Origin of the sequence: Enterobacter sp. 148H3, from assembly GCF_034107425.1 — a bacterium.
GTDB lineage: Bacteria > Pseudomonadota > Gammaproteobacteria > Enterobacterales > Enterobacteriaceae > Enterobacter > Enterobacter vonholyi.
In genome coordinates this window covers 166,912-282,254 of the sequence record NZ_JAWNEI010000002.1, presented here as the reverse complement: position 1 = coordinate 282,254, position 115,343 = coordinate 166,912, and the positions used below count along the sequence as shown (strand labels likewise).

At 54.8% G+C, this 115,343-nt stretch carries 102 protein-coding genes, 2 tRNA genes, 1 other RNA gene and 1 pseudogene (2 of these 106 only partly in view); 43 read left to right on the top strand and 63 right to left on the bottom strand.

The genetic code is table 11. The features are described from left to right. On the top strand, window positions 1-162 hold the final stretch of the coding sequence (gene csdA, locus USH94_RS03575) for a cysteine desulfurase CsdA (RefSeq protein ID WP_111965426.1). 1,044 nt of this gene lie to the left of the window's left edge; the window shows 162 of its 1,206 coding nt (coding positions 1,045-1,206); its start codon lies beyond the left edge, outside the window; it ends in the stop codon at window positions 160-162. After that, on the top strand, window positions 162-608 hold the full coding sequence (gene csdE / locus USH94_RS03570) for a cysteine desulfurase sulfur acceptor subunit CsdE (RefSeq protein ID WP_111965425.1): 447 nt from the start codon (window positions 162-164) through the stop codon (window positions 606-608). Before csdA ends, csdE begins: the two co-directional genes overlap by 1 nt. Here the strand turns inward: csdE and tcdA are convergent. After that, complete coding sequence (gene tcdA, locus USH94_RS03565) at window positions 599-1,405, bottom strand: tRNA cyclic N6-threonylcarbamoyladenosine(37) synthase TcdA (RefSeq protein ID WP_111965424.1); 807 nt, start codon at window positions 1,403-1,405, stop codon at window positions 599-601. The two genes, csdE and tcdA, sit on opposite strands and share 10 nt — an antisense overlap. Window positions 1,406-1,480: 75 nt before the next feature. Next, window positions 1,481-2,578: a murein transglycosylase A gene (gene mltA / locus USH94_RS03560; protein WP_111965423.1), complete on the bottom strand. Its 1,098-nt coding sequence runs from the start codon at window positions 2,576-2,578 to the stop codon at window positions 1,481-1,483. A gap of 208 nt (window positions 2,579-2,786) precedes the next feature. On the opposite strand from mltA, the gene USH94_RS03555 reads away from it, so the two are divergent. After that, window positions 2,787-2,863 (top strand) — tRNA-Met (locus USH94_RS03555). An 87-nt stretch (window positions 2,864-2,950) separates the two neighbouring features. Here USH94_RS03555 and amiC read toward each other — a convergent pair. Continuing rightward, entirely contained in the window at window positions 2,951-4,204 is a 1,254-nt protein-coding gene (gene amiC / locus USH94_RS03550) for an N-acetylmuramoyl-L-alanine amidase AmiC (RefSeq protein WP_111966073.1), read from the bottom strand. Window positions 4,205-4,431: 227 nt separating this feature from the next. Here amiC and argA point away from each other — a divergent pair, with 227 nt between their 5' ends. Next, window positions 4,432-5,763 (top strand): amino-acid N-acetyltransferase, encoded by a 1,332-nt coding sequence (gene argA / locus USH94_RS03545; RefSeq protein WP_023294467.1) that lies wholly within the window; start codon window positions 4,432-4,434, stop codon window positions 5,761-5,763. Between the two features lie 34 nt (window positions 5,764-5,797). On the opposite strand, the gene recD is transcribed toward argA, so the two are convergent. The 12 genes from recD to rppH all read right to left on the bottom strand — a co-directional run bounded on the left by recD (window position 5,798) and on the right by rppH (window position 24,128). Next, window positions 5,798-7,618, bottom strand: coding sequence for an exodeoxyribonuclease V subunit alpha (gene recD, locus USH94_RS03540; RefSeq protein WP_111966074.1), 1,821 nt, complete (start codon window positions 7,616-7,618; stop codon window positions 5,798-5,800). Then, window positions 7,615-11,157, bottom strand: a complete 3,543-nt coding sequence (gene recB / locus USH94_RS03535; RefSeq protein WP_111966075.1) for an exodeoxyribonuclease V subunit beta — start codon at window positions 11,155-11,157, stop codon at window positions 7,615-7,617. Before recB ends, recD begins: the two co-directional genes overlap by 4 nt. Then, window positions 11,154-14,036: a pitrilysin gene (gene ptrA / locus USH94_RS03530; protein ID WP_111966076.1), complete on the bottom strand. Its 2,883-nt coding sequence runs from the start codon at window positions 14,034-14,036 to the stop codon at window positions 11,154-11,156. The genes recB and ptrA overlap by 4 nt, the downstream gene beginning before the upstream one ends. A 139-nt stretch (window positions 14,037-14,175) precedes the next feature. After that, on the bottom strand, window positions 14,176-17,550 hold the full coding sequence (recC, locus tag USH94_RS03525; RefSeq protein ID WP_111966077.1) for an exodeoxyribonuclease V subunit gamma: 3,375 nt from the start codon (window positions 17,548-17,550) through the stop codon (window positions 14,176-14,178). Window positions 17,551-17,562: 12 nt separating this feature from the next. Beyond that, entirely contained in the window at window positions 17,563-17,886 is a 324-nt protein-coding gene (locus USH94_RS03520) for a prepilin-type N-terminal cleavage/methylation domain-containing protein (protein ID WP_111966078.1), read from the bottom strand. After that, window positions 17,871-18,272: a DUF2509 family protein gene (locus tag USH94_RS03515; RefSeq protein WP_111966079.1), complete on the bottom strand. Its 402-nt coding sequence runs from the start codon at window positions 18,270-18,272 to the stop codon at window positions 17,871-17,873. Before USH94_RS03515 ends, USH94_RS03520 begins: the two co-directional genes overlap by 16 nt. Then, window positions 18,269-18,829 carry a prepilin peptidase-dependent protein gene (locus tag USH94_RS03510; protein WP_111966080.1) on the bottom strand — a complete coding sequence of 187 codons (561 nt, stop codon included), beginning with the start codon at window positions 18,827-18,829 and terminating at the stop codon, window positions 18,269-18,271. The genes USH94_RS03515 and USH94_RS03510 overlap by 4 nt, the downstream gene beginning before the upstream one ends. Beyond that, on the bottom strand, window positions 18,820-19,284 hold the full coding sequence (locus USH94_RS03505; protein ID WP_111966104.1) for a prepilin peptidase-dependent protein: 465 nt from the start codon (window positions 19,282-19,284) through the stop codon (window positions 18,820-18,822). The genes USH94_RS03510 and USH94_RS03505 overlap by 10 nt, the downstream gene beginning before the upstream one ends. 184 nt (window positions 19,285-19,468) lie before the next feature. Next, window positions 19,469-20,263, bottom strand: coding sequence for a thymidylate synthase (gene thyA, locus USH94_RS03500; protein ID WP_111966081.1), 795 nt, complete (start codon window positions 20,261-20,263; stop codon window positions 19,469-19,471). Window positions 20,264-20,269: 6 nt separating this feature from the next. Then, entirely contained in the window at window positions 20,270-21,145 is an 876-nt protein-coding gene (lgt, locus tag USH94_RS03495) for a prolipoprotein diacylglyceryl transferase (protein WP_023309046.1), read from the bottom strand. 193 nt (window positions 21,146-21,338) lie between these two features. Beyond that, complete coding sequence (gene ptsP, locus USH94_RS03490; protein ID WP_111966082.1) at window positions 21,339-23,585, bottom strand: phosphoenolpyruvate--protein phosphotransferase; 2,247 nt, start codon at window positions 23,583-23,585, stop codon at window positions 21,339-21,341. Between the two features lie 12 nt (window positions 23,586-23,597). Next, entirely contained in the window at window positions 23,598-24,128 is a 531-nt protein-coding gene (rppH, locus tag USH94_RS03485) for an RNA pyrophosphohydrolase (protein ID WP_013098553.1), read from the bottom strand. A 683-nt stretch (window positions 24,129-24,811) separates the two neighbouring features. Between rppH and mutH the strand changes: the two genes are divergently transcribed. The 3 genes from mutH (at window position 24,812) to USH94_RS03470 (ending at window position 27,024) form a co-directional block, all read left to right on the top strand. Beyond that, on the top strand, window positions 24,812-25,504 hold the full coding sequence (gene mutH / locus USH94_RS03480; protein WP_111966083.1) for a DNA mismatch repair endonuclease MutH: 693 nt from the start codon (window positions 24,812-24,814) through the stop codon (window positions 25,502-25,504). A gap of 128 nt (window positions 25,505-25,632) precedes the next feature. Continuing rightward, window positions 25,633-25,851 carry a YgdI/YgdR family lipoprotein gene (locus tag USH94_RS03475; RefSeq protein WP_008499668.1) on the top strand — a complete coding sequence of 73 codons (219 nt, stop codon included), beginning with the start codon at window positions 25,633-25,635 and terminating at the stop codon, window positions 25,849-25,851. A 132-nt stretch (window positions 25,852-25,983) separates the two neighbouring features. After that, window positions 25,984-27,024, top strand: a complete 1,041-nt coding sequence (locus USH94_RS03470; RefSeq protein WP_111966084.1) for an NADP(H)-dependent aldo-keto reductase — start codon at window positions 25,984-25,986, stop codon at window positions 27,022-27,024. A 91-nt stretch (window positions 27,025-27,115) separates the two neighbouring features. Here the strand turns inward: USH94_RS03470 and lplT are convergent, their stop codons facing one another. Then, window positions 27,116-28,309, bottom strand: coding sequence for a lysophospholipid transporter LplT (gene lplT, locus USH94_RS03465; protein WP_111966085.1), 1,194 nt, complete (start codon window positions 28,307-28,309; stop codon window positions 27,116-27,118). Then, the gene (gene aas / locus USH94_RS03460; protein ID WP_111966086.1) at window positions 28,302-30,461 is read right to left on the bottom strand and encodes a bifunctional acyl-ACP--phospholipid O-acyltransferase/long-chain-fatty-acid--ACP ligase; all 2,160 of its coding nucleotides are present in this window, start codon (window positions 30,459-30,461) and stop codon (window positions 28,302-28,304) included. The genes lplT and aas overlap by 8 nt, the downstream gene beginning before the upstream one ends. A gap of 425 nt (window positions 30,462-30,886) precedes the next feature. On the opposite strand from aas, the gene galR reads away from it, so the two are divergent. Continuing rightward, complete coding sequence (gene galR, locus USH94_RS03455) at window positions 30,887-31,903, top strand: HTH-type transcriptional regulator GalR (RefSeq protein WP_111966087.1); 1,017 nt, start codon at window positions 30,887-30,889, stop codon at window positions 31,901-31,903. Here galR and USH94_RS03450 read toward each other — a convergent pair. After that, window positions 31,864-32,349, bottom strand: coding sequence for a GNAT family N-acetyltransferase (locus USH94_RS03450; protein WP_111966088.1), 486 nt, complete (start codon window positions 32,347-32,349; stop codon window positions 31,864-31,866). The genes galR and USH94_RS03450 overlap by 40 nt on opposite strands. A gap of 220 nt (window positions 32,350-32,569) precedes the next feature. Here USH94_RS03450 and USH94_RS03445 point away from each other — a divergent pair, with 220 nt between their 5' ends. Next, complete coding sequence (locus USH94_RS03445; RefSeq protein ID WP_111966089.1) at window positions 32,570-33,607, top strand: LacI family DNA-binding transcriptional regulator; 1,038 nt, start codon at window positions 32,570-32,572, stop codon at window positions 33,605-33,607. Here USH94_RS03445 and lysA read toward each other — a convergent pair. Next, window positions 33,577-34,839 (bottom strand): diaminopimelate decarboxylase, encoded by a 1,263-nt coding sequence (lysA, locus tag USH94_RS03440; RefSeq protein ID WP_111966090.1) that lies wholly within the window; start codon window positions 34,837-34,839, stop codon window positions 33,577-33,579. The genes USH94_RS03445 and lysA overlap by 31 nt on opposite strands. Before the next feature lie 121 nt (window positions 34,840-34,960). Here lysA and USH94_RS03435 point away from each other — a divergent pair, with 121 nt between their 5' ends. Continuing rightward, complete coding sequence (locus USH94_RS03435; protein ID WP_111966091.1) at window positions 34,961-35,893, top strand: LysR family transcriptional regulator; 933 nt, start codon at window positions 34,961-34,963, stop codon at window positions 35,891-35,893. A gap of 19 nt (window positions 35,894-35,912) precedes the next feature. Here the strand turns inward: USH94_RS03435 and USH94_RS03430 are convergent, their stop codons facing one another. Next, entirely contained in the window at window positions 35,913-36,461 is a 549-nt protein-coding gene (locus USH94_RS03430) for a flavodoxin family protein (protein ID WP_045909897.1), read from the bottom strand. A 190-nt stretch (window positions 36,462-36,651) separates the two neighbouring features. On the opposite strand from USH94_RS03430, the gene USH94_RS03425 reads away from it, so the two are divergent. After that, window positions 36,652-37,044: a winged helix-turn-helix transcriptional regulator gene (locus USH94_RS03425; RefSeq protein ID WP_111966092.1), complete on the top strand. Its 393-nt coding sequence runs from the start codon at window positions 36,652-36,654 to the stop codon at window positions 37,042-37,044. 14 nt (window positions 37,045-37,058) lie between these two features. Here the strand turns inward: USH94_RS03425 and USH94_RS03420 are convergent, their stop codons facing one another. The 6 genes from USH94_RS03420 to USH94_RS03395 form a co-directional block, all read right to left on the bottom strand. Then, window positions 37,059-37,751, bottom strand: coding sequence for an aspartate/glutamate racemase (locus tag USH94_RS03420; RefSeq protein ID WP_111966093.1), 693 nt, complete (start codon window positions 37,749-37,751; stop codon window positions 37,059-37,061). A 132-nt stretch (window positions 37,752-37,883) separates the two neighbouring features. Continuing rightward, entirely contained in the window at window positions 37,884-39,299 is a 1,416-nt protein-coding gene (locus USH94_RS03415) for a sugar porter family MFS transporter (RefSeq protein WP_032660200.1), read from the bottom strand. Window positions 39,300-39,610: 311 nt separating this feature from the next. After that, complete coding sequence (kduD, locus tag USH94_RS03410; RefSeq protein WP_111966094.1) at window positions 39,611-40,372, bottom strand: 2-dehydro-3-deoxy-D-gluconate 5-dehydrogenase KduD; 762 nt, start codon at window positions 40,370-40,372, stop codon at window positions 39,611-39,613. A gap of 63 nt (window positions 40,373-40,435) precedes the next feature. Then, a complete protein-coding gene (kduI, locus tag USH94_RS03405; RefSeq protein WP_111966095.1) occupies window positions 40,436-41,272 on the bottom strand; it encodes a 5-dehydro-4-deoxy-D-glucuronate isomerase in 837 nt (278 codons plus the stop codon). Between the two features lie 233 nt (window positions 41,273-41,505). Next, on the bottom strand, window positions 41,506-42,684 hold the full coding sequence (locus USH94_RS03400) for an acetyl-CoA C-acetyltransferase (protein ID WP_111966096.1): 1,179 nt from the start codon (window positions 42,682-42,684) through the stop codon (window positions 41,506-41,508). A 93-nt stretch (window positions 42,685-42,777) separates the two neighbouring features. Further along, window positions 42,778-43,644 (bottom strand): LysR family transcriptional regulator, encoded by an 867-nt coding sequence (locus USH94_RS03395; RefSeq protein ID WP_111966097.1) that lies wholly within the window; start codon window positions 43,642-43,644, stop codon window positions 42,778-42,780. A 105-nt stretch (window positions 43,645-43,749) separates the two neighbouring features. Here USH94_RS03395 and USH94_RS03390 point away from each other — a divergent pair, with 105 nt between their 5' ends. Beyond that, on the top strand, window positions 43,750-44,211 hold the full coding sequence (locus tag USH94_RS03390) for a multidrug/biocide efflux PACE transporter (RefSeq protein WP_111966098.1): 462 nt from the start codon (window positions 43,750-43,752) through the stop codon (window positions 44,209-44,211). Window positions 44,212-44,330: 119 nt separating this feature from the next. Further along, window positions 44,331-45,560 carry an amino acid permease gene (locus tag USH94_RS03385; protein WP_111966099.1) on the top strand — a complete coding sequence of 410 codons (1,230 nt, stop codon included), beginning with the start codon at window positions 44,331-44,333 and terminating at the stop codon, window positions 45,558-45,560. 36 nt (window positions 45,561-45,596) lie between these two features. Here USH94_RS03385 and USH94_RS03380 read toward each other — a convergent pair whose 3' ends face one another. Beyond that, window positions 45,597-46,067, bottom strand: coding sequence for an Lrp/AsnC family transcriptional regulator (locus USH94_RS03380; protein ID WP_023309067.1), 471 nt, complete (start codon window positions 46,065-46,067; stop codon window positions 45,597-45,599). 115 nt (window positions 46,068-46,182) lie between these two features. On the opposite strand from USH94_RS03380, the gene USH94_RS03375 reads away from it, so the two are divergent. Next, window positions 46,183-46,794, top strand: a complete 612-nt coding sequence (locus USH94_RS03375; RefSeq protein ID WP_111966101.1) for a LysE family translocator — start codon at window positions 46,183-46,185, stop codon at window positions 46,792-46,794. A 28-nt stretch (window positions 46,795-46,822) separates the two neighbouring features. On the opposite strand, the gene USH94_RS03370 is transcribed toward USH94_RS03375, so the two are convergent. Together USH94_RS03370 and yjdI are read right to left on the bottom strand one after the other, a co-directional pair. Beyond that, on the bottom strand, window positions 46,823-47,095 hold the full coding sequence (locus USH94_RS03370) for a GNAT family N-acetyltransferase (protein ID WP_008499687.1): 273 nt from the start codon (window positions 47,093-47,095) through the stop codon (window positions 46,823-46,825). Between the two features lie 10 nt (window positions 47,096-47,105). After that, on the bottom strand, window positions 47,106-47,336 hold the full coding sequence (gene yjdI, locus USH94_RS03365; protein ID WP_008499689.1) for a 4Fe-4S mono-cluster protein YjdI: 231 nt from the start codon (window positions 47,334-47,336) through the stop codon (window positions 47,106-47,108). A 176-nt stretch (window positions 47,337-47,512) separates the two neighbouring features. Here yjdI and USH94_RS03360 point away from each other — a divergent pair, with 176 nt between their 5' ends. The 8 genes from USH94_RS03360 (at window position 47,513) to USH94_RS03320 (ending at window position 59,783) form a co-directional block, all read left to right on the top strand. After that, window positions 47,513-49,153 (top strand): sensor histidine kinase, encoded by a 1,641-nt coding sequence (locus tag USH94_RS03360; RefSeq protein WP_111966102.1) that lies wholly within the window; start codon window positions 47,513-47,515, stop codon window positions 49,151-49,153. Then, window positions 49,137-49,832 carry a response regulator gene (locus USH94_RS03355; RefSeq protein ID WP_111966105.1) on the top strand — a complete coding sequence of 232 codons (696 nt, stop codon included), beginning with the start codon at window positions 49,137-49,139 and terminating at the stop codon, window positions 49,830-49,832. Before USH94_RS03360 ends, USH94_RS03355 begins: the two co-directional genes overlap by 17 nt. A 168-nt stretch (window positions 49,833-50,000) precedes the next feature. Beyond that, window positions 50,001-51,089, top strand: coding sequence for an ABC transporter substrate-binding protein (locus USH94_RS03350; RefSeq protein ID WP_023309072.1), 1,089 nt, complete (start codon window positions 50,001-50,003; stop codon window positions 51,087-51,089). Window positions 51,090-51,169: 80 nt separating this feature from the next. Beyond that, a complete protein-coding gene (locus USH94_RS03345) occupies window positions 51,170-52,939 on the top strand; it encodes an ABC transporter permease (protein ID WP_023309073.1) in 1,770 nt (589 codons plus the stop codon). Continuing rightward, the gene (locus USH94_RS03340) at window positions 52,932-54,002 is read left to right on the top strand and encodes an ABC transporter ATP-binding protein (protein WP_023326018.1); all 1,071 of its coding nucleotides are present in this window, start codon (window positions 52,932-52,934) and stop codon (window positions 54,000-54,002) included. The genes USH94_RS03345 and USH94_RS03340 overlap by 8 nt, the downstream gene beginning before the upstream one ends. Window positions 54,003-54,608: 606 nt before the next feature. Continuing rightward, window positions 54,609-58,184 (top strand): hypothetical protein, encoded by a 3,576-nt coding sequence (locus USH94_RS03330; RefSeq protein WP_320731315.1) that lies wholly within the window; start codon window positions 54,609-54,611, stop codon window positions 58,182-58,184. A gap of 1 nt (window position 58,185) precedes the next feature. After that, on the top strand, window positions 58,186-58,626 hold the full coding sequence (locus tag USH94_RS03325; protein ID WP_111963195.1) for a hypothetical protein: 441 nt from the start codon (window positions 58,186-58,188) through the stop codon (window positions 58,624-58,626). 2 nt (window positions 58,627-58,628) lie between these two features. Next, a complete protein-coding gene (locus tag USH94_RS03320) occupies window positions 58,629-59,783 on the top strand; it encodes a hypothetical protein (protein WP_058672230.1) in 1,155 nt (384 codons plus the stop codon). A gap of 275 nt (window positions 59,784-60,058) precedes the next feature. On the opposite strand, the pseudogene USH94_RS03315 reads toward USH94_RS03320, so the two are convergent. Continuing rightward, window positions 60,059-61,461 (bottom strand): annotated as a pseudogene (locus USH94_RS03315) (ISNCY family transposase). 469 nt (window positions 61,462-61,930) lie between these two features. On the opposite strand from USH94_RS03315, the gene USH94_RS03310 reads away from it, so the two are divergent. After that, window positions 61,931-62,737, top strand: a complete 807-nt coding sequence (locus USH94_RS03310; RefSeq protein ID WP_111963196.1) for a DUF4225 domain-containing protein — start codon at window positions 61,931-61,933, stop codon at window positions 62,735-62,737. Here USH94_RS03310 and USH94_RS03305 read toward each other — a convergent pair. The 3 genes from USH94_RS03305 to actS all read right to left on the bottom strand — a co-directional run bounded on the left by USH94_RS03305 (window position 62,734) and on the right by actS (window position 64,542). Then, window positions 62,734-63,048, bottom strand: a complete 315-nt coding sequence (locus tag USH94_RS03305) for a hypothetical protein (protein ID WP_015673660.1) — start codon at window positions 63,046-63,048, stop codon at window positions 62,734-62,736. The two genes, USH94_RS03310 and USH94_RS03305, sit on opposite strands and share 4 nt — an antisense overlap. 596 nt (window positions 63,049-63,644) lie before the next feature. After that, window positions 63,645-63,718, bottom strand: a tRNA-Gly gene (locus USH94_RS03300). Between the two features lie 80 nt (window positions 63,719-63,798). Then, window positions 63,799-64,542 carry an amidase activator ActS gene (actS, locus tag USH94_RS03295; protein ID WP_111963198.1) on the bottom strand — a complete coding sequence of 248 codons (744 nt, stop codon included), beginning with the start codon at window positions 64,540-64,542 and terminating at the stop codon, window positions 63,799-63,801. A 163-nt stretch (window positions 64,543-64,705) separates the two neighbouring features. Here actS and idi point away from each other — a divergent pair, with 163 nt between their 5' ends. Then, window positions 64,706-65,248 carry an isopentenyl-diphosphate Delta-isomerase gene (gene idi, locus USH94_RS03290; RefSeq protein ID WP_111963199.1) on the top strand — a complete coding sequence of 181 codons (543 nt, stop codon included), beginning with the start codon at window positions 64,706-64,708 and terminating at the stop codon, window positions 65,246-65,248. A gap of 38 nt (window positions 65,249-65,286) precedes the next feature. Here the strand turns inward: idi and lysS are convergent, their stop codons facing one another. The 5 genes from lysS to xerD all read right to left on the bottom strand — a co-directional run bounded on the left by lysS (window position 65,287) and on the right by xerD (window position 71,380). Further along, on the bottom strand, window positions 65,287-66,804 hold the full coding sequence (lysS, locus tag USH94_RS03285; protein ID WP_021242046.1) for a lysine--tRNA ligase: 1,518 nt from the start codon (window positions 66,802-66,804) through the stop codon (window positions 65,287-65,289). 9 nt (window positions 66,805-66,813) lie between these two features. After that, window positions 66,814-67,912 (bottom strand): peptide chain release factor 2 gene (gene prfB, locus USH94_RS03280; RefSeq protein ID WP_096151315.1). Its coding sequence is split into 2 segments (ribosomal slippage): window positions 66,814-67,836 and window positions 67,838-67,912, totalling 1,098 coding nucleotides; the frame shifts between segments, so codons are not numbered across the junction. Between the two features lie 90 nt (window positions 67,913-68,002). Further along, window positions 68,003-69,736: a single-stranded-DNA-specific exonuclease RecJ gene (gene recJ, locus USH94_RS03275; protein ID WP_111963200.1), complete on the bottom strand. Its 1,734-nt coding sequence runs from the start codon at window positions 69,734-69,736 to the stop codon at window positions 68,003-68,005. A 5-nt stretch (window positions 69,737-69,741) separates the two neighbouring features. Continuing rightward, window positions 69,742-70,455, bottom strand: coding sequence for a bifunctional protein-disulfide isomerase/oxidoreductase DsbC (dsbC, locus tag USH94_RS03270; protein ID WP_111963201.1), 714 nt, complete (start codon window positions 70,453-70,455; stop codon window positions 69,742-69,744). A gap of 28 nt (window positions 70,456-70,483) precedes the next feature. After that, on the bottom strand, window positions 70,484-71,380 hold the full coding sequence (gene xerD / locus USH94_RS03265; protein WP_111963202.1) for a site-specific tyrosine recombinase XerD: 897 nt from the start codon (window positions 71,378-71,380) through the stop codon (window positions 70,484-70,486). 101 nt (window positions 71,381-71,481) lie between these two features. Between xerD and fldB the strand changes: the two genes are divergently transcribed. Then, window positions 71,482-72,003: a flavodoxin FldB gene (fldB, locus tag USH94_RS03260; protein WP_008499710.1), complete on the top strand. Its 522-nt coding sequence runs from the start codon at window positions 71,482-71,484 to the stop codon at window positions 72,001-72,003. A 6-nt stretch (window positions 72,004-72,009) separates the two neighbouring features. Here fldB and USH94_RS03255 read toward each other — a convergent pair whose 3' ends face one another. Together USH94_RS03255 and sdhE are read right to left on the bottom strand one after the other, a co-directional pair. Beyond that, window positions 72,010-72,420, bottom strand: a complete 411-nt coding sequence (locus tag USH94_RS03255) for a protein YgfX (protein ID WP_021242050.1) — start codon at window positions 72,418-72,420, stop codon at window positions 72,010-72,012. Continuing rightward, a complete protein-coding gene (gene sdhE / locus USH94_RS03250; protein WP_006178375.1) occupies window positions 72,401-72,667 on the bottom strand; it encodes an FAD assembly factor SdhE in 267 nt (88 codons plus the stop codon). The genes USH94_RS03255 and sdhE overlap by 20 nt, the downstream gene beginning before the upstream one ends. Before the next feature lie 294 nt (window positions 72,668-72,961). Between sdhE and ygfZ the strand changes: the two genes are divergently transcribed. Then, window positions 72,962-73,942, top strand: a complete 981-nt coding sequence (gene ygfZ / locus USH94_RS03245) for a tRNA-modifying protein YgfZ (protein WP_111963203.1) — start codon at window positions 72,962-72,964, stop codon at window positions 73,940-73,942. Between the two features lie 110 nt (window positions 73,943-74,052). On the opposite strand, the gene trhA is transcribed toward ygfZ, so the two are convergent. Next, entirely contained in the window at window positions 74,053-74,712 is a 660-nt protein-coding gene (gene trhA / locus USH94_RS03240; RefSeq protein ID WP_111963204.1) for a PAQR family membrane homeostasis protein TrhA, read from the bottom strand. A 165-nt stretch (window positions 74,713-74,877) separates the two neighbouring features. Beyond that, window positions 74,878-75,189 carry a N(4)-acetylcytidine aminohydrolase gene (gene yqfB, locus USH94_RS03235; RefSeq protein ID WP_111963205.1) on the bottom strand — a complete coding sequence of 104 codons (312 nt, stop codon included), beginning with the start codon at window positions 75,187-75,189 and terminating at the stop codon, window positions 74,878-74,880. A gap of 51 nt (window positions 75,190-75,240) precedes the next feature. On the opposite strand from yqfB, the gene USH94_RS03230 reads away from it, so the two are divergent. Next, a complete protein-coding gene (locus USH94_RS03230; protein ID WP_032660101.1) occupies window positions 75,241-75,972 on the top strand; it encodes a MurR/RpiR family transcriptional regulator in 732 nt (243 codons plus the stop codon). Window positions 75,973-76,088: 116 nt separating this feature from the next. Beyond that, entirely contained in the window at window positions 76,089-77,522 is a 1,434-nt protein-coding gene (gene bglA, locus USH94_RS03225; protein WP_111963206.1) for a 6-phospho-beta-glucosidase BglA, read from the top strand. Window positions 77,523-77,583: 61 nt separating this feature from the next. On the opposite strand, the gene USH94_RS03220 is transcribed toward bglA, so the two are convergent. From USH94_RS03220 to USH94_RS03185, 8 genes are all read right to left on the bottom strand, one after another. After that, window positions 77,584-78,327, bottom strand: coding sequence for an SDR family oxidoreductase (locus tag USH94_RS03220; RefSeq protein ID WP_111963207.1), 744 nt, complete (start codon window positions 78,325-78,327; stop codon window positions 77,584-77,586). 70 nt (window positions 78,328-78,397) lie between these two features. Further along, the gene (gene gcvP, locus USH94_RS03215) at window positions 78,398-81,271 is read right to left on the bottom strand and encodes an aminomethyl-transferring glycine dehydrogenase (RefSeq protein WP_111963208.1); all 2,874 of its coding nucleotides are present in this window, start codon (window positions 81,269-81,271) and stop codon (window positions 78,398-78,400) included. Between the two features lie 126 nt (window positions 81,272-81,397). Next, a complete protein-coding gene (gene gcvH / locus USH94_RS03210; RefSeq protein ID WP_111963209.1) occupies window positions 81,398-81,787 on the bottom strand; it encodes a glycine cleavage system protein GcvH in 390 nt (129 codons plus the stop codon). 23 nt (window positions 81,788-81,810) lie between these two features. Then, window positions 81,811-82,905 carry a glycine cleavage system aminomethyltransferase GcvT gene (gene gcvT, locus USH94_RS03205; protein ID WP_111963341.1) on the bottom strand — a complete coding sequence of 365 codons (1,095 nt, stop codon included), beginning with the start codon at window positions 82,903-82,905 and terminating at the stop codon, window positions 81,811-81,813. Window positions 82,906-83,302: 397 nt separating this feature from the next. Beyond that, on the bottom strand, window positions 83,303-84,505 hold the full coding sequence (gene ubiI, locus USH94_RS03200; RefSeq protein ID WP_111963210.1) for an FAD-dependent 2-octaprenylphenol hydroxylase: 1,203 nt from the start codon (window positions 84,503-84,505) through the stop codon (window positions 83,303-83,305). 12 nt (window positions 84,506-84,517) lie between these two features. Beyond that, the gene (ubiH, locus tag USH94_RS03195; RefSeq protein ID WP_111963211.1) at window positions 84,518-85,696 is read right to left on the bottom strand and encodes a 2-octaprenyl-6-methoxyphenyl hydroxylase; all 1,179 of its coding nucleotides are present in this window, start codon (window positions 85,694-85,696) and stop codon (window positions 84,518-84,520) included. Continuing rightward, the gene (gene pepP / locus USH94_RS03190) at window positions 85,693-87,006 is read right to left on the bottom strand and encodes a Xaa-Pro aminopeptidase (protein WP_111963342.1); all 1,314 of its coding nucleotides are present in this window, start codon (window positions 87,004-87,006) and stop codon (window positions 85,693-85,695) included. Before pepP ends, ubiH begins: the two co-directional genes overlap by 4 nt. Before the next feature lie 31 nt (window positions 87,007-87,037). Continuing rightward, on the bottom strand, window positions 87,038-87,616 hold the full coding sequence (locus tag USH94_RS03185; protein WP_029739212.1) for a YecA family protein: 579 nt from the start codon (window positions 87,614-87,616) through the stop codon (window positions 87,038-87,040). A 168-nt stretch (window positions 87,617-87,784) separates the two neighbouring features. Here USH94_RS03185 and zapA point away from each other — a divergent pair, with 168 nt between their 5' ends. The 3 genes from zapA (at window position 87,785) to USH94_RS03170 (ending at window position 88,960) form a co-directional block, all read left to right on the top strand. After that, entirely contained in the window at window positions 87,785-88,114 is a 330-nt protein-coding gene (gene zapA / locus USH94_RS03180; RefSeq protein WP_006811891.1) for a cell division protein ZapA, read from the top strand. 41 nt (window positions 88,115-88,155) lie between these two features. Further along, window positions 88,156-88,339, top strand: a non-coding RNA gene (gene ssrS / locus USH94_RS03175) — 6S RNA. 24 nt (window positions 88,340-88,363) lie between these two features. Further along, on the top strand, window positions 88,364-88,960 hold the full coding sequence (locus USH94_RS03170) for a 5-formyltetrahydrofolate cyclo-ligase (RefSeq protein WP_111963212.1): 597 nt from the start codon (window positions 88,364-88,366) through the stop codon (window positions 88,958-88,960). A gap of 96 nt (window positions 88,961-89,056) precedes the next feature. On the opposite strand, the gene serA is transcribed toward USH94_RS03170, so the two are convergent. Together serA and rpiA are read right to left on the bottom strand one after the other, a co-directional pair. After that, window positions 89,057-90,289: a phosphoglycerate dehydrogenase gene (serA, locus tag USH94_RS03165; protein WP_111963213.1), complete on the bottom strand. Its 1,233-nt coding sequence runs from the start codon at window positions 90,287-90,289 to the stop codon at window positions 89,057-89,059. 266 nt (window positions 90,290-90,555) lie between these two features. Continuing rightward, complete coding sequence (rpiA, locus tag USH94_RS03160; RefSeq protein WP_003860091.1) at window positions 90,556-91,215, bottom strand: ribose-5-phosphate isomerase RpiA; 660 nt, start codon at window positions 91,213-91,215, stop codon at window positions 90,556-90,558. A 127-nt stretch (window positions 91,216-91,342) separates the two neighbouring features. On the opposite strand from rpiA, the gene argP reads away from it, so the two are divergent. Next, a complete protein-coding gene (argP, locus tag USH94_RS03155) occupies window positions 91,343-92,236 on the top strand; it encodes a DNA-binding transcriptional regulator ArgP (RefSeq protein ID WP_008499727.1) in 894 nt (297 codons plus the stop codon). A gap of 43 nt (window positions 92,237-92,279) precedes the next feature. Here argP and USH94_RS03150 read toward each other — a convergent pair whose 3' ends face one another. The 7 genes from USH94_RS03150 to tkt form a co-directional block, all read right to left on the bottom strand. Next, window positions 92,280-93,011 carry an oxidative stress defense protein gene (locus USH94_RS03150; protein WP_111963214.1) on the bottom strand — a complete coding sequence of 244 codons (732 nt, stop codon included), beginning with the start codon at window positions 93,009-93,011 and terminating at the stop codon, window positions 92,280-92,282. Between the two features lie 91 nt (window positions 93,012-93,102). After that, the gene (gene argO / locus USH94_RS03145; RefSeq protein ID WP_111963215.1) at window positions 93,103-93,738 is read right to left on the bottom strand and encodes an arginine exporter ArgO; all 636 of its coding nucleotides are present in this window, start codon (window positions 93,736-93,738) and stop codon (window positions 93,103-93,105) included. A gap of 145 nt (window positions 93,739-93,883) precedes the next feature. Further along, complete coding sequence (locus tag USH94_RS03140) at window positions 93,884-94,738, bottom strand: small-conductance mechanosensitive channel MscS (RefSeq protein ID WP_111963216.1); 855 nt, start codon at window positions 94,736-94,738, stop codon at window positions 93,884-93,886. 186 nt (window positions 94,739-94,924) lie between these two features. Beyond that, complete coding sequence (fbaA, locus tag USH94_RS03135) at window positions 94,925-96,004, bottom strand: class II fructose-bisphosphate aldolase (RefSeq protein WP_008499731.1); 1,080 nt, start codon at window positions 96,002-96,004, stop codon at window positions 94,925-94,927. Window positions 96,005-96,096: 92 nt separating this feature from the next. Further along, entirely contained in the window at window positions 96,097-97,260 is a 1,164-nt protein-coding gene (pgk, locus tag USH94_RS03130) for a phosphoglycerate kinase (protein ID WP_023309116.1), read from the bottom strand. 49 nt (window positions 97,261-97,309) lie between these two features. Then, on the bottom strand, window positions 97,310-98,329 hold the full coding sequence (gene epd, locus USH94_RS03125; RefSeq protein WP_111963217.1) for an erythrose-4-phosphate dehydrogenase: 1,020 nt from the start codon (window positions 98,327-98,329) through the stop codon (window positions 97,310-97,312). 325 nt (window positions 98,330-98,654) lie between these two features. Then, window positions 98,655-100,646, bottom strand: coding sequence for a transketolase (gene tkt, locus USH94_RS03120; RefSeq protein WP_111963218.1), 1,992 nt, complete (start codon window positions 100,644-100,646; stop codon window positions 98,655-98,657). 272 nt (window positions 100,647-100,918) lie between these two features. Between tkt and USH94_RS03115 the strand changes: the two genes are divergently transcribed. Both USH94_RS03115 and USH94_RS03110 read left to right on the top strand, forming a co-directional pair. Next, a complete protein-coding gene (locus tag USH94_RS03115; RefSeq protein WP_021242066.1) occupies window positions 100,919-101,677 on the top strand; it encodes a M48 family metallopeptidase in 759 nt (252 codons plus the stop codon). Between the two features lie 210 nt (window positions 101,678-101,887). Then, complete coding sequence (locus USH94_RS03110; protein ID WP_111963219.1) at window positions 101,888-103,156, top strand: OprD family outer membrane porin; 1,269 nt, start codon at window positions 101,888-101,890, stop codon at window positions 103,154-103,156. 52 nt (window positions 103,157-103,208) lie between these two features. On the opposite strand, the gene speB is transcribed toward USH94_RS03110, so the two are convergent. From speB to yqgB, 3 genes are all read right to left on the bottom strand, one after another. Continuing rightward, window positions 103,209-104,129: an agmatinase gene (speB, locus tag USH94_RS03105; protein WP_014071686.1), complete on the bottom strand. Its 921-nt coding sequence runs from the start codon at window positions 104,127-104,129 to the stop codon at window positions 103,209-103,211. A 230-nt stretch (window positions 104,130-104,359) separates the two neighbouring features. Further along, complete coding sequence (speA, locus tag USH94_RS03100) at window positions 104,360-106,336, bottom strand: biosynthetic arginine decarboxylase (protein ID WP_008499744.1); 1,977 nt, start codon at window positions 106,334-106,336, stop codon at window positions 104,360-104,362. A gap of 8 nt (window positions 106,337-106,344) precedes the next feature. Next, window positions 106,345-106,476, bottom strand: a complete 132-nt coding sequence (yqgB, locus tag USH94_RS03095) for an acid stress response protein YqgB (protein WP_127312443.1) — start codon at window positions 106,474-106,476, stop codon at window positions 106,345-106,347. A gap of 663 nt (window positions 106,477-107,139) precedes the next feature. Between yqgB and metK the strand changes: the two genes are divergently transcribed. The 8 genes from metK (at window position 107,140) to ruvX (ending at window position 114,223) form a co-directional block, all read left to right on the top strand. Beyond that, the gene (gene metK / locus USH94_RS03085; protein ID WP_014885184.1) at window positions 107,140-108,294 is read left to right on the top strand and encodes a methionine adenosyltransferase; all 1,155 of its coding nucleotides are present in this window, start codon (window positions 107,140-107,142) and stop codon (window positions 108,292-108,294) included. Window positions 108,295-108,653: 359 nt separating this feature from the next. Continuing rightward, a complete protein-coding gene (gene galP, locus USH94_RS03080; RefSeq protein WP_111963220.1) occupies window positions 108,654-110,051 on the top strand; it encodes a galactose/proton symporter in 1,398 nt (465 codons plus the stop codon). Between the two features lie 58 nt (window positions 110,052-110,109). Beyond that, window positions 110,110-110,607 (top strand): SprT family zinc-dependent metalloprotease, encoded by a 498-nt coding sequence (locus USH94_RS03075; RefSeq protein WP_025757721.1) that lies wholly within the window; start codon window positions 110,110-110,112, stop codon window positions 110,605-110,607. Between the two features lie 94 nt (window positions 110,608-110,701). Further along, window positions 110,702-111,409: a deoxyribonuclease I gene (gene endA, locus USH94_RS03070; RefSeq protein ID WP_111963221.1), complete on the top strand. Its 708-nt coding sequence runs from the start codon at window positions 110,702-110,704 to the stop codon at window positions 111,407-111,409. 51 nt (window positions 111,410-111,460) lie between these two features. Then, complete coding sequence (rsmE, locus tag USH94_RS03065) at window positions 111,461-112,192, top strand: 16S rRNA (uracil(1498)-N(3))-methyltransferase (protein ID WP_111963222.1); 732 nt, start codon at window positions 111,461-111,463, stop codon at window positions 112,190-112,192. Between the two features lie 19 nt (window positions 112,193-112,211). Beyond that, entirely contained in the window at window positions 112,212-113,159 is a 948-nt protein-coding gene (gshB, locus tag USH94_RS03060) for a glutathione synthase (protein ID WP_111963223.1), read from the top strand. A gap of 87 nt (window positions 113,160-113,246) precedes the next feature. After that, a complete protein-coding gene (locus USH94_RS03055; RefSeq protein WP_020883695.1) occupies window positions 113,247-113,807 on the top strand; it encodes a YqgE/AlgH family protein in 561 nt (186 codons plus the stop codon). Beyond that, entirely contained in the window at window positions 113,807-114,223 is a 417-nt protein-coding gene (gene ruvX / locus USH94_RS03050) for a Holliday junction resolvase RuvX (protein WP_021242076.1), read from the top strand. The genes USH94_RS03055 and ruvX overlap by 1 nt, the downstream gene beginning before the upstream one ends. A gap of 9 nt (window positions 114,224-114,232) precedes the next feature. On the opposite strand, the gene USH94_RS03045 is transcribed toward ruvX, so the two are convergent. Then, a complete protein-coding gene (locus USH94_RS03045) occupies window positions 114,233-115,213 on the bottom strand; it encodes a type IV pilus twitching motility protein PilT (protein WP_111963224.1) in 981 nt (326 codons plus the stop codon). A 17-nt stretch (window positions 115,214-115,230) separates the two neighbouring features. Here USH94_RS03045 and USH94_RS03040 point away from each other — a divergent pair, with 17 nt between their 5' ends. Further along, window positions 115,231-115,343, top strand: partial view of a YggS family pyridoxal phosphate-dependent enzyme gene (locus USH94_RS03040; protein ID WP_111963225.1) — the start only. It continues 589 nt past the right edge of the window; the window shows 113 of its 702 coding nt (coding positions 1-113); it begins with the start codon at window positions 115,231-115,233; its stop codon lies off the right edge, out of view.

The window sequence follows — 115,343 nt, the reverse complement described above, 5'->3', positions numbered from 1 at the left end:
GGCATTGCCCTGCGTGCCGGACAGCACTGCGCCCAGCCGCTGCTTGCGGCGCTTGGCGTTAACGGTACGCTGCGCGCCTCGTTTGCGCCGTATAATACCCAAAGCGATGTCGACGCGCTGGTTGCCGCCGTTGACCGCGCCCTTGAAATACTGGTGGATTAATGACTAGCGCTGCTTTAGCCGGACACCCGTTTGGCACCGTCATCACAGAAGAGACCTTGAAACAGACCTTCGCCCCGCTCCAGCAGTGGGAAGATAAATATCGACAGCTGATCCTGCTGGGTAAACAGCTCCCTGCCCTTTCAGACGAGCTCAAAGCGCAGGCGAAAGAGATTGCGGGCTGTGAGAACCGCGTCTGGCTGGGCGTGAGCGTCTCCGGCGAAAAGCTGCACTTCTTCGGCGACAGCGAAGGCCGGATTGTCCGGGGCCTGCTGGCCGTATTGTTGACCGCTGTTGAAGGAAAAAGCGCGGCGGAACTGCTGGCGCATTCGCCGCTGGCATTATTTGATGAGCTGGGACTGCGCGCGCAGCTCAGCGCCTCGCGCGGTCAGGGGCTGATCGCGCTAAGCGAAGCCGTGCAGGACGCCGCACGCCAGGCTCAGGCCTGACGCTCCGCTTTCGCCATCATCTTCTTCAGGGCGTGTGACACCGCCACAAAGCCAAAGGAAGCGGTCACCATCGTGGCCGCGCCAAAGCCTGAGGCACAATCCATCCTCTTTGGTCCTTCCGCCGTGCTTTTCATCGCGCACACGGAGCCGTCCGCCTGCGGGTAGACCAGCGCTTCGGTCGAGAACACGCAGTCAACGCCCAGCTTGCCTTTGCTGTTCTTCACCACGTTAAAGTCGCTCTTCAGGCGCTCACGCAGCTTAGCCGCCAGCGGATCCTGAATGGTTTTCGCCAGATCGGCTACCTGGATCTGCGTAGGGTCGATTTGCCCGCCCGCGCCGCCCGTCGTGACCAGCGGCACCTTGTAACGACGACAGTAGGCGATCAGCGCCGCTTTTGGCCGCACGCTGTCGATGGCGTCAATCACATAGCTGTAGCCTTTGCTCATATACTCTGCGACGTTATCTGCCGTCACAAAGTCGTCGATCACCGTGACCTGACATTCCGGGTTGATCAGGCGGATACGCTCCGCCATGGCCTCAGACTTCGCCAGACCAACGTTATCGCGCAGGGCGTGGATTTGACGGTTGGTGTTGGTGACGCAAACGTCATCCATGTCTATCAGCGTGATTGCGCCAATACCGGTTCTCGCCAGCGCTTCTGCCGCCCACGACCCCACACCACCAATGCCCACGACGCAGACATGCGCATCCGCAAACAGCTGCAGGGCTTTTTCACCATATAAACGTGCCGTCCCGCCAAAACGCTGGCGCCAGGCGTCGCTGATTACCACAGACATAAAACCTCAGATGTAAAAAGGGTGAGGTTATCCTCACCCTGAACAGTAATCCGTATTGCGCTCAGAATACCACAATCAGCCGCTGAATACGTTTCCGGCACCTGGTGCCGCCTTCAGTACCCACACGCGTCCGTAGTGATTATACCAGCCCGCGCGATGGCCTGCGTCAGGGCCAATACCCTGATAGATGTCGAAGTGCTGGCCTTTAATCGCCCCGCCGACGTCCAGCGCCACCATCAGACGCAGCTCATACTGGCCGTTGAACTTGCCGTTGTTGTCCAGCAGCGGGACCTCAGCAAGCAGCGTGGTGCCTGCAGGAATAATCGAACGATCGGATGCTACCGACGCGCGGCCAATCAGCGGAACTGCGCTCGCCCCTTTCACCGGCGCGAAGTTTTGCGGTTTAAAGAAGACGAACGACGGGTTCTGCTCAAGCAGCTCGCGCACCTCGGCTTCGCTGTGTTTCTCGCCCCACTCGCGGATCGCCTGCATCGACATATCTTCTTTCTTCACTTCGCCGCGGTCGATCAGCACCTTGCCGATACTGCGATAGGCGTGGCCGTTTTTACCGGAATAGCTGAAGAAGTTAAGTGGCGAACCGTCGCCAAAATCAATGTAGCCGCTGCCCTGAACGTCCATGATGAAGTTATCCATCAGGGAGTTGCTGTAGGCCAGGACGTAGTTTTCGCTCAGCGCACCGGCGTAGATCTCGGCGCGCGACGGGAGGCGACCGCGTTTTGGCGGCATACGGTAGATAGGATACTGGAACTCGCCCTGACGCGAGTGTCGTGCCTGGATAACAGGGGTGTAATAGCCGGTAAACTGGACGTTGCCGTAGTTATCGGCCCCTTCCATCTGCCAGGCGTCGATACCAAACTGGCGCATATTGCGCGTATCGCCGCCTGCTTTCAGCCAGTCCTGGACCGCGTTATATACGCTACTCTGGGCGCCATACAGACGCGGCGACGCGTTGCGGATCTGGTAGACCTGCTCGGAGAAATCACCGGCATTAATCGGTGCCCCGACAGCATCAGGCTGATTAACTAAAGAGAAAGGCTGGGATAACTTCCCGTCTTTATACTGTTGACCGCGATCGGTCGGTTTGGAAGAACAGGCCGCAAGAATCGCTACCATTGCGCCCGTCATCAGATACTTCGCCCAACGTCCTTTCATTATATCTCGTCTTTAAGTTGCCCATTTCCGCGTGATGAAGATAACAAACCGCCAGGGCTAATGAAATGCGATCGCATGCCCTTTGGCAAATTTTGCGCAAAAAATAGTCCAAACAACGCCATGTCGTTCAATTTACATACAAAATCATGATAAATGTGAAAAAGGGGTTGCATCACAAGTCTATCCGAGTATAGTGCGCATCCACGGACGCGGGGTGGAGCAGCCTGGTAGCTCGTCGGGCTCATAACCCGAAGGTCGTCGGTTCAAATCCGGCCCCCGCAACCAACACTTCTAAAACAATAAACACCCTGAAGGGTGTTTTTTTGTATCTGTCGTTTGTGAATTTGCCGGGCGTCTACCCGGCTGAGAGCGTTATCCGCGCCGCGCCAGCGTCGCCCCGTCAGAGAAATACGCACGAATCCCTGCCAGAATCGACTCCGCAACCTCCTGCTGGAATTTTGCCGTCTTGAGCTTACGCTCCTCTTCCACGTTACTGATAAACGCGGTTTCAACCAGGATGGACGGAATATCCGGCGCCTTGAGTACCGCAAATCCGGCCTGTTCAACGCTGTTCTTATGCAGCTTATTGATGTTCCCCAGCTTGCCCAGCACCGCTTTACCAAACTTCAGGCTGTCGTTAATGGTCAGCGACTGCACCATATCGAACATGGTGTGGTCGACGTAGCGATCGCCGCTTTTGCTTACGCCACCAATCAGGTCCGAGGCGTTCTGGGTGTCCGCAAGGTATCTCGCGGCGGTACTGGTCGCGCCTTTGGTTGAGAGCGCGAACACGGACGAACCGCTTGGCTGGCGGCTGGTAAACGCATCCGCATGGATCGACACGAACAAATCTGCGCGCTGCTTCTGTGCTTTCGCCACCCGGACCTTCAGCGGAATAAAGATATCTTCATTGCGCGTCATATAGGCGCGCATATTGCCTTCTTTATCAATCAACGCCTTCAGGCGACGGGCAATTTGCAGCACCACGTCTTTTTCACGCGTACGGTATTTTCCCACCGCGCCGGAGTCTTCGCCGCCGTGGCCAGGATCGAGCATGATCACAATCGGACGATCGCGCCCTGCTTTCCCCGGCTGCGGACCACTTTGCGCGGGCGGCACCTGACGCTGAAGATCACCTTTGTTGTAATCCTCCAGCAGGGCGAGAAGCGGATCCTGAATATCCGTCGCACTCGCCGGGTAAAGATCCATCACCAGACGCTCTTTAAACGTCGCGACGGGTGCCAGGGCGAACAGCTGCGGCTTCACGTTCTGCTTAAGCTCAAACACCATGCGCACGGTTTGCGGATCGAACTGCCCGACGCGCGCCGATTTAATAAACGGATCGTCGCCGCGGATCTGCGCCGCCATCCCTTTTAGCACGGAGTTGAGGTTAACGCCTTCGAGATCCACCACCACGCGTTCCGGGTTGCTGAGGGCAAATTGCTTATATTTCAGCACGCGATTGGATTCGACCGTCACGCGCGTATAGGTCGACGATGGCCAGACGCGCACCGCTACCACCTGACTGGTTGCGGCAAGACCGACCTGACTGACGCTAAGCAACCACATTGCCCCGGCCCCTTTTAACAAACGGCGGCGGCTTATTGCTGAATTGGATCCCGACATGCTTCTCCCGAGCAAGAACACTGACTGATATACAAAATGTCCAGATTGACCGAAAACTTTAACGAATGACGCATAAACTGTCATCTATAAAAGGGTAAACAATCATACGCTAACGCACGGATTACTTACCAAATTCTGTGGGTCGTGGAAAATTTGCGCTTGCACACGCGGTCACAATCGAATAAAAATACATAAATTACGAATAAACATTCATTAAGGGTTGTGCCATGGTGAAGGAACGTAGAACCGAACTGGTCCAGGGATTCCGCCATTCTGTTCCCTATATCAACGCCCATCGGGGAAAAACGTTTGTCATCATGCTTGGCGGCGAAGCCATTGAGCATGAAAATTTTTCCAGCATCGTCAATGACATTGGCCTGCTGCACAGCCTCGGGATCCGCCTGGTGGTGGTTTATGGCGCCCGTCCGCAGATCGACGCCAACCTGGCCGCTCATCACCACGAGCCGATTTACCACAAACATACCCGCGTCACGGATGCTAAAACCCTTGAGCTGGTGAAACAGGCGGCAGGTCTGCTGCAGCTGGATATTACCGCTCGCCTGTCCATGAGCCTGAACAACACGCCGCTGCAGGGCGCGCATATCAACGTCGTGAGCGGCAACTTTATCATTGCCCAGCCGCTCGGCGTGGACGATGGCGTGGATTACTGCCACAGCGGTCGCATTCGTCGTATTGATGAAGAAGCTATTCACCGCCAGCTGGACAGCGGTGCCATCGTGCTGATGGGCCCGGTCGCCGTTTCCGTGACTGGCGAAAGCTTTAACCTGACGTCCGAGGAGATTGCCACGCAGCTGGCAATCAAGCTGAAGGCTGAAAAAATGATTGGGTTCTGCTCCTCCCAGGGCGTCGTGAACGATGAGGGAACGATCGTACCGGAACTCTTCCCGAATGAAGCCCAGGCCCGCGTGGAGGCGCTGGAAGCCGAAGGCGATTACTACTCCGGCACCGTCCGCTTCCTGCGTGGCGCCGTGAAGGCCTGCCGCAGCGGCGTGCGCCGCAGCCACCTGATCAGCTATCAGGAAGATGGCGCCCTGCTGCAGGAGTTGTTCTCCCGCGACGGTATTGGTACGCAGATTGTCATGGAGAGCGCGGAGCAGATCCGCCGCGCCACCATCAACGATATCGGCGGTATTCTGGAACTGATCCGCCCGCTGGAACAGCAGGGTATCCTGGTGCGTCGTTCACGCGAGCAGCTGGAGATGGAGATCGACAAATTCACCATTATTCAGCGCGATAACCTGACCATCGCCTGCGCCGCGCTCTATCCGTTCCCGGAAGAGAAGATCGGTGAAATGGCCTGCGTGGCGGTGCATCCTGATTACCGTAGCTCTTCACGCGGTGAAATGCTGCTTGAGCGCGTGGCGGCACAGGCGCGCCAGATGGGGCTGAGCAAGCTGTTCGTCCTGACGACGCGCAGCATTCACTGGTTCCAGGAGCGCGGGTTCACGCCGGTGGATATCGATTCTCTGCCGGAAACAAAGAAAGAGATGTACAACTATCAGCGTCGTTCAAAGGTGCTGATGGCCGATCTGGGATAATACGACGCCCTCACCGTCCGGCGAGGGCTTTCGTTCAGAGGGACTCAAATATCGCGCTCAGCCCGCTTCGGCGTTCCGTACGGGTGGCGATCGCCTGTACCAGCACCCGTTCATCGGCATAAAGCGACAGGCGCTGACGCGCGCGCGTAATGGCGGTATAGATCAGCTCGCGGGTAATAACGGGTGAAAGCTGCGTAGGCAGGATCAGCGCCGCATGGTTAAATTCGGAGCCCTGGGATTTATGCACCGTCATCGCCCAGGCGGTTTCATGCTCGGGCAAACGGCTGGGCTGGAAGGACTTCACGCTCCCGTCCGGCATCTGGAACCAGACGCGCAGGCCTTGACCGCAGTCGAGCGCAATCCCGATATCCCCGTTAAACAACCCCAGCGCGCTGTCGTTACGGGAGATCATCACCGGTCGCCCTTCATACCAGCGCGAATGCGGGGTACGGTTAATTTTGCGTTTTTGCGCCAGCAGCTGTTCCAGTCTGTCGTTGAGACCCCGGACGCCAAAGGGGCCTTCCCTCAGCGCACAGAGCAGCTGGTATTCGCCAAACGCGGCAATGATCTGCTCAGGCGCACTTTGCTGTTGTACGCTTGTCAGAAAGTGCTGATACCCCTGCAGAGCGTCGTCCAGCATCGCCTGATACTCTTCCCCGTTTTGCAGCGATTTTTTCTCAATATCCGTAAAGGTTCCGGCAAACACCGCTGAGGTGGCGTGTCTGTCTCCCCGGTTTACGGCCGCCGCAAGCTGGCCGATGCCGGAGTCGCTGCCGAAACGGTAGCTTTTTTGCAGCAGACACAGGCTGTCGCGCAACGCCCCTGCAGGCGAATAGTTTTCAGAGGTGAGCGAACATCCGGTGAGACGCGCTAACTCCTGAGCGCGTTCAGCGGTATATCCCAGACTGGCATAGGTGCAAATATCGCCCAGCACTGCCCCCGCCTCTACGGAGGCAAGCTGGTCACGATCGCCGAGGAAAATGACGCGCGCGTGCGGCGGTAGCGCATCAATCAAACGCGACATCATCGTCAGATCAATCATTGAGGCTTCATCCACCACCAGCACATCCAGGTGCAGCGGGTTACCGGCATGGTAGCGCAGACGCTGACTGCCAGGCTGTGCGCCAAGCAAACGGTGCAGCGTGCTGGCTTCATTAGGGAAAAGCGCAAGCTGATCCCCGGTTAGCGGCAGCTTTTGCAGCGCGCCGCCTAACGACTCCGTCAGACGCGCCGCCGCTTTACCGGTGGGAGCCGCCAGGCGAATACGGCACTTTTGCTCACCAGTTAGCTGAATCAGCGCAGCAAGCAGTTTTGCCACGGTGGTCGTTTTTCCGGTGCCCGGACCGCCAGAAATCACCGAGATCCGTCGCGTTAACGCCACGGCAGCTGCCACTTTCTGCCAGTCTGTCGCGTCGTCAGAGGTAAACAACGCATCCAGCGTTTGCCGGAGCTGCGTTTCATCGCAGGGAAGCGGCGCGTTGCTCTCGCTGAAGAAGCGCGCCACCGTCAGTTCGTTACGCCACAGCCGGTTAAGATACAAACGTTCGCCGACAAGGATCATCGGCGTCCCGGTATCGGCTCCGCTTACGGCAGGCGAGCCGAGTAATATCTCCTGCCAGTCCACGGCGTCACCGAGCTGCGCGAAACACGCCTGTAAAGCTGGCGGCATTTTCTCATCCACCGCCAGACGCGACAGCGGCAGGCACACGTGCCCTTCCCCCGCGTCTTTGCTAAGAATGGCTGCGGCAAGCATGACGGCAGGCTCCTCACCTGCCACCATCATGGCAAACTGCACGTCCAGGTGGCGCAGTAATCGTTGTTCAACTGCGTCCAGCAGTAGCGCCTGCATCGTCATGCCACCTCCTCCGTGCTCGCAGCAAACAGGTTATCCATTTTTTCAATCAGTTCCTCAGCCGGACGCGTGCTAAAGATGCCGGAACGCGGGTCGTTAGCATCCACGCCGCGCAGGAACAGGTAAATCACGCCGCCAAAATGCGCTTCGTAACGGTAATTGGCCATGCGATGGCGCAGGTAACGGTGCAGCGCCAGGGTGTAAAGCTGGTACTGCAGATCGTAGCGATGCAGTTGCATTGCCGACGCCATCGCCTGTTGGGTATAGGCTTCGCTGCTGTCACCGAGCCAGTTCGATTTGTAATCCAGCAGGTAGTAGCGTCCTTCGTGGCGGAAAACCAGGTCGATAAAGCCTTTGAGCATCCCCTGCACCTGGCGGAAATTCAGCGGCGGGCATCCGGCAGATAGCGGATCGTACTCGCGGATCAGCGCATCAAGCGCCTCGGCCCTGAGCGGGCTGGCGATGGGGAGATAAAACTCCATCTCCACCTGCTTATCTTTGGCGGTCAACTGATTCAGCGAAATCCCCTGCGTCGTGAGCGGCGCGTGCAGAACCGCGCGGATCCAGTCGGTGAGAACCGGCTGCCACTGTGCGTCGTAACCACCGCTCTGTAACATCTTCAGCACCCACTCTTCGGAAACCGGCTGGGTGAAATCAAGCTCTTCAAACAGGCTGTGCAAAAACGTGCCCGGCGAAGCGCCGCGCGGGAACTGGTGTGGCGTCAGCACCGGCTCAACGGGTACGCTACCGGCTCCTGCGGCATCCACGTCCAGTTTTGGCATCAGATCCTGCGCAATACTCTGCCCGTGCTGCTGTAAGCCGGAGTAGCTGGTAACGCGCCAGTCGTCAGCAATGGTACGTACCACCTGACGGGCATGGAGATCTGACTCGTGCAGATCCGGCATGTGCCAGCGGCTGTTATCGGGCAGCGATGGAATATGCAGGGCAACATGCTCAGTGCAAAGCGATTCGATGCACTGGCGCAGGCCCGCCGCGTCTTTGGGCTCACCCTGTTGAATAAGCCGCCCCAGCGCGCTCAGATGAAAATCGCTCTCCCCGATCTTTTCGCCACGGCGACGGAACAGCGGCGCAACGCCCAGGCTGCAGTGCCATACCGAACGGGTCAGCGCCACGTAAAGCAGGCGCAGGTCTTCCGCCAGACGTTCGGCTTCGGCCAGCTCAACGCTGGACTCCGCGTTGCTGAGATCGAGCACCGCCTCAAAAGACTCGCGATCGTGGTAAAAAGCCTGATCCTGTACGCGGTAATTGGCGATAAACGGCAGCCAGACCAGCGGATATTCCAGGCCTTTCGACTTGTGAATGGTGACGATCTGCACCAGATGTTTATCACTCTCGAGGCGCATCTGCTGACTGGATGAATTGCTGTTCGGATCGGCAATCTGCTGCGCCAGCCAGCGCACCAGGGCGTGCTCGCTCTCCAGCTGCGTACCCGCTTCCTGCAAGAGTTCGCTGATGTGCAAAATATCGGTCAAACGGCGCTCGCCGCCTGCGGTAGCCAGCATATTCTCCGCAATGTGGCGCTGTGCCATGAGCTCGCGCACCATCGCCATAACTCCACGCTTCTGCCATTTTTCGCGGTAGCGCACAAACTCCTCTACCACAGCATCCCACGCGGCTTCGTCATTGTTGAGCGCATCTATATCCCGCGCGTTCAGTCCGAGCATCGCGCTGGCTAATGCGCTACGCAATGTACTTTCCCGCTCCGGGGCCAGCACGGCCTGGAGCAGCCATAACATCTCTTGCGCCTCAAGCGTTTCAAAGACGCTGTCACGGTTCGATAGATAGACGGATGGGATATTCAGTAACGTCAGGGCGTCTCGGATTAATGCGGCCTCCTGACGGCTGCGCACCAGCACCGTAATATCCGATGCCTTTACCGGGGTGGGGTTATCCCCCTTCCACAGCAGCGCCTCGCCCCGCGCCCCGGCACTGAGCCAGTCACGGATTTGCGCAGCACAGTGTTGGGCCATGGCATTTTGATAGTCGGCAACGCCGCAGCCTTCCCCATCCAGCAGCCAGAACTTCATGGCAGGCTGCGTCACGCCGTTAAACTCGAAGCGCAGCGAGGCATTTTTCGGGGCAAATTTTACCGGCTGAAACGGGATCTCCCGAAACATAAACGCCGTATCCATGCGGCTAAAGAGCGCGTTGACGCTTTCCACCATGCCGGGAGAGGAGCGCCAGTTGGTATCGAGCGTGTAGTGTGCGTCAACCTCGCTGCGGGCTTTCATATAGGTGAAAATATCCGCCCCGCGGAAGGCGTAGATGGCCTGTTTCGGATCGCCGATTAACAACAGCGCGGTACCGGGCTGCTGGCGCCAGATACGGCGGAAAATGCGGTACTGCTGAGGGTCGGTGTCCTGAAATTCGTCTATCATCGCAACCGGGAAGCGGGTGCGAATCGCGGCGGCAAGCGCTTCGCCGTTTTCACTGCACAGCGCCGCATCAAGGCGGCTCAGCATATCGTCGAAACCCAGTTCACCCCGGCGGCGTTTCTCGCGCGCCACGGCTTCGCGAATTTCGGTCATGGCGCGAGCGATCATCAGATCGTTGAGCGTAAGGTTATCCGCCAGCAGGGTTTCTGTTGCCACAAACAGGGGATGCTCAGGCACAATGCCGTCGGCTTTGGTCCGCTCAGCCAGGAAACGCTGGGAGAATTTCTCCAGCGCGTCCGGGAGCTGATAGCCCCGCGTCTCTTCCTGCGCCCAGGCGCTGATCTTGTCGATCCATTTCCCCTGATTGCCGCGGTTGAACTTGCGACGATCGATGCCGGAATTTTCGATGATGGCGTCAATCTCGCCGACTGACTCCATCCATTTTTGCTTGATGTCCGCAATTTTCGCGATGATTTTTTCATGCCGCGAGGCCAGGGTTTCATCTGCCGGCGGCGGGGATTTGATTATCGGCGCTTCCCCCTGGAGATAACGATCGATCGCGCGCAGCAGCGCCTCCGGGCCTTTCCAGAGCGCGTGTACCGCTTCGGCAATATCACGCTGTAAGGGGTAGCAGTGGCGACGCCAGAAATCCGCGCAGGCCTGATAGCGAAGCACGGATTCATCTTCAATGAGCTGCTGTTCGAACAGCATTCCGGACTCGAACGCATTCAGGCTCAGCATGCGCTGGCAAAAACCGTGAATGGTAAAGACGGACGCTTCGTCCATCTGCCGTTCAGCGAGCAGCAGCCACTGGGCTGCCTGCTGCTTATCGGCAATCTCTTCCAGAAGGCTGGCGTAGAGAGGGTTATCCGTGCTCTGACGCAGACAGGCAATGCGCAGCTCGTGGATATTGGTACGAATACGGCCCCGCAGCTCCGCGGTAGCGGCCTCGGTGAAGGTGACCACCAGCAGCTCTTCCACGCTTAAAGGGCGTGGAAAAGCAGCGTTGCCGCCAAGCCCTAACAGCAGGCGCAGATAGAGGGCGGCAATGGTGAAGGTTTTTCCCGTTCCCGCTGAGGCTTCAATCAATCGTTCACCCTGCAGAGGTAAACGTAAGGGATCAAGGGACTCAGCGGTATCGGTCATTCTTTCTTACTCCAGGGCATAGATTGCTGCAGCGCGCTGACGCTCTTCCAGACTTTCCAGCCTTTCGGGTTTACGTACTCCGTTTTCCCGTTCTGGCTACCGGAAACCTGAGACAGGATAGTGATTCCCTGCGGCTTAATGACCGCCTGATGGAAGAAGTCGGCAACCTTCTGCGGCGTCAGCTGTTTTATCTCGGCCACTACTTTATCACGCGAATCAAATTTCAGATTACCGCGATCGAAATCTTTGCTCAGCTGAGAGGCTTCTTCACCCAGCGTCTGCGGCGGCTGCATCACCTGCGCGATGACGGCCTGCTGGATCTGAGCAAATTCCTCCGGCTTCATGGCACGCAGTTTTGCTTCCACCTGCGGGAAGAAGGCCTGATAACGCTTCCAGAGATACGCCGGTTGTTTGTCGCTGCTTTGCAGCAGGAAGCCCAGCCCCCACTGACGCCCGACATTCATGGAGAAGGCAAATACCGCGTAGCCAAGCTGCTCCTCGGTGCGTAACTGGTTATAGAACCAAGGCTGAATAATCTGCCCCAGCACGGCGCTCTGCGCCGAGCTGGCGAATTCATCATAGCCCGTTGGCACAAATACCGCGGCCAGCGCGGAATCCGTGCTGTTACCCGCCTTTTCAAAAATCACATTTTGCTTTTTCTCAACCAGCACGTCCTGGTTGCGGCACCACTCGTCGCCTTTAGAGCCGAGCTGAGTGCGAACATTCTGCGCCAGGGTTTTAGCCTGCTCCTCACTCATGTTGCCGACAATCAGGAACTCCGGACGCGTATTGGTTTTCAGCGCGTCGCGGTACGCCAGCACGTCTTTTAAGGAGATTGAAGGCAGCAGCGCGCGGCGCTCCTCTCGCTGGAAATAAGGAACCTGCGACAGCATTTGCGCCGGCATAAGCGCAAGATCGTAGGCCTTGCCCTTCTCGGCAGAATCCATCATCTGGGCATACCAGGATTTAGCCTGCTCAAGCTGCTCTTCCGTCGGCGTGTAGCTGAAGTAGCCCTCCAGCAAGGCCTGGAACAGCTGAGGCAAGCGCTGGGTATAGCCGTTTGCATTAAGCATCAAACCGTTATTGGCGTTGGTGGAGAAGCTGATCCCGCCCACGGCGGCCTGGTTGCTGAGCTGATCGAGAGCGATACCGGCGAGATAGTCATTGAGTGCGAACATCACCTGATTTTTGGCGCTGTTCATTGCTTTCGGGTTACGCAGCACCACGCTGACATCGGCTTTTGGCTCACTGGCAAAATAGCGGCTTGGGGTATACACAACGCGCAGCGTTGGCTCATCAATGATGAGTTCTGGATGCGGGTAATCTTTAGTCGTTTTGATCAGCGAGAAATCATCCGGAATATAGGGGTTCAGCTCCGGCAGCGTCAACGCAATCTCCCCGGCCTTCTTCTGCCAGTCGGCGAAGGTCTGAGCGCTGACTTTATCCACCTGATAAGGGGCATCGACAAAGTACGCCGTCTTGTTATGCGGTTCGTTCGGGCTGATGTACCAGATGCGGGCATTCTCCGGCGTCATCATCGCCAGGCGGGCTTTTACCGCCCCGGCATCATACTGGTCGGCAATATTTACCGCGTCGAGGGTATGTTCCACCGGCACGCGGATCATGGTATCCGCCAGCCACTCCACGTAATCCATGTCTCGGGTTATGGATGGGTAGCGGAAATCGAGATCCAGCACGTGCGCGAGTTCATCAAAATAGCGCTTATCGACGCCTTTCTCGCGCAGCAAAGCGAGGTAGCTAAAGATAGCCGCCACGACTTCATCGCGGTTGGCCAGCCCTTTGTCGGTCAGGGTGGCGGAGATCGCTAGTACGCCGCTATTACCGTTCACTACCGGATCGGAATCGGCGCGAATACCTTCCGCCAGCCCCTGCTTTTGCAGCCAGTCAGACAGCGTACCCGGGCTACGGTTACCTATCAGGTAGGTCACCAGCTCATCGGTTTTACTGCGAAACTGCGCCGTGTTGTTATCAATGCGGAATTCGACGCGCAGCACTTTGCGCGGCATGGCAGGAACGTAGTGGATCACGATACCTTTTTGCGCGTCCGTGACCACCGGAACGGTTATTTGCGGCAGGTCGATATTTTTATTCGGCACCCGGCCAAACGTTTTGGCCGCCATGTCTGCCAGCTCAGGCAACGGTTTATTGCTGTAGATGACCGCTTTCATCAGGTTGGCGGAGTAGTATTTATCGCGAAACGCGTGCAGGGCATCCAGCACCGGGCTATTCGGTTTGTCGCTCAAGGTTTCGAGGTTACCGCCGGAGAAGCGCGAACCCGGGTGTGCAGGGTTGATGGTTTCGGCGCTGACCTGCGCCATGCGCATACCGTCTCGCGTGCGGGCCATGGTCAGCTCGGCATTCACCGCATTGCGTTCACGATCGGCGTATTTTTTATCCAGCAACGGCGCGGCGATGGAATCAGCAAGTCGATCGACTGCCCCTTCCAGCGCATCATTTTCGACTTCGAGATAAAAGGCCGTACGGTACGGTGCCGTACTGGCATTGTGGCTACCGCCATGCATCTTGAGAAATTCGGACAGGCTATCTGGCTGTGGATATTTTTTTGACCCCATCAGCGTCATATGTTCCAGATAGTGTACAAGTCCAGGATGAGCGTCAGGATCTTCCAGCGACCCAACCGGCACCACTAATGCCGACAGGGATTTCACCGCCTGCGGGTCGGAAACCAGCAGCACGGTCATGCCGTTATCAAGACGAATAGCCTGATATTGACGGGTATCTTTTTCGCTCTTACGGATAGTTTCCTGAACGGGTTGCCAACCGGAGTCTGCGTGAGTGACGGGCGCCCAAAGGGCAATAAACAAAACAAACGCTTTAAACAAGGTGCTGCCTGGCATTACGACCTCTTTATCACGGCTACATCATTAACAAAGTGCGTGCTGGACACGCCAACATCTCTTTCTTTGGGTACATCAGTCCGTGATAAGAAGTGCATCATAAATGAACACCCTTAGCTGCGCAATTTTTATACAACGCTCAGGACTGATTAAATTTAAACAACGGCAGCAGGTAGCGCTGCGCCTCTTCCGTAATAGCCTCAAAGTACTCTGGCTCAAGCGTTCGCCATAAGCGCTGATACCAGACATCTTCACCTTCGCCACGCACCATCATGTTACCTTCGTAGGCCTGCATAAACTTACTGCGGGCTTTCTGCAGCGAAGCCTCATCCGTTAACATCGCATCATTCTGCGTGTCATAACAGGCTTTTATCCAGGCGCCGCCACTTTCCGGCAGTAGCAGGAGGGGTTTGTTCATTCCCTGGCGGTAGCCATCAATGTACAAAGACAGATACCGTAACGCCTGATCAGACTCCATCGGCGGGAAGCGCCATTCGCCCTCTTTGCGCACGAAAATGCGGCTTTCGCCTTTATGCCCACCCGCACTGTAGACAAGATGTTCCAGCCAGAGTTGCAAACCCTGTGAAACGCTAAGCATTGAAGGCCGCCAGCGAAGCAGCCCATCCTGCTGAACCTGGGTTAACCAGCCCGTGAGCTGTACCCCGTTGCAGTTGAGATCGATTTCAATACTATTCCCTGGCTGTCGGCACGCTCTTACGCGCTCTGCCAGGGCGGTCATCTCCTGACACTGCGCCTCCCAGACGATCTCCCCGAACGCCCCATAAGGCAACTGTCCCGCAGCGCGGTAGCGGCGGTAAAGTTTTTCAGCATCTTCCTCTTCAACCAGCGCATTCAACAGCTGCAGGTTTAACTGGTAGCGCTCCAGACCTTCCAGCGTAAACGGCTCTGCATCAGGAATTTCACTCTCTTCAGAACGGAAGTTAACCTGTAGTCGCTGCTGGAAGAAAGCGCGCACCGGATGCGCCCAAAACCGCTGAAGCTGCTCGAAGGTCAGGGTGTCGACAGGGCGCGGGTCAAGTTCCTGAATAAAATCGGTATGCGCATTCCCCTCTTTTTTCGCCGCCGGCAGCCACTCCTGCGCATAGCTCTGGCGCTCGCTGGCCGTGTAGTTCACCGGGTCAAACGGCATGCGGCTGTGGAAACAGGTGATATGGTCTTTCACCCTCTTCTCGCTTTCATCGCAGTTGCGCTCTTCATCTCCCGGCAGGTAGTGGCTCTGACCGATATAATCCACCAGTTCCTGCACCAGAACGGAGGGGAAACGCTCGCTGTTGTCCTGAATCGAACGGCCGATATAGCTGATATAGAGCTTACTCTGGGCGGAAATAAGCGCCTCAAGGAAGAGATAGCGGTCATCATCACGGCGGCTACGGTCGCCCCGTTTTGGATTTGCGCTCATCAAATCGAACCCCAACGGCGCGAGCGCGCGAGGATAAACGCCGTCGTTCATGCCAAGTAAACAGACCACTTTAAACGGGATAGAACGCATTGGCATCAGGGTGCAAATATTGATGGGGCCTGCCAGGAAACGCTGGCTGATTCGCTCCTGGTCAAGCCGCTGCGTCAACTCATCCCTCAACAGCGACAGCGGAATGGACTCCTGATAGTGGGAATTGACGCCTTCGTCGATGATAGCCTGCCACTGCGTTTCAATGAGCGCCATCGCCGCTTCGGTGTCATTGTCCGGCAGGAAGAAATCATTAAGCAACGCTCTGCAAACCGGGAGCCATTCTTCAAGTGGACGCGGCTGCAGCAGCTCGTGTCGCCAGCGGTTAAGCTGCATCAGGAGCGATGCTAAATGCCCCACCAGTTCAGCAATTAACCCGCTGGACTCATCGTAAGGCAGCACCTCATTCCACTCGCCCTGACTGCTCTCCATGGCGTAGCCCAGCAGCATACGCGTCAGGCCAAATCGCCAGGTGTGCTGCCCGGTTGGAGGAAGTTCGAACTCCTGAACGTTATCGTCATCGATCCCCCAGCGAACGCCAGACTCATTCACCCACTGGCGAAGGTAGCGAAGCCCCTCTTCATTGATGTTGAAGCGTGCAGACAGAACGGGAACATCCAGTAACGCCAGGACATCTTCGGAGATAAAGCGGCTATCCGGCAGTGAGAGTAAAGTGATAAACGCCTGCAATGCCGGATGCGACTGACGGGCACGACGGTCAGAAATAGCATAAGGAAGATATCGCTCGCCCTTCGCGCTGCCAAAGACGGCCTGAATAAAGGGGCTGTAGCTGTCGATATCCGCCACCATTACCACGATATCGCGTGGCGTCAGTTCGGGATCTTCCTGCAGCATCGCCAGCAGCTGGTCGTGAAGCACTTCGACCTCACGCTGAGGGCTATGGCAAACATGGATCGTGATGCTGCGATCGTCAGCGTCCAGCTTACGCTTGCTGTCGCTGCGTTCGAACTCGTTCGCCGTCACGCCCATGACGGCACGGTTTTCCAGATCCAGAATATCTAACTGAATATTATGCAGCAGGCTGTCCGGAGCGATCTCGACAAAGGCATCCACGTCACCTTCGCCTGAAGAAGTGATGTCTGAAAGCATGTGAATGTAGTCACGCCCCAGCTTCCCCCATGAGGCAAGCAGCGGATTGGGCAAGTTCTGGATACCATCTTCGTCAAAAAGCTGCCCGGCAGTCGAGCCGTCCTTAAACAGCGGGACGGACCGTTCTTCAAAAAGACGCTTTCGTTGGCGAGTTACCAGACGCGCAAGCCAGCGTTCATCGAGGATATCCCCCCAATACTGTCGGCAAGGGTTGGTGAACAAAATATGAATATCAATATGTTTACCCAGCGCATTCAACGCCTTTAGATAGACAGGGGGTAATGCGGATATTCCGCAGATAAAAACGCGTGACGGCAGTCGGGGTGGTCGCTCCGACGTATTTTCAAGTATCGAGATAAACCGATCGTACAGGTTGGCACGGTGCCACTTAGGCTGCCCAAGTTTCTCCGTATGTTCTACCAGCGCTTTCCACAGCGGGGCCTGCCATATTTGCGCCTCCGGCAGACCTTCAACCAGCTCGCCCGCTTCCCAACGAATTAACCAGTCAGAACGGTAAACAAGGTATTGGTCGTAGAGATCGGCGGTACGCGACGCCAGCTGGAACAGCTTGCGCTTGTCGGTATCGTCATTGAGGTAGTGGCGCAGCATGGCGAATTGATCATGCTGCAGCATTTCCGGCAGCAGCGCCATGAGCTTCCAGCTCATGGCCTGCTTGTTGAAGGCGCTCTGCTCCGGGATGTCCGGCAACACGCGCACAAACATCTCCCAGATAAAGCTCGCGGGCAGCGGGAAATCAATATTTGCGGCTATGCCAAATTTACGGGAAAGCGACATTTGCAGCCACTGTGCCATACCGGTGCTCTGCACCAGCACCATTTCAGGCTCAAAAGGATCGTCAAGCCGCTCGCGCTCAACGATAAACTCCATCAGCGCTTCCAGCACATCCAGACGATTTGAGTGGTAGACCCTTAACATAGACGCTCCCGACTACTGGCTAACCGGGCAATGCAGACGCGTTAACTCACCGCGCCGCCCCAGAGGAGAAATAAGTGTAACCGTGATGCTGACACATCCTGCGTGCGTTGTCTGCCCCCGACTGGCCTGCCAGCCTGCAGGGAGAACATTTGTTGAGAGCTGAGACTGATTCCAGGCATGGTGCCAGAGCTGGCGATACTGGTTAAACAGGGTGAACCGCCCCGCCAGCGCCCGGTGATAACCCGACAAAGCCGTCACGACGATCACCAGCAGCATCATCGCCAGCAGGACTTCCACCATGCTAAACCCTTTTTCTCTGCTCACGGCAGCTGGCATAACGCGCTCTCCTTAAGGGGACAAAAATCACTCCAGCCGTGAGGCGAAAAACGAACTTTCCCGTCGACAATCTCTGCTGCGCGCCAGAGCAACAGGCCACTATCTCCGGCAATCAGTAACGCGCGCCCCTCACTCAGCTGGCGCAAACACACTCGCCACGCAGGTGTCTTTTTGCACTGAACCTGGGGATCTGACGACCAGCTCTGAACACGTCCCCACTCAAGCGCTGACTGTACCGTCGCCTGCTGCTGAAGCGAGCGACTCTCGCCGCCAACGAGCGCGCTAAACGTTATGAGCTGCTGATTGAGACCCGTGAGGATCAGTGTCCCGAGCACCAGTAAAAGCAGAACCAGCGCCAGCGAAGATATGCCGCGTTGACGATTCACAGGTTGTATCCCGTGACCGTATACAACGCCTGCCAGGGCTCCCCCTTCTCGCCTTTGCGAATCGCCGCCATTTCGATATTCACCTCTGGCGCAAAACCGGCATGCTCCACTGTTCTTACCACAAAATGCGCGATCGTAAGCCTGCTCGGGTCAGTAAGCTTTTCCCATCCTTTTCCTTCACATGAGGCTGCTCCACGCAGGGTTTCCAGCGCCCCCGACTCCAGACGAAAACCGGTGCTGTCATTTTCTGATGCGCTGTTATCCCAGTTGCCGTTACTGTTGGCGTCCGACCGCACAATGACGCAACTTCCAAGCCTCGCGGTCACCAGCGCCTGTCCCTGACAGTTTCCCGCGCAGTACCCCGCACGCTGAAGCTGTTTGCCCACGGAAAACAGATGATGCCAGACCTCTTCCTCTAATTCTCTCTGGCCAGATTGCACTAAGACCGCTCGCTGCAAGCCGGGTAAAAATCGCGATGCGCTTATCAGCAAAAGGCTGCTAATCGCCGTAGCAATCAGAACTTCAGTCAGCGAGAAACCACGCTGCCTCATCGACATGAACCTCCCCCAATGACCTTACACATCCTGATGCGTCCTCCATTTGAGACAATAATCAGCCACTCTCCTGCACGGCTTTGAACGCGTATCCGCCCTGCCCACGCAGTATCCCTTAATCCATAGAACGCGAGCGACGGCGTAACCTCGCCGATCGCGACTTCAGGCCAGAGTGGTATCAGCACAAAGGGACTGCCCTTCTCACAGCCTTGTGCGGCAGAGCTCACCAGACAGTCCCGGCCTCCCACCCGCTGATGGGTAATTTGATGGTCGCGGTTGTAGCGGTTGGCATGATTGCGTAGAAAAAGCAGGTAATCTCGCACCTGACTGGCGGTTTGCCACAGCCGCTGCTGCCGCTGCCAGCTGTCCCAGCCGTACAGCCCTGAGGCGCTAAGAATAACGACAAGCGATATGGCGACCAGCGTTTCGATAAGCGTAAAACCGTTCTCTTTTTTCATACCGGGAGTGTGGCGAAGCGCCGTGAACATGACGAGCATCGAAATATCGTCTTACGAGGCGTTATCCGGAGAATTGGAAGAGTTGCAGCGCGTTGCACGCTTTCTGGATAGCGCTTCGGGAAACGGGATATAGGCGAAAAAAAACCGGCGCTAAACAGCACCGGTTGTGTCACGCTTTATCGCATCAGATAGCGACGGGCGCTTTGATGCCCGGATGTGGGTCGTAGCCCTCAATTTCGAAATCATCAAAGCGGTAATCGAAGATTGATGCCGGTTTGCGCTTGATAACCAGCTTCGGCAGCGCACGCGGTTCGCGCGTCAGCTGGAGATGCGTCTGTTCCATATGGTTGCTGTAAAGATGGGTATCCCCTCCGGTCCAGACAAAATCACCCACTTCCAGATCGCACTGCTGCGCCATCATGTGGACCAACAGCGCATAGCTGGCAATGTTAAACGGCAGGCCGAGGAACACGTCACAGGAGCGCTGGTAGAGCTGGCAGGAGAGCTTCCCATCCGCCACATAGAACTGGAAGAACGCATGGCACGGTGCCAGCGCCATTTTATCCAGCTCGCCGACGTTCCAGGCGGAAACGATGATGCGGCGCGAGTCCGGATCGTTTTTCAGCTGGTTCATCACGGTGGTGATCTGGTCAATATGGCGGCCATCAGGCGTTGGCCATGCGCGCCACTGCTTGCCGTAAACCGGGCCCAGGTTGCCATTTTCATCTGCCCATTCGTCCCAGATTGAGACGTTATTTTCGTGCAGATACGCTATGTTGGTATCGCCTTGCAGGAACCAGAGCAGTTCATGAATGATCGAGCGCAGGTGGCAGCGCTTTGTCGTCACCAGAGGGAAGCCTTCCTGCAGGTTGAAGCGCATCTGGTGGCCAAAAATGGAGAGCGTACCGGTGCCGGTGCGGTCGTTTTTCGGCGTGCCCTCGTCGAGCACTTTTTTCATCAATTCAAGATACTGTTTCATGGTTCCTCAGGAAATTTGTTGCTGTGGACGACGACGATACGCCCAAATCATCATAATGGCACCCGCGACAATCATCGGTATGGAGAGGATCTGCCCCATGCTGATGTACTGTACCCATTCGCCGGTAAACTGTGCGTCTGGCTGACGGAAGAACTCGACGATAATACGGAATGCGCCGTAGCCAATAAGGAACAGGCCGGAGACAGCGCCCATCGGACGCGGTTTGCGGATAAACAGGTTGAGAATGATAAACAGCACCACGCCTTCCAGCGCCAGCTCGTACAGCTGAGACATATGGCGCGGCAGAACGCCGTAGGTATCGAAAATGGACTGCCACTCCGGATGTGATGGCAGCAGCGCGATATCTTCCGCGCGGGAGCCCGGGAAGAGCATCGTGTAAGGCACGCTCGGGTCGACGCGGCCCCACAGCTCACCGTTGATAAAGTTACCCAGACGACCGGCACCCAGACCAAACGGGATCAGCGGCGCGATAAAATCCGAAACCTGGAAGAAGTTGCGTTTGGTGCGTTTGGCAAAAATCACCATCACCAGGATCACCCCAATCAGGCCGCCGTGGAAGGACATGCCGCCGTCCCAGACGCGGAACAGGTAGAGGGGATCGTTCAGGAATACAGGGAAGTTATAGAACAGCACGTACCCAATACGGCCACCGAGGAACACGCCGAGGAAGCCCGCATAGAGCAGGTTTTCAACTTCGTTTTTCGTCCAGCCGCTGCCGGGACGACTGGCGCGACGGCCAGCGAGCCACATGGCAAAAATGAAGCCCACCAGGTACATCAGACCGTACCAGTGAAGCGAAACAGGTCCTACTGAGAAAATGACCGGATCAAATTCCGGAAAATGCAGATAACCACTGTTCATCTGTCACCACAAGATGTTGTTATTCCGCTGAAAGTGGACAGCGGTAGAAATGCGATTCTGCCGTAAGCAGAGGCTCCAAAGTTGCGAATCATAGCATAAGGCGGGCGCGGAGGATGCGCCAGAGATGTAAAAGATGTGTATAGGGTGTTATGCCCGCTGGTGCCCTCTCCCACCGGGAGAGGGAGAAAGACGATTAGCGGCCGCCGCGGATCAGGCCGCCCATACCGCGTCGTTCCATAAACGCCGCGACCTGGTGACGAACCTCAGCAGCCAGCTGCGCCTCAAGGCTGCGTTCTGCCAGTTCGCGAGCATCATTGATGTCGATATGTCGCAGCAGGTATTTCACGCGAGCGACGGCGCGACCGTTCATCGACAGATGGCGGTATCCCAGACCAATAAGGATCGCAACGCACATGGAATCCCCGGCCATTTCACCGCACAGGCGTAAATCAATGCCGTACTGCTCCGCTTCACGGGCAATCATCGCTAACGCGCGAATGATCGCCGGATGCAGGCTGTCGTAGATACTGGCGACGCGGGTATTGTTGCGGTCGACGGCCAGAATATATTGCGTCAGGTCGTTGGTGCCGACAGAGATAAAATCAACACGGCTTGCCAGCTGCGGCAGCATAAAGACCATAGACGGCACTTCAAGCATCACGCCGATCCGCGGTTTCGGGATCGCATAGCCGATCATCTCTTCCACTTCACGCCCGGCACGTTCGATCAGCCGCCGCGACTCGTCGATCTCATCAATGCTTGTGACCATCGGCAGCAGGATGCTGAGATTGCCCGTCGCCGCGTTGGCGCGCAGCATCGCACGCACCTGGATCAGGAAGATCTCCGGCTGATCGAGCGTTATGCGGATCCCACGCCAGCCCAGGCACGGGTTTTCTTCGCTGATCGGCATATAGGGCAGCTGTTTATCCGCCCCGACATCCAGGGTACGCAGGGTGACAGGTTTGTCGTTAAACATCTGCAGCATCCCCTGATACTGCGCCACCTGCTCCTCTTCGGAGGGGAAACCGCTCTGCAGCATGAACGGGATTTCAGTACGGTATAGGCCAATGCCGTCGATGCGGCTGCCCAGCTTTTCTTCATGCTCAGGGCTTAAACCGGCGTTGAGCATGACTTTGATACGCTCGCCGCTCTTAAGCTGTGCGGGCAGGTTGACGTCATCTTCCGCCAGCTTGCTTAATTCATTCTCTTCGCTGATAAGACGCTGGTATTCCTGGAGCAGAACCGGCTCAGGATCGACCAGCAGCTCACCGCGATAGCCGTCGACCACCAGCGTACGTCGGTGCAGTACCGACGGCTGAATGTCCGCCCCCATAACGGTAGGGATACCCAGCGCGCGCACCATAATGGCGGCGTGTGAGTTGGCGGCACCATCGCGCACCACGACACCGGCCAGCCTGTCCTGCGGCAGTTCAGCCAGCGTGGTTGCCGACAGTTCATCGGCGACCAGAACAAACCGTTGAGGCCAGGCATTCGGCCCCTGAATGGTGTCATCAAGATGGAACAGCAGACGTTGTCCCAGGGCCCGGAGATCTCCAGCCCGCTCTTTCAGGTAACCGTCGGTCAATGCCGCAAATTGGTCGGCAAATTTCTCGATAACCTTCTTAACGGCCCACTCCGCGACCGAGCCTTTATCCACTTCAGCAAAAAGCTCACGACGCAGACGCGCATCGGAAAGCAGGTGCGAATAGAGGTCGAAAATGGCCGCCGTCTCTTTTTGCGCACCTGCGGCAAAACGCTTGCTGTAACGACGAAATTCATTCGCCGCCTCTTCCAGCGCGGCGGTAAGACGCTCGCGCTCAAGCGCTTCATCAAGCGTTGAGGCTTCGTAAACCTGCTCCATTAACGGCAGCGTGGCGTCCATCCAGCCTTCAGCAATCGCTACGCCAGGCGATGCCGGAAGGGCACGAATGCGCGTATGGCGATACTGACCAAAGAGCGCGGCAAGCTGAGACTGGGAGAGGATCGCCGCCATCTGCGTGGCCAGCGTGACGAGGAAAGACTCCTCGCTTTCGTCATACTGACGTAGCTCACGCTGCTGGACGACCAGCACGCCGAGCAGCTGGCGACGCTGGATAATCGGTACGCCAAGGAAAGCGCGGAAGCGCTCTTCTTTTACGGAAGGGATGTATTTAAAGCTGGGGTGTTTTTGCGCGTCAGCAAGGTTGATGGGTTCAGCCAGCCGCCCAACCAGACCGACGATACCCTCATCAAATGCGAGCGTTACGGTGCGTCCACGTGGCTTCTTCAAACCACGGGTCGCCATCAGGTAATAGCAGCGCCGATCGTGGTCGGCCAGATACACCGAACAGACCTCGGTCTCCATCGCAAGACAGATGTCGGTGACCAGAATATTCAGCGCCTCGTTCAGACGCGGAGCGCTGGCCACCTTCTCGACTATTTCTCGCAAGCGGGTGAGCATGATTTGCGTAGCTTAACCTCTTTTACGTCGCCAGGCAGGTGCGCTCTGCGGCTTAGGCGGGATCTCCTGAAGCTGCATTACCACACTTGCAAACTCTTTCATCACCCTACGGTAAACATCGCGTTTAAATGACACGACCTGACGAACAGGATACCAATAGCTCACCCAGCGCCAGCCATCGAACTCCGGCGTACTGCTGGTTTGCATATTGATGTCTGAATCGTTGCCCACCAACTGCAACAGAAACCACTTCTGTTTCTGGCCGATACAAACCGGCTTTGTGTCCCAACGCACCAAACGTTTCGGTAACTTGTAACGCAACCAGTTGCGGGTCGAAGCCAGGATGCGAACATCTTTTCGGCTCAAACCGACCTCTTCAAAAAGCTCCCGGTACATCGCTTGTTCTGGGGACTCTCCCGGATTGATCCCACCTTGCGGGAACTGCCAGGAGTGCTGACCATATCGCCGGGCCCACATTACCTGGCCCTGACGATTACAAATTACTATTCCTACGTTCGGGCGGTAGCCATCGTCATCAATCACCGGACTACCCCAAACTAAACCTTATATATGAATGATTGTTTCACACTACAGGGAGGCGGTAAACCACTCTCTTACAGGGCTGCAACCTAATAACATTTGAATAACTCACAAATAAGTGCTGAGTTATAAACAGATGAGAGGCAGTGAAGGGAATTTTATTCACCTTTTCTGTGGATATAGTTGTGAAGAAGTGTCTAATTACCGATGAACAACCTCAAACAATGCCGTCCCCCCCTTTTTAGCGCAATTCAATAATGCAATTATTTTCATATAGTTAAATGTATTTTCATGAGCACAAAACAGAATAGCGTGACGATCGTCACATCAGGGATCGTCGCGCTGATGAAAGATCGAACAGCGTCGGTTTTATCCACAGATTGTGCCAATAAGTTAGTCACAATTTGTTTGAAATTTCGATTTTCCTCGCACGTCAAGGCTGTAAATTGAAACAGTAGTCAGGGTTATGCCCAGTTATCCCATTTTTCTGTGGATAACATGGTGTAAGATCCTGTTCATTGTCAGTGACCAGATTTGAACAACCCGTTTTCCGACTCTGGTGAAACGATTTCAAACCAGTAAAAAAACATATAAATCATGCACATGGAATATTCGTACAGAAATAGTTAAACTCTATCCACAGGGGACAATTTCTTCGTTTATTTTTTAATCAAAAGGTTACCATCATGCATCCGCTTACACCCTTGCTCTCACCGCCGTCCAGCGAGGGCCAGTTGCTACAGCAGGCACAGCGTCTTGCAGGCTTTTCGCTTGGCGAGCTGGCGGCAATGGCAGGGCTTCAGATCCCGAAGGATCTTAAGCGGGATAAAGGCTGGATCGGCATGCTGCTTGAACTATGGCTGGGTGCCAGCGCAGGGAGCAAACCTGAGCAGGATTTTGCCGCACTTGGCGTGGAGTTAAAAACTATCCCTGTAGACAGCCAGGGCAAGCCGCTTGAGACCACTTTTGTCTGCGTTGCGCCATTAACCGGCAATACCGGCGTGACGTGGGAAACCAGTCACGTTCGCCACAAGCTGAAGCGCGTATTATGGGTACCGGTTGAAGGTGAGCGTCAGATCCCCCTGGCTGACCGTCGCGTTGGCGCACCGCTGCTCTGGAGCCCGGACGAGGATGAAGAGCATCAGCTGCGCCTGGACTGGGAAGAGCTGATGGACATGATTGTGCTTGGGCAGGTAGAGCGCATCACCGCCCGACACGGAGAAGTGTTACAGCTGCGTCCGAAAGCAGCCAACAGTAAAGCACTTACCGAGGCAATCGGCGCGCAGGGTGAACCGATACTGACGTTGCCGCGCGGTTTTTATCTCAAAAAGAATTTCACCGGCGCGCTCCTGGCACGTCATTTCCTGTTAAAAACATAGTTTTTTACTTATTTTGCGAGCTCTCAAACATAATCGACTGCTTTTTAAGATTTTACCGCTTCCTCAAGTCGCCATATCGGGTTAATACTAGATTATGATTTGATACAAGCCAGATGAGGACGATAACGATGAAAAAATGGGCAGTATTAGTGTCAGCAGTCGGTTTAGCGTTTGCCGTATCGGGCTGTAGCAGCGATTACGTCATGGCGACAAAAGATGGTCGAATGATCCTGACCGATGGCAAACCCGAAGTCGACGATGATACCGGTCTGGTCAGCTACCGCGACCAGGAAGGCAATAAAATGCAGATCAATCGCGACGAAGTATCGCAAATTATCGAGCGATAATCAGAGAGAGGTCAGTCGCTTGCTGGCCTTTTTGATTTTTTTTCTTCCCCTTTTGCTTCCCCTCTGCCATGTTTATATTCCTTTGTCGGGCACGCCCTGACGCGGTCTATAAGTCTACTGAGGAAGCCGGCTATGCATTATCACCGTATCCCCCACAGCGCTCTGGAAATAAGCCAACTGGGGTTGGGCACGATGACATTTGGTGAACAAAACAGCGAAGCCGATGCCCATGCACAACTCGATTACGCCGTCAGCCAGGGCATTAACCTGATTGATGTTGCAGAAATGTACCCAGTTCCGCCACGCCCTGAAACGCAGGGACTTACCGAAACTTACGTCGGTAACTGGCTGGCAAAGCGCGGCAACCGTGAAAAGCTGGTGATTGCCTCAAAAGTCAGTGGCCCCGCGCGCAATAACGATACCGGGATCCGTCCGAACCAGATCCTCGATCGCAAGAATATCCGCGCCGCTCTGGATGCCAGCCTGAAGCGCCTGCAAACCGACTATCTCGACCTCTACCAGGTGCACTGGCCGCAGCGACCAACCAACTGCTTTGGCAAGCTCGGATACAGCTGGAATGAGAGCGCCCCCACCGTGACGCTGCTGGAAACGCTGGAAGCGCTGACCGAGTGCCAGCGCGCGGGAAAAATCCGCTACATTGGCGTATCTAACGAAACGGCCTTTGGGGTCATGCGCTATCTGCACCTGGCGGATAAGCACGATCTGCCGCGTATTGTGACTATCCAGAACCCGTACAGCTTGCTTAACCGCAGCTATGAGGTGGGTCTGGCCGAAGTGACACAGTATGAAGAGGTAGAGCTGCTCGCCTATTCCTGTCTCGGCTTCGGCACGCTGACGGGGAAATACCTGAACGGCGCGAAGCCGGCGGGGGCGCGAAATACCCTCTTTAGCCGCTTCACCCGCTACAGCGGAGAGCAGACGCAGAAAGCCGTTGCTGCCTATGTGGATATCGCAAAGCGTCACGGTCTTGACCCTGCACAGATGGCGCTGGCCTTCGTGCGTCGTCAGCCGTTTGTTGCCAGCACCCTGCTGGGCGCGACCACGATGGAACAGCTGAAAACCAATATTGAGAGTTTCCACCTGAACCTGAGTGAAGACGTGTTAGCAGAGATTGAAGCGGTGCATCAGGTATACACTTACCCGGCACCGTAATAAAAGTAAAACGGCAACGCAGGTTGCCGTTTTAGGGGTTGCCACCTCTCCCTGCGGGAGAGGTCGGGGTGAGGACATCAGGCCTCACTTATCAACGGCGACGCTGCCAAATCCACAAGCCCGCGATCGCAATCGCAAACAGCCCGCCAAACCCGACGCCGATCCCCACCACCGGCACACCCACTTTTACCGCCAGCGAGTAGAGCCCCAGCATTAACAGCATTGCCAGGTTTTCACCCAGGTTTTGTACCGCGATAGCATTTCCCGCCCCGACGGTCTGCTTACCCCGTTCCTGCAGCAACGCGTTCAGCGGCACCACGAAGAAGCCCCCCAGAATACCAATCAGGATGAGGAGGACATACGCGGGCAATAACGCATGCTGCAGCGAGAAGATAAGCACCACGACGCCAATCAGGATCCCTGCGGGCATGCAGCGCGCTACCGTCTCGAGCGTCACCAGCTTCGCCGCCGCACCCGCCCCAACCACAATGCCGATGGCCACCATCGCATTAAGATAGGTCGGCGTCGCATTGTCCGTAATGCCCAGCGCCACCGGCACCCACAGGACCAGCAGGAAGCGCAGCGTGACGCCCGCCCCCCAGAACATACTGGTCCCCATCAGGGAGAAACGCGTTTCCCCGTTACGCCACAGCACGCGGCACGCGTTGAAGAAACTGCCGGTCATCGGTTTGAAGCGCCAGGATTGTCCCGGGCGAGCCACTGGCAGCTTCGGAATAAAGAGGTTTGCCACAACTGCCCCGCCATACACCACCGCGCAGATGCCCAGTGCCGCCAGGACATGCCAGTCGGCCAGTACGCCGCCCGCGACGGATCCGAGCAGAATAGCAGCAATGGTTGACGACTCCATCAGGCCGTTGGCTTTCACCAGCTTATCGCCCGTGGTCAGCTCTCCGAGGATGCCATACTTTGCCGGGGAGTAGGCGGCAGCGCCAATGCCCACCAGCGTGTAGCCAATAAACGGATTGAAGCCAAAGCAAATGCTGGCGGCACCCAGCAGCTTGAGACCGTTGGCAAACATCATCACCCGGCCTTTCGGGAAGCTGTCCGCTACCTGCCCTACGAACGGAGCAAAAATAATGTAAGCGCCCACAAACACCATCTGCAGGATCGGCTGACTCCAGTCGGGGTAAAACTCAGCTTTCAGCAGCGCCAGCGTGGCGAACAACAGCGCATTATCACCGAACGCAGAGAGGAACTGCGCGGCAATGACCGCCATCATGCCTTTTGAACGCAGTGAGGTGTTAGTGTGTACTGACTCACGCATTTTGCTGTTCCGCCTCTTCAACCATGCCTTTCAGGGTCACGAAATCGGGCTTCCCGCTACCCAGCACCGGGAGCTGCTTCAGGTAGCGAATGTCGCGCGGCACGGCCAGTTCAGGGATACCGTGTTCACGCGCATAGCTTAGTAACCTGTCGCGCTTAAGTTCAGCGTCGGTCGTAAACAGCACCAGCGCCTCGCCTTTGCTGACATCACTCTTCACCACCGTAGCATGCATCTTATCCGCAGACACGGCCGTTGCCAGCTGTTCGACCATTTCCAGAGAGACCATTTCACCGGCGATTTTGGCAAAGCGTTTCGCGCGTCCCTGAATCTGTACAAAGCCCTGCTCATCGAAACGGACGATATCCCCGGTGTCGTACCAGCCGGTTTCAACCTCGCCGTTGACGTTTTCCGCCGTCGGCGCTTCCAGCACGCCCGGGTTTTCCACGCGCAGATAACCGTTCATCACGTTTGGCCCTTTCAGCTGCAGACGGCCACCGTCCTCAATGCCGGGCACCGCCAGCAGACGCGCATCCATTCCCGGCAGGATTCGGCCAACCGTACCTGGTTTCGCCGCCATGGGCACGTTAATCGAGACCACGGGCGCACACTCGGTAACGCCATAGCCTTCAAGAATGCGCAGGCCAAACTTGTCCTGCCAGATCTGACGCGTGCTCTCCTGCAGTTTTTCCGCACCGGCCACCACATACCGCACGCGATAGAAGTCATACGGATTGGCGAAACGCGCATAGTTGCCCAGGAAGGTTGAGGTTCCGAACAGGACGGTGCAGTTACGGTCATAGACCAGCTCCGGCACAATGCGGTAATGCAGCGGGCTCGGGTAGAGGAACACTTCTGCGCCGGTCAGGAGCGGCGTGAATAGCCCCACCGTCAGGCCAAAGGAATGGAAAAGCGGCAGCGCCGACATAAAGCGGTCATTCGCGGTAAAGTCGGCAATGCTTTTGATCTGCTCAACGTTCGCCAGAATGCTCTTGTGGCTGTGGACGACGCCTTTCGGGTTGCCCTCCGATCCCGACGTGAAGAGGATAATCGCGTCATCTTCCGGCTGCTGTTTGACCTGCGCCAGACGCGGCATCAGAAGATGCGCAAAAATCCACAGCTTGTCGCCGGTGGTCACGTCCGCTTTCAGATCCTCCAGGAAGACCCAGCGCACCTGGGTGAGCTGCTCGGGAAGATGCCAGAGCTTGCCTTTGTCCAGGAACTGTCGGGAGGTAAAGACGGTATTAATCTGGGCTGCGGTGATGGCGCTGGTCAACCCTTTTACGCCCGCCGTGTAGTTCATCATTGCCGGGATACGGCCCCGGAAAACCGCACCGAAAATCACCGCCGCGCTAATGCCCGCATTAGGCAGCATCAGGCCAATCTTTTCGCCTTTTTTGCTGTACTTCTCCAGAATACGGCCCACAAACAGGGTTTTGGTCAGCAGTTTGCGATAGGTGTCCGGGGTAAAGTTGATGTCTTCGATACAGTTTTTCTTCGCGCCATAGCGGTACTGCGCGGATAGCAGAGATTCGTACAGCGTTTCGCGCGGGCGCACGGCCATGCGCGCTTCCATCATAATCTGGTGCAGCATTTCCCCGGCGATTTTACGGCGATCGCGGGCACGCGGCGCTTCTGGCATCGGTAACGACGTTGGCGGCAGAATATGCAGGGTTATTTTAGGGAACAGACGCTGCTTCACCAGCCCCTTCAGGCGGCTGAAATGGGTTAGCTCCGCGCCTTCAATGCGCAGCGGCACCACGGTCGCTTTTGATTTCGCTGCAACAAACCCCGCGCCGTCGTAGATTTTCATCAGCGAACCGGTCACTGAAATACGCCCTTCAGGGAAAATAACCACCGGACGCCCCTGCTCAACCAGACGCACCAGATGCTTAATCATCATCGGCTTGGTCGGGTCGAGCGGCACAAAATCAATCAGCGGCGTGAGCCAGCGCATGTACCACTGCTGGCTGATAGAGGTATAGACTGCAAACACCGGGCGCACGGGTAAAAACAGCGCCAGCAGGATGCCATCTATAAAGGAAACATGATTTGGTGTGATAAGAACGCGTTCGCCGCGAAGCGCCTGGGCATCGCCAGTGACGTGGAGGCGAAAAAGAATACGGAACAGTGTACGGAAGAACCCAAATAGCATCTCAACTCCCTTTGCCAGCCAGTGTGGAGGGTTGATAGTAAATGGTGGCAGATTACACGAGAAGTGATACGGGAGCGACAGCAAAAGTGGAGGCGAAAAAAAACCTGCGCATCCGCGCAGGTTGGTGCAAGAGATGAGTACGAAATCGTACTAAGAATTCTCACCAATCAATACCTCTGGGATCTCAACTGTATCAATCTCATTAACATCCTCGCCATCGGACAATCGCAACAGCCTGAGGCAAAGTGTAACCAAAGGTTCAGATTGACATTCTTCAGACATGACTGCGCGTGTAACGATTACACTACCAGGGTTGCCCTGCGTCACGTTTGTGGAGAGCGGAAATCCGCTCCCCTTGAATGCGCGCCGCTTTTCCGCAACACTATTTGGTGTGTAAACGCTTACCCCCAATAAGAAGGTAATGAATGGCGACAATAAAGGATGTGGCCCGTCTGGCAGGCGTGTCGGTGGCAACCGTCTCCCGCGTGATTAACGACTCCCCAAAAGCCAGTGACGCATCGCGCCAGGCGGTACAAAATGCCATGGAATCCCTGAACTATCATCCCAATGCCAATGCCCGCGCGCTCGCCCAGCAGTCCACCGAAACCATTGGGCTGGTGGTGGGTGATGTTTCCGATCCCTTTTTCGGCGCCATGGTTAAAGCGGTTGAACAGGTTTCTTATCAGACAGGTAATTTTTTGCTGATCGGCAATGGCTATCATAATGAACAAAAAGAACGCCAGGCCATTGAACAGCTGATCCGCCACCGCTGCGCGGCGCTGGTGGTTCACGCCAAAATGATCCCGGACGCCGAGTTGATTCACCTGATGAAGCAGATGCCCGGAATGGTGATCATCAACCGCATTATTCCCGGATTTGAAAAACGCTGCGTGGCCCTCGATGACCGCTACGGTGCCTGGCTTGCAACGCGGCACCTTATTCAGCAGGGCCATACCCGGATTGGCTATCTCTGTTCAAATCATCCGATTTCTGATGCAGAGGACCGCCTGCAGGGCTACTACGATGCCCTGCGTGAAAACGGGCTGCCGTGTAATGACCGCCTGGTGGCCTACGGTGAACCGGATGAGAGCGGCGGTGAACAGGCCATGACCGAGCTGCTGGGTCGCGGACGGAATTTCACGGCGGTTGCCAGCTATAACGACTCAATGGCCGCAGGTGCGATGGGGGTGTTGAATGACAACGGAATTGAGGTACCGGCAGAAATTTCGCTGATTGGCTTCGACGACGTGCTGGTCTCCCGCTACGTTCGCCCGCGGCTGACCACCGTGCGCTACCCTATCATCACCATGGCAACGCAGGCCGCGGAGCTGGCACTCGCGCTGGCTGAACAGCACCAGCCGCCGGAAATTACGCATCTGTTTAGCCCGACGCTGGTTCGTCGTCACTCCGTTGCATCGCCTGCGGAAGCGCAGAGCGAATAACGGTAGAGGTGAACCCGAGTGTTCGGGTATTCCAGACCATCACCGATGTACTGCCAGCCGTAACGTTCGTAGAAGTCGCGGCAGGCAGACCAGAGATGGAGCTCCTCATACCCGGACTGCGCTGCGTAAGCGATAACATGCTGCTGAAGTTGTCCCGCCAGCCCCTTACCTCGCGCCGCGTCGTCAACGTACAGCGCCGCCAGCCACGGACAGAGATCCTGTCGAGTGATCAAATCGCAGCGCCAGAGCCCTACCGTGCCAAGAAGCTGTTCGCCTTCAAGGGCAATAAACGTTAACGGTAGTGCCCCCGGGGTCTGACTGTGCTCAACGATGCTGTGGAAAAATTCCCGAGGAAGCCCTTCGCCAAAGGCCTGCCAGATCCAGTCGGTAACCTGCTCTGCGAAGTGTGGCGCCTTGTAAAGCGGGAGGATGACAGCCTTATTCATGTTTCACCTGCATTTTCTCATGTATTTACTGGCCTGATGCTCCAGCCCGGTTCGGTGATTATCTTACCAGAGTCAGGCTATTGAGTTTGACTTCAGGCTGGCCGGACGAATCGTTACCAAAAAGCGTGATCGTGGCAGAGTTTTTGCGCTTCCCGCATCGCTTATACGCCGCGAGGTCTGTGTTAAACTGCAAACCATTACGTGGAAGCAGGAATGTAGAATGGCAACAATGCTGGATGTCTCACTGCGTGCGGGCGTGTCGAAGGCTACCGTCTCGCGCGTGCTGAACGGCACAGGTCAGGTCAAAGAGAGTACGCGTCAGCAGGTCTTTGCTGCGATGGAAGAGCTGGGCTATCGTCCGAACTTTCTCGCGCGCTCGCTGGCTAACCAGACCAGCAACAGCATTGGTCTGGTCGTCTCGACCTTTGACGGCTTTTATTTTGGCCGCCTTCTCCAGCAGGCGTCGCGGCAGACCGAAACTCACGGCAAACAGCTGATCGTCACCGACGGTCACGACGCGCCGGAACAGGAAGAACAGGCGGTGCAGATGCTGGCCGATCGCCAGTGCGATGCCATCGTGCTTTACACGCGCTACATGAGCGAAAAAGCGATCGTCAAACTGATGAACACCGTGAAAACGCCGCTGGTGGTCATTAACCGTGAAGTGAGCCAGGCGCCGGATCGCTGCGTGTTCTTCGAACAGCAGGATGCCGCATTCAAGGCCGTGGATTACCTGATCGGCCAGGGCCATCGGGAGATCGCCTGTATCACCGTCCCGATCCACACTCCCACGGGTAAAGCGCGGCTGATGGGCTATCGCAAGGCGCTGGAAAAGCATGGTATCCGTCTGGACGAGCGTCGGATAAAGTACGGCGATGCGGGAATGACGCGGGGATACGAGCTTTGCAAGGAATTGATTGCCGACGGAGTACCGTTTAGCGCCCTGTTTGCCTGTAACGACGATATGGCGCTGGGTGCGTCCAAAGCTTTGCACCAGGCGGGGCTTAAAATCCCGCAGGATATTTCACTGTTCGGCTTTGACGATGCCCCAAGCGCGAAATGGCTGGAGCCTGCGCTCTCATCGGTTTATCTGCCCATCGACAATATGATTGTCACGGCCATCGATCAGGCGATCCGGCTGGCAAAAAACCAGCCGGTCGATGCCATCCCGCCGTTTACCGGCACGCTGGTCTTACGCGATTCGGTCACAACGGGGCCGTACTTTAATCAGATGAGTTCTAAAGCCAGCAGTTCCTGAATGGTCTGGCGACGGCGGATCAGCCGCGCTTTACCGTTATCAAACAGCACTTCCGGCAGCAGCGGGCGGCTGTTGTAGTTAGATGACATAGATGCCCCGTAGGCACCGGTGTCATGCAGCACAAGATAATCGCCCGGTTTGACCTCTGGCAGCGCTCGGGTCTCCACTTTGCCGCCCTCCTGCTGGGTGAACACGTCGCCCGATTCGCACAGCGGCCCCGCAACGACCGTCTCAACGCGCGGCCCCTGCGTTAAATCACGGCCGTCAGCAGCCAGGGCGGTAATGTGGTGATAGCTGCCGTACATGGACGGACGCATCAAATCGTTAAAGCCTGCGTCAATCAAGACGAAGTGGCGAGAGCCCATCTCTTTCACGCTGCGTACCTGCGAAACCAGCACGCCGGCTTCCGCCACCAGGAAACGACCCGGCTCAATTTCCAGCTTCACCGCATGGCCCAGATGCGCGGCGATTTGGTCACGCGCGGCGCTCCACAGACCGTAATAGTGATCGGTATCGATCGCCTCTTCCCCTTCGCGATAAGGAATAGAGAGACCGCCGCCCGCAGAGATCGCCTCCAGATCCTGACCGAAGTCGACAACCTGGCGCACCATCGCGCCGCACACCTGCTCCAGGTGGCCGTAATCCACGCCAGAGCCAATATGCATATGAATACCCACCAGCTTCAGGCCGTAGCGCTGTAATACCTCCAGCGCGGCAGGCATATCGGCATACCAGATCCCGTGCTTGCTATTTTCGCCGCCGGTATTGGTTTTTTGGCTGTGGCCGTGACCAAAGCCCGGATTCACCCGCAGCCAGACGCGATGGCCGGGAGATACCTGACCCAGCTGCTCCAGCATATCCACAGAACCGGCATTCACCGGGATCTGCAGCTCGTGAACGCGCGCCAGCGTCGCGTCGTCGATCACATCGGCGGTAAAGACGATCGCGTCGCCGTCAGCTTTCGGATCGTATCCGGCCGCCAGCGCGCGTTCGATTTCGCCAAGCGAGACGGAGTCGACCTTCACGCCCTGCTCACGCATCAGGCGCAGAATATGGATATTGGAGCAGGCCTTCTGGGCAAAACGCACCACGTCAAACTGATGCAGGGCGGCGATCTTCTCGCGGACAATCTGCGCGTCGTAGACCCACACCGGACAGCCAAATTCGGCAGGCAGGCGCAGCAGGTTGTCGGCGTTCAAATCGGTATCAGTCTGGTTCAGCGGGCGTGGCATGGTCTTCTCCGGATAAATGCGTTTTGATGATTACGCCACAGCGCAAAGAGAATAAAAAATATCGTTTTATCGCGAGTCTATGCAAAAATGATATGGACAGTTCTCTGCTTTCAGGTGCCCTATGCCCGCCGTCAATTTACGCCACATCGAGATTTTTCACGCCGTGATGACCACCGGCAATCTCACCGAAGCCGCACAGATGCTGCATACCTCGCAGCCGACGGTGAGCCGCGAGCTGGCCCGCTTCGAGAAAGTGCTGGGGCTGAAGCTGTTCGAACGCACCCGGGGCAGGCTTCACCCTACGGTGCAGGGACTACGCCTGTTCGAGGAAGTTCAGCGCTCCTGGTACGGGCTGGACAGAATAGTGAGTGCAGCCGAAAGCCTGCGCGAGTTTCGCCAGGGCGAGCTATCGATCGTCTGCCTGCCCGTCTTCTCGCAATCTTTTTTACCGATGCTGCTGCAGCCCTTTCTGGCGCGATACCCGGAGGTCAGCCTCACCATCGTGCCTCAGGAATCTCCCCTGCTTGAAGAGTGGCTTTCGGCTCAGCGCCATGATTTAGGCCTAACCGAAAACCTCTCAACGCCAGCAGGCACGGCGCGCACGGAGTTACTTTCGTTAGATGAAGTGTGCGTTCTGCCCGCCGGGCATCGGCTTGCCGGTAAGGCGGTGCTCACGCCAGAGGACTTCCACGGGGAAAACTACATTAGCCTGTCGCAGACCGACAGCTACAGACAGCTGCTGGATACCCTGTTTGCCGAGCATCAGGTCAAACGGCGAATGGTGGTGGAAACGCACAGCGCGGCTTCAATTTGCGCGATGGTGCGAGCGGGCATCGGCGTCGCGGTGGTGAATCCGCTTACGGCGCTGGATTATGCGGAAAGTGGAATTGTTGTGCGTCGGTTTAGCGTCTCAGTTCCTTTTACCGTTAGCCTAATCCGCCCATTGCATCGTCCGGCGTCGGCGCTGGTGGAGGCGTTTAGCGAACATCTGCAGGGAGGGCTAAGTATGTTGGCGGGACAGCTAAATAAGATGTTGAATCAGACGCCCCGCTAAACAGCGGGCGTCTGAAAACTCAGTTAAAACGTTTCGCAATGGCCGCAACACGCTCGCCGAATTTAACAGCGGTTTGCAGATCGCCGCTGGCAATGGCGCCAGCATCAGCATCCGATGGAGACTGCACCAGCAAACCTACTGAACCGCCCAGATTATTAATGTCCTGACGGGTTGCCGCGAGAGTATTTGACGGCGGCAGCCCCAGGCTCACCCAGATCCCACCGTGCTGAGAGGCTAGCGTTTGCAGGTATTGCAACGATACCTGCTTATCACCGTTCAGGCTGGCGCTGTTGCTGAAGCCCGCGAACACTTTGTCCTGCCAGCTACGCACGAACCAGGCTTTAGAGGTCGCGTCAGCGAATTTCTTAAACTGCCACGGTACGCTTCCCATGTAGGTTGGCGCGCCAAAAATAATCGCTTTGGCATCGTTGAGTTTTTGCCAGTCGCTTTCCTGAATATCGCCATTACTGTCAATGGCGATAAGCTCAGCCTGCGCGCCCTCAGCGACAGTTTCAGCAACGCGTTTGGTATGGCCGTAGCCAGAATAATAGATAACTACAACGCTCATGATAGATCTCCTGATGCAATATTGCCTTGTGAGTCAAACGATTAAGACGACTTTAAAATTGCTCTGCGAGCCCGTTGCCATTTTCGGTTCCCTGGTATCAAATAGAAACCTTACGTCGTTTTATACACGCAAACATTCACGGGCGTAAGAAGGCACCTTTACCTCACCAGGTTACCTCGAGGGAACCACCATGACCCATACAGCAGTTCTGAAAAAGGAGATGCCTCCTTACAACGTGTTCGATGAGCGCTGCCCGACCCGCGGCGTGCTGACGCGTATCGCCGATAAGTGGGCACTGTTAATCCTTGCGCGTCTGGAGAAGGGACCGATGCGCTTTAGTCATCTTCAACGCGATATTCAGCGAATCACCAAAAAGGTGCTGACCCAGTCTTTACGCAAGCTGGAACGTGATGGGCTGGTGTCGCGAAAGATATTCGCCACGGTACCTGTAACAGTCGAGTACAGCCTGACACCGCTTGGCCAGACATTAACCGAAACGGTGACGGTGCTGGCGCACTGGGTGGAAAATAATATTGATGCTATTGTGGCGGCGCAATCCGCCTATGACGCCGCCAACACGTAAACCAGAACGGGTGCTCAGGACAGCATAAACGCCACGGCATCCGCAGCATGGATAGCGGTGGTATCAAATACCGGAAGAGGGCTTCGTTCAACGGGTACCAGCAAACCGATCTCCGTGCAGCCGAAGATCACCCCTTCGGCCCCCTGCTGCGCGAGTTTATCGATAACGCTGACGTAATACGCGCGGGAAGATTCGCTGAAGGTACCGAGGCAGAGCTCGTCAAAGATAATCTGATTGATGCGCGCCCGATCGTCTTCATCCGGGATCAGGCTCTCGATCCCAAATTCACTGTGCAAACGTCCGCGATAAAAATCCTGCTCCATGGTGTAGCGTGTACCCAAAAGCGCTACGCGGCGCATCCCGGATGCCGCAATCACACGCCCGGTCGCGTCCGCGATATGCAAAAACGGCAGCGAGCAGCGGCCCTCAATATGCGACGCCACTTTGTGCATGGTATTGGTACAAAGCACTATACCCTCGGCGCCAGCACGCTCCAGCCCAAGCGCCGCCTGGGCCAGGATCTCCCCGGCTTTATCCCACTCGCCGCTCGACTGGCAGGCTTCGATTTCATGAAAGTCAACGCTGTGCAGGAGCAGGCTTGCGGAATGCAGACCACCCAGACGCTGCTTCACCCCTTCGTTAATCAGGCGATAATAAGGGATTGTCGATTCCCAGCTCATTCCACCTAACAGGCCGATCGTTTTCATCATCCCTCCTTTTCGTTGATTTCTTCTTTTAACACATCCGGTGCCAATAAAAAAAGGCGCTGCATTCAGCGCCTTTTAAACAAACATTGGTTATCCCCTGCATACGTTGGGCCAGGTAAACGGGCAATACGATCACACGCCGATGTTTCGCAGTTTCTCTCCGGCCATCAGCTTGCGCTCGATGTGTTCCAGCGTCACGCCTTTGGTTTCCGGGATCAGCCAGAACGTGACGCCAATAAACGCCACGTTCAGCACGGTATAGAGCCAGAACGTTCCCGCTGCGCCAATCGCGTCCAGCAGCGTCAGGAACGTCGCGCCGATGATCATGTTCGATACCCAGTTGGTGGTCGTAGAACAGGTGATGCCAAAGTCGCGGCATTTGAGCGGCTGAATTTCGGAGCACAGGATCCAGACCACCGGCGCGGCGCTCATCGCGTAGCCTGCGATACACATCATGGTCATCCCGACAGAAAGCCAGGAAAGCCCGCTTGAGGCCGTACCGTTATCAAACTGCATCAGGCAGTAGCCCAGGATCAGCGTGCCGAGCGCCATCACGCTGAAGCCAATTTTCAGCGCAGGTTTACGGCCCGCCTTGTCCACGGTGAACACGGCAATAAAGGTGGCGAACATGAAGGTCAGCCCGACCACCAGGGTCGCGATCATCTGCTGTTCCGTGGTGGTAAACCCGGCCATTTTGAAAATCCGCGGCGCGTAGTACATGATGATGTTCATGCCGGTGAACTGCTGCATCGCCTGCAGCAGCATGCCGAGGAAGACCGCCCGGCGCACGTTGCGGTTGATTTTAAACAGCGCCCAGCCTCCCTGCTTCAGCTTCAGGCTTTCGCGGATCTCGTTCAGCTCTTCGCGAGCTTTTTCTGAGGTATCGCGCAGCATGCGCAGCACCTCTTCCGCCTCCACGTGGCGCCCTTTTTGCGCCAGCCAGCGCGGGCTGTTTGGCAGGAAAATCACCAGGACGATCAGCACCAGCGCCGGTAAGGCCAGCACGCCCAGCATCGCGCGCCAGTTGCCGCTGTAGCTGAAGTAGGTGTCAGACAGAAACGCCAGCACAATACCCAGCGTGACCATCAGCTGATACATGCTGATCATCTTGCCGCGCACGTTTTCGCTCGCCATTTCGGAGAGATAAAGCGGCGCGGTGTAGGACGCAATCCCCACCGCCACGCCCAGCAGCACGCGGGAAAGCAGCAGGATTTCAACGTTAGCGGCAAACGCCGAGCCAATGGAGCCGGCAACGAACAGAATTGCCCCGACCATCAGGCTGTATTTGCGCCCCAGACGAAACGACAACCAGCCGTTGAACAGCGCGCCGATGGCCGCACCGAGCATCATGCTGCTCACCACCCACTCCTGCAGGCGACTGCTGAGGGTAAAGTGATCGGTAATAAACGGTAATGCGCCGGCAATAACGCCGATATCCAGTCCAAATAACAGGCCCGCCACGGCGGCGGCAATGGAGACAAACTGGTTCATGCGGCGAGTATCACGCAGCGCAGCGGGCATTAGGGTAGAGTCATTTATCGATGTCATATTTTTCCTGCCTCAACAGCAAAATTAGTTAAATGAAATTACGAGAAAGCGAGGAAAAGTGTCAGGTGGGAAAAGGTGAAGATATGGATTATTTCGCTGCGACATAGCGATCTGTGATGGACATTACAATTTCAACTAACGCTTAATAATCACGTTATTTTACTAATGCATTAATTTTTCAGAATTAAAAGTGTGACGGATGTCGTTCATGATTTTTTAGTATGGATTTTTCGTGTTTACCCATATGGACTTTGACAATTTTTGAGCAAAAAAACCTCCGCCCGAAAGCAGAGGTCCAGACCCGATGCGGGTTATCGCGCCAGCCAGCCGCCATCAACCGCCACGGTGTAGCCGTTGATATAGTCCGATGCCGACGAGGCCAGAAACACTACCGGCCCCATCAGATCGCCCGGCAGACCCCAGCGCCCCGCCGGAATACGGTCAAGTATTTCCGCGCTGCGCTGCTCGTCTGCGCGCAGCTGCTGCGTGTTGTTGGTCGCCATGTAACCCGGCGCAATGGCATTCACATTGATATTATGTTTCGCCCACTCGTTTGCCAGCAGGCGGGTCACGCCCATCACGGCGCTTTTGGACGCGGTGTAAGACGGCACGCGGATTCCCCCCTGGAACGAGAGCATAGAGGCAATATTCACGATCTTGCCGCCGTTCCCCTGCGCAATAAAATGCTTCGCCGCCGCCTGGGACATGAAAAATACGCTCTTGATGTTAAGGTCCATCACGTCGTCCCAGTCGCGTTCGCTGAAGTTGATCGCATCTTCACGGCGAATCAGCCCGGCGTTGTTGACCAGAATGTCGATATGACCAAATTCCGCTACCGCGCGATCCAGCAGTTCAGGAATGGTATCGATTTTACGCAGGTCGGCGGTCAGGCTCAGGAAACGGCGTCCCAGAGCCGTCACGCGCTCGATGGTTTCTGTAGGCTCAACGATATTAATCCCGACGATATCGCAGCCCGCTTCCGCCAGGCCTAACGCCATCCCCTGACCCAGCCCGGTATCACATCCGGAAACCACCGCCACTTTCCCCTGCAGGGAGAATGCATCCAGAATCATGTTTATTCCTTACTCTTTGAGAGCCTGTCACTCACAGGCAGGTTTATGCTTCACTGCCTGCGACTACCGCAGATCGCTGACCGCAACATGGTCCATATCATCAAAGACCTGGTTTTCGCCCACCATTCCCCAGATAAAGGTGTAGGCTTTTGTCCCAACGCCGGAGTGAATAGACCAGCTCGGTGAAATCACCGCCTGCTCGTTGTGCATCACGATATGGCGCGTTTCCTGCGGCTGCCCCATCATGTGGAACACGCAGGCGTCCTCATCCATATTGAAGTAGAAGTAGACTTCCATGCGGCGCTCGTGGGTATGGCATGGCATGGTGTTCCACAGGTTGCCTGGCGCAAGCTCGGTCAATCCCATACTCAGCTGGCACGTCTCCAGCACGTCCGGCACGAAGTACTTATTGATGGTGCGGCGGTTGCTGGTGAGGTTGTCGCCCAGCGTCACGGGCGCGACGTCTGCCGGGGTCACTTTTTTGGTTGGACAGGTGGCGTGAGCCGGCGCACAGTTGTAGTAAAACTTCGCAGGCCTGCTGCCGTCGATGCTGGCAAAGACCACGTCTTTCGCCCCTTTACCCACGTACAGCGCCTCGCGATGGCCAATCTCATAGCACTGTCCGTCTACGGTGATGGTGCCCGGCCCGCCGATGTTAATCACACCCAGCTCGCGACGTTCGAGGAAATAATTTACGCCCAGCTGTTTACCGACCTCGCCGCCAACGGAGACGGTTTTCGTGACGGGCATAATTCCGCCCACAATAATGCGGTCGATATGGCTGTAAACCATAGTGTACCTGTCGGCCTCGAATACCTGCTCGACTAAAAACGCATTGCGCAGCCCCTGAGTATCCAGCGTTTTGGCGTGCGCACTGTGGATGCTTTCTCTGACGTCCACGGTAACCTCCAGATGTGGTCATGCCCGAAGGCGGAAATAAACGAAACAGCGTTCCGTTTTTCATAATGAGCACATACTATCGGCATAAAGTGGGCTTTTCAATGAAATTTAAAACAACGTTTCATTTTTATTTTTGTTTATAACGGAAATGGTGTTCGGATCACAATTAAGCCGCCAGGAGAAAAAGGGCGCGAAAAAAAACCTCCCGGAGGAGGTTTTTTAATAAGAAGAGTTTAGCGTTCGATGGCCAGCGCCACCCCTTGCCCGCCGCCTATACAAAGCGTGGCAATTCCTTTGCGGGCATTGCGCTTTTTCATTTCGTGGACCAGAGAAACCAGGATCCGGCAGCCGGACGCCCCGATAGGATGACCCAGCGCGATCGCCCCACCGTTAACATTGACTCGCAGCGGATCCCACTCAAGCATTTTTCCGACGGAGATCGCCTGAGCGGCATAGGCTTCGTTCACTTCAATCAGATCCACATCCGAAAGCTGCCACCCCGCACGCTCCAGGCAGCGGCGGGTCGCGTAGACCGGTGCGATCCCCATTAACGCAGGATCAACCCCCACGCTCGCGAACGCCTTAATGCGGGCCAGGACGGGGAGATCGAGCTCAAGAGCTTTGCTTTCGCTCATCATCATAACGGCGGCAGCGCCGTCGTTAATGGAAGAGGCATTTCCCGCAGTCACTGAGCCCTGCATTTCAAACGCGGGGTTCAGCCTGGCCAGGCCTTCAGCACTGGCGTCAGTGCGCGGCTGTTCATCGGTATCTACGACGACATGCTCGCCGCTCTGACGCTGCGTGCTGACCGGGACAATTTCGTCGCGAAAACGACCGGAATCGATCGCCGCACGCGCTTTTTGCTGCGAGCTTAGCGCATAGGCATCCTGCACCTCACGGCTGATGCCGTACTCGCGCGCCAGGTTTTCAGCCGTCACGCCCATGTGATAATCGTTGAATGCGTCCCACAGCCCGTCATGCACCAGGCTGTCGAGCAGCTGACTGTTGCCCAGCTGTGCGCCGGTCCGGCTGTCGGTCAACACGTGCGGCGCGCGGCTCATATTCTCCTGCCCGCCCGCGATGATCACGTCCGCCTCACCACACTGAATGGCCTGCGTCGCGAGATGCAGCGCTTTTAATCCTGAACCACAGACGTCGTTGATGGTGATGGCAGAGACGGTATTGGGCAGCCCGCCCTTCAGCGCTGCCTGACGCGCAGGGTTTTGCCCGGCACCGGCCGTGAGAACCTGTCCCAGGATCACCTCATCAACTTCATGTGCTGCGATCCCGCTACGTTCCACCAGCGCTTTCACCACCACGCTGCCCAGGTCAACCGCGGAGTGACGCGCGAGCGATCCCTGAAAACAGCCGATAGCTGTACGCAACGCACCCACTATAACGACATCTTTCATCACGACCTCTGTGTTAAATGACATGACGATAGTAGAGGATTGTTACTGGCAATTATCTTAATTGTTTAAAAATAGTGAGATTAATCACAAGGATCAGCGCGCATCCTGCAGATACTGCCGCAGCCAGCTTCCGGCAATGCCGGGAGGGGATCGTTTATTCCACAGCAGATCGATGCCGATCGCCCGCGGCCAGCCGGGAACATTGAGCTGTACCAGGGATTTCGCGGCGGCAAATTCATCCACCAGCGCGCACGGCAACACGCACCAGCCAAATCCCTGTACCGCCATACTCAAGAGTAACAGGTAATTCGGGGCTGACCAGACGGGCCCGCGCGCGATCTCCGCCTCGCGCTCAAGATAGGTGCTCAGCCGCAGCTCCCTCCAGCCGTGCAGCTCGTCACGCTGAACGTCATGTTGTCCGGCGAGCGGATGCGTGGTCGCGACATAGATCGCCATGCGGGTCTGCATCGGCAGCCGGATGGCGCCGATATCCGTAGGGTAACCGTCTCGCGCTTCGGTGAGGCCAACCTGCGCGCGCTCCTTTTGCAGCAGATCGATCACGTCCTCCTCCTCGCCAATCAGACATTCGAATTCCGTATGGGGAAAGCGCGCGTCAAACTGTTTCATCATCTCTTCCAGCACGTCCGGGTTAAGGGTATCGGAAAGGACAAACGTCAGACGCGCCTCCGTTTGCGCCGATAGCGACACCGCCAGCTCATCCAGCCGCGTGCTGGCGGCGAGAATAGCCTGCACATAGCCCAGCACCTGTTCCCCCTGGGCCGTCAACACCGGCTGGCGCGCAGAGCGGTCAAACAGCTCGAAGCCAAGATCGGCTTCAAGATTGGCAATGGACGTGCTGATCGTCGACTGGCTTTTGCGCAGCCGGCGTGCGGCCGCAGAGAAAGAGCCTGCCGCAACGGTCTCAACAAACGCGTTAAGGGCTTCGGGTGAATAGCGCATAACCTATCTGCTTTAGCGATGGATACTATCTTTAATATATCAGCTTTAGCGATGAAAATAGGCCACATCAACGCCCATACCGGCGAATTAACGAGGTCTATCGCTATGCAACATCAGGATGCACTCCAACGTAAACTGCCGGAGCGGATCTTTCATGCTGTCTGTTTTGAAGGGATTGCGACGGCGATCCTCGCCCCTACTGCGGCGTGGCTTATGCAGCGTTCCGTGGTGGAAATGGGCGGGTTGACCATTGTTCTGGCGACCACCGCCATGCTGTGGAACATTATTTATAACTTCGGCTTCGACCGCTTCTGGCCCGTTCAGCGCGTCAAACGTACGGCAAAAGTGCGTGCGCTGCATGCGCTTGGGTTTGAATGCGGGTTTATTGTGATTGGCGTGTCGATTGTCGCCGCCGTGCTGGGCGTTACCCTGCTGCAGGCATTCACACTGGAAATAGGTTTCTTCCTGTTCTTCCTGCCGTACACCATGTTCTATAACTGGGCGTACGATTGCCTTCGCGATAAATTTCTTAAGCGTCGCCAGCAACGGCGCGCCTTGGCAGGCTAAACACCTTCTGGCCGGACGCCCGCTCCGGCCATTCACCTTCGAAGCAACTGCGCTCTCGGTGTATAACTATGGTAAATTGCACTCCATTCCGATGGTTTGATAGTTGAAACGTTGCTCTAATGTCGAAAATTTGGTCAAAAGATGAGACTCTCTGGAGTTTCGCTCTCTACGGCACGGCCGTGGGCGCAGGAACGCTGTTCCTGCCCATTCAGCTGGGCTCCGCAGGCGCAATTGTCCTGTTTATTACCGCCCTCGTGGCCTACCCCTTAACCTACTGGCCGCACAGAGCGCTGGCGCAATTTATTCTGTCGTCGAAAACGAAAGGCAACGAGGGGATCACCGGCGCCGTCTCGCACTATTACGGCAGGAAGATTGGCAACCTGATTACCACGCTTTATTTCATCGCCTTCTTTGTGGTGGTGCAAATTTATGCGGTGGCCATCACCAACTCGCTCACGGAGCAGCTGGCGAAACACCTGACGGTTGATACCGCCGTTCGCGTGCTGGTCAGCCTGGGCGTGGTACTGGTTCTGAATCTGATCTTCCTGATGGGACGGCATATCACGATAAAAGTGATGGGCTTCCTGGTGTTTCCGCTGATTGCCTATTTCCTGTTTGTCTCGCTCTATCTGATAGGCAGCTGGCAGCCCTCGCTGCTGACCAGCCAGATGGCCGTCGATCGCCACACGCTGCACCAGGTCTGGATTTCGATCCCGGTGATGGTGTTTGCGTTCAGCCATACCCCGATTATCTCCACGTTTGCCGTTGACCGTCGCGAGAAGTTTGCCGATGGCGCCATGGATAAATGTAAAAAGATCATGAAGGTGGCGTACCTGATCATCTGCCTTAGCGTGCTGTTCTTTGTCTTCAGCTGCCTGCTCTCAATTCCGCCGTCGTACATTGTGGCCGCCAAAGAGCAAGGGGTAACGATCCTGTCCGCGCTGTCGATGATGCCTTCATCACCGGCATGGCTGGGAATTTCCGGGATTGTCGTGGCGATAATTGCGATGTCGAAATCCTTCCTCGGCACCTATTTTGGGGTGATTGAAGGGGCGACGGAGATCGTGAAGTCGTCGCTCAGTCAGGTGGGCGTGAAAAAGAGCCGCGCCTTTAACCGCGCGATTTCCATTATGGGGGTGTCGTTAATCACCTTTGCCGTCTGCTGCATTAACCCGAACGCCATTTCGATGATTTACGCCATCAGCGGCCCGCTTATCGCCATGATCCTGTTTATCATGCCGACGCTGTCGACGTATCTAATCCCCTCCCTGAAACAGTACCGTTCCATTGGCAACCTGCTGACGCTGATCGTCGGGGTGCTGTGCGTGTCGGTGATGTTTGTCGGCTAACGCCCTGCATGCCCGGCGTTCTGCCGGGCATGTCTCTCAGTCTCGCCCAGCTGATTCCAGCGGAAAAGGCCTGTCCTGCACCACAGTTTTCATGACAAGCGTAGATCGAAGGTGCTGCACGCCGGGCATGGCGGAGAGCTTCTCGTCGTAGAGTTTCTGGAAAGCGGACAGGTCGCGGGTCACGACGTGCATCAGATAATCAGGATCGCCAAACAGGCGCTGGGCCAGCACGATCTGCGGGATCTCCTCCACCGCCGCTTCAAACGCGCTAACCGCCTTTCTGTCACCCTCCTTTAGCGTCGCAAACACTATTGCCAGGAAGTTAAACCCCATTTTGGCGGGGTCGAGGCTGGCACGGTATCCCGTTATCGCCCCGCTTTGCTCCAGCGCCCGCACGCGCCGATGACACGGCGATAGGCTCAGATTCACTCTTTCCGCCAGCTCGGTCAGGGATAAGCGGCCATCAGACTGTAGCTCAGCAAGAATTTTTCGATCGATGCTATCCATGTGGAAGATTTTCTCAATTTCACCGTGTTGCGAGCATAACATTGAAAGCCTATTTCGCAGAGTTAGCGATATTCTTTTTCTCAACGTTTGACGCACTGCGGGAGTCTTCAGGAAGATGGAAATGAGTATTGTGGCCGGCTTTTGGGTGGTTTCTTTTCTGCTTATCATGACGCCGGGTGCCGACTGGGCCTACGCCATTAGCGCCGGGATTAACGGGCGACGCGTGGTACCGGCGGTGATGGGGCTGATGTCAGGGCATCTGTTAGCCACGCTGGTTGTGGTGGCTGGCGTGGGGGTCGTGATTGCTCAACATCCGCTGGCGTTGACCGGGCTGACCGTCGCGGGAGCCGCGTATCTCCTGTGGCTTGGCATCGGACTGTTGCGTCACCCTGCCGCACCGGAAAAGGCCACCCACCATGCGGGAAACTGGAGGCAGTGGGCGGTGAAAGGGCTCTGCATTAGCGGCCTAAACCCAAAAGTGTTTTTACTGTTCCTGGCGCTGCTTCCGCAGTTTACGGACCCGACCGGAAGCTGGTCGATAGCGATGCAGATGTCCGCGCTTGGGATGATGCACCTTATCACCTGTACGCTGGTCTATCTGCTGGTGGGGTATGGTTCGAAAGCGGTGCTGGCGACCCGGCCACAGGCGGCGCGTCTGGTAAGCATGGCATCGGGAGGGATAATGGTGCTGATCGCGTTGATATTGCTATTTGAGCAGGCGAGATGAAAAAAACACCGGCCATCGCCGGTGTTATTTACGCCCGAATATCGTCATATTCCCGCGTTTTATCAAACTCATGTTTCGCGAACGGGCACAGCGGGATAATTTTACGGTTCTCACCGCGCATCTTCTCCACCACTTTCGCTACCAGCTGTTTACCGACGCCCTGCCCTTTCAGGCTCTCATCCACGTCGGTGTGCTCGATAATGCTCAGGTGCTCGCCGGTCGGTACGAAGACAATCTCCGCGACCTGATTGCCGTTCGCATCATTCACGTAAAACTTGTTATGGCCTTCCAGAATATCCATGGTTCCTCGCTTATTTTTGGCGATACTTCAGCGCACCGCTCGGGCAGGTATCAATCACGCGGACAACCGTTTCAACGTCCACTTCATCGGGAATGATCCACGGTTTACGTTTGAGATTAAACAGCTTTGCGCTGCCACGCACGCAGTTACCGGAGTGTTTGCAGATCCCGGTATTGAAGTAAACGTCAATTTTCTCGCCGGTATAGGCCCGGTAACCCGCATCCAGTAGCTCTTTATCCATGACATTGCCTCTGTAATTATTATCGTGCTGAATGAAGAATAGCCTGACGGGATCCTGCTGGCTATATCGTTGAAAACGAAAAGCCAGGTCACAACTCTTTTCTTGTTAGATTGCGTCCGCTAGTGGCGCATGTCAGGCTCGGAAAATGTCACTTTTGCATAACTTGCGCAGGTTGAATGAAACGCAGACTCTCTTTTCAGGTAAAGCTATTTTTAGCGCTGGTGTGCTTCTCCTGCCTGCTGTTAGTTCTGCTGGGAACGATCCTGTTTCATTTTATTGACCGGCAGCTCCATCACGATCTCGGCCAGCGCGCCCGGGTTCAGGCCAGCCAGATCGCGCTGATGCCGGGTCTGGCGGCAATGGTTGCGGCCCGGGATATCCCCGGCATCGCCCGGTTAATTCAGCCGCTGCGCGCCGAAAGCGATGCCAGCTATATTGTGATTGGCGATACCGAGGAACAGCACCTTTATCATTCTGAATCCCCGGAGCGTATAAATTTACCGATGATCGGCGGGGATAACGCGGAGGTATTAAAGGGCAAAACTATTATTTCCGTGCGTCAGGGCGGGATTGGCGTGTCGCTACGCAGCAAAGCGCCCATCTTCAACGCGCAGCATCAGGTGATTGGTATTGTCTCGGTCGGCTATCTGACCTCCTATATTGCCAATATTAACGCCCGTATTCTCTGGCAGTCCGGGCTGTACGGCGCGGCTCTTCTGCTGCTGCTGTTTATGTTCTCCTGGCTGTTTACCCGCAATCTCAAAAAACAGATGTTCCGACTGGAGCCGAAAGATATCGCTCAGCTGGTTTTGCAGCAGCGCGCGCTATTAGAAGCCATGTATGAGGGGGTATTTGCCGTCAATGAAGAGAAGCAGCTGATTTTAATTAACCGCGCCGCACGAGAAATGCTGGATATTCGGCAAAGTGAGAAAGAACTTATCGGTAAACCGCTGGAAGACGTTCTGCAGACGTCGCCGGGCTTTTTATCCCAGCGCTACGCCTCGGTCAGCGCTGGCAGCCACGACCAGATTGCGGTGCTGAACCAGCGCGAGGTGATCGTCAACCGCGTGGCGATTGAGGTCGAACCGGGCGTTGAAAGCGGCTGGGTCTACAGCTTTCGCGACAAAAACGACATCAACACCCTCAGCAGCCAGCTCAGTCAGATCAAGCGCTATGCGGATAACCTGCGCATTATGCGCCACGAGCAGCTGAACTGGACCGCCACGCTGGTGGGCTTGCTGCAGATGAAACACTATGACGAGGCGATTCGTTACATTCAGGTGCAGTCCGAAGGCGCGCAGCGGGTGCTGGACTTTGTCTCCGCCCGTTTTTCCTCTCCCGCTCTGTGTGGGCTGCTGTTAGGAAAATACGTTAGCGCGCGCGAAAAAGGCATCGAGCTGCTGTTTGATCCCGCCTGCCAGCTCACCCGCATGCCCGCCACGCTCAACGAAACGGAGCTGATGTCGGTTATTGGAAATCTGCTGGATAACGCGGTGGACGCAACCCTTAAAGCACCGGTCCCCGCGCCGGTAGAGCTTTACATTTCAGACCGCAACCAGGAGCTGCTGATCGAGGTGGCTGACCGGGGCTGCGGGGTGGACGATGCGTTGAAGCCGCACATTTTCCGCCAGGGATTCAGCAGCAAGCCGGACAGCGAAAACGACATTGTGGGCACCGAGCACGGTATTGGCCTGTATCTGGTGGCAGGATATATCGACAAGGCTGGCGGCACTATTGAGATTGCCGACAACACGCCGCAAGGGACTATTTTTTCTGTGTTTATTCCGAATGGGCAAAAGCATGACCCGAGCAATTGACGTTGTGATCGTTGAAGATGAGCCGCACCTGGCGGAGCTGCATCGTGAGTATATCGAGCAGAATTTTCATTTGCGCGTGGTGGGCATCGCCGCGTCGATTGAGCAGGCATGCCGCCTGATTCGTCAGCATCAGCCGCGGCTTATCCTGCTGGACAACTATCTCCCGGACGGTAAAGGCGTGGAGTTAATTGATAATCCGCTACTGAAAAGCTATGAGTGTTCGGTGATCTTCATCACCGCCGCCAGCGATATGCAGACCTGCAGCCACGCCATGCGCAGCGGCGCGTTTGACTACCTGATTAAGCCCGTCTTTTTCCAGCGCCTGCACGCCTCTCTGGAACGGTTTATGCGTTTCATCCACACCGTGCAGCAGGTGAAGGTGGTCGACCAGCATGCGCTGGATCGCCTGTTTAATCTTCCCGCAGCGGAAGCCTCCATTACGCCGTCGACGAAGGGCATTGAACCCCAGACGCTGGAACGGATTAAAAACCTGTTCGCCGAGCATCCCGATACCGCGATGTCGGTTGAAGAGGTGGTGGAAAAGGTGGGGATCAGTAAAACCACGGGGCGTCGCTACCTTGAATACTGCGTGGAGAGCGGGTTAATCAGCGTCGAAATGCTGTATGGCAATATTGGTCATCCGCGAAGGTTATACCGCAAAGCGCCCGATAAACCGTAATCCAGAACTGTTCACAGGCTAACGTTCGTGGATTTTATGGTGTTAATTGCTGAAACGACGGCGACAATCACACTTCGGAATCATTGCCCGCTTCACCCTCTTGTGGGTGGAGCCCGATACGCTATGTTGACAATTAGTTCCTCAAATGTAACTAAAAGGTTAACTATAATGTCGAACACGTTCCGAATTTCTCTGCTTACCGCTACCGTACTGTTCTCTGCTTCTGCACTCTCTGCCCTGCCGCAGGGCTATCCTGCTGAGTATCAAAAAGTTGTTGATGCCGCAACGAAAGAGGGCAAGGTTGTTATTTACTCCACCACCGACATCAAAGCTGCCGGACCGCTGATCCAGGGCTTCGAAAAAACCTATCCGGGCATTAAAGTCGAATACAACGACATGAACAGCACCGAGCTGTACAACCGTTTCATCAGCGAACAGGCTTCCGGCGGCGTGAGCGGCGACGTGGTCTGGAGCTCCTCTATGGACACCGGCCTGAAGCTCGCCACCGACTACGCCATGGAGTACAAATCTCCGGAACAAAGCCAGCTGCCGAAATGGGCGGTCTGGAAAGATAAGGCTTATGGCACTACCTATGAGCCGGTGGTCTTTATCTACAACAAGCGCCTGATCCCGGCCGGCGACGTGCCGGACTCTCACGCCGCGCTGGCGAAGCTGATCGCCAGCCAGACGGACAAATTCAAGGGCAAAGTCACCACCTACGACATCGAAAAATCGGGTCTGGGCTTTATGCTTTCGGTGCAGGATCACAACGCCGATCCTAATTACTTCAAAACCCTGGCCGACGTCGCCAAAGGTGGCTTATCGGTGCAGTCGTCTACCGGCACCATGATGGAGCGCGTCTCCTCAGGTGAAAACCTGATCGGCTTCAACATCCTCGGTTCCTACGCGGAAGCGCGCGCGAAGAACGATCCTTCGCTCGGCATTTCCTATCCAAAAGATTATACCCTGGTGCTGTCGCGCGTATCGTTCATCAGCCAGCAATCGCAAAACAGCAATGCCGCGAAGCTGTGGCTGGACTACGTGCTGTCTGAACAAGGGCAAAACATTCTGGCCAACCAGGCGGACATCCCCTCCATTCGTAACGATATCGAAGGGAAAAATGATATCGACGGCCTGACCAAAATCCTCGGCAACGCGCTGAAGCCAATTCCGGTTGATGAAACGCTGCTGGAATACCTGCAGCCGAAAAAACGCCTGGAGTACATCAAAGAGTGGCGTACCGCCGCCGGTAAATAAGCGTCTGAGCGCGGCGCTGGCCGCCGCGCTCCCTTATCGACTGAGTTCGTTTTTCTGGGCCGCAACACCAGGGATACCCCATGAATACATTACGCAGAAAGTGGCAAAGCCTGCCGCGAGGCATCGTCGTGCTGATAACCGCCCTGGTTATCTACACCCCGCTGTCGTTTATCGTGATACAGAGCTTCCTGTCCGCCCCGTTCTTTTCGCCGTCAAAAGAGTGGAGCTTTGAATCATTTGAATTTATTTTCACCGACCCTGATTTTTATAAGGCCCTGAAAAGCGGCTTTATTCTTGCTTTCGGGCTGGTCTTTATCTCCATTCCGCTGGGCGGCGTGCTGGCGTTTCTGATGGTGCGTACCGACCTGCCCGGTCGCCGGTTGATTGAGCCGCTGATCCTGGTCCCGATCTTCGTTTCACCGATGGTGCTGGGCTTCGGCTACGTGGTGGCCGCCGGTCCGGTGGGCTTTCTCTCCCAGTGGGCTCAGGCGCTGATTGGCTTTGTGCCGTGGAACATCTACGACATGTCGAGCATTGTGGTCATCGCCGGCCTGACGCACGTCCCGCACGCCTATCTGTATATCTCGTCAGCGCTGCGCAGCGTGGGCTCCGACGTGGAAGAAGCCGCGCGCACCGCGGGCGCGTCGCCCTGGCAGGTGATGACCTCCGTCAGCCTGCCGATGGTGCGCCCGTCCATTCTGTACGCCACCGTGCTGCTGTTCTTCCTGGGGCTGGAAGTGTTTGGCCTGATGCTGGTCCTCGGCGACCCGGAAGGCAACATGGTGCTGGCGACCTATCTCTATAAGCTGACGAACAAGATGGGCACCCCATCCTATAACCTGATGGCGGCGGTTGCCGTGGTGCTGATCTGCATCACCATCCCGCTGGTGATGCTCCAGCGTCGCCTGATGCGCACCGCCAACCGCTTCGTCACCATGAAGGGTAAGGCTTCGCAGGCCCGCGCGCTGCCGCTGGGTAAATGGCGCTGGGTGGCTGGCGGAGTGATTGCCTTCTGGCTCACCGTCACCATCGGCGTTCCGCTGCTCGGCGTGGTATTGCGCGCGTTTATCTCCAACTGGGGCGTGGGCGTTTCGCTGTGGGACGAGCTTTCTCTGAACACCTTCCGCACCATCTGGGCGCAGCCCAACCTGCTGCGCGCCATCGTCAACTCCATGGCGATTGGTGTGATTGGCGGCGCGCTGGCCGTGGTGTGCTACCTGTTTGTCGGCATTGCCATGCACCGCAAGCCGGACAACACCACGCGTTTCCTGGACTACAGCGTGCTGGTGCCGCGCGCCGTGCCTGGCCTGCTGGCGGGTCTGGCGTTCCTGTGGGTGTTCCTGTTCCTGCCGATGTGGCTGGATAACTCGCTGAAATCCGGCTGGCTTTCCGGGTTTGCCTGGACCGACTGGATGCGTGAAAACGTCATCGTCTGGCTGCGTTCGCTGCGCAGCACCATTTTCAGCGTCTGGCTGGCCTATACCGTGGTGTGGATGGCTTACGGGCTGAGGCTTATCTCTTCCACGCTGCTGCAGGTAGGGCCGGAGCTTGAAGAGGCGGCGCGCAGTACCGGGGCGACGCGCGGGCAGATCACCCGCCACGTCACCATCCCGCTCTCCCGCTACGGTCTTATCGGTTCGTGGCTGCTGATGTTCCTGATCTTTGAGCGCGAATACTCAACGGGTGTTTACCTGCTTTCACCCGGCACGGAGACCATTGGCTCGATGCTGGTTTCCCTCTGGGCCGCGGGTGCCATTGATATCGTGGCGGCGCTCTCGTTCATTAACATCCTGCTGGTCGTGGTAGGTCTGGGCATTGCCCTTCGTTTCGGAGTGAAAATACATGATTGAATTAGCGGTTGACGATCTGCACTTAACCTACGGCGACAATCCTGTTTTAAAAGGTGTCTCCATGAACCTGAAGCGCGGCGAAGTGGTCTCCCTGTTAGGCCCCTCCGGCAGCGGCAAAACCACCCTGCTCCGCGCAGTCGCGGGTCTGGAAAAACCGACCCAGGGGTCGATTGTGATTGGCAACAATAAAGTTTACGACGGCACGCCGCGCAGCGAGGTCCCGGCGGAAGAGCGTAACCTGGGGCTGGTGTTCCAGTCCTATGCCCTGTGGCCGCACAAAACCGTGTTTGAGAACGTGGCCTATCCGCTCAAGCTGCGCAAAGTCCCGGCCAAAGAGATCCAGCAGCGCGTGCAGGACGTGCTGGACCAGCTTGGTCTGGGCCATCTTGGCAAACGGCACCCGCACCAGCTCTCCGGTGGCCAGCAGCAGCGCGTGGCGATCGGCCGTGCGCTGGTGTACAACCCGCCGGTGATTTTGCTGGACGAACCGCTTTCCAACCTCGACGCCAAGCTGCGCGAAGAGGCCCGCGTGTTCCTGCGCGAGCTGATTATCAAACTCGGGCTATCGGCACTGATGGTGACGCACGACCAGAACGAAGCGATGTCCATATCCGACCGCATCCTGCTGCTCAACAACGGCAAAATTGAGCAACAGGGCACGCCGCAGGAGATGTACGGCTCGCCGAAAACGCTGTTTACCGCCGAGTTTATGGGTAGCAACAACCGCCTGCACGGCAAGGTCACCGAAGTGCGCGACGGCAGAGCGCGTATCGAAGGCAAAGGCTGGGTGCTGTGGGGTCAGGCCGGTGAAGGGGTGCAGAGCGGTGATGAAGCCACGGCGGTGATCCGCGTCGAGCGCGTGGCGGTAGTCGAGGGGCCAGGGGAAAATCAGCTTGAGCTGCCGCTGCTTACCAGCATGTATCTCGGCGACCGCTGGGAATACCTGTTCCGCACGGTGGGAGATGATTTTGTCATTCGTGCGTATGGGCATGAGGTTCGGGATCCGCAGCACTGCCATCTTTCGCTGCCTGAGAAGCATGTTTGGGTGTTCCCGAAAGGGTGAATGTGAGGGGGAAAAGGCTGCGGGATGCAGCCTTTTTTGCATTTACAGAGTGAGAGCATGCAATCTACCTCTCAAATGTTACTTTTCCGTTGTCAACAACGTCTGCACTTGCCTGGTTTACTGAGATTGCGGAATGCCTGGGCTGCCGCAGATAGCGGCGGTGGCACGGCCAGTCTCGCGCAGGAGTTCCGTGACGGCCATTACGTAATGGCGCCACAGGCTACCCCTGCGGTTGGACTCCAGGGAAGCGGCCCCGAGCATGTCGGCGAGAATCCTAAGGAATGAGGGCCTGGTCTGCCAACTACGGGCGGAGTTGAGGGAAAGCAGGTAGGCCCGGGCAGGATTAACCGGGCCTTTACCTCCGGGCAGCATCGGCATGAAATTCTCATTGGGCAGAATGACAGCCAGCGACAGGTTAAGCGCAGGATCATCATCGGGTATCAGGACATTCAGGGCCCGTCCGGGGCGGAAGTCCTCCGGCGCGCTGCGTGAAAAATCGAGGTGAATGATTCCGAAAAGCGTACCGCAGAGAGTCTACTTTTCAAAGGTACATTTTAATAAGTAGAAAAAATATACATATCATTCGTATCTAATGGTAGAATTACAATGTTTACAAAATTCGTTTCACCCAGAACAAGATTCCAACTGCTTGGTGCGGTAGCATTCCCTATCAATATAAATAGTTCTTATTTTAAGCAAAAGGCTATATCAATGACTAACTTTCTTTTCGATTATGTGAATAATAATAAAATTAAAAATATATTAGGAGATTATGGGAAAAACAAAGGCAGGGGTAATTTCGGAAAGATTAAAGCATTAAATAATTTGTCAAATGAAACTTTATTATTACAAAACGATAAGCTAAAAAGCTTTGCTCATTCATGCTATAAAAATGTCTCTTTAAAAAATTTACTAAACCTATCGGGTTTCAATAAAAAAAACTACTTGGATTTAGTAAAAGAGCGTAATTTGCCTAATGAATTTATACTCGAAATGTTATTGCAATTCATTAAGAGCAACCAAAATGAGTTTAAGCAGTTTGTTATTATGAAAAATAAATTAGAGGAGCATTTTCTAAGATCTGAATTTTCTCAAGCAATAAATTCACTTAGAGTAATTGAAGAAAAATTCGGAAAATCCATATGGTCAATAGATGTTGACATGGCAATTGCATCTACTCAAAAAAAGACAGAAAATAAAGAAAGATTTATTGATGATTCGTCTCCGCAGTTATACCACATAACAAACTATCTTTATAACAAACACACATCTCACAGTGCTCTTTCATTCAAACAAAAATCTAAAGTTAATATAATTGATTCTATAAGAATAAATAGCAGCAGGAAAAATTACGCTGATTTCCTTTCATTATTATTACTTCCATTTGGCATGGATAATGTGCGATCATTGGACAATATAATCCAGTATTCACAAAAGCTTTTCCCAGTTGATAAATATGTATTTATCAGGAAGGCAATATCAGAACATGTTGCTAATAAGATATCCAATAATAGCCTTGTTGAGAATAATATAAAGCAGTTTGTTATTTCAATGGCAGAATTAGATATTGATGACTCATGGAAGGGGATGGCAAATGTCATCAATAACAAACCTTTAACCAATACGGACTTTAAAGTTCAAGATATTATTATATCTTACACCGAGGGTGACTATGAATCTGTTATTGCCAAATGTAAAGAGTATTTTGCACTACACCCGAGGCAGCTTATATTAATAGATGTGTTAGCAAGATCTATAATATTCGCAAAAAAACAAAAAGTATACTTCGATAACATCAATAACAACGATATCTATGGTGTGCTACTCACTAACTTAATAAAGCAATATCAATATACCGAGCAATATCAATCCTCAATAGAGGTTATTGAAGATATTAGCTTCAAATTGTCATGCTTTAATTTCACCAGTGCTATTTCAGCTCCATTCTATATTTCTTATCCTTATCAAAATAAAGATAAGCTTAAAACGTCTATATTAGATGTGATGTGTAATGGACTAGTGATTACTCCAAAATTCTTACATCAAATTTTCTCCGAAAAAAACAATCCTTCTAAAATTGAAACATTGCTTGAGCGCCCTAGGTTAACAAAGTCAAGAAGCATTAGAAATAAATTATTTGACCATGATTCAGGGCATAAAATAACAAATGAAGATACAAAGCGATTGATTAACGAACTAAAAAAAGAAAGTGATATTACAATTCCTGATTTTTACTATTACGAGTCCACATCGCTCATTAATATAGAAGCATACAACGATTTAGTTGAAATAATAAATAAAAAAGCATTAGAAAAAAGGTCCAACCTAATATTATTTCCAATGCAAAAATTAGCGAAAATAGTTGATGATGATGTTGATAATTTAAACAATCCTTTGGAAGCTGCAATTTTTAGCCATTTTCATCAGAGGCAATATGATAAATCATACAGTGACGTTACATCTTTCTTTATAGATAAGTACTTAGCCCATTTAGGGTTTAATAAACCTAGCGATTTGCTACTGGACAGTAGAGTTATAAATGAAAACGAATTATTTTTGTTAACAGATGTTTGTGATGAAAGGGTTTTAAGCGGCTTAGAACATATTTCTGACTCAGTAATAATGTTAACTGAAAGATTAAAAATTATTGATTTACTCTTAGAAAAGGAACGAAAAGATTTACTCAGTTACGAAATGGCTGATAACTTATCAAAAGAAGAGGTTGGAATATATCAAAAGCTGTTGGTTAGTCGTCTTACGAATCATCACGCTCAAAATAAAATAAACATAGACTTCAATGGAGTGCTATCAGTCAAGGATGATTATTACCATTCTGCATTCGAAACAATGAAGCGGATTAAGAGTGATGATTTCTCTATTTATCTTGACTATTATCTATCTACAACACAAGATGATGGAATTGATATAGGTGAAATTACATCCGAGGAAACAACAAAAGCTAAGACTTATCATTATAGTTTGATTTATTCAAACTTAATTGATGACTTTATAATGAATAATGAATTTGGGTTAGTTCGTTATCTGAGTTCAGAAATAAGACATGGGGTTTTACCAAATCACATACGTAGCGTTTTTGAAGCAGAGCATCTAGTCACGTCAAAAGTTTCTGATAAAGACATAAGGTCTTCATACGAGCCGCCATACTTTTGGTTGAATGAAATGAAAGATCTTGAATCGACTCAACTTTTACTTATAAACGATTACGTTATAGATTTTTCAGCATCTATTGACTCGCTAATCCAAAAAACCAATAATCTAATCAGGCCTACAACTATTCCTGATTTAAGAGAGTATAAAGAGGCTAAAACTCCTGATACAGCCTTCCTTTTTCAAATATCCGATAAACAAATAAATTTTTTTAGCGCATATATCAATAGTTATTTAGGCCAATTTAATTCATCATCAGAAATGGATTACAAGGGATTTGTAGAAGTTATAAAGGATTTTATATGGCTAATTCTAGAAACTTCATTCCATCTAGTAAGAAGATTTAGTAATGAAGTGATCAAACCAGCATTTGCTAAAGAGTGTGATGATTTAATTGCTAAAATAAATAATATTCCAGAGGCATCCTCTAAAAGCAATATAATCAATAAAATCACACTGGCAAAATTTAACGTCAATGAAAAACTTTCTGATTTTGAAGAGTGGTTTCGAAAGCCGGTGCATGAATTAGATGAAGATGTTGAAATAGGCGCTATTTTGCAAGCTTCCAAAGAATATATTGATGGTATTTACACACCTCAGGTAATTGATATGACTTTCAACATCCAAGAAGATCTTTCGTGGGTAATGAATAATAAATCGCTTCTTGGTTTAACAAGATCTCTAGTTACCATGTACATGAATTGTTTAAAACATGGTATTCATAAGGCCGGCACTCATATCTATGTATCGGTAACCAGTGAAGAAGACGGAAAGGTTATCAAAGTATGCAATCAAATCAGTGAAATTCAGTTCAATGAGTTATCAGAAGCCAATAAGATTCAAGGAATTGCTGATTTCGAAAGTCAAATAGATAATATTAAGCTTACAAACGAAGGAGGGACAGGGCTATATAAAGTATATAAAAACATCTCCGACGCATTTTCTGATGCTCGATTTTATATAGAGCTAGAAGACAACATGTTCAAGCAGATTATCAACTTCCAGAAGGCTTAGGATGAATATTCTAATTATTGAAGACAATGAGTATAAAACACAAAAAATAATTGATTTTATCTCATCAGAATTTCCAGAATCAATCATCTCTTCTAGCCGTTCATATTCAAGCGGAGTTAGTCTGTTGAGCTCCGAGTCTTTTGATTTTGCTATCATTGATATGAGCTTGCCAACATTTGATAAAGATGCAGGAATGCCATCAAGTGAATTTCGTACTTTTGGGGGGATGGATATAGCAAAATTTATTAAAAGAAAAAGACTCACATTACAATATATACTTTTAACTCAATACATATCCTTTGCTTCAGACGATAAAAGCTATGACCTTACTAACATTGAAAAGATGATGACTGATAAATATCCAGAAAATTATAGGGGTTGTATAAAATATGATAATTCAAGTATTGTTTGGAAAGAAGCTGTTAAAGAGTTAATGGTGTAAAAATGAATAGATACTTAATTGTCGATGATGACATCAACCGCGGTTTAAAAATTAAAAAATTACTCATAAGCAATCATCGAATCCCTGAAGAATTTATTGACTATGCCGAGTGCGTTAACGAAGCTACGTCATTTTTGAGAAGAACTTTTTATACAATTATTTTTGTCGATGTTGCACTTCCTCAGCTTAGGAGAGGTGAGATCGATCCAATTGCAGGTTTGAATATTGTACAGGCAATAATTAACAATAGGCTAAAGCGCCCTGGTAATATATTTGCCTATTCTGGTATAGAAGATGAAATCGAGAGTCATAAACAAAAATACTATAAGGAAACTGGCTTCGAATTACTTTATTGTCCAGCTAATGATTTTTCATGGCTTGAAAATAGAAAGGCTATTATAGATTACAATGCAGCATTGTTTAATGGCTTAGAAAACAAGAATTCTGATATTGTAATTCTTACACTACATGGTATACGTACATATGGTAAATGGCAAGATAAGCTCGCGGAAATCTGTAAAAGTAGTGAAGATTTTACGTCAGTTAAAAATCTTCCATTTAAATATACACTAATTTCTACATTGTCTTTCCTTATACCATCAAGAAGAAAACTTGTCGTTGATGATTTTAAAAAAGTACTAAACGAATATTTGGAAAATAATCGTTCCAGAAGAATTATTTGCATAGGCCATAGTTTCGGAACTTATATTTTGATGTATGCTCTTAAAGAATTAGAGGACCGCTCATTGTTAAAAGAGCTAGATTTGATTGTCCTTTGTGGCTCTGTTCTAGATAGGACCTTTAATTTCGATTTTTTGGATTTTAATGATAATTTAGTAATCATTAACGAATGTGCTGTACACGATTTACCTCTTGCAATAAATGAAGCATTTGTACCTGACGTGGGTTTGGCAGGTGTTACGGGCTTCAATGGATTTTCCGGCAAGAATGTATTCAATAGATATCACGCTGGGGGACATAGTTCTTTCTTTGAGAACGATTTTATGGAGAAACACTGGTTGCCTATTTTCCTAAATCCACAGCAAATAAATCATATCAATGAGGGTGATTCACAAAGTTATCTTTATAAGATTTTCGCATTGAAGTTTTGCACTTTCATAGGAATGATTAAAAGAAAATTCTATTCGTTATTTTAAGGTCGTTTTCCATAAACCCTTCCCTCCTAACAAACTTAACAGAACTATGCCTGGTACTCAATTAGAAGGGACCAAATACGATAAGAATTAAAGCTACCGGACGTCTCCCTCCGGTAGCCCCCTCGTAAGTTAACCTGTTCCCATCTAAGATGGTTAATATTATCTACTAGTGAGTTAAAAGAGACATTAAAATATTGGAGTAACATCATCTGTCTGGGCTGTTTTTAAAGGTCAGCTTTGTGGCTAAATTAAAATGTCCGCGAGTGGGTTAAGTTTCAGCTTTTGCCGAAGATTTCCTGGCTCCTTGCCTGGAGTTGCTGCAGGGCTTCCAGCATGTCGTTCTGATTCAGACTTCGTTGTGATTTCTTGCCGGGTTGCTTCTTTCTACGTGAGGTCTGGCCGTCAAGTGATGGCAGGGCCTGCGAGCGGATGTTGTCCCGTTTGTCCTGAACCAGCTTTATCATCTCCAGAGCTCGTCCCAGGCGCTTGTTATCGACGATAGCTCCCTGGTCCAGTTCTCCCAGCCGGTCGTACGTGATGAAGGGCAGGGAAGTACCGTTAGCCCAGAGCTCAATAGTGCCGTCCGGATACTGCCAGACATCAATGTATTTCTCCTTAAAACGCCGGTTTTCTTCATTATCTTCACGCAGATATAGCTTCTTATCGTACTGTAATGTCAGGTTTTTTGAGACCTTACGTAGTTCAAGCCAGGTGAATGTTGCCTCCAGGTTTTCATTATTCTCAAGCGGACGGTGAACGTCGAAATCGTGACGAGGTGACTTTGCAATCCGGCGGTTGTAGTCAGCCATGAACTCTTCGGCAAAGGCGTTTGCGGCCTCTGGTGTACTGATACCACGGAGCCGCAGCTCCTTGACCAGGCGGTCCTGTAACGTGAGGTGAGCCCGTTCTACACGGCCTTTGGCTGAACTGGTGTTGGCGCAGATGCCGGTGATGTTCAGCTCGTTCATGGCACGACCAAACTGAGTCTGACCATCTCCGCCGGTGGCCTGCTTGTTGTTGATCCTGAAGACACTGGCCTTGTCACTGTAGAACGCCAGAGGTTTACCGTAACGCTCCAGATAGCCCTAGGTGGGGTGGTTTCAAAATAGGTGAAAGTGGACTCAGAACTGACGAACAGAAGCTGCATCAGCCGGCTCGTCGCATCATCAACGTAAACGAGCAGTGTGCAGACCGGACCACGATCCTCGAACCAGCGATGCTCACAGCCATCAATCTGGATGAGTTCTCCGGTGCAGGCCCGACGCGGTCGTGGCTGATGTACACGCGGCGGCCGTAACTTGCGGGGGATCCATAAACCAGCCTGAGTCATCAGCTTGCGTACCGTCTCTTTGGCCAGATACAGCCCATGAACCTCGGCAAGCTTCTCACAGGCTAAAGTCGGGCCAAAATCAGCGTAACGTTCGCGGATAATACGCAGTGCTCGTTCAGCGAGGCCCGGCATGAGTTGCTGGTTGCCGGGCTGGCCACGACGACGGTTAACAAGTGAAAGCGGCCCATGTTCACGATAGCGCTCCAGCAACCGTCGGCAGTGTCTGTCAGATATCTCAAGCCGGGTTGCTGCAAGACGTGTGGTAAGACGGCGGTCGATAACGTCCTGAAGGATCCTGAGTCGGTTTACATCGTTCATTGAGAAAAACTCCGTTCCGTATGCCGTCATGAGTCTCATCCTTTGAAAGCAGTGATCGCTGTGGTGAGACTGTAGCGTGGACATGTATTTGGTCAGAGACGGACATCTCAATTTAGCTAATACATTATAAGTGCGCATAACAAAGAATATGTTAAATATCCGTACAATTAGCGAACAGATGCACTTCAAAACATCAAGTTATCTCCCTTGTGTCAGCCCAAAGCAGCATTGTGTAACTGCACTGCTTGTTGCAGTGAGGCGTGTCGCTGAAGGCATCACGTAGCGATATTTGGCGAAGAAAAAGCGCTTTTCACAGAGGGCCTGGGCTGACGGTTTAGCAGATCACCAACAGAGCCGGGGATATTTTTGAACAGGAGAATGTAAAGTGGAAGGATAAAGTAACGGGACACCCACGGGGGACGGTTGTGAAAGTGGTTCCTGTTGTCTTCGACCTTATTGCACGTAAAATAACCAGACACATTTTGGGATGGAGTCTTTAATGGATATTGCGCTGCTCAACAGGGGCTGGAACAGAACATGGTCAGATACCATGGTAAATCTGGAAGCTCGGAAACTCGTCGAAACTGCAAATCGGCTATCAGCATTCTATTTGCACGATGGGATAACACGTATCAAGTTTGTCGAAGAGATAAGGCAGGTCGTAGAGAAAGAATTTGAAATTGCACGACGGGCCAAAACCGATGAAGAATGCATTGCATGCATCAAAAATCTGCGTGCCGAAACAGATAATCTGCAAGAACAAGAACGCTTGTTAAGAACCAGAGCCGCCCAACTTTATGCAAAGGTCGAGTTTGTCAGGGAAAACAATAAAATCGTCGGATACGTGATTTCGGCAATTCATATAGTGGTATCTGGAGCAGCATTATTTGGTGGGATGGTTATGATGTCCACTATGACCCCTGTTGGAGTTCTTGCAGGAGCAGTTTTATTTGTTGATGGTATTAACGGTATAACAAAAGAAGCAAGCCATCTTCGCTATGGTGAACAATCCAAATCGGAAGGAATTTTTGCTGATGGCGCAATGGAGACCGCACAATTCATGGGGTTTAGCCCAAAAAGTGGATTAGCTCTTTATAATACGGTGACTCTAGGGGCGAGTGTCTATAGTATCTTCGGCTTAGCAAGGAAACCCGGAGCTTGGCGATTATTCCGTTGGCTGCCGCGTGATTACTACCGAAAAGTTGACACAATGAGCAAGCCTAAGCTAACGATGAAAATCGCTGGATATGGTGTCAAAGCGAAAGTCATTTTTGATCTTCTGGCTACTGATAACAGTACTAATTAAGATTTGTTCGCTCTACAGAATCGCCAAGATTTATAAGCAAGTACAGGCGGTTGTATAAAAATTGCAACCGCTGCGCCACAAGAAAGGCCAATAGCACCAGAGAAAACACTCTGCTCAGATGCGAACATCACAAGAAAAATGAATACAGCAAGGCAACCGGATACAACCCACACGGCAAGAATAAATCGCCTGGCCAAGTCCCTGATTGCATTCCCCAACGTTCCACCATAGCTTTCAACGTTGTTCTTTATCTTCTTCAAATCCGATGGTGTAAAGCCAGAACTCAACAAAGCCTCATCAGTAACATCCATATTGTCCTCTCCGCATTTCTTAACTGGCAATAGCACACATAATCATAGAGATGAACTTTACAGTAATCCACATGATGTTTTTGCAATGTATCAGATTTCAGACAATAAAAGCCATAAAGCCCCGTTAGTGGTACAAGCAACAAGCGGAGCATAGCGACTGCATCAGGCCAAACTGGTTGGTTTCGCTTTGCGAAAGTCACCAGTGACCAAATCAGATTGTCAGAGGGATCACACCTTATCAGAGTGCTCGTGTACCTTTCGGAGCGTGAGCGAAGCGCTGGAAGGGCCTGCATATCTTGTGCAGGTACGTTTACCACTATACACGTGTTTACGCAGCCACAAGGCCACACATCGGGCTTAAATGCGTGTGATCAATCTGTTCGGGAGTTATGCCAGGTATGCGGCTTTTTGTTCGTTGTTGTACTGTCGCGGTAAGAACTTGGAACCACCGCAAGCGTGATGATTTGCTCCCTTGTACCACAGATCAATAACACAACAGGTGCGGGCGTAGAACAATGGGAAGTTTAAGTTGTACTTGCTAAAGGGGGGAAACGTAACTAACTCATAAATCATAACTTATTGATTTATCAGGATACTGGAGCGGGCGAAGGGAATCGAACCCTCGTATAGAGCTTGGGAAGCTCTCGTTCTACCATTGAACTACGCCCGCTTTGAAGTGCGTAAGGCATTATAGACCTTACGCACCTTCATACAAGCCTCTTCACAACTAAACGGCGATTAAATAATCACTTAGCACTTCGGTTTGCTGCCGGGCGCAGGCAGATAGCGCTGCGGATCGATGGCCGTCGCCTTATAGCGGATCTGGAAATGCAGCTTCACTGAATCCGTACCGGTGCTGCCCATGGTGGCAATCTTCTGCCCGGCTTTGACGTTCTGCCCGTTGTTGACCAGCATCGTGTCGTTGTGCGCATAGGCCGTGATGTAGTCTTCACCATGTTTAATCATGATCAGGTTACCGTAACCGCGCAGCTGGTTACCGACGTAAACCACCTTCCCGGCGCCGGAGGCATAAACCGGCGTACCGCGCGCAGCGGCGATATCAATACCCTTGTTGCCACCTTCAGAGAGTGAGTAAGGGGCGACCACTTTACCGCTGGCAGGCCAAATCCAGCAGCGCTGTCCAACCGGCGGCCATGACGATTGTGGCACCTGATAGGACGGCGTTACTTTAGCGGTTTTGCCTTTCGAAGAGGATTTTTTGCCCGAGGACGATCCGCCGCTAACCTTCAGCTGCTGCCCTACCTCGATGGTGTAAGGCGGCGAAAGATTATTCAGCCGCGCCAGATCCTTCACGCTGGTTCCCGTTGCGCGCGAAATCCGGTACAGGGTGTCCCCGCGCTTAACGGTGTAGACCGAACCGGAATAGCTTCCCGTATCCGAAGATTTGCTCCCTGAACAGCCCACCAGTAATAGCGTCAGCGTCAGGCAAAAAATGGCGGTAATGGGGTTTCTCGTCAGGCTTCCTGCAAACAAAACAGATCCTCGGTCAGCGTGAATGGCGCACTATGATAACAGCCAAAACGAATAAGGGTCATGCCCTTTTCCGCTCTACGAGCCAAACCGTTCGTATAAGAATGCAGTATAATGCTTCGGCTGATGGTGCTGAACCACTCGGCATTTTGGCACTGGAGCATCAATGAGTATTCAAGAACACGTTATTTTGGTAAACGACCAGGGAATGGTGATTGGCACTCAGGAAAAATATGCCGCGCACACGTTACATACCCCGCTGCATCTGGCGTTCTCTTCCTGGCTTTTTAACGCAAAAGGGGAATGTCTGATCACCCGACGCGCCTTAAGCAAAAAAGCCTGGCCCGGCGTCTGGACCAACTCCGTTTGCGGCCACCCGCAGTCCGGCGAAGAGACAGTCCAGGCGATAATCCGCCGCTGCCGCTTTGAAGTGGGCGCTGAACTGACCGATATCACCGCCGTCGCCCCTGAATTTCGCTATCGGGAAACCGACCCGTCCGGGATCGTGGAAAATGAAATTTGCCCGGTATTCGCCGCCCGCATCACCAATGACGTGACGATAAACGAAGATGAAGTGATGGACTATCAGTGGGTTGAGCTGGAGGCGTTATTCCGCGCGCTGGACGCGACGCCCTGGGCCTTTAGCCCGTGGATGGTCATGGAAGCGACGGCCGCCCGCGAAGAACTTAAAGCCTTCGCGGCGCAATAAAAAAGCCCCTTTCGGGGCTTTTTTTACATCTTAACGTCTTACTTCACCGGGCGCATCGCCGGGAACAGGATCACGTCACGGATGGTGTGGCTGTTGGTGAACAACATAACCATACGGTCGATACCAATGCCCAGACCCGCCGTTGGTGGCAGACCGTGTTCCAGCGCGGTCACGTAGTCTTCGTCGAAGAACATCGCTTCGTCGTCGCCTGCCGCTTTCGCGTCAACCTGGTCCTGGAAGCGCTGAGCCTGGTCTTCCGCATCGTTCAGCTCGCTGAAGCCGTTACCGATTTCACGGCCGCCGATGAAGAATTCGAAGCGGTCAGTGATTTCCGGGTTCTGATCATTACGACGCGCCAGCGGAGAGACTTCCGCCGGGTATTCGGTGATGAAGGTCGGCTGAATCAGGTGCGCTTCGGCCACCTCTTCGAAGATCTCGGTCACGATACGGCCCAGACCCCAGCTCTTCTCAACCTTGATACCGATGCTTTCGGCGATCGCTTTCGCAGAGTCGAAGTTATCCAGATCCGCCATGTTGGTTTCCGGACGGTATTTCTTGATCGCTTCGCGCATGGTCAGTTTTTCGAACGGCTTTCCGAAGTCGAAGACTTCTTCACCGTAAGGGACCTGCGTGGTGCCCAGAATGTCCTGCGCCAGGGTACGGAACAGGGATTCGGTCAGCTCGATCAGATCTTTGTAATCCGCATACGCCATATAGAGTTCCATCATGGTGAACTCTGGGTTATGACGAACGGAGATACCTTCGTTACGGAAGTTACGGTTGATCTCGAACACGCGGTCAAAACCACCAACCACCAGACGCTTCAGGTACAGTTCCGGCGCGATACGCAGGTACATGTCCAGGTCCAGGGCGTTGTGATGGGTGATGAACGGACGCGCAGACGCGCCGCCAGGGATCACCTGCATCATCGGGGTTTCCACTTCCATAAAGTCGCGGTTGACCATGAACTGGCGGATACCGGCCATGATCTGGGAGCGAATTTTAAAGGTCTTGCGGGATTCATCGTTAGAGATGAGATCCAGGTAGCGCTGACGGTAGCGCGCTTCCTGATCCTGCAGGCCGTGGAATTTGTCCGGCAGCGGGCGCAGGGCTTTGGTCAACAGACGCAACTCGGTGCAGTGGATAGAAAGTTCACCGGTCTTGGTTTTGAACAGTTTACCTTTCGCGCCCAGGATATCTCCCAGGTCCCACTTCTTGAACTGCTCGTTGTAGATGCCTTCCGGAAGATCGTCACGGGAAACGTACAGCTGAATGCGGCCGCCAACGTCCTGAAGGGTCACGAAGGAGGCTTTACCCATGATACGACGGGTCATCATGCGGCCTGCAACGGCCACTTCAACGTTCAGCGCTTCCAGCTCTTCGTTCTCTTTCGCGTCGAAGTCAGCGTGCAGTTGGTCTGAGGTGTGGTCACGACGAAAATCGTTCGGGAACGGCACGCCCTGCTCGCGCAGCGCTGCCAGCTTCTCGCGGCGGGTTTTCAGTTCGTTGTTAAGATCGACTACCGCGTCAGCGCCCTGTGCTTGTTGTTCAGACATGTTGGTTCCTCATAACCCTGCTTTCAAACTTGCTTCGATAAATTGGTCCAGGCTGCCGTCCAGCACCGCCTGCGTGTTGCGGGTTTCAACCCCGGTACGCAGGTCTTTGATGCGGGAGTCATCAAGGACATAAGAACGGATCTGGCTGCCCCAGCCGATGTCAGACTTGTTGTCTTCCATCGCCTGTTTCTCAGCATTTTTCTTCTGCATCTCCAGCTCATAAAGCTTCGCTTTCATCTGCTTCATGGCCTGGTCTTTGTTCTTATGCTGGGAACGGTCGTTCTGGCATTGCGTGACCAGCCCGGTTGGAATGTGGGTAATACGCACCGCCGATTCCGTACGGTTAACGTGCTGACCACCCGCGCCGGATGCGCGATAAACGTCGATACGCAGGTCCGCCGGGTTAATTTCGATATCAATATCTTCGTCAACTTCCGGGTAAACGAACGCGGAGCTGAAGGAGGTATGACGGCGGCCGCCGGAGTCGAACGGGCTCTTACGCACCAGGCGGTGAACGCCGGTTTCGGTACGCAGCCAGCCGTAGGCGTAATCGCCAATGATCTTGATGGTGACGGATTTCAGACCCGCTACTTCACCTTCAGACTCTTCGATAATTTCGGTTTTGAAGCCGCGCGCTTCTGCCCAACGCAGGTACATACGCGTCAGCATGCTGGCCCAGTCCTGCGCTTCGGTGCCGCCAGAACCTGCCTGAATATCGAGATAGCAGTCAGCGCTGTCGTATTCGCCGGAGAACATGCGACGGAATTCAAGCTGCGCCAGCTTCTCTTCCAGCACGTCGAGTTCTGCCACGGCTTCGTTAAAGGTTTCTTCGTCGTCAGCTTCGACGGCCAGCTCCAGCAAACCGGAAACATCTTCCAGCCCCTGGGCCATTTGATCCAGCGTATCTACGATAGCTTCGAGAGAGGAACGCTCTTTACCCAGCGCCTGTGCGCGTTCAGGTTCGTTCCAGACGTCCGGCTGTTCCAGCTCGGCGTTTACTTCTTCAAGACGCTCTTTCTTGGCATCGTAGTCAAAGATACCCCCTAAGAACGTCAGAGCGCTCCGTGAGGTCCTGAATACGGTTTTTTACCGGATTAATTTCAAACATGGTCTGTTTTCTTTTATGGACTTGTCAAAATGCGGTGATAAGAGCGGGATTGTACCGAATCCACGCCCTTTTTTATAGAGATTACTGCCGCTAAATTGGCCAGATATTGTCGATGATGATCTGAAGGGTGCGGTTACCGCGAAACTCGTTGATGTCCAGTTTGTACGCCAGCTCGACCTCGCGCACGCCGTTGTCCGGCCAGATGGAGGTATCGACGTTAAAAGCAATGCCGTCCAGAAGCGGTCCACCGCCCACGGGCTCGACCATCACTTTCAGATGACGTTCGCCGACAATGCGCTGCTGCAGCAGGCGGAATCGCCCGTCAAACAGCGGTTCCGGGAACATCTGCCCCCACGGGCCGGCATCGCGCAGCATTTGCGCCACGTCCATCGTCATCTCAAGCGGTGAAAGCTCGCCATCGGACACCACTTCCCCCTGCAGCAGGGCCGGGTCAATCCAGTCGGTGACCAGCTCGCCGAACAGGCGCTGGAACTCGACGAATTTCGCCTCTTCCAGCGACAGGCCAGCCGCCATCGCATGGCCGCCGAACTTGATCATCAGACCCGGGTACAGCGTATCGAGACGCTCCAGAGCATCACGCATGTGCAACCCCTGGATTGAGCGGCCAGAGCCTTTCAGCGTGCCGTCGCCCGCGGGTGCGAAGGCGATCACCGGGCGGTGGAAGCGCTCTTTAATACGTGATGCCAGAATGCCGACCACGCCCTGATGCCACTCGGGATGATACATCGCCAGGCCGCCCGGCAGCGTATCGCCGCTGCGTTCAAGCTTTTCGCACAGGGTCAGCGCTTCGGCCTGCATTCCCTGCTCAATCTCTTTACGAGTCTGGTTCAGGGCGTCCAGCTCGTTGGCCAGCACGCGGGCTTCACCGATGTTGTCGCACAGCAGCAGCGCCACGCCGACGGACATATCGTCCAGTCTTCCGGCCGCGTTCAGGCGCGGCCCGAGCGCAAAGCCAAGGTCGCTTGCCGCCAGCTTGAGCGGGTCGCGGTTGGCAATCTCCAGCAGCGCCTTGATCCCCGGACGGCACTTGCCTGCCCGGATGCGGCTTAGGCCCTGCCAGGTCAGGATACGGTTATTGGTATCGAGCGGGACCACGTCGGCGACTGTACCCAGCGCCACCAGATCGAGATATTCGGCCAGGTTCGGTGCGGCAATACCGCGGGATTCGAACCATCCCTTATCGCGCAGCAGGGTCCGTAACGCCAGCATCAGATAAAACGCCACGCCCACGCCTGCGAGGGATTTCGATGGGAAATCGCAGTCGCGCAGATTGGGGTTAATAATCGCTTCCGCTGCGGGCAGCGTTTCTCCCGGCAGGTGGTGATCGGTAACCAGCACCGGGATCCCTAACGCGTGGGCATGATCGACCCCAGCATGGGAAGAGATCCCGTTATCGACGGTCATGATCATCTGCGCACCGCGGGCATGGGCCTGATCGACCACTTCCGGGCTGAGTCCGTAGCCGTCTTCAAAACGGTTCGGCACCAGATACGTGACGTTATCGCAGCCCAGCGCGCGCAGGCTGAGCACGCTCAGCGCGGTGCTGGTTGCGCCGTCGGCGTCGAAGTCCCCTACCACCACAATCCGCGTTCCTTCACGAAGGGCGTTGTAGAGCATCTCAGTGGCTTTTTCGATACCGCTCAGCTGCTGCCAGGGCAGCATCCCTTTCACGCTGCGTTCAAGATCCTCAGCGCTACGCACGCCGCGAGTGGCGTAGAGGCGCTTAAGCAGCGCCGGGAGATCGTCTGGCAAATCAACCGGTTCAACCACCTCGCGGCGGCGCAATTTTATCGGGGCTTTCACGCGGATTATTTACCACCAAACTGTTTCTGGTGCGCGTCAAGGAACTCTTTCATCTCCTTCGGTCCCTGATAGCCCGGAACGACATAGCCGTTGCTCAGGACAATCGCTGGCGTCCCGCTCACGCCAAACTGCACGCCCAGCGCGTAGTGGTTAGCAATGTCGATATCGCAGGAGGCTGGCTTAACCTCTTTTCCGCTCATCGCATCATCAAAGGCTTTGTTGCGGTCTTTCGCACACCAGATGGCCTTCATGTCCTGCTCTGGCTGGCTCTGCACACCCGCGCGAGGGAAGGCAAGATAGCGCACGGTAATGCCCAGCGCGTTGTAGTCTTTCATCTCTTCATGCAGCTTGTGGCAGTAGCCGCAGGTGATGTCGGTGAAGACGGTAATGACGTGTTTTTCCTGCGCCGCCTTATAGACGATCATCTCTTTTTCGAGCGCGTTCAGGTTTTTCATCAGCAGCTGGTTGGTCACGTTAACCGGCTGCGCGCCGCTCACGTCGTACATTGGCCCCTGAATAATGTGTTTGCCATCTTCGGTGACGTACAGCACGCCGCTGTTGGTCAGTACTGTTTTCATGCCAGCGACCGGCGCAGGCTGAATATCGCTTCCGGTGACGCCGAGCTTAGCCAGCGACTGCTTGATGGCGGCGTCGTCCGCATGGGCGAAACCGGTAAAGGAGGCTGCCAGCAGGGTGAACAGCGCGAAAGTCTTTTTCATATGTGATCCTGTTACAATTCGTCGGCACTCACGCTCGAGGGTGGTGCTGTTGGTGTAGCTGCCGCAGGCGTTCCGTCGCGACATGGGTGTAAATTTGCGTCGTGGAAAGATCGCTGTGTCCCAGCAGCATCTGCACCACGCGTAAATCAGCGCCGTGGTTGAGCAGATGCGTCGCGAAGGCGTGACGCAATACGTGCGGCGAAAGCTTTTCACTGTCGATACCCGCCAGTGTGGCGTAATGCTTGATGCGATGCCAGAACGTTTGTCGCGTCATCTGCTGTGCGCGCTGGCTCGGAAACAGGACATCGATAGACACGCCGTTGAGCAACCACGGACGGCCATGCTCCAGATACGTTTCCAGCCAGTAAACCGCCTCTTCGCCCAGCGGAACCAGCCTTTCCTTATTGCCTTTACCGATGACGCGCACCACGCCCTGACGCAGGCTGATGTCGCTCATCGTCAGGCCAACCAGTTCCGAAACGCGCAGGCCGGTAGCATACAATAGCTCAAGCATGGCTTTATCGCGTAACTCCAGCGGCAGGTCAACTGCCGGTGACTGTAATAATCTCTCAACTTGTGCTTCGCTGAGATCTTTCGGCAGCCGCTGCGGGAGCTTAGGGGATGCCAGCAGCGCGCTGGGATCGTCCTGGCGAATCTTCTCACGGTAGAGATGCTGGAAAAGCCGACGCATGGCGCTGAGCAAACGCGCGGAGCTGGTGGCTTTGTACCCCCCTTCTACACGTTCACCGAGCAGCGCCTGCAGGTCGTCGCTTTGCGCGCTCGCCAGCGAGAGCTGCCGACGGGCCAGCCACTCCACCAGCATGGTAAGATCGCGCCGGTAGGCGCTGAGCGTATTCTCGGCCAGGTTTTTTTCCAGCCACAGCGCGTCGAGAAACTGTTCAACGAGTGCGAGATCCTTTTCCACATCAGCCCCTTTGATTCTGCAGTCAGGCCATTATGCCTGATTGTGACCGGTTTCTGGTACACTACGCGCAAAGTCAACGCAAGAATTGAGATAGTTACGCGATGAATATTGGTCTGTTCTATGGTTCCAGCACCTGCTACACCGAAATGGCGGCAGAGAAAATTCGCGACATCATTGGCCCGGAACTGGTGACGTTGCATAACCTGAAAGATGACGCGGTCGCGCTGATGGAACAGTACGATGTATTGATCCTCGGCATCCCAACCTGGGATTTTGGTGAGATACAGGAAGACTGGGAAGCCATCTGGGATCAACTTGATTCAGTCAATCTCGACGGCAAAATCATTGCCATGTACGGCATGGGAGATCAGCTGGGTTACGGGGAGTGGTTCCTGGACGCGCTTGGCATGCTGCACGACAAACTGGCGCCGAAAGGGGTGTCGTTCATCGGCTACTGGCCAACCGAAGGTTACGAGTTCACCAGTAAAAAGCCGATTATTGCCGACGGCGAGCTGTTTGTTGGACTCGCGCTGGATGAAACCAACCAGTACGATCTCAGCGATGAGCGCCTGCAAACCTGGTGCGAGCAGATTTTGGGCGAAATGGCTGAAAAGTTTAGCTAACGCATATTATCCCTGCGTCGTCTGTTGCAATAGCATCCGGCGCAGGTCTCGCCACTCGGCAGCATCCATACTGTCAGCCGCCAGCCAAAGATGCTGGCAACGCCCGCCGTCCACCTTGCGTAACCGTAACATCATGCCGCAGTTGAGCATCCAGGGCATACCGAGGATATCCCACTCTTTACCCTGCCAGCGCAGGCGGGAATCCATCAGTAATTTGATCTCTCCCTGACGGGCATTAATTCGACGCTGGCTGCGTACGCTGTCAAAAACGACAAACGAGAGTAACAGCAGCCACAGCGGCGTATAGCTTAGCGGCCACGGCATCAGTAACACAAAGGCCGCAACCAGTCCGTGGAGCAATAAAGACATCCACTGCGAGCGCCACGAGACGCGAAGATCAGATTGCCACAGGACCACGTTCCCGATTCCGTGTTTGAATTAATTGCACCATCCGTTGCAACTCGGTATCGGCGGGTTTGCCGTGGTTCATCAGCCAGTTGAATAAATCCGGATCGTCAGACTCAAGCAGGCGAACAAACAGACGCTTATCATCGTCGCTTAAGGTGTCATATTCATATTCGAAGAAAGGCATGATGGAAATATCAAGTTCACGCATTCCGCGACGGCACGCCCAGTGAATACGGGCCTTGTTGTTAATATCCATGTTCAGTTTCCTGCATTACGTTTGGCACAGTCGGTGCCCCGTTCAGTGTTCTTTATTTCTATACGGGGACACCAGCTAGTGTAACGTGTTTTTGACCGTTTCATTACTGGAATATTGCGATCGACGAGCAGGCTTCCAGAATAATCCCTACAAAGGCAGCGGATTACATTATTTTGCGTAGCGTTACGCATAACCGGTTTAGGGCACAAATGGCCTGTTGAAAGCGCTTGCATTGCCTGCAGGCTCTTTTACCATTAGGCATTATCAAAGCGTTAAGCAATTCAGGATATCGTTATGGCATTTACACCATTTTCTCCTCGCCAGCCCGCCGCCTCTGCGCGTCTGCCGCTGACGCTTATTTCTCTTGATGACTGGGCGCTGGCGACGCTCACCGGTGCCGACGCCGAAAAATATCTGCAGGGCCAGGTGACCGCCGACGTCAGTCAGATGACCGAACACCAGCACCTGCTGGCCGCGCATTGCGACCCAAAAGGCAAAATGTGGAGCAACCTGCGTCTGTTCCGGCGTCAGGATGGCTTTGCCTTTATTGAGCGCCGCAGCCTGCAGGAGGCCCAGCTCAAAGAGTTGAAAAAGTACGCGGTCTTTTCCAAAGTCACTATCGCCCCGGACGACGAACATGTCCTGCTGGGTGTGGCCGGCTTCCAGGCACGTGCGGCGCTGAAAAATCTCTTCAGCGAACTGCCGAATGCCGAAAAGCAGCTCGTCAGCGAAGGCGCCACCTCCATCCTGTGGTTTGAACACCCGGCAGAGCGTTTTCTGTTAGTCACGGATGCCGAAACCGCCGAGCGCATCACCGAGGCGCTGCGCGGCGAAGCGCAGCTCAACAACAGTCAGCAGTGGCTGGCGCTGAACATCGAAGCGGGTCTGCCGGTAATTGACGCAGCAAACAGCGCGCAGTTTATTCCTCAGGCAACCAACCTGCAGGCACTGGGCGGCATAAGCTTTAAAAAAGGCTGTTACACCGGCCAGGAGATGGTGGCGCGTGCAAAATTCCGCGGGGCAAACAAACGCGCGCTGTGGACGCTGGCGGGCCATGCCAGCCGTGTACCTGAAGCGGGTGAAGACTTAGAGCTGAAGATGGGTGATAACTGGCGCCGTACCGGCACCGTATTAGCCGCCGTACAGCTGGATGATGGACGTCTTTTGGTTCAAGCCGTCATGAACAACGACATGGAAGCCGACAGCGTGTTCCGCGTGCGTGACGATGCAAATACGCTGAGTATTGAGCCGCTGCCGTATTCTCTGGAAGAGTGATGCTGTATCGCCCGGTGGCGCTGCGCCTACCGGGCCTAGGGTTTTGGTGTCCTCCCTCCCCCTGTGGGAGGGGGCCGGGGTGAGGGCAACCGCCCGCACGGCGTAAAAAACTAGGCCTGCCCTACGTACAAATAGATCGCCAAAAAGTGGCATACGCTGCCGCCCAGCACAAAGCCGTGCCAGATGGCATGGTTGTAAGGAATGCGCTTGCAGACGTAGAAAATCACGCCGAGCGAGTATACCACGCCGCCTAAGGCCAGAAGCGTCACGCCCCCTATCGACAGTTTGACCGCCAGTTGATACACCACAATCAGCGACAGCCAACCCATGGTCAGATAGGTGACCAGCGACAGCACCTTAAAGCGGTGCGCGATGGTCAGCTTAAACAGGATCCCCAACAGTGCCAGGCTCCAGATAACAATCATCAGGCCACGCGACAGCGGCGAGTTGAGCCCCACCAGCAAAAACGGCGTGTAGGTGCCTGCAATAAGAAGATAGATAGCGCAGTGGTCAAATTTCTTGAGCCATATTTTGGCCCGCTGATGCGGGATCGCGTGATACAGCGTCGACGCCAGAAACAGCAGGATCATACTCCCGCCATACAGGCTGTAGCTCGTAATGGCCATCGCGCTGGCATTAGCGTCCACCGCCTGCACCAGCAATAACACTAAACCGACAATCCCAAACACCAGGCCAATGCCGTGGCTGATGCTGTTGGCTACTTCCTCAGCCAGCGAATATCCCTGTGCGATTAATGGTCTACTCACCATACAAAACTCCGGGAAAACAAAAGATGATTATTCATCGCATCACTATGCTAACTGAGAATGATTCCAGTGAACACATGTTAGCTAAAATAAAGTTAAACATAACGTTTCTAAATTACAATCAGACAGTTACACTTTAATTTCAGCGAACGCACGTTTCGATTTTAATTATAAACATTTAAAATCAATCACATAAAACTGGTTCTGCCTGGGGTAGATCTCTGCGATCACGCTTTTCAATTCATCCAGGGTCATGTTCTCCTGTTCAGCATGTTTTTGCGTCAATGTGGCGAACGTAACGGTTGACGTTCCCGTTACTTCGATGGTGCAAAAATAACCATCATCCTCATAACGTCCCACCCGCAGGATATCGCCGGTTTTGAAATGGGATTCACTTTTATCCCGGATAGTGATGGTTTTACGCCCGGCCAGAATGTCGTTCTGAAAGCGCTGAAAAAAAGTGATGTCGTTTGGCTGCATGTTATTATTCCCTGAAGAAAAGTCTGATGAGTGAGTGTAGTCATTGTGAGCATGTTCTCCCATTCCGCCATTGCCAGTCTCAATAACCTGGAGATGATGGTCTACAACTATGTCATAAAAAATCGTGACAAAGTGATGTACATGACCATCCGCGAGCTGGCGGATGCGGCAGACGTCTCAACCACCACTATCCTGCGCTTTTGCCGCAAGCTTAACTGCGAAGGGTATTCTGAATTCCGCGTGCGCTTTAAGCTGTACCTTGAGCAGAACGAGCCCCAGCAGGCGAACTTCGGCGCCAGCGAAATAATCAGCTTTTTTAAAAGCGTGAATAATGAAGAGTTCGACGCGTTATTGGATAAGGCGGTCGATATTATTTTATCTTCCGAGCGAATTATATTTGTCGGTGCCGGGACATCAGGCTCGCTGGCAAAATATGGCGCACGTTTCTTTTCTAATATTGGGAAATTCAGTAACCATATTGATGACCCTTATTTCCCGGTCACGAATGACATGGCAAAAAATGCGCTTGCGATTGTGCTCTCCGTCTCGGGCGAGACCGAGGAGATCCTGCGCTTCGCCAGCCAGTTCAGCCTGCATCACTGTAAGGTGCTCTCCATTACCAGCCACGAGCACTCGCGCCTGGCAAAACTAGCGGACTTTAATCTCTCCTGGCATGTTCCTCAGACGCGAATTGCGGGCGTCTACGATATAACCACGCAAATTCCCGTCATCTATATTCTGGAATCTCTCGGCCGTAAGCTGGCGAAGAAACTTACAGAATAAAACACCCTGTTTTTTTGATGTGACAAATCACATTTACCGTAAATTGTTATATCGTGACATTTAATTTCGCTTTGCTAGACTCGATGCCAATAAGTCATTTATTGAGAATAGCAGCGATGAAAAAATTGACCTTACCAAAAGATTTTTTATGGGGTGGCGCGGTTGCAGCTCATCAGGTTGAAGGCGGCTGGAACAAAGGCGGCAAAGGGCCAAGCATTTGCGACGTATTGACCGGCGGCGCACACGGCGTGCCGCGCGAAATCACGCAGGAGGTGGTGCCGGGTAAATACTACCCAAACCACGAGGCCATCGACTTCCACGGCCACTACAAAGAAGACATCAAGCTATTTGCCGAGATGGGCTTCAAGTGCTTCCGTACCTCTATTGCCTGGACGCGCATCTTCCCGAAAGGTGATGAAACGCAGCCAAACGAAGAGGGGCTGAAGTTTTACGACGACATGTTCGATGAGCTGCTTAAATATAACATCGAACCGGTGATCACCCTCTCCCACTTTGAAATGCCGCTGCATCTGGTGCAGGAATACGGTAGCTGGACCAACCGTAAAGTGGTCGATTTCTTTGTGCGCTTCGCGGAAGTGGTCTTTGAGCGCTACAAAAACAAGGTCAAATACTGGATGACCTTCAATGAAATCAATAACCAGCGTAACTGGCGTGCACCGCTGTTCGGTTACTGCTGTTCGGGCGTGGTCTATACCGAACATGAAAATCCGGAAGAGACCATGTACCAGGTGCTTCACCACCAGTTTGTGGCCAGCGCCCTGGCAGTGAAAGCCGCGCGCCACATCAACCCGGAGATGAAAGTCGGCTGCATGCTGGCGATGGTGGCGCTCTATCCATTCTCCTGCAAACCGGAAGACGTTATGTTCGCTCAGGAATCGATGCGCGAGCGCTACGTCTTTACCGACGTTCAACTGCGTGGCTACTACCCGTCCTACGTGCTGAACGAGTGGGAGCACCGCGGGTTCTCCATCAAAATGGAGGCGGGTGACTCGCAGATCCTGCGTGAAGGCACCTGCGACTACCTGGGCTTCAGCTACTACATGACCAACGCGGTGAAAGCGGAAGGCGGTACCGGCGATGCCATTTCGGGTTTCGAAGGCAGCGTGCCGAACCCGCACGTTAAGGCTTCCGACTGGGGCTGGCAGATTGACCCTGTAGGGTTACGCTATTCCCTGTGCGAACTGTACGAGCGTTACCAGAAACCGCTGTTTATCGTTGAAAACGGGTTCGGCGCCTACGACAAGGTTGAAGAAGACGGCAGCATCAACGATGACTATCGTATCGACTATCTGCGTGCCCACGTGGAAGAGATGATCAAAGCCGTTACCCACGATGGCGTGGATCTGATGGGCTATACGCCATGGGGCTGTATCGACTGCGTGTCGTTCACCACCGGCCAGTACAGCAAACGCTACGGTTTTATCTATGTGAATAAACACGACGACGGTACGGGCGACATGTCGCGTTCACGCAAGAAAAGCTTCGAGTGGTATAAGGGCGTGATTGCCAGCAACGGCGAGAAACTTTAACGCCGGGCGCCGTTACGCTTGTTCCCCTCTCCCCTTGGGGGAGAGGGTTAGGGTGAGGGGTTTACTTCCCACCCGCCAGCTCAATAAAGCTCCCCGTTACGTACGACGCCTTCTCGCTCAGCAGCCAGACAATCGCCTGGGCGACCTCTTCCGGCTGGCCGCCGCGCTGCATCGGCAGCAACGATTTCACGCGATCCACTCGCCCCGGCTCTCCGCCGGAAGCATGGATATCGGTATAGATCAGACCCGGACGGACGCAGTTGACGCGAATGCCCTGCGCCGCTACCTCCAGCGATAAACCCGTTGTCAGCGAATCCACCGCCCCCTTGGACGCGGCATAATCCACATATTCACCCGGCGCGCCCAGACGCGACGCTGCAGAAGAGACATTCACTATCGCCCCACCCTTGCCGCCATGCCTGAAGGACATTCGTTTTACCGCTTCCCGGCAGCAGAGGAAGTAGCCCGTGACGTTGGTCGCCAGGACGCGGTTAATGCGCTCGGCGGAGAGATTTTCGATGGTGGATTGCTCAAACAGAATTCCCGCATTATTGACCAGCGCGGTAAGCGGCTCGCCTTCACGATCGATGCTGTCAAACATCGCCAGCACCTGAGCTTCATCACTGATATCTGCGCGGACGGCAAAGGCTTTACCGCCAGCTTCAACGATCTGGTTTATCACGTCCGTCGCGGCTTTAATGTTGTGATGATAGTTCACCGCCACGGTGTAGCCTTCGCGTGCCAGCTGGAGTGCGGTGGCTTTCCCAATGCCCCGGCTGCCGCCGGTCACAAGTGCAATGCCCATTCTCTTCTCCCAATAAAAAAGCCGGGTGGCGCCTTCGCCTTACCCGGCCTAGATTACTGCACCAGCGCGATTACTGGTATTCGCTCATCGGTACGCAGGAGCAGAACAGGTTACGGTCGCCGTAAACGTCATCGAGACGCTTCACGGTCGGCCAGTATTTGTTCGCCACGCCTGCCGGGAAGACCGCCAGCTCGCGGGAATAACCGTGGTTCCACTCAGCCACCATCTCGTGCTGGGTGTGCGGAGCGTTGACCAGCGGGTTATCTTCCAGCGTCCACTCGCCGTCCTGCACGCGGTCGATCTCCATGCGGATGGCCAGCATCGCGTCGATAAAGCGGTCCAGCTCTGCTTTGCTTTCAGACTCCGTTGGCTCAACCATCAGCGTACCCGCAACCGGGAACGACATGGTTGGCGCGTGGAAGCCGTAGTCGATCAGACGCTTGGCGATATCCAGCTCGCTAATGCCGGTCTGCTCTTTCAGCGGACGAATATCGAGGATGCACTCGTGCGCCACGCGGCCGTCGCGGCCGGTATAGAGCACGGGGAAGGCGGACTTCAGGCGAGTCGCAATATAGTTAGCGTTCAGAATTGCCACCTGGCTCGCCTGCTTCAGCCCTTCCGCGCCCATCATGCGAATGTACATCCAGCTGATTGGCAGGATAGAGGCGCTACCGAACGGTGCCGCAGAAACCGCGCCCTGACGGGTCAGCATGCCTTCAATCTGCACCACGCTGTGGCCCGGCACAAACGGCGCCAGGTGCGCTTTCACGCCGATAGGCCCCATGCCCGGGCCGCCACCGCCGTGCGGGATGCAGAAGGTTTTGTGCAGGTTCAGGTGCGACACGTCCGCGCCGATAAAGCCCGGAGAGGTAATGCCCACCTGAGCGTTCATGTTTGCGCCGTCGAGATAAACCTGACCGCCGAACTGGTGCACCACTTCGCACACTTCACGGATAGTCTCTTCGTACACGCCGTGGGTGGACGGATAGGTCACCATGATGCAGGAGAGCTTGTCGCCCGCCTGCTCGGCTTTCGCGCGCAGGTCGACCAGATCGATGTTGCCGTTCTTATCGCACGCCACCACAACCACTTCCATACCCGCCATCTGGGCAGAGGCCGGGTTGGTACCGTGGGCGGAGCTTGGGATCAGGCAGATATCGCGGTGACCTTCGTTGCGGCTTTCGTGATAGTGACGGATCGCCAGCAGGCCCGCATATTCACCCTGCGCGCCGGAGTTCGGCTGCATGCAGAGCGCGTCATAACCGGTCAGCTTCACCAGCCAGTCGGAAAGCTGGTTGATCATCATATGATAACCTTCCGCCTGCTCCGGCGGGCAGAACGGGTGCAGCTCGGAGAATTCAGGCCAGGTGATCGGGATCATCTCTGCTGCAGCATTTAGCTTCATGGTGCAGGATCCCAGCGGGATCATCGCCTGGTTCAGCGCCAGATCCTTGCGCTCCAGAGAGTGCATGTAACGCATCATCTCGGTTTCGCTGTGGTAGCGATTGAAGACCGGATGCGTCAGGATGGCGTCGTTACGCAGCATGCTGTCCTGAATGGAGCGGCTGTCGAGCGCAACCTCTTTGTCGAGCGCATCAATGTCCAGACCGTGCGCGTCACCCAGCAGCACGCTGAACAGGTTCAGAATATCGTCGCGGGTGGTGCTTTCATCGAGCGTAATGCCGACGGCGTTGTGGATGTCGCTGCGCAGGTTGATCTTTGCCGCGTCCGCGCGGGCCAGCACGGCCGCTTTGTCCGCCACGTCCACGCACAGGGTGTCGAAGTAGTGGGTATGGCGCAGCTTAAGACCTTTTTGCTGCAGGCCGCAGGCCAGGATATCGGCCAGGCGGTGAATGCGGCTGGCAATGCGTTTCAGGCCTGCCGGGCCGTGGAACACGGCGTACAGGCTGGCGATGTTGGCCAGCAGAACCTGCGAGGTACAAATGTTGGAGTTCGCTTTCTCGCGGCGGATATGCTGCTCGCGGGTCTGCATCGCCATGCGCAGCGCGGTATTACCGGCAGCATCTTTGGAGACGCCGATAATACGGCCAGGCATGGAGCGTTTGAATTCATCTTTCGCGCCGAAGAACGCCGCGTGCGGGCCGCCGTAGCCCATCGGTACGCCGAAGCGTTGCGCAGAGCCGAAGACGATATCCGCGCCCTGTTTGCCCGGTGCCGTCAGCAGCACCAGCGCCATAAAATCGGCGGCAACGCTAACAACCACCTTGCGGGATTTCAGCTCGGCGATCAGCGCGCCGTAGTCGTGAACTTCACCGGTGGTGCCCACCTGCTGCAGCAGCACGCCGAAGACATCCTGATGATCCAGCACTTTGTCAGCGTCATCGACGATCACGTCAAAGCCGAAGGTTTCCGCACGGGTACGCACCACGTCCAGCGTCTGAGGATGCACGTCCGCCGCGACGAAGAAGCGGTTGGCATTTTTCAGCTTACTCACTCGCTTAGCCATCGCCATCGCTTCGGCGGCGGCGGTCGCTTCATCCAGCAGAGAAGCGGAGGCGATATCCATGCCGGTCAAGTCCAGCGTCACCTGCTGGAAGTTCAGCAGTGCTTCCAGGCGGCCCTGGGAGACTTCTGGCTGATAGGGGGTGTAAGCGGTGTACCAGCCCGGGTTTTCCAGCATGTTGCGCAGGATCACCGGCGGCAACTGCACGTTGGTATAGCCCATGCCAATGTAAGACTTATAGCGCTTGTTCAGGCCTGCGATGGCCTTCAGCTCCGCCAGCGCGGCGAATTCCGTGGTGGCTTCCCCCACCTGAGGCGGCGTGGCAAGCTGGATGTCTTTTGGCACAATCTGGCCGATCAGTGCGTTTAATGAATCCGCGCCAACTGTCTTCAGCATCTCCTGCTGTTGCTGAGCATCCGGCCCAATGTGACGTTCGATGAAGGCGCCACGGTTTTCAAGCTGGCTTAAAGTCTGTGTCATGAGCGATGGTTCCTGAAACGTGCAGTGAATGTGTTTTCTCCCTCTCCCTGAGGGAGAGGGCTGGGGTGAGGGTGTCGTCTGTTCCCCTCACCCTACCCTCTCCGCAAAGGGGAGAGGGATAATGGCTTACTCGTCTTCTAACAGTGCTTCGTACGCGGTCGCATCCAGCAGCGCGGCAACCTGGGATTCGTCGCTGGCTTTGATCTTGAAGATCCAGCCGCCTGCATAAGGCTCGCTGTTGACCAGTTCCGGCGAATCGCTCAGCGCATCGTTGACGGCGACAATCTCACCGCTTACAGGGGCATAGATGTCAGATGCTGCTTTTACGGACTCTGCTACGGCGCAGTCGTCGCCCGCGCTAACGGTCGTGCCCACGTCAGGCAGGTCAACAAACACCATGTCGCCCAGCAGCTCTTGCGCGTGCTCGGTGATCCCTACGGTGTAAGTGCCGTCCGCCTCTTTGCGCAGCCACTCGTGTTCTTTGCTGTATTTCAGTTCTGCTGGCACATTGCTCATTGAAGTTCTCCTGATAAAAATGATTAGGCGACCGGCTTACCGGCGCGAACAAAAATCGGTTTGGTCACGTTGACCAGCATTTCGCGGTTGCGGATTTGCACCACCGCCGTTTCGCCAATGCCCGCCGGCACGCGTGCCAGTGCAATACTGTAGCCCAGCGTCGGGGAGAAGGTACCGCTGGTGATCACGCCTTCGCGAGGATTGCCGTCAGCATCGGTAAAGCGCACCGGCAGTTCACCGCGCAGCACGCCCTTCTCGGTCATCACCAGACCCACCAGCTGTTCAGTACCCTTCTCGCGCTGCATCTCCAGCGCTTCACGGCCAATAAAGTCACGGTCAGCCGGTTCCCAGGCGATGGTCCAGCCCATGTTGGCGGCCAGCGGAGAGACGCCTTCATCCATCTCCTGACCGTAGAGGTTCATCCCTGCTTCCAGACGCAGCGTATCGCGCGCGCCCAGACCCGCAGGCTTCACGCCCGCTTCCACCAGCGCACGCCAGAAATCAGCGGCCTTCTCGTTTGGCATCGCAATTTCATAGCCCGCTTCACCGGTGTAGCCGGTGGTGGCGATAAACAGATCGCCCGCCTGCACGCCGAAGAACGGCTTCATGCCAGCGGTGGCTTTGCGCTGCTCGTCGTTAAACAGAGAGGCGGCTTTCGCCTGCGCGTTCGGCCCCTGCACGGCGATCAGCGACAGATCGTCACGGACGGTGATGTCGATGGCATAAGGTTCGGCGTGTTGGGTGATCCAGGAGAGGTCTTTTTCGCGGGTGGCGGAGTTTACAACGAGGCGGAAGAAATCTTCAGTGAAGTAATAAACGATAAGGTCATCAATCACGCCGCCCGAGGCATTCAGCATGCCGGTATAGAGCGCTTTACCCGGCGTCTTCAGTTTGGCGACGTCGTTTGCCAGAAGATAACGCAAAAACTCCCGGGTGCGGCTACCGCGCAGATCGACAATCGTCATGTGGGACACGTCGAACATACCGGCATCGGTGCGCACCGCGTGGTGCTCATCAATCTGCGAGCCGTAGTGCAGCGGCATCATCCAGCCATGGAAGTCCACCATGCGGGCGCCGCATAACACGTGTTGTTCGTACAAAGGAGTCTGTTGAGCCATCTTGTCCTCGTTGAAAAATTCACCGTGAAACCCGGTATCGGCCCCGCGTTCGGGCACCGACGCAAACGTTCTCTTTTACCTGAACTTACCACCGAAACCGGCGGTTAACCATAAGGCAAAATGGGTCATCACATTAGCTTATGACCAAAAAACGCTAAAAATCCTACAGAGTTATTCACTGGAAAAATGCGATTAACCCCGCACAAAATTAACAATGCTCTAACAGGATTTAGCACATGGTGATATTTCGTGCGGAAAATCGGGCCGAATTTCCGTAACGAGAAAAATGCGACATTAGATTATCTAATGCGAAAAATGACGTGAAATTAGAATATTTCAAACGAGGGAATTTCCCCGGCGCAGAGGCCGGGAAAAGAAAGTGTGACAGGGATCTAAATTAACGCAGCCAGTCCGGCAGGTCGTTAAGACCCATCGCCTGACGGAGGAGTTGGGGCTTAACGCCCGGAAGGGTGTCAGCAAGCTTGAGGCCAATATCGCGCAGCAGTTTTTTCGCCGGATTCGCTCCGGCAAACAGTTCGCGGAAGCCCTGCATGCCAGCCAGCATCATCGCCGCGCTGTGCTTGCGGCTGCGCTCGTAGCGGCGCAGGTACAGATGCTGACCAATATCTTTCCCTTCGCGATGCAGGCGACGCAGCTCCTCAACCAGCTCCGCCGCGTCCATAAAGCCGAGGTTAACGCCCTGTCCGGCCAGCGGATGAATGGTATGCGCCGCATCCCCCACCAGCGCCAGACGGTGCGCCGCAAACTGACGCGCGTAGCGGCCGGTTAACGGGAATACCTGACGCTCGCTTTCAAGCGTGCACAGGCCAAGGCGGTTATCAAACGCCACGCACAGCGCCTGGTTAAAGGCGTCCGGCGTCGCCTCCTGCATCTGCCGGGCTTTCTCCGGCACCAGAGACCAGACAATCGAGCACAGGTGCGGGTCGCTAAGCGGCAGGAACGCCAGAATGCCGTCGTTGTGGAAAATCTGGCGCGCCACGCCGCCGTGCGGCTCTTCGGTACGGATCGTCGCGACCAGCGCGTGATGATGATAGTCCCAGAAGGTCAGCGGGATGTCGGCTTTATTCCGCAGCCAGGAGTTGGCACCGTCAGCACCGACCACCAGACGCGCGGTCAGCATGTCGCCGCTCTGCAGGGTGATAAACGCCTCGTTTTCGCCCCATGCCACCTGCTGGATCTGCGCAGGCGCAATCAGCGTCACGTCGCTGCACTGCTGTGCTTTCTGCCACAGCGCGTGGTGGATCACCGCGTTTTCAACGATGTGCCCCAGATGGCTATAGCCCATGCTTTCATCATCAAAAGCAATATGACCAAAGCTGTCCTTATCCCACACTTCCATGCCGTGATAGCAGCTGGCACGGTGCGCCACAATATCTGCCCAGACGCCAAGGTGAGTCAGCAGCTTTTCGCTGGCCGCATTGATCGCCGAGACGCGGAGTTCCGGCGGCGCATCCGGCGCAACGGGCTGGGGCTGCTTTTGCTCCAGCACCGCCACGCGCAGGCCGCTGCCCTGTAATCCACAGGCCAATGCCAGTCCGACCATTCCGCCGCCAACGATGGCGACATCAACATTTTGCACGATGATAACTCCTTAACGCGCGACCCAACCCAGGGTCCGCTGCGCCAGCACGTCACGTGCCGGAATGAATAGTTCCATCGCCATCAGCCCGAGGTTGCGGCCCGCAACCAGCGGTGCCCAGCGATTGGCAAAAAGATGGACCAGGCCATCGGTCACACCGATGGTGGCCTCTTTATCCGCCTGGCGGCGCTTCTGGTAATGACTCAGCACCGAATACGCCCCGCAGTCTTTTTGCTCGCCCCACGCCTGCGCCAGTGATTCGGCCAGGCTCATGACGTCGCGTAAGCCCAGGTTAAAGCCTTGCCCCGCGATGGGGTGAAGCGTCTGTGCGGCATTACCGACAAGCGCCAGACGATGGGAGACAGACTGAGACGCCGTGGTCAGCGAAAGCGGGTAGACCGTCCGCTTGCCTGCATGGGTAATACGCCCCAGCCGCCAGCCAAAGGCTTTCTGCAGCTCGGTACAAAAACGTTCGTCGGACCAGCCCTTAACCTCTTCCGCCTTATCCTGAGGATGACACCACACCAGGGAACAGCGCCCGTCCGACATCGGCAGCATCGCCAGCGGACCATGCTGCGTAAAGCGTTCAAACGCCCTGCCGTGGTGTTCAGCTGCGGTAGAGACGTTCGCAATGACCGCCACCTGCCCGTAAGGCTGCTGGCGCCACTCCACGCCACACTGGCTGCCGAGCGACGAGCGCGAACCGTCCGCGGCGACCAGAAGCTGGCCTTCAAGAACGGTGCCGTTTTCCAGCGTCACGCTAACCGACGCCTCACTACGGCTCACGCTGGCCACGCGCGCCGGACAATGCAGCGTGACGCCCGGCGCGTCCTGGAGCAGGCGGAACAGTCGCAATCCGACGTCGTGCAGCTCAACGACCTGACCCAGGGCATCAATCCGGTAATCCTGCGCGTCCAGCGTGACAAAGCCTGCATGTCCGCGATCGCTGACGTGCACGGTACCGATCGCCGTGGCGCGGTCGGCTATCGCCTGCCAGATACCAATGCGCGAAAGCTGCTGGCAGGTGCCCTGCGCCAGCGCAATGGCGCGCGCATCAAAACCGGGGTGGTTTGACGCCTCTGGCGCAACGGCTTCCACCAGGTGCACCGGAAGCTGGCCCTGCGTCAAATGCGAAATGGCCAGCGCCAGCGTGGCCCCGGTCATGCCGCCGCCAACGATAATCACGCTCATGCGCGCGCCGCTGCCATCAGCGCCTCGATATCGTCAGCGTTTTTCACGACGCTGGCGGTCAGGTTTTCGTTACCGGTTTCGGTAATCACGATGTCATCTTCAATACGAATGCCAATCCCGCGGTACTCTTCAGGCACGTCGGCATCCGGCGCGATATACAGGCCCGGCTCCACGGTTAACACCATGCCCGGCTCCAGCACGCGCGAACGGTCGGTGCCGTACGCGCCAACGTCATGCACGTCCAGCCCCAGCCAGTGGCTCAGGCCGTGCATGAAATACGGTCGATGCGCGTTTTCAGCAATCAGGGTGTCTACATCCCCTTTCAGGATCCCAAGCCTGACCAGACCGGTAATCATGATGCGCACCACTTCGCCGGTCACTTCCTGCATGGAGGTACCGGGACGATACAGCCTGAGCGCCGTATCAAGGGATTCGAGAACAATGTCGTAAATGGCGCGCTGTGCCGGTGAGAACTTACCGTTCACCGGGAAGGTACGGGTGATGTCCCCCGCATAGCCCTGATATTCGCAACCGGCGTCAATCAGCACCAGATCGCCGTCGCGCAGCGCGCTTTCGTTCTCGGTGTAGTGCAGAATGCAGCCGTTTTCCCCGCCGCCGACAATGGTATTGTAAGAGGGATAGCGCGCGCCGTGGCGGTTAAATTCGTGGTGAATTTCGCCTTCCAGCTGGTATTCGAACATCCCGGGACGGCATTTCTCCATCGCGCGGGTGTGCGCCAGGGCGCTGATTTCGCCCGCACGGCGCATCACGTTAAGCTCCTCTTCAGACTTGAACAGGCGCATCTCATGCACCACCGGACGCCAGTCCGTCAGCGTGGCCGGTGCGGACAGGTTCTGGCGCGAGCCTTTGCGCAGCTTATCCAGCGCGGTGAAAACAATCTCATCTGCGTACGCATATTCGCCCTGCGCGTGATAGAGCACGTCGAGGCCGTTAAGCAGCTGATAGAGCTGCTGGTTGATTTCGCTAAACGCCAGCGCGCGGTCAACGCCCAGCTTCGCCGGTGCGGCCTCTTGCCCCAGGCGGCGGCCAAACCAGATTTCAGCAGTTAAGTCTCGTACGCGGTTGAAAATCACGCTGTGGTTGTGGGTGTCATTGCTCTTAATCAGCACCAGCACCGCTTCCGGCTCGTTAAAGCCGGTGAAGTACCAGAAATCGCTGCTCTGGCGATAGGGATATTCGCTGTCGGCGCTGCGCGTCACTTCGGGCGCAGCAAAAATTAGCGCGGCGCTCCCCGGCTGCATTTTCGCCAGCAGCGCCTGACGGCGGCGCGAATACTCTTGACTCGAGATAACCATGACACCCTCCTGTGCGTTATTTTTCTTAATGTAAGGTTGGCTTGCGGACTTCCGGCGCGGTCGGCTGTGAGCGCGTAAAGTTGTCGTGGCACAGCAGTGCCGCCACGCGCACGTACTCGATGATCTCTTCGAGAGACATTTCCAGCTCTTCCTGGTCTTCGTCTTCATCGTAGCCGAGCTGAGCGATATTACGCAGATCGTCGATCGCCTCACCCGCTTCGCCGGTCACTTTATCCAGTTTAGGCTGCGTCACGCCCAGCCCCAGCAGATAGTGGTTTACCCAGCCGGCCAGCGCATCGGCGCGATCGAACACGCTAACGTCGTCGCCTTCAGGCAGATAAAGCTGAAAAAGGAAGCCATCGTCTTCCAGAGAATCGCTGGTGGCGGCGTGCATTTTACGCAGCGCTTCCGCCAGCTCGTGACCAAACGCCAGCCCTTCATTCGTGAGGTCGTGGATCAGCGGCTGCCAGGAGCTGTCGCTGTTTCCGCCGCACAGCATGCCACTGATCAGACCGTGCATTTCGGCAGGGGTTAAACCGACTCCCTGCTGGTTCAGTAACTGGTTTAAATCCTTGTAACCAGGCATTTCGTTCTGTATAGACATGCGCATTCGTCATCATTGGGGGGAAGTTTCATGATATGCTACCACTTTGGACCCTGGTGATACCAGAAAAGGGCTTGTATCTTCACATCAGGGTAGCTATAGTGTCGCCCCTTCGCAGCCCCCGGGGCCGTAAGCGAAGGCAGCGCAGTCAATCAGCAGGAAGGTGGCATGTCTGCACAACCCGTCGATCTCCAGATTTTTGGCCGTTCACTGCGAGTGAATTGTCCGCCTGAACAAAGGGATGCTTTGAATCAGGCTGCGGACGATTTGAATCAGCGGTTGCAAGATCTAAAAGAACGCACTAGAGTCACAAATACTGAGCAGCTGGTTTTCATCGCCGCGTTGAACATCAGCTATGAACTGACTCAGGAAAAAGCGAAGACCCGCGACTACGCGGCAAGCATGGAGCAGCGCATTAAAATGCTCCAGCAGACCATAGAACAGGCATTGCTTGATCAAGGTCGCAATCCCGAAAGACCGGGACCCAAGTTTGAATAACACTTCTCAGTTGACTATGGTAGAGTAACTGTGAAGACAAAATTTCTCTGAGATGTTCGCAAGCGGGCCAGTCCCCTGAGCCGATATTTCATACCACAAGAATGTGGCGCTCCATGGTTGGTGAGCATGCTCGGTCCGTCCGAGAAGCCTTAAAACTATGACGACACATTCACCTTGAACCAAGGGTTCAAGGGTTACAGCCTGCGGCGGCATCTCGGAGATTCCCTCTCTTTTCTTCTACCGACTACCATGACTCAATTCCCTGAAGTTTCTGCTTCACGCCAGGACATCCGTCAGCTAATTCGTCAGCGCCGCCGTGCGTTAACCTCCGATCAGCAAGCGCATTTTGCCCAGCAGGCCGCCGCCCGTATGATGGCGTATCCCCCTGTCCTGATGGCGCATACCGTTGCGCTGTTTCTGTCGTTTGACGGCGAGTTGGACACCCAACCGTTGATAGAGCAACTCTGGCGCGCCGGGAAGAAGGTCTATCTGCCTGTGCTGCACCCGTTTAGCGAGGGGAATCTGCTGTTTCTGCACTACCATCCGCACAGCGAGCTGGTGGTGAACCGCCTGAAAATCACCGAACCGAAACTCGACGTGCGCGACGTGTTGCCGCTGTCACAGCTGGATGTACTGATCACGCCGCTGGTGGCGTTTGATGAACAGGGCCAGCGTTTAGGGATGGGCGGCGGTTTTTATGACCGGACGCTGCAAAACTGGCAGCAGTACGGGTTGCAGCCGGTGGGCTATGCGCATGATTGTCAGGGCGTGGAGGCGTTACCGGTGGAGAAATGGGATGTGCCGTTGCCGGCGGTGGTGACGCCCAGCAAAATCTGGGTCTGGTAGAATAAAGCCGGGTGGCGCTTACGCTTACCCGGCCTACAAATGCTCAGAGTAGGTCGGGTAAGGCGCAGCCGCCACCCGACACCACAAACCGCACTATCAGTACAGCAGACGCGCGCGAATCGTCCCCGCAATAGACTTCATGCTCAGCAGCGCTTTCTCGGCCACATCATCATCCGCTTCGATATCAATAACCACGTAGCCCATCTGCGAGTTCGTCTGCAGATACTGCGCGGCAATGTTAACGCCCTGCTCGGCAAAGATCTGGTTGATCGCGGTCAGCACGCCTGGACGGTTTTCGTGGATGTGCAGCAGACGACGACCACCGTGCAGCGGCAGAGACACTTCCGGGAAGTTCACGGCAGAGAGCGTAGAACCGTTGTCGGAGTATTTGCTCAGTTTACCCGCCACTTCCAGACCGATGTTCTCCTGCGCTTCCTGGGTGGAACCGCCAATGTGAGGCGTCAGGATCACGTTGTCGAACTCGCACAGCGGAGAGGTAAACGGATCGCTGTTGGTGGCTGGCTCCGTCGGGAACACGTCGATGGCTGCGCCCGCCAGATGCTTACGCTTCAGCGCATCGCACAGCGCAGGGATATCGACAACCGTGCCGCGCGCGGCGTTAATCAGCAGTGAGCCCGGCTTCATCAGCGCCAGCTCTTCCGCGCCCATCATGTTTTTGGTGGACGCATTTTCCGGCACGTGCAGGCTCACCACGTCACTCATGTTCAGCAGGTCAGACAGGTGTTGAACCTGGGTGGCATTGCCCAGCGGCAGCTTGCTTTCGATATCGTAAAAATAGACATGCATACCGAGAGATTCCGCCAGAATCCCCAGTTGGGTACCGATGTGGCCATAGCCGATAATCCCCAGCTTTTTACCACGCGCTTCATATGAGCCAGACGCCAGTTTGTTCCACACGCCGCGGTGCGCCTTGGCGTTAGCTTCAGGAATGCCGCGCAGCAGAAGCAGCAGTTCGCCAATCACCAGCTCCGCCACGGAACGGGTGTTAGAGAACGGGGCATTGAAGACGGGAATACCGCGTTTCGCGGCAGCATTCAGGTCAACCTGGTTGGTACCAATGCAGAAGCAGCCGATAGCCACCAGCTTTTCCGCCGCGGCAATAACCTCTTCAGTCAGGTGAGTACGGGATCGCAGGCCAATGAAGTGGGCATCACGGATGGACGCTTTCAGCTCTTCGGTATCGAGCGCGCCTTTGTGAAATTCGATGTTGGTGTAACCTGCCGCACGAAGGCTATCGATTGCTTTTTGATGTACGCCCTCGACCAGCAGGAATTTAATCTTGTCTTTCTCCAGTGATACCTTTGCCATTTACCCGACCCTGTTTTTGTCTGAACTGATGTTGTGCTGGATATGAATCCGCCGTAGCCAACATATCAAAAAAAACTATTGCAGCAATATGAACGTTTGCGTCGGCACTCTGAAGAAAAGTCATACAGAGCAAAATGTCAGAGGAAAATGCTATGGAAATTTACAAACGCGGCAGGATCGGCAAAAGAGGCGTAAAAACGTGACACAAGTCACCGAATTTAGCTTTTCAAAAATTTTTTAGCGGGGGGAGGACTCCCCCCATCAGATCATTTTACGATGGTTTTCACGCCGTCAGCGGTGCCGATCAGCGCCACATCCGCGCCACGGTTGGCGAATAGCCCTACGGTCACTACGCCCGGAATGCCGTTGATGGCATTTTCCAGCGCAATCGCGTCAAGAATTTCCAGACCGTGAACGTCGAGGATCACGTTACCGTTGTCGGTGACTACACCCTGACGGTATTCCGGACGACCGCCAAGCTTCACCAGCTGACGGGCAACCGCGCTACGGGCCATTGGGATCACTTCGACCGGCAGCGGGAAATTACCCAGAATGTCGACCTGCTTGGAGGCGTCCGCGATGCAGATAAACTTGTCCGCAACGGAGGCGATGATTTTTTCGCGCGTCAGCGCCGCGCCGCCGCCTTTGATCATCTGCATGTGGCCGTTGATTTCATCCGCGCCGTCAACGTAAATCCCCAGACGATCCACTTCGTTAAGATCGAAAACGGTAATGCCGAGGCTTTTCAGCTTTTCCGTGGAAGCATCAGAGCTGGAAACCGCGCCCTCGATTTGCCCCTTCATCGTGCCCAGCGCATCGATAAAGTGTGCCGCGGTTGATCCCGTACCGACACCGACAATGGTACCCGGCTGTACGTACTGGAGAGCGGCCCATCCTACTGCTTTTTTCAGTTCATCCTGCGTCATGATCGTTTTGCCTGTGGTGTGAAAACTCAGGGCGCATTATAGAACACGTCGAATGGAATTCGTCTGCCACAAAGGGAAAATTGTGTCATAGTGCAGAATAAGCAAAATTAAGGAGCCAGCCAGAGCAATGAAACGTCCGGACTACAGAACACTACAGGCACTTGATGCAGTTATTCGTGAACGCGGTTTTGAGCGCGCGGCGCAAAAGCTTTGCATCACCCAGTCCGCCGTATCACAGCGTATAAAACAGCTTGAAAACATGTTCGGCCAGCCGCTGCTGGTGCGTACCGTGCCGCCACGTCCAACCGAGCAAGGGCAAAAACTCCTCGCCCTGCTGCGCCAGGTTGAATTGCTGGAAGACGAGTGGCTGGGTGACGAACAAACGGGCTCTACGCCGCTGCTGCTCTCTCTGGCGGTCAACGCCGACAGTCTGGCAACCTGGCTGCTGCCGGCTCTTGCGCCGGTATTAGCAGATTCCCCTATCCGCCTGAACTTACAGGTTGAAGATGAAACCCGAACCCAGGAGCGCCTGCGTCGCGGTGAAGTGGTTGGGGCCGTCAGTATTCAGCCTCAGGCGCTGCCAAGCTGTCTTGTCGATCAGCTGGGCGCACTGGACTACCTGTTTGTGGGGTCAAAAGCCTTTGCCGAGCGCTACTTCCCCAACGGCGTCACCCGCGCCGCGCTGCTGAAAGCCCCTGCCGTGGCGTTCGACCATCTGGACGATATGCATCAGGCATTCCTGCAGCAAAACTTCGATCTGCCGCCTGGCAGCGTGCCGTGCCATATCGTCAACTCGTCTGAAGCCTTCGTGCAGCTTGCGCGCCAGGGCACCACCTGCTGCATGATCCCGCACCTGCAGATTGAGAAAGAGTTGAAAAGCGGTGAGCTGATTGACCTGACGCCGGGGCTGTATCAGCGCCGGATGCTCTACTGGCACCGTTTTGCGCCGGAAAGCCGTATGATGCGCAACGTCACCGACGCGCTGCTGGCATACGGGCATAAGGTGTTGAGACAGGATTAAAAAGAAAAGCCGGGTGGCAGCTACGCCTTACCCGGCCTACAGATTACTGAGCAGGTTTCGGCTGTGCTGAAACTGGTTCCAGCTGGAAGACCACATCGACCTGATCGTCGAACTGAATAGTTGGCTGCTCGTAAGTTTCCTGAGCGGACACCGGGGCTGCATCAGCCTTCATCATACGAACCATCGGGCTTGGCTGGTAGTTAGAGACGTGGTAACGCACGCTATAAACCGGGCCGAGCTTGCTCTTAAAGCCAGAAGCCAGCTGTTCCGCCTGGTGAATGGCATCATCAATAGCCGCTTTACGCGCTTCGTCTTTGTATTTCTCCGGTTGCGCAACGCCCAGCGACACGGAACGAATTTCGTTGAGACCCGCCTTCAGCGCACCGTCCAGCAGCGAGTTAAGCTTATCCAGCTGACGCACGGTCACTTCAACGGTACGCACGGCGCGGTAGCCCTTCAGGATGCTTTTACCATTCTGGTAGTCGTAATCGGGTTGAGTACGCAGGTTAGCGGAGTTGATATCTTTTTTACCGACACCGTTCTGCTCGAGGAAAGAGAGGTATTGCGCAACGCGATCGTCAGCCTGCTTCTTGGCAGACGCTGCATCTTTCGCCGCCACATTCACCTCAATTGCCAGGGTTGCAACATCGGGTACCGCGTCCACGCTTGCGGTGCCTGAAGTGACGATGTGCGGGCCATCCGGCAGTTCACTTGCCTGCACCGACACCGCCCCAAAACTTACTAATGCCGCCAGGGCCATCACCTTAAACTTCACTGTTATTCCTCCATGTTGCGAAGAGTGCCCATTAACAGGGCGCATGCCAGCAAGCTTAGCGGGTCTTATTCAGTTGTCCATAAGACAAGGATTAGTTGAACAATTCCTGAACGTGATGAATCCCCTCTTTCGCCAGCTGGAAAGCGATAAACCACATCACCAGGCCGACCAGGGTATTAATGATGCGCTGGGCTTTGGCCGTACGAAGGCGGGGCGCCAGCAATGCCGCCAGAATGGCGAGACCGAAGAACCAGAGGAACGAGGCGCTGACCGTACCGAGCGCAAACCACCGTTTCGGCTCAACGTCCAGCTGTCCGCCCAGGCTGCCCAGCACCACAAAGGTGTCGAGATAAACATGCGGATTAAGCCAAGTGACCGCCAGCATGGTGACGATAATCTTCCAGCGGCCCTGCTTCATGACCTCCGCGCTCGCCAGCTCGAGGTTGCTGCTCATCGCCGTTTTCAGGGCACCAAAACCGTACCAGAGCAGAAACGCCACGCCGCCCCAAGTGACCAGCGCCAGCAGCCACGGAGACTGCATCAGCAGCGCGCTGCCGCCAAAAATCCCGGCGCAGATCAGTAGCAAATCGCTTACCGCGCACAGCAGGGCAATCATCAGATGGTACTGGCGGCGGATGCCCTGATTCATCACGAACGCATTTTGCGGTCCGAGCGGAAGGATCATGGCCGCACCTAAGGCAAGCCCTTGAAAATAATAAGATAGCATGACGATTTTCTCGCAGTGTTGTTCTGGAGGCTGACTATACTGCGCGAATCACATTAGAGGAAATGGATAATATTAATTGGGTATTAGCAGAGCTTATGAAAGCAAAGCCCGGTGGCGCGAGCGCCTACCGGGCCTACGGGTGACGTTATTCTGCTTCTTTGACTTTTTTGACGTTTACGTCCATCTGCGGATACGGGAAGCTGATGCCGTTGGCGTCGAAGTCGCGCTTAATGCGTTCCAGCACGTCCCAGTACACGTTTTGCAGATCGCTGCTTTTGCTCCAGATGCGCACCACAAAGTTAATGGAGGAAGCACCGAGTTCGTTCAGGCGAACCGTCTGCTCTTTGTCTTTCAGAATGCGATCGTCTGAAGCAATGATATTAGTAATCAGCGACTTCACCTGATCGATGTCGGAGTCGTATGCCACGCTGATAATCAGTTCGTTACGACGCACCGGTTCACGGGAGAAGTTAATAATGTTGCCCGCAATGATTTTCCCGTTCGGCACGACCACGATGCGGCCATCAACGGTACGCATGGTCGTAGAGAAAATCTGCACCTGCAGCACGGTTCCGGCAATGCCGCCCAGGTCAACGTATTCGCCGGAGCGGAACGGACGGAAGGTGACCAGCAGCACGCCTGCCGCCAGGTTTGAAAGCGAGCCCTGCAGCGCCAGACCAATGGCCAGGCCGGCGGCACCGAGAACGGCGATGACGGAGGCGGTCTGCACGCCCACACGGCCCAGCGCCGCAATCAGCGTAAAGGCGATGACGCCGTAGCGCACCAGTGCGGAGAGGAAGTCAGCCACCGTGGCGTCAATGTGACGGGCCAGCATCACGCGGTTAACCGCGTTCGATACGATACGCGCCACGATCATCCCGACGATGATGATGGCAATCGCCGCGACAATGTTCACGGCATAGCTCAGCAATAGCGCCTGGTTGCGTACCAGCCAGTTACCGGCGTTATTGATGCTGTCTACAACATCGAGTTGTTCCATTTATTCTTCCTTTTGTTAAACCAAAACACAAAATCCATCCCCCATGGAGACAGGCAGGTTCGTAAAGGGTAAACAAAAAGGACCGGGTTTGCCAAACAGATCACAAAAACAGGTCTGGCAGGGTATTGAAAAAGCATAAAAAAAGGCCCGCATTTGCGGGCCTTCTGATGCTGTTAGCAACTCAAATTACAGAACGTCGATCGCGTTCAGTTCTTTGAAAGCCTGCTCCAGACGGGTCACCATGGACGTCTGAGCAGCGCGCAGCCATACGCGTGGATCGTAGTATTTCTTGTTCGGCTGGTCTTCGCCTTTCGGGTTGCCCAGCTGGCCCTGCAGGTAAGCTTCGTTCGCTTTGTAGTACTGCAGGATACCGTCCCAGGTTGCCCACTGGGTATCGGTATCGATGTTCATTTTCACTACGCCGTAGCTTACGGAGTCTTTGATTTCCTGAGCAGAAGAACCGGAACCGCCGTGGAAGACGAAGTTCAGGCTGTTGTGCGGCAGGTTGTGTTTCTTAGACACGTATTCCTGAGAATCACGCAGGATGGTCGGGGTCAGAACCACGTTACCTGGTTTGTAAACGCCGTGTACGTTACCGAAGGACGCTGCGATGGTGAAGCGTGGGCTGATTTTGCTCAGCTCGGTGTAAGCGTAATCAACGTCTTCTGGCTGGGTGTACAGGGCAGAAGCGTCCATGTGGCTGTTGTCCACGCCGTCTTCTTCACCGCCGGTGCAGCCCAGTTCGATTTCCAGGGTCATGTCCATTTTGGCCATGCGCGCCAGGTACTTAGAGCAGATTTCAATGTTTTCGTGCAGTGACTCTTCAGACAGGTCGATCATGTGAGAAGAGAACAGTGGCTTACCGGTTGCCGCGAAGTGTTTTTCACCCGCGTCCAGCAGACCGTCGATCCACGGCAGCAGTTTCTTCGCGCAGTGGTCAGTGTGCAGGATAACTGGAACACCGTAGTGTTCAGCCATCTGGTGAACGTGGTGCGCACCAGAGATAGCGCCCAGGATTGCAGCACCCTGAGGAATGTCAGTTTTCACGCCTTTACCTGCGATGAACGCAGCGCCGCCGTTAGAGAACTGAACGATAACTGGAGCTTTAACTTTAGCAGCAGTTTCCAGTACGGCGTTGATGGAGTCGGTACCCACGCAGTTAACTGCTGGCAGAGCGAAGTTGTTTTCTTTAGCTACCTGGAACACTTTCTGTACGTCATCACCAGTGATAACGCCAGGTTTTACGAAATCAAAAATTTTAGACATGTTGCTTAGTCCTGTATCTTCGGCCGTTAGAAAAGGTGCGAGCTCTTAAAAGCGCGCTGAAAATTGGGCAGGTTTCCCTGCCCTTGAATGGCTTACTTCTTAGCGCGCTCTTCGAGCATTGCTACTGCTGGCAGTACTTTGCCTTCCACGAATTCGAGGAATGCACCGCCACCAGTGGAGATGTAGGAGATCTTGTCAGCGATACCGAACAGGTCGATTGCTGCCAAGGTGTCACCACCGCCTGCGATAGAGAACGCTTCGCTGTCTGCGATAGCGTTAGCAACGATTTCAGTACCTTTGCGGAAGTTCGGGAATTCGAACACGCCAACAGGACCGTTCCACAGGATAGTTTTTGCGTTTTTGAGGATTTCAGCCAGTTTCTGTGCAGAAACGTCGCCCAGGTCCAGAATCTGCTCTTCATCTTTGATGTCGTTCACAGATTTCAGGGTCGCGGTTGCGGTTTCGGAGAACTCGGTCGCGACGCGAACGTCAGTTGGAACCGGGATATCGCAGGTGCCCAGCAGGCGTTTGGCTTCGTCAACCAGGTCTGCTTCGTACAGAGATTTGCCCACGTTGTGGCCCTGAGCGGCAACGAAGGTGTTCGCGATACCACCGCCAACGATCAGCTGGTCAGCGATTTTAGACAGGGAATCCAGAACGGTCAGTTTGGTAGAAACTTTAGAACCACCAACGATAGCCACCATCGGACGAGCTGGTTCTTTCAGTGCTTTACCCAGCGCTTCCAGTTCGTCAGCCAGCAGAGGACCGGCACACGCTACGTCTGCGAATTTACCGATACCGTGGGTTGACGCCTGTGCACGGTGAGCAGTACCGAAGGCATCCATCACGAATACGTCGCACAGTGCAGCGTATTTTTTGGACAGGGTTTCGTCGTCTTTCTTCTCGCCTTTGTTGAAGCGAACGTTTTCCAGAACAACCAGTTCACCGGCCGCAACTTCAACGCCGTCCAGGTAATCTTTCACCAGGCGAACCGGGTTGGACAGTTTGTCTTTCAGGTAATTAACCACTGGCAGCAGAGAGAACTCTTCGTTGTACTCGCCTTCAGTTGGACGCCCCAGGTGGGAGGTGACCATCACTTTCGCGCCCTGCTTCAGAGCCAGTTCGATGGTTGGCAGAGATGCACGGATACGCGCGTCGCTGGTCACTTTGCCATCTTTAACCGGTACGTTCAGATCGGCACGGATGAAAACGCGTTTACCAGCCAGATCCAGATCGGTCATCTTAATTACAGACATGGTGAATCCTCTCGTTGATTCTTAAAGTTTTGCAGACGCACGATGCGTCTTACCTGAAACCTTGAGCGGCCATTGCTAACGTGGTGTCGAGCATTCGGTTAGCAAAGCCCCATTCGTTATCACACCAGACCAGCGTCTTGATAAGGTGTGCGCCACTAACCCTCGTTTGCGTGCCATCAACGATGGCGCTGTGCGGGTCGTGGTTAAAATCTACTGAGACCAACGGTAATTCCGTATAGTCAACTATACCATGAAATGCCCCCTGTGCCGCTTTTTGCAGCAACAGGTTGACTTCACAGGCTTTTACAGGTTTTTTCACCGTCACGCTAAGGTCGATTGCAGTAACGTTAATCGTTGGAACACGCACGGCAATCGCTTCAAACCTGTCATTAAACTGCGGAAAAATTCGGGTGATCCCTGCCGCCAGTTTTGTATCCACCGGAATGATTGACTGGCTCGCCGCGCGAGTGCGTCGTAAATCCGGATGGTAGGCGTCGATAACCTGCTGATCGTGCATGGCGGAATGAATCGTGGTCACTGTGCCGGATTCAATGCCATACGCATCGTCTAACAGTTTGATGACCGGAATAATGCAGTTGGTGGTACAGGAGGCGTTGGAAACAATGCGGTGTTCGGCCTGCAGCTCATGCTGGTTGACGCCAAACACGACGGTCGCGTCGAGGTCATTACTGCCGGGATGAGAAAACAGGACTTTTTTCGCGCCTGCAGTCAGATGCGCTTCGCCGTGTTCGCGGTTGCCATAAACACCGGTACAGTCAAGCACGACATCCACACTCAGTTCACGCCAGGGTAGCCCGGAAATGCTTTTCTCATGCAGAACACGAATAGCGTCATCACCCACAAAAAGCAGATCTCTTTCCTGGCGCACATCCCAGGCGAAACGTCCGTGGCTGGTGTCATACTTCAATAAATGCGCCATGCCCGCAGCATCCGCCAGTTCATTGATTGCCACCACGGTTATTTCCGCCCGACGTCCGGATTCATACAAAGCACGAACCACGTTACGCCCGATGCGACCGAAGCCATTAATCGCTACGCGTACGGTCATAGATCTCCTGCAAAGCAATCCCTGAGTTTGAGGTGGCTGAAAGAGTAATCCAGCTACGCCCGAAGGGGAATCCTTGCTGTCACAAACTGCGATTGATTGGTCAATTGTCGAACATTTAATCGACTGAAACGCTTCAGCAAGAATAAGCGAATCGGGGAATAAAAGGAATGTCTGTCCAGATGAATAAGCGAGCTATATGACTTGCGTCACATTTTAGGTGGAATAATGACGCAAAAAAAGCCGGGTGGCGCGCTAGCGCTTACCCGGCCTACTTTCGAGCCATTTGTAGACCCGGTAAGCGTAGCGCCACCGGGCAAAACGGCGATTACAGCAGTTCTTTCGCTTTCGCGACAACGTTCTCAACGGTGAAGCCGAACTCTTCGAACAGCTGCTCTGCCGGAGCAGACTCACCGAAGGTGGTCATACCGACGATGGCACCGTTCAGGCCCACGTATTTGAACCAGTAGTCAGCGATACCCGCTTCCACTGCCACACGTGCGGAAACCGCTTTAGGCAGAACGGATTCACGGTAAGCGGCATCCTGCTTGTCGAACGCATCGGTAGACGGCATGGAGACCACGCGCGCCTTCACGCCTTCGGCAGTCAGTTTTTCCCATGCGGCAACAGCCAGCTCAACTTCAGAACCGGTAGCGATGAAGATCAGCTCAGGCTGGCCCGCGCAATCTTTCAGCACGTAACCACCGCGAGCGATGTTCGCCAGCTGCTCAGGGGTACGCTCCTGCTGCGCCAGGTTCTGACGGGAGAGGATCAGCGCGGTTGGACCGTCCTTACGCTCAACGCCGTATTTCCACGCCACCGCGGATTCAACCTGGTCACATGGACGCCATGTGCTCATGTTCGGGGTCACGCGCAGGGAAGCCACCTGCTCTACCGGCTGGTGAGTTGGGCCGTCTTCGCCAAGACCGATGGAGTCGTGGGTGTAGACCATTACCTGACGCTGTTTCATCAGCGCCGCCATACGCACGGCGTTACGGGCATATTCAACAAACATCAGGAAGGTAGAGGTGTACGGCAGGAAACCGCCGTGCAGGGAGATACCGTTGGCAATCGCGGTCATACCGAATTCACGTACACCGTAATGGATGTAGTTACCGGCAGTATCTTCGTTGATTGGCTTAGAACCAGACCACAGAGTCAGGTTAGATGGCGCCAGGTCAGCGGAGCCACCCAGGAATTCTGGCAGCCATGGGCCGAACGCTTCAATCGCATTCTGAGACGCTTTACGGCTCGCGATTTTAGACGGGTTCGCCTGCAGCTTAGCGATAAACTCGTTCGCTTTCGCGTCGAAGTCAGACGGCATGTCACCTTTCATACGACGGGTGAATTCAGCCGCTTCCTGTGGGAAGGCTTTCGCGTAAGCAGCGAACTTCTCGTTCCAGGCCGCTTCTTTCGCCTGGCCTACTTCTTTTGCATCCCACTGAGCGTAAATCTCTGATGGGATTTCGAATGCAGGGTGTTTCCAGCCCAGCGCTTCGCGGGTCAGTGCGATTTCTGCATCGCCCAGCGGCGCGCCGTGGGAGTCGTGCGTACCCGCTTTGTTCGGTGAACCGAAGCCGATGATGGTTTTGCACATCAGCAGGGACGGTTTGTCCGTCACAGCGCGCGCTTCTTCCACTGCACGTTTAATCGAGTCAGCATCGTGACCATCAACGCCACGCACAACGTGCCAGCCGTAGGCTTCGAAACGTGCTGCGGTGTCGTCGGTGAACCAGCCTTCAACATGACCGTCGATGGAGATACCGTTGTCGTCATAGAACGCAACCAGTTTACCCAGCTTCAGGGTACCTGCCAGGGAGCACACTTCGTGAGAAATGCCTTCCATCATGCAGCCGTCACCCATGAACGCGTAGGTGAAGTGGTCAACGATGTCGTGACCAGGACGGTTGAACTGCGCCGCCAGGGTCTTCTCTGCAATCGCCATACCCACGGCGTTAGCAATACCCTGACCCAGCGGGCCGGTGGTGGTTTCTACGCCAGCGGTGTAGCCCACTTCCGGGTGACCTGGAGTTTTGGAATGCAGCTGACGGAAGTTTTTCAGCTCTTCAATTGGCAGATCGTAGCCGGTGAGGTGCAGCAGGCTATAGATCAGCATAGAGCCGTGGCCGTTGGACAGCACGAAGCGGTCGCGGTCAGCCCATGACGGGTTCTGCGGGTTGTGGTTCAGGAAATCACGCCACAGGACTTCGGCGATATCAGCCATACCCATAGGGGCCCCTGGGTGGCCGGATTTGGCTTTCTGAACTGCGTCCATGCTCAGCGCACGAATAGCATTAGCAAGCTCTTTACGTGAGGACATTTTAACTCCAGATCGGACTGTTAAAGGCCATGCCCTTGACGACAGCGCGTTTTGGGCTACGCCGGAAAAAAGTGCCAACAATGTAACCCAAGCGGCATGCCATGTACATGGACCATTCTTTTGCAGCTTAAGAAATCTCTGGATCATGCTCGCATGTTGCGCAATCTACTCGCCCGGCCCTGTAGATATTCCTTATACTTAGCCCGACACCGGCTTCGCTAACGGTGACCTTTTCGGATTTTATTCAGATTAACGAGTACGGAAGCAACCTCATGAAAATGCGTGCAATAGTGCTGGCCCTGGGTACAACGCTCCTGCTGAGCGGCTGTCAGAATATGGATTCTAACGGTCTGATGACGTCAGGGGCAGAGGCCTTTCAGGCCTATTCCCTGAGCGATGCGCAGGTGAAAGCGCTGAGCGACCAGGCCTGTAAAGATATGGACGGAAAAGCCACGCTTGCGCCGGCCAACAGTACCTACACGCAGCGTCTGAATAAGATTGCTTCCGCGCTGGGCGATAACATCAACGGCCAGCCGGTGAACTACAAGGTGTACATGGCGAAAGACGTCAACGCCTTCGCGATGGCGAACGGCTGTATCCGCGTCTACAGCGGACTGATGGACATGATGACCGACAATGAAGTGGAAGCGGTCATCGGCCATGAAATGGGCCACGTTGCCCTGGGCCACGTGAAGAAAGGGATGCAGGTTGCCCTGGGCACCAATGCCATCCGCGCAGCGGCGGCCTCTGCGGGCGGGATCGTTGGCAGCCTGTCACAGTCACAGCTTGGCGACGTGGGTGAAAAGCTGGTTAACTCTCAGTTCTCACAGCGTCAGGAGTCCGAGGCGGATGACTACTCCTACGATCTGTTGCGCAAACGCGGCATTAATCCATCAGGTTTAGCCACCAGCTTCGAAAAACTGGCCAAGCTGGAAGCGGGGCGCCAAAGCTCAATGTTTGACGATCACCCGGCCTCAGAAGAACGCGCGCAGCATATTCGCGACCGTATGGCCGCAGACGGAATTAAATAATTTCAGGAGGAGGCAGTTTTGCCTCCTTTTTATTTCGCATGAATTGTTAACTTAACAGCACGTATCGATAACACCCCTGAAAGCCCCGCCAAATCTGCCCTATGGCATTGAAATGTCTGGTCACATAATTATTGCAAAGGTCACTTTTTCCGGTAATTATCACCTCCGCAGTTATTCAAATTAATATATCCAGACAGAGACGTTCCCTCCGTGAAAAAAGAATTATCATTAGTTGCTTTAAGCTTATTTGCCGCATTACCTGCCGCTGCAAGCCAGCAATCCGACAGCCAGGGTTTTATTGACGACAGCCGTCTGGACCTGTTTTTCCGCAATGCGTATATCAGCCGCGACTACCATCAGGGCCAGCAGGACAAAGCCGAATGGGGTCAGGGGATCATCGCCACGTTTGCATCCGGCTATACCGAAGGGCTGGTGGGCTTTGGTGTGGACGGTATTGCTCAATACGGCGTGCGCCTGGACGGCGGTCGCGGTAAGAGCGGCGCAGGCGGCATCGACTTCTTTAAGCAGGAAGACGACGGCCGGGCAAAATCCGATCTGGCAAAGTTTGGCGCAACCGCCAAAATGCGCATCTCGAATACCGTACTGAGCTACGGGAATCAGCGTCCTGAATTGCCTATCGTCAATGCCGACAGCTCTCGCCTGCTGTTTGAAAGCTACACCGGCGCCATGCTGACCTCGAAAGAGATCGACGGCCTGGAAGTTAACGCCGGCTACTTCACCGACGAGCAGCGCAAAAGCGATGACCGCCACGACAGCGGGCTGAAGAGCCTCTCCTTCGGCGGCGCGAGCTACCAGTTTAACGACCAGTTCAGCGGCGCGCTTTACGCCTCTCATAATGAAGAGGTGATGAACAAGCAGTACCTGGGCCTGAACTTCAAGCAGCCGTTCAGCACCGGACAGCAGCTGGTGCTCGACTTCAACGGCTATAACTCCCGTCTCGACCAAGGTTACGCGGACAGCCTCGATACGGGCCGCAGCAACGCTATCTGGAGCCTGGCGGCGAGCTACATCTGGGATATTCACACGTTCAAAGTAGCGTACCAGCAGAGCAGCGGCAGTACCGGCTACAACTACGGCGGCTATCGTGACAAGGGCGGCGTGGGTGACGGCGGTAACACCATCTGGCTAGCGAACTCCTACTGGTCAGATTTTAACGGCGAAGATGAACGTTCATGGCAGGCTTCCTACGGTCTGGACTTTAGCGGCCTTGGCTTACCGGGCCTGAGCTGGACCACCGCCTACGTGCGTGGCGATAACATCAAAACCTCTGAAACCAGCAACGGCAAAGAGCACGAGTGGTTTAACCAGATCCAGTACCAGGTGCAGGATGGCCCGGCGAAGGATCTGAAACTGAAACTGCGCTATTCCGTGCTGCGCGTCTCCAGCAACGCCAGCGATTACAACGTGGGCGGGGACGAGATCCGCGCTTACGTGGAATACCCGTTTAACGTGTTCTAAAGGCAATAAAAAACCTCTCAATAGAGAGGTTTTTTTTCACGCCAGGCGAGGCTTATTCGCCTTTTTTAGCTGCCTGAATGTAGAGCATTTCCAGTGCCAGAGTCGCTGCGGCAAGCGCAGTGATCTCGGACTGGTCATAGGCAGGCGCCACTTCCACCACGTCCATCCCAACAATGTTCAGATCCTTCAGGCCGCGCACCAGTTTGATGGCACGATCTGAGGTCAAACCGCCGATGACCGGCGTACCGGTACCCGGAGCAAAAGCCGGATCCAGGCAGTCGATGTCGAAGGTCAGATACACAGGCATATCACCCACGATTTGCTTCACCTGAGCGATGATGTCATCAACGCCGCGATCGTTAACCTGGCCCGCATCCAGCACGGTGAAGCCGTTGTCTTTGTCGAACTCGGTGCGAATGCCGATCTGCACTGAGTGGTTCGGGTCGATCAAGCCTTCGTTCGGCGCGGTGAAGAACATGGTGCCGTGGTCAAACTCACAGCCGTTCGCGTAGGTGTCGGTATGCGCATCAAAGTGTACCAGCGCCATTTTACCGAAGTGCTTCGCGTGGGCGCGCAGCAGCGGCAGGGTCACGAAGTGGTCGCCGCCGAAGGAGAGCATGCGCTTACCGGCAGCCAGCAGCTTCTCGGCGTGGGCCTGCAGCTTTTCGCTCATCTCACGCGCGTCGCCGAAGGCGTACACCAGGTCACCGCAGTCCACCACGTTCAGGCGCTCGCGCATGTCGAAGTTCCACGGGAAGCGGTTATGCTCCCACGCAAGGTTAGTGGAAACCTGACGAATCGCTGCCGGGCCGTGACGACCACCCGCGCGGCCAGATGTCGCCATATCGAACGGCACGCCGGTGATCACCCAGTCAGCGTCGCTATCGTACGGCTGGAAGTTCATCGGAAGGCGTAAAAAACCAAACGCGTTAGATACCAGAGAGTTATCGTACTGATGACCTAAAGTGCTCATGTCCTGACCTCTTTTAAAGTCGATACATTATAAACAGATGAAAAAAAATCCCCTCCGCGTCGTTAAACCCGACGAGGAAGGGATTGATTCGTAAATCGCTTATTAGGGCGAATTATCGCCGGTAATGCATACGGGTTCAAGTGAGTATAGCATTCTGCCGGAAGGCGGCTTCGCCTTATCCGGCCTACATTCGTAGGCCCGGTAAGCGCAGCGCCACCGGGCATCAACGACTACTCGTCTTCCAGATACGTGTATCCGTACAGACCCGCTTCAAACTCTTCCAGGAACTGCTGCTGGAGCGCGTCGTCCAGACCGGTGTTTTTCACCTGATCGCGGAACTGCGTCAGCAGGGTTTTCGGATCCAGCTGAACGTATTCCAGCATGTCCGCCACGGTGTCCCCTTCATCGGACAGCTCAACTTCCACGCTGCCGTCAGGGAAGACAAACACGTCAACAGCCTCGGTATCACCGAACAGGTTGTGCATGTTGCCGAGGATCTCCTGATACGCGCCGACCATGAAGAAGCCCAGCATCGGCGGGTTCTCCGGGTCGTATTCCGGCATTGGCATCGTCGTTGCGATACCGTCGCCGTCAACGTAGTGGTCGATAGCACCGTCGGAGTCACAGGTAATGTCCAGCAGCACCGCGCGACGTTCGGGGGCGTGGTTCAGCCCTTCAAGCGGCAGTACCGGGAACAGCTGATCGATTCCCCAGGCATCCGGCATCGACTGGAACAGCGAGAAGTTGACGTAAATCTTATCCGCCATACGCTCCTGCAGCTCGTCGATTATCGGACGGTGCGCGCGGTTACTCGGGTCGAGCTGTTTCTGCACTTCATGGCACATGTTCAGGTAAAGCTGCTCCGCCCACGCGCGCTCCTGCAGGCTGAAGGTGCCTGAAGAATAGCCCACGTGAATATCGTGCAGGTCCATCTGGCTGTCGTGCAACCATTCGCGCAGGGAACGACGCGTGCCCGGCTCGTGCATCTCCTGCCAGGTTTCCCACATGCTCTGCAGGGAACGCGGGGCATCGTCTGCCGGCGGCGTCGCTTCGGTGGTTTCGCTACGCTCAACGCCGATGATGTTCGAGACCAGCACCGTATGGTGCGCGGTGACCGCGCGACCGGATTCGGTAATCACCGTCGGGTGCGGCAGGCCGTTCTCTTCACAGGCATCGCCGATCGCCCAGATGATGTTGTTCGCGTATTCGTTCAGGCCGTAGTTCACGGAGCAGTCAGACTGCGAGCGGGTCCCTTCGTAGTCCACGCCCAGGCCGCCGCCCACGTCGAAGCACTGAATATTTACGCCAAGCTTATGCAGCTCAACGTAGAAACGCGCTGACTCACGCACGCCGGTCGCAATATCGCGAATGTTGGCCATCTGCGAGCCGAGGTGGAAGTGCAGCAGCTGAATGCTGTCCAGACGACCGCGCTCGCGCAGGATTTCCACCAGCTGCAGTACCTGGTTTGCCGCCAGGCCGAACTTGGATTTTTCGCCGCCGGAGGACTGCCATTTTCCGGAACCCTGTGACGCCAGACGCGCACGCACGCCAAGGCGTGGCACCACGTTCAAACGCTCGGCTTCTTCCAGCACGATGGCGATTTCGGTCATCTTTTCGATAACCAGATAGACCTTGTGGCCCATCTTCTCGCCAATCAGCGCCAGACGAATGTATTCACGGTCTTTATAGCCGTTACAGACGATCACTGAACGGGTCATGCCCGCATGCGCCAGAACTGCCATCAGTTCCGCTTTGGAACCCGCTTCCAGGCCCAGCGGCTCGCCGGAGTGGATCAGAGATTCAATTACGCGGCGGTGCTGGTTCACCTTGATCGGGTAAACCAGGAAGTAGTCACCTTTATAACCGTAGGATTCACGCGCGCGCTTAAACGCGGCGTTAATCGAACGCAGGCGATGTTGCAGGATCTGCGGGAAGCAGAACAGTGCAGGCAAACGCTGGCCCTGAGCTTCACGGGCTTTAACCAGCTTCGCGAGATCCACGCGCGCTTCAGGGACGTCCGGATCCGGGCAGACGCTGATGTGGCCCAGTTCGTTAACGTCGTAATAGTTATTGCCCCACCAGGCAATATTGTAAGTGCGCAGCATCTTGCTGGCTTCCTCGGAGCTCATCGCAACCTCCTGCATAGAACGTAGTACACCCTGTTCGCCCGCTGACGAAGGCGAAAAAGAAGACATGTCGTCAGACATAGCGAACCTCAACTCTTTGTATTAAGTGTAAAACAGTTGACTACTATCGCAGCGTTATACGGCGATAACAACCCATAAACGGCTCCGTTTCCCAGCAGAGTATGCTGAAATCCAGACCGTGCGACCGGTTTCTTATTCATATCATTGTAAAACACGTATCCGAACTCTGTATGACAAGGTTCGGCGAAACCACGAGAAAACTCTTGTATTAACAAGAGCGCCCTTGTTCAGTTTTCACAAAGCGCGACCGGCCCTGGAATCCTGAGAAGCGCCGAGATGGGTATAACATCGGCAGGTTTGCAGACTAAAAATGCGGGTTGCGGGAATCAAATGCGCGCCAGAACGGCTGCGCTGAATTATCGGAAAACGATGGTTCATTATCTCGTATCACCTCCACGGCCGCTTCTGCTGAAACGGACCCCAAGCCAAAGCTAAAAGTTCACTGCTTAACCCGGCTGGAAGTGGCGACACGATGAGTTCATCGAGCGCTTATTTTATATGAGCCGCGCGCCGCGTTTTATACCGAGAAGGGGGCTAAAAAGCAAAACAAAAATGCGCGTGTTGCCGGGGCCGTCAGGAATTATTGCCAGCAGCAATTTCAACTGAGTGAGAGGTTAGTCAAAAAAAACTGGAAATCGGGCGAAGAAGTGACCTAAAATAGCCATCCAGATGTTAATCCATCTATACTGATTAACACTCATACTGCCAGTGTCAAAAACCTGCAGGCCTTGGTAGAATTATCTCCTTTGGCTATTCCACACAGCAGCTTGAGCTAACCAAATTCCTCTTAGGTGAAATAAAACATGGCAAAACACCTGTTTACGTCCGAGTCCGTATCAGAAGGACATCCTGATAAAATTGCTGACCAAATCTCCGATGCGGTGCTGGATGCGATCCTGGCGCAGGATCCTAAAGCACGCGTAGCGTGCGAAACCTATGTCAAAACCGGCATGGTTCTGGTTGGCGGTGAGATCACCACCAGCGCATGGGTTGATATCGAAGAGATCACCCGTAACACGGTGCGTGAGATCGGCTATGTGCATTCTGATATGGGTTTTGATGCCAACTCCTGCGCGGTACTGAGCGCAATTGGCAAACAGTCTCCGGATATCAACCAGGGCGTTGACCGTGCCGATCCGCTGGAACAGGGCGCGGGCGACCAGGGTCTGATGTTCGGCTATGCAACCAACGAAACCGACGTGCTGATGCCAGCACCGGTCACCTACGCACACCGTCTGGTGCAGCGTCAGGCTGAAGTACGTAAAAACGGCACCCTGCCGTGGCTGCGCCCGGATGCGAAAAGCCAGGTCACCTTCCAGTATGACGACGGCAAAATCGTCGGGATTGACGCGGTGGTTCTGTCTACTCAACACTCCGAAGAAATCGATCAGAAATCCCTGCAGGAAGCAGTGATGGAAGAGATCATCAAGCCGGTTCTGCCTACCGAATGGCTGAGCTCTGCGACCAAATTCTTCATCAACCCAACAGGACGCTTTGTTATCGGCGGCCCAATGGGTGACTGCGGTCTGACAGGTCGTAAAATCATCGTTGATACCTACGGCGGCATGGCGCGTCACGGTGGCGGTGCGTTCTCCGGTAAAGATCCGTCTAAAGTTGACCGTTCTGCGGCGTACGCGGCACGTTATGTGGCGAAAAACATCGTTGCTGCCGGCCTGGCTGACCGCTGTGAGATTCAGGTCTCCTACGCAATCGGCGTGGCTGAACCCACCTCCATCATGGTTGAAACCTTTGGTACCGAGAAAGTGCCTTCAGAACAGCTGACGCTGCTGGTACGCGAGTTCTTCGACCTGCGTCCATACGGCCTGATTCAGATGCTGGATCTGCTGCACCCTATCTATAAAGAAACCGCTGCATACGGTCACTTTGGTCGTGAACATTTCCCATGGGAAAAAACCGACAAAGCCGCTCTGCTGCGTGAAGCTGCCGGTCTGAAGTAATCGACTGATATCGCTTTTAAAAGGCCAGCCTTCAGGCTGGCCTTTTTTTGTCGGATGGCGGCTGAAAGGTGTACCCTTTGGAACCGATTACACCGCACCGGCACCACTGCGCTTTCAGAATATTCTCTTTGCATGTTCGCCTTTCTTCTGCTGTTACATTCCCTTTCAGTTAAGTCTGAAATGTGTCCTTTCGCGATGCATATCACCTCATTTACCTCTATATTTTCAAAGCTTTAATTTTATTTACGGTTGCAAAGCTGTGTAACCGATTACACCTATGTGATTAATCTCACATATTTTTGTGGGTCGCTCACCTACCCTTAACATCAATAAAACTGATAACCCAACTGGAGGGCATAATGCCTGACAATAAAAAACAGGGGCGTACGTCCAACAAGGCGATGACATTCTTCGTCTGTTTCCTCGCCGCCCTGGCAGGATTACTTTTTGGCCTGGATATCGGCGTGATTGCCGGTGCATTACCTTTCATTACAGAAGAGTTCCAGATCAGCGCTCATACCCAGGAGTGGGTGGTGAGCTCCATGATGTTTGGCGCGGCCGTCGGGGCCGTCGGCAGCGGCTGGCTCTCCTTCAAGCTCGGACGTAAAAAGAGCCTGATGATCGGCGCGATCCTGTTCGTTGCCGGCTCACTCTTCTCTGCCGCAGCGCCTAACGTTGAGGTCCTGCTGGTTTCCCGCGTGCTGCTTGGTCTGGCCGTGGGCGTGGCGTCCTACACCGCCCCGCTCTATCTGTCTGAAATTGCGCCGGAGAAAATCCGCGGCAGTATGATTTCGATGTACCAGCTGATGATCACCATTGGTATCCTCGGTGCATACCTTTCCGATACCGCGTTTAGCTACAGCGGCGCATGGCGCTGGATGCTCGGCGTGATCATCATCCCTGCAGTTCTGCTGTTGATTGGCGTCTTCTTCCTGCCGGACAGCCCTCGCTGGTTTGCTGCGAAACGTCGATTCCACGATGCCGAACGCGTGCTGATGCGCCTGCGCGATACCAGTGCGGAAGCGAAAAACGAGCTGGAAGAGATCCGCGAAAGCCTGAAGGTTAAACAGTCCGGCTGGGCGCTATTTAAAGAGAACAGCAACTTCCGCCGCGCGGTTTTCCTCGGCGTACTGCTGCAGGTCATGCAGCAGTTCACCGGAATGAACGTCATCATGTACTATGCGCCAAAAATCTTTGAACTGGCGGGTTACACCAACACCACCGAGCAGATGTGGGGGACCGTCATCGTGGGTCTGACCAACGTGCTGGCGACCTTTATCGCAATTGGTCTGGTGGACCGCTGGGGACGTAAGCCAACCCTGACGCTGGGCTTCCTGGTGATGGCAGCCGGTATGGGCGTCCTCGGTACCATGATGCATGTGGGCATTCACTCCCCAACCGCCCAGTACTTTGCGGTAGGCATGCTGCTGATGTTTATCGTCGGGTTTGCGATGAGCGCCGGTCCGCTGATCTGGGTGCTGTGCTCTGAGATCCAGCCGCTGAAAGGACGTGATTTTGGCATCACCTGCTCTACCGCAACCAACTGGATTGCCAACATGATCGTCGGCGCAACGTTCCTGACCATGCTCAATACCCTGGGCAACGCCAACACCTTCTGGGTCTACGCCGGTCTGAACATCTTCTTTATTGTGCTGACCATCTGGCTGGTTCCAGAAACCAAACATGTGTCCCTGGAGCATATTGAACGTAACCTGATGAAAGGTCGTCCTCTGCGCGAAATCGGCGCCCACGACTAATCCTCACTCGGGAGGTGCCTCTTGCACCTCCCCGCTTCGCGCTTTATGCTGCGCCCCTATGAAAGCACCCCGTCTCCCCATCGCCATTCAGCAGGCCGTTATGCGCAGCCTGCGGGAAAAGCTCGCCCAGGCGAACCTGAAGCTCGGTCGCAACTACCCTGAACCCAAAATCGTTTATCAGCAGCGTGGCACCGCCGCCGGTACCGCCTGGCTCGAGTCGTATGAGATCCGCCTTAACCCGGTGCTGATGATGGAAAACCAGCAGGCGTTTATCGACGAAGTGGTACCGCACGAGCTGGCGCATCTGCTGGTGTGGAAGCACTTCGGGCGCGTCGCCCCCCACGGAAAAGAGTGGAAGTGGATGATGGAGGCGGTGCTCGGCGTTCCGGCGCGTCGTACCCACCAGTTCGAGCTGGAGTCGGTGCGCCGCAATACCTTCCCCTACCGCTGTCAGTGCCAGCAGCACCAGCTTACCGTCCGTCGCCATAATCGCGTGGTGCGCGGCGAGGCGACCTACCGCTGCGTCAAATGCGGCGAGCCGCTGGTTGCGGAATAATCATCTGAACTTTCAGGAACTTTCCTGATCTGACTGATTGCATACAGGAACAACATTCGTTACGTTGCGGGCTCGTTTTGACACGGAGTGTAAGATGTCCCGTAATTTTTCTCTCGCGGTCGCCTTTCTGACGACGGCGCTCTCAGGCCATGCTCTGGCCGACGGTATCAACAGTTTTTCCCAGGCCAAGGCCGCAGGCGTGAAGGTGAACGCCGATGTGCCGGGCGATTTCTACTGCGGCTGTAAAATTAACTGGCAGGGTAAAAAAGGGGTCGTTGACCTTGAGTCCTGCGGCTACAAGGTGCGTAAAAACGAAAACCGCGCCAGCCGTATTGAATGGGAACATGTCGTTCCGGCATGGCAGTTTGGCCACCAGCGCCAGTGCTGGCAGGATGGCGGACGTAAAAACTGTGCCAAAGACCCGGTTTATCGCCAGATGGAAAGCGACATGCATAACCTGCAGCCCGCGGTGGGCGAAGTGAACGGCGACCGGGGTAACTTCATGTACAGCCAGTGGAACGGTGGCGAAGGCCAGTACGGCCAGTGCGGTATGAAGATTGATTTTAAAGAGAAAGTCGCCGAGCCCCCTGCCCGCGCGCGCGGCAGCATTGCCCGCACCTACTTCTATATGCGTGACCGTTACGATCTCACTCTCTCCCGCCAGCAGACGCAGTTGTTCAACGCCTGGGACAAGCAGTACCCGGTGACGGAATGGGAGTGCCAGCGCGACGACCGTATCGCCAGAGTCCAGGGGAATCACAACCCTTACGTCCAGCGAGCTTGCCAGGCGCAAAAGAGCTAACCTACACTACGGCAATTCGCTTATATCGCATGACACATGGAATTTCTGACTATGCGCATTCCCCGCATTTACCACCCTGAACTGATTACCGCAGGCCGCGAAATCGCCCTGTCTGATGACGCCGCCAACCACGTTGGCCGCGTGCTGCGCATGGGCGCCGGTCAGACAATCCAGCTGTTCGACGGCTCGAACCAGGTATTCGACGCCGAAATTACGCGGGCAGATAAAAAAAGCGTACACGTGAACGTCCTGCGCGGTGAAGTGGATGACCGGGAATCACCGCTGCACATTCATCTGGGCCAGGTCATGTCGCGCGGTGAGAAAATGGAGTTCACCATTCAGAAATCCATTGAACTGGGTGTAAGCCTCATTACGCCACTTTTTTCTGAGCGCTGTGGCGTTAAACTGGACGCGGAACGTCTGAACAAAAAGATCCAGCAGTGGCAGAAAATTGCCATTGCGGCTTGCGAACAGAGTGGCCGGAACCGTATTCCGGAGATCCGCCCGGCGATGGATCTGGAGGAATGGTGTGCAGAAGAGGACAGTGGGCTGAAGCTCAATCTTCATCCGCGCGCCAGCGCCAGCATCAATACGCTACCGCTGCCCGTTGAGCGCGTTCGTCTGCTGATTGGCCCCGAAGGCGGCCTGTCGGCGGACGAAATTGCGATGACGGCACGTTACCAGTTTACTGATATTCTGTTGGGACCTCGCGTTCTGCGCACTGAGACAACGGCACTCACGGCCATTACCGCGCTACAGGTACGGTTTGGCGATCTGGGTTGAAGCATTAACGGAGAAGAACATGATCAAGCTCGGCATCGTGATGGACCCCATCGCAAACATTAACATCAAGAAAGATTCCAGCTTCGCCATGCTGCTGGAAGCGCAGCGTCGCGACTATGAACTCCACTATATGGAGATGAACGATCTTTACCTGATCAACGGTGAAGCCCGCGCCCACACCCGCATCGTTAACGTCGAGCAGAACTACGACAAATGGTACGAATTCGGCACCGAGCAGGACATTGCGCTTGCCGATCTCAACGTCATCCTGATGCGTAAAGATCCGCCATTCGACACTGAATACATCTACTGCACCTATATTCTCGAACGCGCAGAAGAGAAAGGAACGCTGATCGTCAACAAGCCGCAGAGCCTGCGCGACTGTAACGAGAAGCTCTACACCGCCTGGTTCTCTGACCTGACGCCGGAAACGCTGGTGACCCGCAGCAAAGCTCAGCTGAAGGAATTCTGGCAGAAGCACGGCGACATCATCATGAAGCCGCTGGACGGCATGGGCGGTGCGTCGATTTTCCGCGTGAAAGAGAGCGACCCGAACATTGGCGTGATTGCCGAGACCCTGACCGAGCTGGGCACACGCTACTGCATGGCGCAGAACTATATTCCGGCGATCAAAGACGGCGACAAACGTGTTCTGGTCGTGGATGGCGAACCGGTTCCTTACTGCCTGGCACGTATCCCGCAGGGTGGCGAAACCCGTGGTAACCTGGCAGCCGGTGGCCGAGGTGAGCCACGCCCGTTGACCGAAAGCGACTGGGAAATTGCCCGTCGCGTTGGCCCGACGCTGAAAGCCAAAGGCCTGATCTTCGTTGGCCTGGATATCATCGGCGATCGTCTGACCGAAGTGAACGTCACCAGCCCGACCTGCATTCGTGAAATTGAGGCTGAATTCCCGATTTCGATCACCGGAATGCTGATGGACGCTATCGAAAAACGTTTACAGAAATAACCTAACAATACTATTAGTGACAGCGCCTGTGTTTGTCCCCATACTGGGCGCTGTCGCTTTTTAAACCAGGAAACAGTACCTCTGACAATGAATTTACAGCATCACTTTCTTATTGCCATGCCTGCTCTCCAGGACCCGATTTTTCGCCGCGCCGTGGTTTATATTTGTGAATACAATGAAGACGGCGCGATGGGCATCATCATCAATAAACCACTGGAAAATCTTCAGGTTGAAGGAATTCTGGACAAGCTGAAGATCTCGGCTGAAGAGCGCCTGCCGGAAATACGGCTTGATAAACCTGTGATGCTGGGCGGACCTCTTGCAGAAGATCGCGGTTTTATCCTGCATACGCCGCCGGTGTTCTCTTCCAGTATTCGAATTTCGGATAACACCGTCATCACCACCTCGCGTGACGTGCTCGAAACGCTGGGTACCGCAGAGCAGCCTTCTGAAGTGCTGGTGGCGTTGGGCTATTCGTCCTGGGAGAAAGGCCAGCTTGAGCAGGAGATCCTCGATAACGCATGGCTTACCGCGCCTGCGGACATGAATATCCTGTTTAAAACCCCCATCGCCGATCGCTGGCGTGACGCGGCGAAGCTGATTGGTATTGATATCCTGACCATGCCTGGCGTAGCGGGGCACGCCTGATGAGCGGAACGCTTCTGGCCTTCGATTTTGGCACCAAAAGCATTGGCGTCGCCGTGGGGCAGCGCATCACCGGTACCGCGCGTCCGCTTACTGCCCTGAAGGCCAACGACGGTACGCCGGACTGGAATCTCATTGAGCGCCTGCTCAAGGAGTGGCAGCCGGATGACGTGATTGTTGGGCTGCCGCTGAACATGGACGGTACCGAACAGCCGCTTACCGCCCGGGCGCGAAAGTTCGCCAATAAAATCCATGGCCGCTTTGGCGTCTCCGTGAAGCTTCACGACGAGCGTCTTAGCACCGTCGAAGCACGTGCGGGTCTGTTTGAGCACGGCGGCTTCCGGGCGCTCAACAAAGGCAGCGTGGACTCCGCTTCTGCCGTGATTATCCTCGAAAGCTATTTCGAACAGGGCTTTTAAGCACGGGGCCTACAGCCGCCCCTGCGCCCGTCTCTCCGCCAGGCTCTGGTCAAAGTTCTGCATTCCTGCCTGCAGACCGGTTTGGATGATGCCGGGCAGTTGCCACGTTTTCCCTTCACGAATAAGATTTGCCGCCGCAGCGGTGTTCACCAGCAGTTCATACAGCGCGACGCGGCCGTCCTGCAGATCGGGAAGCAGCTTCTGCGCCAGCACTGCCCGGAGGCTGCCGGCCAGCTGGTTACGCACCGGATCTTTCTCCTGCGCCGGGAACGTATCGACCAGCCGTTCAATCGCCTGCGATGCCCCGCGCGTATGCAGCGTCGCCAGCACCAGATGCCCGGTTTCCGCCGCCGTTAGCGCCAGGCGGATCGTTTCGCTGTCGCGCAGCTCCCCCAGCAAAATAACGTCCGGATCCTGGCGTAAGGCGCTGCGCAGCGCGTCGGCAAATGACGGACTGTGCTGGCCAATCTCCCGCTGCTGGATCAGGCAACGCTCGCTCTGGTAGATAAACTCCACCGGATCTTCAAGCGTGAGGATATGGCCGTCAGTATGGTGGTTGAGAAAATCGACCATCGCCGCCAGCGTAGTGGATTTGCCGCTGCCGGTCGCCCCCGTGACCAGAATCAGCCCGGCGTCATTGGATAACAGTTCCGGGATTGCCCGCGGCGCGCCCAGCGTAGCGAGCTGCGGACAGGTACGCGGCAACAGCCGCAGCGTCACAGAGACACCGCGCATCTGCTTAAAGGCACTCCCGCGCAGACGCTGGCCTCCCGTTACCGTCGCGGCAAAATCCACCTGTCCATTTGCCCACCATGTTCCCTGCTGCTCATCGTTGAGCCACGCTTTTAACAACGCCCCGACGTCAGGAGGAGGAAACGGTGCCGGTTCAAGGCGGCCCGTTCTGCGCCAGCGGGGTGGCGAATCACTGCACAGGTGTAGATCGGAGACGTTATGCTTTACACTAAGGGCCACAATTTCTTCCACATCCATAGACTACTCCTCGGAAAATGAACGACATTGCGCATAACCTGGCACAGGTCCGGGACAAAATCTCAGCCGCCGCAACGCGTTGCGGCCGGGCTTCAGAAGAAATTACGTTGCTTGCAGTCAGCAAAACCAA

Coding starts and splice junctions, on each gene's coding strand:
- serA (WP_111963213.1), bottom strand. CDS start 90,289: ATGGCAAAGGTATCACTGGAGAAAGACAAGATTAAATTCCTGCTGGTC.
- USH94_RS03510 (WP_111966080.1), bottom strand. CDS start 18,829: ATGTCGATGAGGCAGCGTGGTTTCTCGCTGACTGAAGTTCTGATTGCT.
- USH94_RS03390 (WP_111966098.1), top strand. CDS start 43,750: ATGCAACATCAGGATGCACTCCAACGTAAACTGCCGGAGCGGATCTTT.
- rpiA (WP_003860091.1), bottom strand. CDS start 91,215: ATGACGCAGGATGAACTGAAAAAAGCAGTAGGATGGGCCGCTCTCCAG.
- metK (WP_014885184.1), top strand. CDS start 107,140: ATGGCAAAACACCTGTTTACGTCCGAGTCCGTATCAGAAGGACATCCT.
- USH94_RS03395 (WP_111966097.1), bottom strand. CDS start 43,644: ATGCGCTATTCACCCGAAGCCCTTAACGCGTTTGTTGAGACCGTTGCG.
- lgt (WP_023309046.1), bottom strand. CDS start 21,145: ATGAACAGTGGTTATCTGCATTTTCCGGAATTTGATCCGGTCATTTTC.
- USH94_RS03470 (WP_111966084.1), top strand. CDS start 25,984: ATGCATTATCACCGTATCCCCCACAGCGCTCTGGAAATAAGCCAACTG.
- yqfB (WP_111963205.1), bottom strand. CDS start 75,189: ATGCAGCCAAACGACATCACTTTTTTTCAGCGCTTTCAGAACGACATT.
- USH94_RS03075 (WP_025757721.1), top strand. CDS start 110,110: ATGAAAGCACCCCGTCTCCCCATCGCCATTCAGCAGGCCGTTATGCGC.
- yqgB (WP_127312443.1), bottom strand. CDS start 106,476: ATGAATAAGAAACCGGTCGCACGGTCTGGATTTCAGCATACTCTGCTG.
- USH94_RS03045 (WP_111963224.1), bottom strand. CDS start 115,213: ATGGATGTGGAAGAAATTGTGGCCCTTAGTGTAAAGCATAACGTCTCC.
- USH94_RS03325 (WP_111963195.1), top strand. CDS start 58,186: ATGAATATTCTAATTATTGAAGACAATGAGTATAAAACACAAAAAATA.
- USH94_RS03340 (WP_023326018.1), top strand. CDS start 52,932: ATGATTGAATTAGCGGTTGACGATCTGCACTTAACCTACGGCGACAAT.
- USH94_RS03055 (WP_020883695.1), top strand. CDS start 113,247: ATGAATTTACAGCATCACTTTCTTATTGCCATGCCTGCTCTCCAGGAC.
- idi (WP_111963199.1), top strand. CDS start 64,706: ATGAGTATTCAAGAACACGTTATTTTGGTAAACGACCAGGGAATGGTG.
- thyA (WP_111966081.1), bottom strand. CDS start 20,263: ATGAAACAGTATCTTGAATTGATGAAAAAAGTGCTCGACGAGGGCACG.
- USH94_RS03385 (WP_111966099.1), top strand. CDS start 44,331: ATGTCGAAAATTTGGTCAAAAGATGAGACTCTCTGGAGTTTCGCTCTC.
- speA (WP_008499744.1), bottom strand. CDS start 106,336: ATGTCTGACGACATGTCTTCTTTTTCGCCTTCGTCAGCGGGCGAACAG.
- ptrA (WP_111966076.1), bottom strand. CDS start 14,036: ATGCCAGGCAGCACCTTGTTTAAAGCGTTTGTTTTGTTTATTGCCCTT.
- argO (WP_111963215.1), bottom strand. CDS start 93,738: ATGCTATCTTATTATTTTCAAGGGCTTGCCTTAGGTGCGGCCATGATC.
- USH94_RS03320 (WP_058672230.1), top strand. CDS start 58,629: ATGAATAGATACTTAATTGTCGATGATGACATCAACCGCGGTTTAAAA.
- fbaA (WP_008499731.1), bottom strand. CDS start 96,004: ATGTCTAAAATTTTTGATTTCGTAAAACCTGGCGTTATCACTGGTGAT.
- epd (WP_111963217.1), bottom strand. CDS start 98,329: ATGACCGTACGCGTAGCGATTAATGGCTTCGGTCGCATCGGGCGTAAC.
- USH94_RS03230 (WP_032660101.1), top strand. CDS start 75,241: ATGTTCTCCCATTCCGCCATTGCCAGTCTCAATAACCTGGAGATGATG.
- ruvX (WP_021242076.1), top strand. CDS start 113,807: ATGAGCGGAACGCTTCTGGCCTTCGATTTTGGCACCAAAAGCATTGGC.
- galR (WP_111966087.1), top strand. CDS start 30,887: ATGGCGACAATAAAGGATGTGGCCCGTCTGGCAGGCGTGTCGGTGGCA.
- ptsP (WP_111966082.1), bottom strand. CDS start 23,585: ATGCTCACCCGCTTGCGAGAAATAGTCGAGAAGGTGGCCAGCGCTCCG.
- USH94_RS03420 (WP_111966093.1), bottom strand. CDS start 37,751: ATGAAAACGATCGGCCTGTTAGGTGGAATGAGCTGGGAATCGACAATC.
- tkt (WP_111963218.1), bottom strand. CDS start 100,646: ATGTCCTCACGTAAAGAGCTTGCTAATGCTATTCGTGCGCTGAGCATG.
- pgk (WP_023309116.1), bottom strand. CDS start 97,260: ATGTCTGTAATTAAGATGACCGATCTGGATCTGGCTGGTAAACGCGTT.
- kduD (WP_111966094.1), bottom strand. CDS start 40,372: ATGATTCTGGATGCATTCTCCCTGCAGGGGAAAGTGGCGGTGGTTTCC.
- USH94_RS03380 (WP_023309067.1), bottom strand. CDS start 46,067: ATGGATAGCATCGATCGAAAAATTCTTGCTGAGCTACAGTCTGATGGC.
- USH94_RS03425 (WP_111966092.1), top strand. CDS start 36,652: ATGACCCATACAGCAGTTCTGAAAAAGGAGATGCCTCCTTACAACGTG.
- trhA (WP_111963204.1), bottom strand. CDS start 74,712: ATGGTGAGTAGACCATTAATCGCACAGGGATATTCGCTGGCTGAGGAA.
- USH94_RS03450 (WP_111966088.1), bottom strand. CDS start 32,349: ATGAATAAGGCTGTCATCCTCCCGCTTTACAAGGCGCCACACTTCGCA.
- recD (WP_111966074.1), bottom strand. CDS start 7,618: ATGACGATGCAGGCGCTACTGCTGGACGCAGTTGAACAACGATTACTG.
- USH94_RS03430 (WP_045909897.1), bottom strand. CDS start 36,461: ATGAGCGTTGTAGTTATCTATTATTCTGGCTACGGCCATACCAAACGC.
- USH94_RS03445 (WP_111966089.1), top strand. CDS start 32,570: ATGGCAACAATGCTGGATGTCTCACTGCGTGCGGGCGTGTCGAAGGCT.
- zapA (WP_006811891.1), top strand. CDS start 87,785: ATGTCTGCACAACCCGTCGATCTCCAGATTTTTGGCCGTTCACTGCGA.
- tcdA (WP_111965424.1), bottom strand. CDS start 1,405: ATGTCTGTGGTAATCAGCGACGCCTGGCGCCAGCGTTTTGGCGGGACG.
- ubiH (WP_111963211.1), bottom strand. CDS start 85,696: ATGAGCGTGATTATCGTTGGCGGCGGCATGACCGGGGCCACGCTGGCG.
- USH94_RS03115 (WP_021242066.1), top strand. CDS start 100,919: ATGAAAATGCGTGCAATAGTGCTGGCCCTGGGTACAACGCTCCTGCTG.
- argP (WP_008499727.1), top strand. CDS start 91,343: ATGAAACGTCCGGACTACAGAACACTACAGGCACTTGATGCAGTTATT.
- mutH (WP_111966083.1), top strand. CDS start 24,812: ATGCATCCGCTTACACCCTTGCTCTCACCGCCGTCCAGCGAGGGCCAG.
- USH94_RS03475 (WP_008499668.1), top strand. CDS start 25,633: ATGAAAAAATGGGCAGTATTAGTGTCAGCAGTCGGTTTAGCGTTTGCC.
- USH94_RS03415 (WP_032660200.1), bottom strand. CDS start 39,299: ATGACATCGATAAATGACTCTACCCTAATGCCCGCTGCGCTGCGTGAT.
- aas (WP_111966086.1), bottom strand. CDS start 30,461: ATGCTATTTGGGTTCTTCCGTACACTGTTCCGTATTCTTTTTCGCCTC.
- gcvH (WP_111963209.1), bottom strand. CDS start 81,787: ATGAGCAATGTGCCAGCAGAACTGAAATACAGCAAAGAACACGAGTGG.
- USH94_RS03360 (WP_111966102.1), top strand. CDS start 47,513: ATGAAACGCAGACTCTCTTTTCAGGTAAAGCTATTTTTAGCGCTGGTG.
- gshB (WP_111963223.1), top strand. CDS start 112,212: ATGATCAAGCTCGGCATCGTGATGGACCCCATCGCAAACATTAACATC.
- USH94_RS03370 (WP_008499687.1), bottom strand. CDS start 47,095: ATGGATATTCTGGAAGGCCATAACAAGTTTTACGTGAATGATGCGAAC.
- USH94_RS03310 (WP_111963196.1), top strand. CDS start 61,931: ATGGATATTGCGCTGCTCAACAGGGGCTGGAACAGAACATGGTCAGAT.
- sdhE (WP_006178375.1), bottom strand. CDS start 72,667: ATGGATATTAACAACAAGGCCCGTATTCACTGGGCGTGCCGTCGCGGA.
- recC (WP_111966077.1), bottom strand. CDS start 17,550: ATGTTAAGGGTCTACCACTCAAATCGTCTGGATGTGCTGGAAGCGCTG.
- yjdI (WP_008499689.1), bottom strand. CDS start 47,336: ATGGATAAAGAGCTACTGGATGCGGGTTACCGGGCCTATACCGGCGAG.
- USH94_RS03505 (WP_111966104.1), bottom strand. CDS start 19,284: ATGAAAAAAGAGAACGGTTTTACGCTTATCGAAACGCTGGTCGCCATA.
- dsbC (WP_111963201.1), bottom strand. CDS start 70,455: ATGAAAAAGACTTTCGCGCTGTTCACCCTGCTGGCAGCCTCCTTTACC.
- USH94_RS03355 (WP_111966105.1), top strand. CDS start 49,137: ATGACCCGAGCAATTGACGTTGTGATCGTTGAAGATGAGCCGCACCTG.
- gcvP (WP_111963208.1), bottom strand. CDS start 81,271: ATGACACAGACTTTAAGCCAGCTTGAAAACCGTGGCGCCTTCATCGAA.
- speB (WP_014071686.1), bottom strand. CDS start 104,129: ATGAGCACTTTAGGTCATCAGTACGATAACTCTCTGGTATCTAACGCG.
- bglA (WP_111963206.1), top strand. CDS start 76,089: ATGAAAAAATTGACCTTACCAAAAGATTTTTTATGGGGTGGCGCGGTT.
- USH94_RS03305 (WP_015673660.1), bottom strand. CDS start 63,048: ATGGATGTTACTGATGAGGCTTTGTTGAGTTCTGGCTTTACACCATCG.
- lysA (WP_111966090.1), bottom strand. CDS start 34,839: ATGCCACGCCCGCTGAACCAGACTGATACCGATTTGAACGCCGACAAC.
- argA (WP_023294467.1), top strand. CDS start 4,432: ATGGTGAAGGAACGTAGAACCGAACTGGTCCAGGGATTCCGCCATTCT.
- recB (WP_111966075.1), bottom strand. CDS start 11,157: ATGACCGATACCGCTGAGTCCCTTGATCCCTTACGTTTACCTCTGCAG.
- USH94_RS03170 (WP_111963212.1), top strand. CDS start 88,364: ATGACTCAATTCCCTGAAGTTTCTGCTTCACGCCAGGACATCCGTCAG.
- lysS (WP_021242046.1), bottom strand. CDS start 66,804: ATGTCTGAACAACAAGCACAGGGCGCTGACGCGGTAGTCGATCTTAAC.
- rsmE (WP_111963222.1), top strand. CDS start 111,461: ATGCGCATTCCCCGCATTTACCACCCTGAACTGATTACCGCAGGCCGC.
- USH94_RS03375 (WP_111966101.1), top strand. CDS start 46,183: ATGGAAATGAGTATTGTGGCCGGCTTTTGGGTGGTTTCTTTTCTGCTT.
- USH94_RS03185 (WP_029739212.1), bottom strand. CDS start 87,616: ATGTCTATACAGAACGAAATGCCTGGTTACAAGGATTTAAACCAGTTA.
- USH94_RS03400 (WP_111966096.1), bottom strand. CDS start 42,684: ATGAAAGATGTCGTTATAGTGGGTGCGTTGCGTACAGCTATCGGCTGT.
- mltA (WP_111965423.1), bottom strand. CDS start 2,578: ATGAAAGGACGTTGGGCGAAGTATCTGATGACGGGCGCAATGGTAGCG.
- fldB (WP_008499710.1), top strand. CDS start 71,482: ATGAATATTGGTCTGTTCTATGGTTCCAGCACCTGCTACACCGAAATG.
- amiC (WP_111966073.1), bottom strand. CDS start 4,204: ATGTCGGGATCCAATTCAGCAATAAGCCGCCGCCGTTTGTTAAAAGGG.
- galP (WP_111963220.1), top strand. CDS start 108,654: ATGCCTGACAATAAAAAACAGGGGCGTACGTCCAACAAGGCGATGACA.
- ygfZ (WP_111963203.1), top strand. CDS start 72,962: ATGGCATTTACACCATTTTCTCCTCGCCAGCCCGCCGCCTCTGCGCGT.
- lplT (WP_111966085.1), bottom strand. CDS start 28,309: ATGCGTGAGTCAGTACACACTAACACCTCACTGCGTTCAAAAGGCATG.
- csdE (WP_111965425.1), top strand. CDS start 162: ATGACTAGCGCTGCTTTAGCCGGACACCCGTTTGGCACCGTCATCACA.
- USH94_RS03350 (WP_023309072.1), top strand. CDS start 50,001: ATGTCGAACACGTTCCGAATTTCTCTGCTTACCGCTACCGTACTGTTC.
- USH94_RS03220 (WP_111963207.1), bottom strand. CDS start 78,327: ATGGGCATTGCACTTGTGACCGGCGGCAGCCGGGGCATTGGGAAAGCC.
- USH94_RS03345 (WP_023309073.1), top strand. CDS start 51,170: ATGAATACATTACGCAGAAAGTGGCAAAGCCTGCCGCGAGGCATCGTC.
- USH94_RS03330 (WP_320731315.1), top strand. CDS start 54,609: ATGTTTACAAAATTCGTTTCACCCAGAACAAGATTCCAACTGCTTGGT.
- USH94_RS03520 (WP_111966078.1), bottom strand. CDS start 17,886: ATGCCAGCTGCCGTGAGCAGAGAAAAAGGGTTTAGCATGGTGGAAGTC.
- endA (WP_111963221.1), top strand. CDS start 110,702: ATGTCCCGTAATTTTTCTCTCGCGGTCGCCTTTCTGACGACGGCGCTC.
- USH94_RS03140 (WP_111963216.1), bottom strand. CDS start 94,738: ATGGAACAACTCGATGTTGTAGACAGCATCAATAACGCCGGTAACTGG.
- gcvT (WP_111963341.1), bottom strand. CDS start 82,905: ATGGCTCAACAGACTCCTTTGTACGAACAACACGTGTTATGCGGCGCC.
- USH94_RS03435 (WP_111966091.1), top strand. CDS start 34,961: ATGCCCGCCGTCAATTTACGCCACATCGAGATTTTTCACGCCGTGATG.